Here is a 115,343-nt window from a genome sequence, read left to right on the forward strand (position 1 = left end):
ACTATAATCATAAAAGAATTAAGGCAAAATTAAAGGGTATGAGCCCAGTACAATACCGGGCTCATACCCTAGAGGCTGCCTAATGAAACGACCTGTCTAACTTTCGGGGGTCACTTCAAATTATGGATGGCTTTTGTTATGTTACGTGTGTAAAGTTATTTGAAAATAACGATAGGATAATAGGTGAGATTGTAACAATATTTGTGTAAGAGAATAAAAATGTAGATAATTTTGATTTTCAAAAAAATCAATTTGAAAATATGTTTTTATTTTGCAACTAAATATGTTACTATATGTGTGATAAAAACAAAGAGGTCTGACAACTATACTCCACGTAATAACACTCTAATGATTTAAAAATTCAAAAAAATCAAAATTCAAAACGACAATTGTAATAATGATTAGAGTAAAAATAAGGGGAATGGAGAAATTATGGAGAAAGACACTGCTTTGTAAGGGGCATATTTTATCATCTTGAGCAGAGAGGAGGATGCATAGCATATTGTAAAATATAGAGATAAACAATGAAAAAGTGCTATGCAAATAAAGAGCATGAAGGGACGTTTAAGGCCAGGTGATACGGTAGCAATTGGTTTAATGCTATTTGCATTATTTTTAGGAGCAGGAAATTTAATTTTTCCGCCAGTTTTAGGTCAACAAGCAGGAGAGAATGTTTGGATTGCTACAATAGGATTCCTTGTAACGGGAGTCGGATTACCCCTACTAGCTGTAACAGCTGTCGCGTTTGTAGAGGGGGACTTGAAAGCGCTATCTTCTAGAGTCCACCCTATATTTGCGTTTATTTTCCCATTGATTAGTTATTTAGCAATTGGACCATTTTTCGCGATTCCTCGTACTGGAGCTGTTTCGTTTGAAATGGGTATGAAGCCGTTTTTATCAGAGGCAATGGTTTCAGAGTGGTACATGCTATTTCTTTTCACGATAGTTTTCTTCGGAATAACGTGGTATTTATCATTAAATCCATCTAAATTAGTGGATTGGTTTGGAAAGTTTCTTACACCATTATTAGTATTAATTGTCGCTGTTATTGTCGGAAAGGCAATCATTGATCCAATTGGAGAGCCAGCTACGCCGTTAGCTGCTTACAAAGAAAATGCTTTCTTTGGTGGATTTATTCAAGGATATTTAACGATGGATGCAATTAGCGCGCTCGTATTCGGAATTGTCGTCGTCCAAGTTATCCGCTCTAAAGGGATAAAAGAGAGTAGTCAAATTGCAAAAATAACAGTAGTATCAGGTATTATCGCTGTACTTGGTTTAACGTTAATTTATTTATCACTTGCTTATCTTGGTTCAACAAGCACATCACTTGGTATCTCAGAAAACGGTGGTCTTATTTTAACGAATGTTGTAAATGAGCTATATGGGACGAGTGGTAAAATTTTATTAGGGCTTGTTATTATACTCGCTTGTTTAACAACTTCTGTTGGGTTAACATCTGCGTGTGCGGGTTTCTTTACAAACTTATTCCCAAAACTTTCGCATAAAACGATTGTAACAATGGTATGTGTATTTAGTTTAATTGTATCTAACCTAGGTTTAACACAATTAATCGCAGTAACATTACCTGTGTTAATGATTATTTATCCAGTTGCAATTGTATTAATCGTACTTTCGTATTTCCATAAGTGGATTGGGAAGCGTAATACAATTTATATTGGAGCTATTTTAGGTGCATTGTTAATTAGTTTCTTTAACGGTTTAGAAAGTGCGAAAATTAAAATTGACGCGATTTCTAATGTACTACAAATGTTACCGTTATATAACGAAGGAATCGGATGGTTAATTCCATCATGTATTGGCGGGATTCTCGGTTTCTTCTTCTATAAATCAAATGAATCAAGTGAATTACAAAAGAAAGGTGCTTAGGCACCTTTCTTTTTTTAAAGGGGATTTTTGTATTTTGTCTAAGTAATAATTGGGGGGAATGATAAATGGCTAATTTTGAAGATTTTTTAAATTTGGATTTGAGAATTGGAACTGTAATACATGCAGAGGAATTTAAAGAAGCGAGAGTACCAGCGATTAAACTAGCAATAGATTTTGGAGAAATCGGGATAAAGCAGTCAAGTGCTCAAATTACGAAAAGGTATAGTCCAGAAGAGTTAATCGGTCAACAAATCGTTGCTGTTGTAAACTTTCCACCAAAGCGTGTAGCTGGATTCAAATCAGAAGTGCTTGTGCTTGGCGGCGTTCCTGAAGCTGATGATGTAGTGTTGCTTCAGCCTAATATGGAATTGCCAAATGGAACAAAAATTAGCTAGGGTGAAGGTAGGGGCTAATATGGATATCGGACGAGAATATTTACAATGTGCGATTTCGAACTTTAAAGCAATAAAGAAACAAGGAGAACGGGCACTTTCTCAATTATCATATGAACAAATACAATGGTCTTCTCATGAAGAAACAAATAGTATAGCGATTATTATTAAGCATCTGCACGGTAATATGCGTTCTAGATGGACGGATTTTTTTACGTCTGATGGTGAAAAAACAGATCGTAATCGAGATGGTGAATTTGAGGGATGCTATCATTCAAAAGAAGAAGCCATTATAGCTTGGCAAGAAGGATGGAAATATGTTTTTAATACGATAAATACTTTAACGCCGGAACACTTATTGAAGACGGTATACATTCGCGGTGAAGAACATACTGTCATGCAAGCAATTGAAAGGCAAATTTCTCATTATGCATTGCATATTGGTCAGATTATTTACATTGGGAAGATGTTAAAAGAAAATGAGTGGGAATGTTTAAGTATTCCGAGAGATCAGTCTGCGCATTATGTAGAGAAAAAACGTTCAACATAATAATAAGAAAGAAACCGATAAAAAATGGGGAAAAAGAAAGTCAGCCAAATAATAGATGGTTCTGTAATCATAAGAATACTGCCAAAAATAAGTCCATATACAATAAGAAAGAAATTGAAAAGTGTATTCAAAGGGAGAAATCGTGAGATGAACACTTGCTGTCCTTTATAACAATCACTGTGAAATAAATAAAAGCGGAAGTACCATGTGGCTGTAATAAGATCTTTCTTTCTCACAATTCTTTTTTTGCATGTATGACAGATAAATGGTGGTTGCATTTCATTACGCTCCATTTTTTATTTTCATAATAATGTGAGACAAAAGTAGGTACAAAGTGTATGTTCCTATATACGCTCCTGCAATAAGGAAAAATGGATTCAGTAAAATTCCATGAATGCTCGTCATGAAAACTAAATCTTGTATTAAAACATCGTATATATTAATGGAAATAATTATACCGAGTACATAAAGTGCCAAGTACGCAGAAATATGTAGCACAATAGAGATTTTTGGATGCTTAGCGGACAAATAAAAAATGAATGATAGAGCGATTGGTAATATTCCTATTAATAGCTTCAATTCATTTCACCTCATTAACAATATAGCCGAAATTTTAACGGTCTATTCTCTAGGGCTTGTACATAACTTGAAATAGAGAGGTGATAGTATGAATCGGGGCTTTTTTTTTATGAAGTTTACAAGTATGCGTAAGTTAGTTTTATTTGTTATTACTACAGTGCTAGCGACTTTTTTTCTTATTAGTCTGATGGTAACCTCTATGAAAGAGACGAAGTCAACGTATTTATATAATTGGTTAAATGAGTTATCGATGAATGGTTACATGTATGTACTTGGAAAAGAGAATCATTATTTTACACAGGAGTATCGAAATTTGAATCAAGATTTTTCAATTTCTTCTTTTCTCTTTTCTATGGCTACAAATATTCGCTTTAATGATATACGCAGTTTTGTCGGGAAAGAGCTCCCCGGGTTCGGTAAGTACGATACTGAAATTGTTATTGCGGGTGAGGGTACAAATTATTCTAACTTACCGATAGAGTCGAGTGTTCCTCTTGAAGAAGTAGTGAAGGAACGGACTAGTGGAACTGGACAAGCACCTAAACAAGATACGAATAAAGAGAAAAAACAGCCGTCCCAAACGACTGGAAAGAGACAAGTTGCGTTTATTTATCATACACATAGCTGGGAATCTTATTTACCTTTACTTAACTTAACGAATGACCCGAATCCGAATAAAGCAACGAGTTCTGTATCGAATATTTCTATGTTAGGAGACCGTTTCCGTGAACAACTAGAAGGTGAAGGGATTGGAGCTACTAACGATAAGAGTGATGTTGGTCAAAAGTTAATAAGTAAAGGTTTAAATAGTAATAGTTCGTATAAAATGTCACGAGAAATTGTGCAACAAGCTATGGCTGGAAATAAAGATCTTCAATACTTTTTTGATTTGCATCGTGATAGTGCCCGAAAGAATGTAACGACAAAAACAATTGGAGATAAATCATATGCAAAGCTTGCATTTGTAGTAGGGAAAGGAAATAAAAACTATGAAAAAAACTTACAATTAGCGACAGCTTTACATGAGGCGATTAATAAGAAATATCCAGGAGTGAGTCGTGGGGTCATTCAAAAAGGGTTCCAGACAGGAAATGGAATCTATAATCAAGACCTATCAGGACAAGCGATATTAATAGAAGTTGGCGGTGTAGATAATACGGAGGAAGAATTGAATCGATCAATTGATGCACTTGCTAAAGCATTTGGTGAATATTTTTGGCAGGCAGAAAAAGTGAATGGATAAAGTGAAACGTGAATTAGCCAGGACATCTATCGATAATTATTAGCTCACTTCAATTTTGGAAAAACGTAAGTGTAATGCTTGCGTTTTTTCTTTGTAATGGTGAGATGTCACAGAATAGACATAATTTGTCGGTGTTATAGTAATATCGAAATTTGTCAATTTATAGTAGGAGATTTACAAAGGGATTTTCGAGAAAGTAGAGAAAATCTTTTTATAAGGAAAACTTTTTATTATGAAACTGGTAGGGTGATTGAAGTGATTAGGGAGATCGAAATAGAAGATGCAGCATCATTTTTACAATTAAGTAAGCAATTAGATGAAGAAACGAAGTTTATGTTATATGAACCAGGAGAAAGAAAAACTACAGCTGAGCAACAAGAAAAAATAATCCATCGCTTTATAGAAAATGAATATGCAACAATATTTGTAGCAGTTGAAGATGAGAGGATAGTAGGTTTTATATTAGTGAATGGAAATAACATTCAAAGAAAGAGACATGTGGCAACCATTGTAATTGGTATTTTGCAAGAGTATAACGGGCGAGGTATTGGGACGAGATTGTTTAAAGAGGTTGAGAAGTGGGCAAAATTACATGATGTATGGCGTTTAGAATTAACAGTAATGGCCCACAATACAAGAGCTCAGACACTATATAAAAAAGCTGGATTTGAGAAAGAAGGTGTCAAAAAAGCTGCTCTTATTATCGATGGAAAGGAAATCGATGAGTATGAAATGGCCAAATTATTAAAATAAGAGGTCGTTATATGAAAAAAAGATGGGCACTACTCGGTATCGTAGCTGCAATAATTATTGTTGGAGTAGCAGGAATCAATTATAAAATGTATAAGGATAAGCAAGCGCGGGAAGTAAGTGTAAATAGCATATTTCCGAAAGCGAAAGAAACGATTGCTAATATGGATGGGGATATTGCGGTAATTAATAATCCGAATTCAATGCTTGTACTTGTGAATAAAAGTAGGCGTTTACCAGATGGTTATAGACCGCCAGATTTAGTTATTCCGAAAGTGCGCTACTCTAGTGAAGGTGATCAAGAAAAGAAAAAGATGAGAAAAGAGGCAGCGAGGGCGCTTGAGGAAATGTTCCAGCAAGCTAACAACGAGCGTATTTTTCTTTTTGCAGTTTCTGGATTTAGATCCTTTGATCGACAAAAAGCATTAAATACGATGTATAAAAAACAAGATGGGGAAGCAAAAACAGCAATGTCTAGCGCGGTTCCTGGCACAAGTGAGCATCAAACTGGATTAGCTATGGATATTACGTCTCAATCTGCTAAATTTCAGTTAGAGACGGTTTTTGGGGAAACGAAAGAAGGTCAGTGGCTTTCTGAAAATGCCCATAAATTTGGTTTTGTGATTCGATACACAAAAGCGAAAGAAACGATTACGGGCTATCGGTATGAACCATGGCACGTAAGGTATGTGGGAAATCCACAAGCTACATATTTGTATGATAATCAACTGACGCTTGAAGAAGTAACAGAGTGAACAATTGAGGGGAGAGACGTACAATGACGATGTTATATAAGAAAAAAGTACATGCATATATTACAAGAGAACAAGAGGGGGTTATGCAATTACTTGTTTTTAAACATCGTGATATATATGAAGCTGGTATTCAAGTGCCAGGGGGAACGGTTGATGAAGTTGAAACGTTAGAAGCGGCTATATTGCGTGAAGTACAGGAAGAATCCGGATTGCGTCATTTATGCATAGAACGTTTTTTAGCAGATTACATCATACATATGAAAGAAAAACAGGAATATGAAAAACGCCACTTTTTTCATGTAACTTTACTAACAGATGTAAAGGATACTTGGGAACATATTGTAAGTGCTGGTGAGGAAAATAAAGGATTAGTATTTTGCTACGAATGGGTTGATATTGCAAAATGCCCTGAATTAGCTGGGAAACAAGGTGAGTTTTTACATTTGTTAGATGAAGTATACGCACAGTAATGTAAGAGTCTGAAGCGAAGTTTAATCCGTTTCAGACTTTTTTTATTTTTCGGGAAATTAAAGGTGTTTAAATAAGGAAAGTGAATTTCTTTAAAGGAATATTAATTTAGGATGTGTTGAGGTGAAAAAAATGAAAAAGTAAGGGGTATACGCTAAAAAAGTTCATATAAGGGAGAATATAAATGGAAATTCAGTTTAATCCAATCTTAAAAAAGGAATTAACAATTCAAGATATTCAAAATGAAATGGAATCAGTAAAGTTAACTTCAAAAGAGCTAGTGATGTATTATCTTTATAGAATCGCAAAGTATGATCAAGACGGACCGAAAATTAATTCAATTTTAGAAATCAATCCAGATGCAATTTTTATTGCAGAAGCGTTAGATTATGAAAGAAAGACAAAAGGTATAAGGGGTCCATTACATGGAATACCTGTTTTGCTTAAGGATAATATTGAAACGAATGACTCCATGCATACAAGTGCAGGTACAATAGCTCTAGAACAAAATATAAGCAGTGAAGATGCATTTCTCGTTACTCAACTGCGAGAAGCAGGAGCGGTGATAATAGGAAAAACAAATATGACAGAATTAGCAAATGCAATGTCTTTTGAAATGTGGGCTGGATATAGTGCAAGAGGTGGTCAAACAATCAATCCATACGGAACGGGCAAGGACCATATGTTTGTTGGCGGATCTAGTACAGGATCTGCGATAGCAGTTGCTGCTAACTTTACAGTAGTATCTGTTGGGACAGAAACCGATGCTTCTATTTTGAGCCCCGCTGTTCAAAATTCTGTAGTAGGTATTAAACCGACTGTCGGTTTAATTAGTCGTAGAGGAATTATTCCATTTACTTATTCGCAAGATACAGCTGGACCATTTGCTAGAACGGTAACCGATGCTTCTATTTTGCTAGGGAGTTTAATTGGGGTAGATGAGAAAGATGTTGCTACTCATAGAAGTGAAGGTAGGGCAGAGCATGATTATACAAAATATCTTGATGTTAATGGCTTAAATGGAGCGAAGATTGGTGTGTTTAACGCTGCACCAAAAGATTATTACGAAAATGGTGAGTATGATGAAAACTTGTTTAAGGAAACGATCCAAGTATTACGTAATGAAGGAGCGACAGTAGTAGAAAATATTGATATTCCTTCTTTTCATAGAAAATGGAGTTGGGGAGTTCCGCTTTATGAACTGAAGCATAGTTTAGATAACTATCTTTCTAAATTACCTTCTACTATTCCGATACATTCTATTTCGGAGTTAATGGAGTTTAATAAAAACATAGCAGAAAGAGCTTTAAAATATGGACAAACTAAGTTAGAGGGAAGAAAAGACTTTCCAAATACGTTACGAAATCCAGAATATTTAAATGCGAGATTAGAAGATATATATTTTTCTCAAGAACAAGGCATTGATTTTGCATTGGAAAAATATAATCTTGATGCGATACTGTTTCCTTCCTATATAGGTTCTACTATATGTGCGAAAGCGGGTTATCCGTCTATAGCAATACCAGCTGGGTATATGGAAAGCGGGAGACCTTTTGGAATTACGATTGCAAGTACTGCCTTTAGTGAAGGGATATTAATTAAGCTAGGTTATGCTTTTGAACAAGCGACAAAGCATAGAAAAATCCCCAACTTATCATGAATAGAATAAACAAAGAGGACAGGAATCCCTGTCCTCTTTGTTTTAGTGATTAAAGTGAAATATCGTTCTGCTCTGTCTTATGATATTTTAATAAACTAAAAGATAAACAAGCGGAACATAAAATAAGAATAGAAGCGATGATATAAATTGTACGAACACCGAACATATCAGTGATAATGCCAATGCTAAGTATAGATAGTCCAGAGGCTGTTGAAAGAAGTGCGCCATGTGCTGTATACATTTTGGATAATAAAGCAGGGGCAACACTTGATTGTAAAACAGTCGTTTGGGAAATATCTCTAATTTGATAACATGGTCCCATTAGAACACATAGAAAAAGCGCAATAAATCCACTGCTCGTCATACCATATAAAAATGTAAGAATGCTAAATATAAGAGAGCTAATCGACATAGATCGTATTAAATTGTTTTGAATATAGGAACTCATTTTCCATGCTAATAGACCACCGATTAACGTGCCAACATAATAACTTGTATTAATATATCCCCACCATTCTTCGCCCTTATGAAGGATAGTCGTAACGTATGCCATCGTAATAGCACCAATCCATATTGTCCCTGCGAAAGTTTCGATTAAGTCCATATATGTAACGGTACGGAGAGAAGGATTTTGAAATAAGAGTTTCCAACCTTCCGATAAAGCAGTACTTTTTGAAGAGGGAGGGTCTGCTATTCGTTCAGTATGTATGGTATGTAATGAAAAGTGTAATGCAATGCATCCAAAAATCATCAACATGTTATTAATCATGAGTGTAGATGTAGCGCCAATGAGAAGAACGATAACACTCGTAAATGAATAAGCGGCGGCTTGCACAATTTGTGTTGAAAAGGAAAAGATACTATTTACTTTTACTAATTTTTCTTTCGGTGTAAGGCGCGGAAGAATACCATATAATAATGGAGCACTCCACCCACTACATAATGAAATGACAAAAATAAAAGTTAATAGAGCTATAATGTTTGTGGATAAGACCGGGAACAAAATCATTAATAATAGTAAAAAGACTGTTTTCAGCCATTGGAGCGTATATAACAACGTATAAGATGGAAAACGTTTTATTATAAGTGGTGCAGAGATGTTAGCAATTAGATTTGTGATAACTTGTAATAATGGAAAAAGAGCAGTAATAGTAGCTGATTTAGTTGCTATATAAATATGAGTTGTAATAATCATTACATATACGATGTCAGCGAGAGTAATGCATATTTTTGAACCTAAATAGTAGATTAGTGACAGGTTTCTCAATAAGAATATCACCTCTATAAAAAATAGTATTTAGTAATTAGAATAATTGTAATTTAAAAATTAAAATTTTTAAAGAATTTAATTTTTTGTCACTTTTTGAAAGGAATTTTCATGAATAATGAAGAATATATTGATATAGTATTATATTAATGATCATTGTAACAGTGAATATGTACAATAGCTTGTAGCAAACGCCCGAGTGTAAGAAAGGGCGGATAAACCATTCTTTTCTTCATATACATATAGAAAATGAGAAAGAAAGCGAGGGTTGCATATGGCTGCTTGGGTAATTTGGTTTATAATAGCTGGTATTTTATTTATCGCAGAAATGTTGTCGATTACATTTTACATGCTTTGGCTTGGAATTGGAGCTGTTGTCGGAGGTCTTATTGCTTTGTTTGCTCCTGATGCACTACTGTTACAAGTTACTGTTGGTGCAATTGTAAGTTTAACTTTGACATTCTTTACGAAAAGAATTTCAAAAAACTTTCGAGAAGCAAAAGGATTTACTGATACAGTAGATATGCTTGTTGGTAAAAAAGGGATCGTTATGCAAGCGATTACAAATGAAGCGAATGGTATTGTGAAAGTGGATGGAGATACTTGGACAGCTATTGCAGATTCTTCAATTGATGCTGGAGAAAAAGTCGTTGTTATAAAGAGACATAGTACTATATTACAAGTGAAAAAGGAGAGTGAATAAATATGGTAGCATTAACGTTAACGATTATATTCGCACTAATTGTAGTTACATTTATCGCATTAACAATTAAAATTATTCCTCAGCAAAAAGTTGGGGTTGTTGAAAGATTTGGTAAGTTTCAACGTATCATGCACCCAGGGTTAAATATTTTAATACCAATTGTAGATCGTGTTCGTGTATATCATGACTTACGCATTCAACAAACGAATGTACCACCGCAAAAGGTAATTACGAAAGATAATGTTCAAGTAGAAATTGATACAATTATTTTCTATCAAATTGTTGAACCAGAACTTGCGACATATGGTATTTCAAACTATGAATATGGTGTTCGTAATATTACTTCAGCAACGATGCGTCAAATCATTGGTAAAATGGAACTGGATGAAACGTTATCTGGTCGTGAAAAAATTTCAACAGAAATCCGCTTAGCGCTTGATGAAGCAACAGAAAAATGGGGCGTACGTATTGAACGTGTCGAAGTTGTTGATATTAACCCGCCAAAAGATGTGCAAGCATCAATGGAAAAACAAATGAAGGCTGAGCGTAATAAACGTGCGATTATTTTAGAAGCTGAAGCAGCAAAACAAGATAAAGTCCTTCGTGCTGAAGGGGAAAAGCAAAGTAAAATCTTGATGGCTGAAGGGGATAAAGAAGCGCGTATTCGCGAAGCTGAAGGTATAAAAGAAGCAAAAGAATTAGAAGCACAAGGGGAAGCACGAGCAATTGAAGAAATCGCAAAAGCAGAACAAAATCGTATTGAATTGCTTCGTGAAGCGAATTTGGATGAGCGTATACTTGCTTACAAATCATTTGAATCATTAGCTGAAGTTGCAAAAGGACCAGCAAATAAAGTCTTTATTCCGTCTAATGCAATTGAAACACTTGGTACTCTTGGGGCAATTGGAGAAATATTTAAAGAAAAACAAGCGAAGAAACTACCTTCAAATGATACAGGAAAAGAACAATAAAAGTGAGGAAGAGAAATGGGATACCATTTCTCTTTTTTTTGCGTATATTCCGAAAAGCTTGTACATATCCATGTATAAAGAAGGTGATGCAGTGAAAAAGTATGCAACTCGAATACATGGGAAGAAACTGATTTCGTTACTCCTTTTATATGCGCTAATAGTAATTATGATAGCGTCGATTTTGACGTCATTTTTACATACAATGAAATCGAATTATGCAAATCAATGGTTTGGAAAAGTATCGATGCAAGGTTTTGTTCAAATGATAGAAAGTGAGAATCGCTATTACGGATTTGATTATTTTAAGAAGAATAAAAGAGAGTCAGTTGGGAATTTAATGTTCTCTATCGCGACAGATTTGAAAATTAAAGATTTAAGAACATTCGTCGGTAAAGAAGTACCAGGTATGTCAAAGTATTATTCTAATATTATCGTAGCTGGGGAAGGGACAAACTTGACGAATATCCCAAATGAATCTAGTGTACCGATTGAAGAAGTAACGAAAGAACGTGAAATAGCAAAAGATAAAGTTACAGAAGCGGAAAAGAATAATCCGGTTCAGAAAAAGAACGGAGCGAAAAAAGGTGAAAGTGCAGTATATATTTATCATACACATAGCTGGGAATCCTTCTTTCCATTATTACCAGGGGCAACTGATCCATCTAGCCCAGATGTAAATGTGTCTTTACTAGGGAAACGTATGAAAGAGCAACTTGAAGGACAAGGAATTCCGGTAGTTCATGATAAAACGAATATGGGTGATTTATTAGCGAGTAAAAAGTGGGTATGGTATCAGTCATATAAAGCGTCTCATGAATATGTAAAAGAGGCATTAGCACAAAATAATAAAATTGCGTTTCCGATTGATATACACCGTGACGATCAGCGTAAGAAAGTAACAACAAAAGTAATTAACGGAAAATCGTATGCAAGATTATATTTTATAATTGGGATGGAAAATGAAGGCCGTGCTGAAAATGAAAAAATTGCAAGAGCGATCAATAGTTATTTAGATGAAAACTATTACGGATTAAGTAGAGGGATTTTTCCAAAGTATAAGAAAGATGGAAATGGCGTTTATAATCAAGATTTATCGAAAAATGCGATGTTAATTGAAGTTGGTGGTGTTGATAATACGTTAGATGAATTATATAACACAATTGATGTGTTAACAGAAGCGTTTAGTAAATATTATTGGAATGATGCGGAAAAAGTGAATGGATGAGGGACGGGAGACCGTTCCTTTTTTATTTTGGAATCTTAAAATGTGATATAATGGAATTTTATGAATGTTAAATAAAGGGGGAGAGAAACATGCAAATACTACTAATACGCCACGGAGAATCAGAAGCTGATATTTTACATGTGCATGAAGGTCGAGCTGATTTTGAGTTAACTGACAAAGGGAGACAACAAGTACAAAGACTTGTACAGAAAGTGAAAAAAGATTTTGCACCAGATTTCATTTGGGCAAGCACATTAAAATGCGCTCGTGAAACGGGTGAAACATTAGCAGAAGCAATTGGTTGTCCAATTCAATTAGAAGAGGAATTAATGGAGTTTAATAATGGAGTGCAAGCAGGCTTATCATTTGAAGAAGCAAAGAAATATCCAGAACCAAAGTTTCTTCATGATCGTTTTGAAAACGGGGAATCGTTTATTGAGTTTCGAATGAGAATAGAAGGAATCTTTTCTAAAATCGTGACAGAGAATACATATGACCGAATTGCAATTGTTGCCCATGGAGGCGTAATTAATAGTCTATTACGTACATTTTTCAAAATGCCAATTTCAATGGACTACTATTTCAAAATGGGAGATACGGGAATAAGTTTAATTGAAATTGAGGGTGAACAAAAAACGGTGCATTTCATTAATGATACGAATCATTTGGACGGGATGTAAAGACTTATGTACAAAGTTGTATTTTTCGATGTTGACGGTACGTTATTAAGTGAGATTGATAGAAGCATGCACGAAAGTACAAAAGAAGCGATACGAAGGTTAATAGATAAAGGAATTCACGTAGTTGTTACAACTGGAAGACCGTATAGTTTATGCTCACAATTTAAGGAACTAGGTATAAATACGTTTATTTCAGCAAATGGTGCACATATAAAATGTGGGAAAGAAGTTATACATAAATCAGTACTTTCAAGCGAAATCGTTCATGATATTTCAAATTTTGCTGAATTACATGGTCACAGTGTTTCTTACTTTACAGAAGAATTTGCAATGAATAATATTGCTTCCAAAGATGAACGTGTCATGCGAGCGTTAAATGAAACTTTAAATTTAGAGCGGTATCCTGACAAAGTTAGAAACTTATCAGATGAGATGTATTGCATATGTCTGTATGCTGATGATACAGAAGCTCAAAAATTCATTGAAAGATATCCAGCACTTACGTTTGAGCGTTTTCATGGTTACGTTATAAATGTATTGGAAGATAGTAAAGTATCGAAGCTAACTGCAATTCAAAAAGTATTGGAACATTTAAACATTAGTAAATTAGAAGCCATTGCTTTTGGCGATGGTGGAAATGATATTGAGATGTTGCAGTATGTAGGATTAGGAGTTGCGATGGGAAATGGTGGAGAGGAGTTGAAGAGAAGGGCTGATTTCGTTACAACGAAGGCGAGTGAAGGCGGAATTTCTTATGCCTTAAAGAAGTTGCGTATTATTTAAAACTAATAATTAGTGTGAAAAATCCTGTTTTAATAATGGCTTTTGTTAATATGTCTACTGTTTTAGGGAATTATTTGAGCTCTCCTACTTACAATTTAACTGCAGAACAAATCCTTTATTTTCGCTTAGCAGGGCTGTTTGGTATGTTGCTGTCACCACTTGCAGGTCGTTTAACAAAGAGGTTTGAAGTAAGAAAGGTTCTTCAAGGAGGATTGTTGATTGCTATTTTTAGTCTAAGTTCAATGGGCTTTGTTTCGGATCTATCTCTACTTGTAATGATGAGTGTCTGTTTTGTAATAGGTATTGCTATATCCGTTCCGTCTTTAGTTTCTCTTGTAGGTCAATTAGGAGGGAAAGCAAGGGGAATATACTTTTATTTTATTTTTAGGTACTAGTATAGGACCTATCATTTCTATTTATCTTATGAAAATAGGAGGTTATGCTCAAACATTTATTTTATTAGGAATGATACTTTTTATTGGTTTTGTAGCTTCTCTATTTATAATTAATGAATGAGTGAGTGGAAAATCACTCAAATAAAGGAATGCGAGGATCTTTCATATGCTCGCATAATAAAATATGAATTTGTCCACGATGATGATAAAAGTGTGCAACGATTTCAAGTAACCATTCAAAGCGCGAATAAGAAATCCCCCAATAGGCAGTCATAACTTCTGCTAATTCTATTTGGGAGTAGGAAAGAAATGTTTTAGAGAGAAGGTTGTATCCTTCAATCATCGTTTGTTGCATGTGAGCAACTGTTACGGGCGTATGTTCTATATAAAAGGTATGTAATTCTTTTTCTGAAATACCATTTAAAATGAGTAAATCAGCGTGACAAATAAGAGAAAGATGTGCACACATTTCAAATAATGATCGTTTTGAGTGAATCGGTTGTATTTTCAAATCGTTTTCACTATATTGGTTAAGCATATAAATAGAAGTATCAATAGCAACTTTTAGTTGATGCAATGCAGATTGAACAAACATTGTAATTCTCCTCGTCTCCGTATATAATAGTTTCTTGAGGATATTATATAATACTCAAAATTCCGAAAATTCTAGTAGTTTGACTAGCATAATGAAAAGTATTATATTGTAAAAGGTCATATGAAACGTGAAATAGAATGGAATGCAATTATTGAGTTAGGAGTTAGACCAATGAGTTTGAAATATGGAAGAGATACAATTGTAGAAATTGACTTAAATGCTGTAAAACATAATGTAAAAGAATTTAAAAAACATGTAAATGATGAAGAAATTAAGATGATGGCTGCTGTAAAAGCGAATGGGTATGGCCATGGGGCAGTTGAAGTTGCCAAAGCTGCAATTGAAGCGGGAATACATCAACTTGCAGTTGCATTTGTAGATGAAGCAATAGAATTAAGAGAAGCAGGAATTACTGTACCAATTTTAATTTTAGGATACACACCAGTAGCGGCTGTAGAAGATGTAATTCAATATGACGTTATGATGACTGTTTATAGAGTGGAAGATTTACATGGTATAAATGAAATTGCAAACCGTCTTCAAAAGAAAGTACAAATTCAAGTGAAAATTGATACAGGAATGAGTCGTATCGGTTTACAAGAAGAAGAAGTTAAACCATTTTTAGAAGAATTAAACCGTATGGAGTATGTAGAGGTAGTAGGGATATTTACGCATTACTCTACAGCAGATGAAATCGATAAATCATATACGAATATGCAAACAAGTTTATTTGAAAAGGCTGTTAATACAGCGAAAGAATTAGGAATTCAAATACCATATATTCATAGTTCAAATAGTGCGGGATCAATGGAATTAAGTAACACATTTCAAAATATGGTACGCGTTGGAATAGGAGTGTACGGTATGTATCCATCAAAAGAAGTGGATCATTCAGTCGTTTCTTTACAGCCTGCGTTGTCGTTAAAATCAAAAGTAGCTCATATTAAACATGCGAAGAAGAATCGTGGTGTAAGTTATGGGAATACGTATGTAACAACTGGTGAAGAATGGATTGCGACTGTACCAATTGGTTATGCTGATGGTTATAATCGTCAATTATCTAATAAAGGCTATGCGTTAATTAATGGGGTTCGAGTACCTGTTATTGGCCGTGTTTGTATGGATCAGTTAATGTTGGATGTTTCAAAAGCGATGCCAGTACAAGTAGGAGACGAAGTAGTATTCTACGGTAAACAAGGTGAAGAAAATATCGCAGTAGAAGAAATAGCGGATATGTTAGGTACAATAAACTATGAAGTTACATGTATGCTAGATAGAAGAATTCCGCGTGTCTATAAAGAAAATGACGAAACAACTGCAGTTGTAAATATATTAAGAAAAAACTGAATCATTTCGATTCAGTTTTTTTATTTTTTTATTCATATCAAATGCGAATATACCCTCGTTATGTAATACGGAGTAAACTTTGTGAAACACACTTTTTAGTTCAACTAAATTAAACTATCACCGGCAGAGATGACCAGTCCCGCAACAAAGATCTAATATACGAGAGTAGGGAAGAGCATCTTGTAAAACGAGGCTGGATAGGAGTATTCAACAAAATGTCCCCAATGTTTATTATAGATGTCTGCTAAAATATCATAATTAGAATAAATTGTTTTTTTAACATATGTATTCACCTAAAAATTAATTAAATTATAATAGTCATGCCTCGTGTTAATTTCAAAACCACATTGTGTATATAGTTTTAAAGCGTGGATATTTTTCGTTTCGACGTCTAACTCAATTGTTGAAACTCCTTCTGTAATAAGAGTATGTACTATATTACAAAGAATATCTTTTCCGTATCCTTTACCTTGATAAGAAGGATGAACGGCGAATCCTGATAGTGTAGTAGATTGCTCTTGTTTAGAAACTGTAATTGTTCCTATCACTTTTCCAGCAATAAGGGCACTGTAAACTTGATGGGAAGATGAATTCATCATTTTTTGTAACCATGTAGCCGTATTTTCTACTGAATCACCAAAAGCTTTACTAGAAACTTCAATAAGATCAAGAAGTGATTCTGAAGGTGCAAGAGTAAGCTGTATATTATTATCTGTTGTTTTTTGAATTTCGTTTGTTTTGAACTCCATACTATATTCACTGTATAAATATGGTAACTTCATATGTTTTACAAATTCATTCCCAGAAATAGAATCCCCATTAATAATAAGAAGAGCTTCATCTGTCTCTCTATTTTGTATTTCTTTCATTGCAGTTTGTAAAAGGATAGTTCCGAAACGTTGTTTTCTAAAATGAGGATGTACAAAGCCTATTAGTTCAAGCTTTGTTGGTCTTTCGAAATCATACATATTTAAAGCGCCAATTAATTGAGTACCGTTATAAAGAAGAAAATCGTTTATATAATCTTCATTTCGATTTTTTAAAAAGTTGATATGTAAATCTGAAGAGTAATCAAGATTGTCTTGTTGCCCACAAATATAAGCCAAATCCTTCATTTGTTGTATTTCACTTTCTGTTACAGAACGCTTTTTCTGAATATCCATTGTATACTCCCTCTCATTTGTATTTAAAAATAGGATGGGTGACTTAACCATTTCTTTAATTCCACATTACCTTGCACAGATAACAGTCGGTATAAATAATGATAAGGCTGTCTATATTCTTCTAAGTTAGGAATAGACATAATTGTTTCGTAACCACTTTTAAAGGCATGTGCTTCTTTTTCTGTAAATTCCATAAATTCATTATATAACAGATGATGTGTTATGAGGATAAAGATAAAAAGATTGAAAGCATACTTACATTTATAGTGAAAACTCATTAAAAATATTATATTTCTCTATTTTTGTATGAATTGTCTGAAAATAATAGTGGTAATACTTGAATGTAAGACTCGTATCTTTAAATCTATGAAGAGTAAAAGTAAAATTAAGCATTCATTTATAAGATTGTGAATCACAATAATGTAGGCTATAGAAAATATTTCTCAATAATAAAATGAAGAGAAAAGCATGAAGAAGTAGAATGCATTCATTTATAATAGACTTAAATTAATTAATATAATTAATTGTTAATTTTATTATATTAATTGGATAGGAGAGAATGTTATGGCAAATGTACTCGTAATAAATTTTCCTGGGGAAGGTCATATTAATCCGACTTTAGCTGTTGTAAGTGAGTTAATTCAGCGAGGGGAAACAGTTGTTTCTTATTGTATTGAAGATTATAGAAAGAAGGTTGAAGCAACAGGTGCGGAATTCCGAGTATTTGAGAATTTTCTCTCTCAAATTAATATTATGGAACGAGTAAATGAAGGTGGGAGCCCTTTGACGATGCTATCTCATATGATTGAAGCATCAGAGCGTATTGTTACTCAAATTGTAGAAGAAACAAAAGAGGAAAAATATGATTATTTAATATATGATAATCATTTTCCAGTAGGACGTATTATAGCGAATATTTTACAATTACCAAGCGTTTCATCCTGTACAACGTTTGCTGTTAATCAGTACATTAATTTTCATGATGAGCAAGAATCGAGACAAGTAGATGAAATGGATCCATTATATCAATCTTGTTTAGCGGGAATGGAAAGATGGAATAAGCAGTATGGAATGAAATGTAATAGTATGTATGATATTATGAACCATCCTGGTGATATTACGATTGTATATACTTCAAAAGAATATCAGCCGCGTTCAGAGGTGTTTGATGAATCGTATAAATTTGTAGGTCCATCAATTGCTACTCGAAAAGAAGTGGGGAGTTTTCCTACCGAAGATTTAAAAAATGAAAAAGTGATTTTCATTTCTATGGGAACAGTTTTTAATGAACAGCCTGCTTTGTATGAAAAATGTTTTGAAGCTTTTAAAGATGTTGATGCGACAGTCGTATTAGTCGTTGGGAAGAAGATAAATATAAGTCAATTTGAAAATATCCCGAAAAACTTTAAGTTGTATAATTATGTCCCGCAATTAGAAGTTTTACAGCATGCTGATGTATTCGTGACACATGGTGGTATGAATAGCTCGAGTGAAGCGTTATATTACGGTGTTCCATTAGTTGTAATTCCGGTAACAGGAGATCAGCCATTCGTTGCAAAACGATTGACTGAAGTAGGGGCAGGCATAAAACTTAATCGTAACGAGTTAACTTCTGAATTATTACGTGAGACTGTAAAGAAAGTAATGGATGATGTGACGTTTAAGGAAAATAGTCGTAAAGTGGGAGAGTCGCTTAGAAATGCTGGTGGATATCAAAGGGCAGTTGAGGAAATATTTAAATTAAAAATGAAGCCGTACGTAAAGATTAAATAGATGTTAAAAACACACTTACTTTTAATTTGTAAGTGTGTTTCTAGTATTACGCGTTACATGTGTTACATAAAAATAGCGATAAAGGAGAAACTTTTGTGTATATAAATCGATACCTTTGAATTAGTAGTAAAATTACGTTAAAATAATACTAAGAAAATATATAAGTTTTGGGGGTAATGAATGAAGAAAGTATTTGAATACGTATTATTAACAATTGGCTCAATTATAGTAGCAGGTTCATTAGAGCTTATTTTAGCACCTAATGGATTAGTAGATGGCGGGGTAACGGCTATTGCTATTATGGCAAATAAAGTTGCAGGATTGCCGCTTTATGGTGTGTTCTTAGGAATTAATATCCCAATTTTATTATTTACTGCAAAAGTAATGGGAAAGAAATTTTTTATCCGTACATCTTATGCGAATGTAGTTACAACACTCGGATTAATTTATTTAAAACCATTTCCAGCAATTACGACTTCTGAGTTATTAATTGTACTTTATGGTGGAGTACTGTTTGGAATTGGTGTTGGGATTGTTGTTAAAATGGGTGGAGCAATTGACGGTTCGGAAATGTTAGCAGTTTGGATGAATAAACACTTTAATGTACCGATTAGTACATTTTTACTTGCAGTAAATGCAGTTATTTTCATCTTTGTTGCCATTTTATTTTCAATCGAACAAGCGATGTTTTCGTTAGCAATTTTCTATATTGTTACGAAGATGATTGATTTTATACTAGATGGTATTAATCAAGGTAAGAGCGTTATGATTATTTCTGGTAAGAATAAAGAAATAGGCGATTTACTTATGAAAGAATTGCAACTATCTGTTACGTATCTACATGGAGAAGGTGGTTTTTTAGGGGAGCATAAGAGAATCATTTATTGCATTACAAACCGATTCATTTATCCGAAAATGAAAGATCTCGTTCTCTCTGTAGATCCAACCGCTATAATTGAAGCTTCCTATTCAACAGAAACGACTGGTGTGAAGCGTCCGGGAAGGAAAGCTAGGTCAGGTGAATAACTAGAAGAAGGCTGTCCAAAAAGTTATTTTGGAACAGCCTTCTTTTTTATTTTGTTGAATTGTTAACATGTTACAAGTTAAACCCACTGTTAACAAGTTTCCTTGCAACTAGGAAACCAAGCGTCTTTCAATAATATAGCCAACGTTTCAATTTTATTTTCCGGAATACTACCAAAGCCGAGTAATACGTATGATTCCTTACGTAAATCATTCACGAAATCATATGGAGAAAGTGGGTATAATTTAACGGTTTGTTTTTTAGCGGATTCAATCAGTTCATTTTCATTCATACTGTTATGGACACATAAAACAATATGAAGTCCGGACTGTTCGCCAAGAATTTGAACATTAGCCCCCATTTCTTTCATAATGGATTTTACTAATGCATGATGTTTTCTTTTATAAAGTGTACGACTTCGATTAAGGTGACGTTCCCAATTCCCGTTTTGTATAAAGTTAGCAAAAGCAAGTTGTTGTATTGTAGAGACTGTTTGTTTGAAAATTCCATGCAGTTCTTGATATATTTTTAAAAGGTGTGGTGGTAAAACAACATATCCCATTCGTAAAGAAGGTAAAAAAGATTTTGAGAAAGTCCCCATATAAATAACGCGTTCATTTGAGTCAAGACTTTGTAAAGAAGGAATCGGCTTACCAGCGTAGCGAAACTCTCCGTCATAGTCATCTTCAATAATGTATCCATTGCAATCATTAGCCCACTTTAACAATTCTAATCTTCTAGATAAAGGCATAATAATCCCGAGTGGAAATTGGTGTGATGGTGTAACGTATGCGACATTGGAATTTGTATTGTATAAACTAGAAATATCAATCCCTTTTTCATCCAATGGTATGGGATGAATTTGTCTATCACAGCTTTTAATAATTGCGTGTATACGGTGAAATCCAGGGTTTTCAATGCCGTATTCTTTTGTAGGGCCAAGCAGTTGAAGTAGTAGCCAGAGAAGTGGCTGTGTTCCGGCGCCGATCACAATTTGATCAAGTGAAGAATGGACACCGCGAGAATGATATAAATATGTTGATATATGCTCTCGAAGAGCGAATTCACCTTGAGGATCTTCTTTGGCAAATAGTGCATTTTCGTATGTAAGTATGGATTCTTGTAATGCTCGTTTCTAATTTGTAATCGGAAATGCATTTTGATCAATAAGTCCTTGGCTACAATCATATTCAAATTTTTCGTCTATCAAATTGCTCGTCTTCTTTGCTGCATTTCGCTTTTTATTTGGGATAACGTCAATATCGAAATTTGCTACAAAAATACCACGTTTCGGTTTACTTTCTACATAACCTTCAGCTAATAATTGTTGATAAGCTGATTCAACAGTAATGCGGCTAATATTAAGTTGTGATGCTAAATTTCTGTGTGAGGGTAGACGCGTGCCGACAGAAATAGCCCCTTGTATAATTTCAGCTTTAATATATTCGTAAATTTGCAAGTAAATAGGTGTGTTACTTTGTAATTGCAATGGGATAGTAAAATCCATATAAAACTCTCCTTTAAAACTGGCCTTATAAAAAACACTTAAACTGTCACTTAAGTGAAGGGCAGTTACTTTCTATAATAATGATATAACATTTAGAAAAGTAAATAAATAGTTAGAGGAGAGTTAAAAATGAATGTTAAAGAAGTAGTAACAGAAGAGCAATTACATGAAGTATTACCTGTTTTACAGCAATTACGAATGAAACTTTCAAAAGAGGAAACAAGCTCTTTATTTCGAAATATGAAAGAAGAAAATTATAAACTATTTTCGCTGCGTAATGAGAATGATGAAGTTGTTAGCCTTGCAGGTGTAGCGATTTGTACGAACTTTTATAATAAGAAACACGTTTTCGTATATGACCTTGTAACAGCAGAAGCACATCGTTCAAAAGGACATGGGAAAGTATTACTTTCGTATATAGAGAACTGGGGAAAGGAAAACGGATGTGAGTCTATCGTCCTCACGTCAGCATTTTCAAGAATTGATGCTCATCGTTTTTATGAAAGAGAAGGGTATGATAAGGTGAGTTATTCTTTTTATAAAGAATTATAAATAATAATAAGAAGAAGTTGTCCCGCAAAAGTTGGGAACAACTTCTTCTTATTTATTAAGTTATTATTGAACCGTAAATAGGTTGTAAGTTATGGTATATGTATTTGAAAAGGTTATATAGTGTATTTTGTCGAATTGTTTTAATTTAATAAAGAGGATGATTGGAGCGCTTATACTTGAAAAAAATAAAGAAACTATCAATCCCTAATGATGCTAGAGTTATTGTCATATCTGATATTCATGGAGAATTAAATCTTTTAAAAGAAGCACTACATAAAGTTAACTTTAAAGATGAAGATTATTTAATTATTAATGGAGATCTTTGCGAGAAAGGACGAGATAGCGTAGGCGTAGTAAACTACGTTATGAATCTTGTAAAGAACAATTCAAAGGTTCACGTTGTTGAAGGGAATTGTGAAGTTTTAGTTGATGCTCTTCTAAATGAAAATCCTGGTCTTATTAATTATTTATGTACGAGGAAGCATTCAATTTTTAATGAATGGCTAGAGCAATTGGTTTTTTCAGTTCATGAGGGCACTTCAATTCGTGAAGTGAAAGAAGCATTGTTAAGTGAATTTTCACAAGAACTATATTGGCTAACAGAGTTGCCAACAGCGATTGAAACAGAAGATTATATTTTTGTGCATGCCGGTCTAGAAGATAGAGTAGATTGGAAAGAAACTGAGCGCAAAAATGCGATAGCAATGCCGGAGTTTTTCAATCAATCACATAAAGCAAATAAGTATGTAATAGTCGGTCATTGGCCTGTCGTGAACTATTCTGAAGAAGCACCGTCTAATAATCCAGTTATTGATAAGGAGAAAAAAATTATTGCAATTGATGGAGGAAATGCAATTAAAGAAGCAGGGCAGTTAAACGTATTTATTATTCAGAGGAAACAAACGGGCGATACGTTTTCTTATACATATGTAGACTATTTTCCAGAGTACGAAGTAATAGCGGATTTTAATGCGAATTCAGAAATGCAGGGCGGAGTGACATATCCGTATTATTACATAGAGCCTATCGAGAAGATGCAAGATTACACCGTATGTAAACAAAAGGAAACGAATAATGTGCTCACTGTAAAAAATGAATATATGAAACAACTTAAGTCAGGTGAATATACAGTGAAAACCGATATTTCTTGTGCGCAAATAAGCGTTAGGAAGGGAGATATCGTTTCTCTCATTGATGATAGCTGTTCAGGATATGATTTAATTAAAAAGATGGCGTAGAGGGTTGGATAGAGAAAGGGATTTTAGTTGAGATAGAAAAAGTGAAAAATAAAACATTAAGCTGAAATAGGAGGGATATAACCTCCTATTTTTTTAAAGGAGTAGATTGCTTGCTGTCTTTAATAAGTAAATAAATCGTACTCGGCAGAATGATAAGCTTCATTCCTAAAAGAATTGCTAGTATAGCATAACCTCTATAGGGAGCAGAAACGATAAAAGGAAGTATCGCTAAAAAAATACCTGCTATCATCATTGAAATACTACTAATATTTGAAGCTCTTTTTTCAAGGTGCTTATCATTCCATTCTAATGAAACGGTTGATTTAGTCGTATCAATTTTGGAACTGAAATAACCTATTAATATAAATAAAAGCCCTAATGCTAAAAATATGAAATGATCAAGAGGAAGTGAAAAGCCAAGAGCGATGAGGGCGATGACAATATCGACAAAAAATAAGAATAGTAACATTGTGTTGCCGATCCAATGGAGAAATTTCTGGTTACTCGCTGCTTTAGATAAAGCTAAAAATACAAAGAATAAGAAGGAACATATAATTATATTTACGATTACAAAAGTGCTTTTATCCATTGTTGATGTAGGCGTTCCATTAAAGTCCCATTTCGTAACAATATTTGATGGTAAGAAGAAATATAGAATAATATTTGTCGTAACAATAGTGAGAAATAAAGCAATACTAAATCGATTCTTCACTGAATCACCAGCTTTCTAAATCAATAATTGGTATCTAATAACAAAATTATACAATATAATAAATGATATTAGTTTTGATTTTTCTGAAAAAACATTATAATTATATATGAAATAAAGAGGAATGCAGGAGGGAATTATGCAAAACGTTGTATTAAAGGGGAAGAAAGTTACAATTCGTACAATAGAAGAATCGGATATAAAAACATTATGGAATATCATATTTAAAGAAGAAAGCCCAGAATGGAAGAAATGGGATGCGCCATATTTCCCGTTCTCAATGCAAGAATACTCTTCCTATAAAGAGAAGATGCAAACTCGTTTGCAAGAAGAACCACTGTCAAATTTAATTATAGAAAATAACGGTCAAATTATAGGGACGGTCGGATTTTATTGGGAGCATAAACCGACGCGTTGGTTGGAGATGGGAATTGTTATTTATAATCCAACTTACTGGAATGGTGGCTACGGTACAGAAGCGTTAACGTTATATCGAGATTTATTATTTGAAAAGATGGAAATTGGTAGAGTAGGGCTCACGACTTGGTCTGGTAATGAACGAATGATGAAAGTAGCGGAGAAAATAGGAATGAGCTTAGAAGGTAGAATGCGAAAGTGTCGTTATTATAACGGAACATACTATGATTCTATTCGAATGGGCATGATTCGTGAAGAATGGGAAGCGCTATGTGTAACGAAGGGGTGAGAAAGATTGTACGCTATTATTGCTACATTTGATCGTGTGTTTACTAATAAAATTACAGAATTGCAAAATGAATTAACAAATGTAATTGGAACAAATCAATTAGCTGGAGTAGAACCTCATATAACGATTGCGGATTATAATGAGTTAGATGTTAATTTATATATTGAAAAATTAAAGGGATTTGTAGCTATTCAAGAAAACATGTCTACAGTCACTTTTCCTTCTGTTGGAATTTTTCCTACTAATGGAACGGTCTTTCTAGCGCCGACCGTTACCGATGAATTGTTAAAACTTTATTATTCTTATCATGATTATTTTAAAACTTTTCATGACAACCCAAATTCATATTACGTACCGGGAAAATGGGTTCCGCATTGTACAATTGCAAATAAATTACATACAAAGCAGTTTTTAAGTGTAATGGAATATATTTATGGAAAGTTTGATTTTGCAACAGCTTCAATTGAGAAATTAAAATTAATTAAGGTGAATTATGAAAATGGTTTTGCCGTTTCTTCTAGTATATTAGCAGAATATAATTTAAAGAGAATGGAGACATCGAGATGACATATATAATTAGAGAAATGAAGCAAGAAGATATTCATGCTGTACAATCAGTAGCAAAAATAGCTTGGCATGATACATATGAAGGCATTATTCCAAGAGAAATTCAAGACAGTTTTTTAGACGAGGCATATTCTGATGAAAAAATGAAATATCGTCTTAAAAATACGCATTTATTCGTTGCGGAAGAAGAAGGAGAAGTAATAGGGTTTGCGAACTTTTCACCTGTTAGACTACAAAATGAAGCGGAATTAGGTGCGATTTATTTGTTACCAGATCAGCAAGGAAAAGGGATCGGAAGTGCTTTATTACAAAAAGGAATTAAAGCATTAAATGGGATACGGAAATTGTACATACATGTAGAAGCAGCAAATGAAAAAGGAAAACGCTTTTATGAAGCGAAAGGTTTTGCTGAATTAGAGCAATTTGAAGAAGACTTTGAAGGACATATGATGCAGACAGTAAGGATGGTTTTATACGTATAAGGAGGACTAGTAATGAAAATTTTTGATTTTAGTGAAAAAGTAGGAAAGCACCTATCAGTATTTCAATCTAATTTCATCATGTCGAAAATATTAAACCATCGAGGAAATATACATATCGGTGCTATGCATTTACACGAGAATGGAATCATCGGTTATCCCGCATTAACGGGCAGTAAGAACCCTGCCTCAAAATTCAGCGAAAGCAAACAAGTTAGGTGGGGGATCAACTGCCCGTAAAAGCCCGATTGGTTTAACTAATAATCAGTGGGGGATGAATAAAACCCCCACTGATTAAAGTTTCACTTTATCACGAAGCAGTTGTATCTCAACTGCTTCTTATTGTGGATGGAGCAGGATATGTATGTGGGGTAAATAAAGAAAAGATAAAGATAGAGGCGGGACAAGCTGTGTTTTGGGAAAAGGGAGAGCTCCATGAAACAAGTACAGAACACGGATTAACAGCAATTGTTATGGAAGCGGAGAATCTTGAACAAGCGATAGTAATGCCTATTATTCAAGGGGAGTTGTGAAAAATGATTGTTAAGGCGAATCAAGAAGATACCAATGAAATATTAAAATATTCGGCTCAATCGCTTTTTGAAGGGACGAGAGGGAATTGTCAATTAAGTACCGAGAAAGCAATTGAGATTACAAAGCCGATTGTAGAAAAAGGAGCATACTATTTAATCGTTAAAGAAAAAAATAAAGTAATGGGATGGATATTAATAGGGGAAAATACAGACTATTTTTCTCGTGAAAAACTTGGATTTATATATGAATTGTACGTTTTCCCAGAATATCGCGGGAGAGGATTATCGCGAGAACTGATGGAAGCTGGTATTAAGGAATTAAAGGAGAAGTATTCAGAAATTCGGTTGAATGTATTTGCTGGGAATTTTGCAAAAGAGATGTACGAAGAGTTTGGGTTTGTTGAAAGGCAGGTAATTATGACTTTGAAGTGAGTAGAATAGTCTGAATGAGAGAAGAGAAAATAATGATTTAGTGGCTACTTTATCGCTGGAATTTAAAGCGAATAAGTATAAAATAGATGGTTTGCCTTTATTTTATAGTAGATTTATAGAGTGTGCTTAAAAAACAAATAAATTAGTATTATATAATATATCGTTATTATAGTAAAAGAGAAATTTTGGAAAAATATCATTTTTTTGTTTAGAAATTTTTAAATTATTGATATAATCAATTTGTAGAATTGATTATTGGTTAATTTTACTATTTTTTAATTTTAAGGGGGATTTAATAATGGCAGGACAAATTCGTATGTCACCAGAGGAGCTTAAATCGAAAGCGACTCGATATGGACAAGGTGCAAATCAAATTGAGGACATTTTACGTCAACTACAAAACTTACAAAATGAATTAAGAGGAGAATGGGAAGGTCGTGCTTTCGAAGGTTTTGACCAACAGTTCAATCAATTAAAGCCAAAAGTACAAAACTTCGCACAGCTATTACAAGAAATTAATATGCAGCTTAATAAAACTGCAGAAGCTGTTGCTAGACATGACGAAGATCTTTCTCGTAATTTCGGTCTACAATAAGACAGATAAAAAGAAATATATAATTTAGCCATGCAACCATACGTTGTATGGCTAAATTACTTTAAAACTAGAGTAAGATACGAAGTCTTTCATCAGATAGACTCGCAGTCGCAGGAGTGATAAGTAGTGAAAAAGTTCAAATGGAGCATCTTGTTGTTTATTATTTTAGCTCTTGTACTATCAACAGGGGTCTCCTATTTAGCATTAAATCAAAATGTTAAGAAAGCTAATGAGAATACTACACCAAAAATGACAGTTGCGTTGGTAAATGAAGATCAGGGCACTGTATTTGAGGGCAATAAAATAGCGTTTGGAGATCAATTTGTTAAAAATGTAAATAAAAATACGAAACAAGAATGGTACGTAGTTAGTCGCGGGGTAGCAGAAAATGGATTGAAAAATAATAATTACAATATGATGATTGTTATTCCAAATGATTTTTCTAGGAAAGCAGTTGCGATTGATTCAGAGATTCCGGAGAAATTAACTTTAAACTACAAAGTAAATGCAACTGGGAATAAGGATTTGAAAGCTGAGGCAGAAAATACAGCTTCTGTTATTTTAGAAGATTTCAATAAGCAAATAATCGACGTTTATTTTGCGAGTATTATCGGTAAGCTACAAGGTGCACAAGATAATATAGGTAAAATAATTGAAAAAGGAAACGTTCAAACAACTATGTATAAAAAAGATATACATAGTCCGTTAGCAAATTACACAAATCAATTTAAAACAGTACAAGATTATACAGGTGTTTCTGTTAATAGTTTCAAAGGATTTCAGGATGTTTTAAAAGGTTTCGGTCAAGCGTTAGATGAAGGGAATAAATCTAACAGTACGTACTTAGATGGTTTTAATAACTTTCAAAAAATGCAAACTGATAACAATTTATTAGCGAATAATTTCACAAATCAATTTAATCAATATATGAATGATATGAATACAGGCGATGCTTTAAAGCAATTAAGTGCATTGGAATCCGCTAATAAAATTATTTCAAATCAATTTACGTTTTCAGAGAAAGAACCGAATATTTTAACTGATGCTTCAGCGATTCAAAAATATTTAGCAGATGTAAAAAAACAAGTGTCTGAATATGATACAGAACTTGCAGGAAAGTTAGAAAGTGATATTCAAGATACGGTAATTAAGAAATTAAAGCAATCAATGTCGAATGATGGAAAGCAAGAAATCTTCATAAATACATTAATGAAACAACCAGATGTTCGAATAAAGAAACAAATCGAGAATTTAATTGCGAAATTACCTAGTTTAAACATGGAAGAAATCGGTCAAAGTGATTTACCAGATACAACGAAATTACAACTGCAAAATGTAATTCAATTTACAAAAAAATATAATAAAGAAAATAATTTTTATTATGATCCTGTAAATAAAATGTCTTTAGGAAACGCCATTAAAGAAGTGAAGGATAGACTTTATACAGAGGGAATTACATTTAGTGATACTGCAAAAGTAATTAAAATGGAATCTCCGCAAATTTTGAAGATAAGTATTCCAGAAGAGTTTAAACTAGATGGAAGTACAGAAGCTTTATATATTGATGATGTGGATCGTACAAGTGACTTTCTACAAAGCGAAGCAGGAGAAATTACAATAGCTCCTCGTAATGAAGGGGATATAAAGATTAGCTTGCATGTGAAGCTAAAAGATCCAAACATCAATATAGATGTTTTCTCTCCTGTAACATGGCAGTGGGAATTGAGCGGGACTCATAAAAAAGAAACTAGTCCTGAAAAAGAAGAACCTAATAAAGAGGATAAAGGAACACAAACTGAAAATAGCAAGGTGGAAAATGTGGTTCATAAATCACAGTATGGCATAATGCCGTTAGTACACAATGCTAAAACGCCTATTATCAAAAAAATGGAAAACACAACAGGCAATAATGAAGGAAGCCAAGGAGGCGGAACAGGGAAAGACAACGGAACCGGAGGAAACCCAGGAGGCGGAACGGGAACAGATAACGGAACTGGAGGAAACCCAGGAGGCGGAACGGGAACAGATAACGGAACTGGAGGAAACCCAGGAGGCGGAACGGGAACAGACAATGGAACCGGAGGAAACCCAGGAGGCGGAACGGGAACAGATAACGGAACTGGAGGAAACCCAGGAGGCGGAACGGGAACAGACAACGGAACTGGAGGAAACCCAGGAGGCGGAACGGGAACAGACAACGGAACCGGAGGAAATCCAGGAGGCGGAACGGGGACAGACAACGGAACCGGAGGAAATCCAGGAGGCGAAACGGGGACAGACAACGGAACCGGAGGAAATCCAGGAGGCGAAACGGGAACAGATAACGGTAAAGTTATTGAAAGTACAACGAATCAAGTTGTACATCAAAAAGCAGAAGTATTAACAAAAAATATATCTAGTGCATTAATAAAAGAAGCAGTAGATACAGTCGAAAGTTATCAAGGTTTAATGAGCCTTTACGAAATGTATTATGGGATTGATTTAAGAACGAAAGATGTAGGTCCTAAGTTAGAAGAGGGAAGTTTAGATGCAATTGCGACGAATCAATCTTTGTACTACGTATTAAATAAACAAAGCTTAATTGATTTAATTTCAAATCTTGTTTCATCAAGTATTACTACAGAAATAAAGCAAGATATGTCAGGTTTAAAACAAAAAATAAACTCTTATCAACAATCTATTACTAGTGCGGATCAAAATTCTATGCTACTAGCGGAGAAATTAAATGGAACGACGCAACAAGCAACTAGTATGAATGAAAATTTAGGAGAGTATTTAAAAGGTTTAGCGAAATGGCGTGAGAATAGCTTAAAGCTAGTTGAAGAGCAGCAAGTATTAACAACAAATCATGCTGGTGAGCAAACAGCTATTTTATCGTTAGATTCTGGTATTAAATCATTAATGATGCAAAGTCAGTCATTGGTCGAAAGTTCGAAGCATAGTTTAGCAACTTCAGACGATGTATATAAAACATTTGATCAAATTAATGGACAAGCAAAAGAAATTCAAGACAGCGGAACGACAATTGTTTCAAAAGCTGATTTATTATTAAATGACTTTACGAAGAAAATGGAAGATGATAAATCATTCTCCAAAAACTTTACGAAAATTTTAGCCAATAGCCGTATTGGAGATCGTCAAAATGAGATGCTATATGACTTTTTAGCTAGTCCAGTTCAAAAGCAAAATGATGGAGTAATTGTAGCAGGAAATGCTTTTACACCATACTTAATTGTATTAACTTGTTTCATTGTTGCATTATTTACAGCATACGCAATTGCGAATCAAGAAAAGAAAAGAATGCAATCAGATCATTTTGAAGAGAAATTCTCATTAATTGATATGAATGTACCAACTACAGTAGTAGCTTTCGGTATATCAATTGTGGAAGGGATTAGTATAGGTATCATTTCTGGGCGTCTTTTAAAGTTTGGTCAGGATCAAAGTTTACTATGGATTGCGTTCATCACATTTATTATGATGGCGTTTGTATTAGTCTCAACCTACTTATTACGACAAATAAAAATGGTAGGAATGTTTATACTATTAGTATTTTTAAGCATGTACCTGTTTTTAACTGAGGCAGTTGGAAGTAAAGTAGATCAAATGTCGTCTGTCGGAAAGATACGTCAATTCTCACCGCTTCAGTATATAGAAAGTTTTCTAAATGATTTTATTAGTGGTAAAGATACTGGGAAAGTTATTTTTGTCGTATTGTTTGTAATTGCCATTATTGGATTGGTTAGTAATCTATTTGTATGGCATAAGAAATGGGAGGAAAAAGAAGTAAATGATCAAACAATGGAGCATAGTGGCTAAGTTATCATTTCTCTCTATCCTTTTACTGTTTGTCGCGCTACCGATAAGGAGCGCGGCTGACAGTTATCTTGGTGATGATGGGAAGATTAAGTTTAAAGTGGATCGACTTGAAGAAAGCGACCAAGAAAAAAATAAAAAGGAACATAAGGAAACAGAATTAGATAAAGCATCGATTGAGTTATTTAACAAAGATATAGAAGAAGAAATTGAGAAAAAGAAAAAGAAAGAACAAAAAGATATGGAAGCTTTGCGAGATTCTCTTTTTACAAAACCAAAAGAGAATAATAGTGTTAAAGATACGAAAAATAGTTTGTTTAGCAGTGAATACATTGTCAGAAAAAGTGCAGATGAAGTAGCGAGTAATGAAACAATGAATGAAGAGCCAATTAGTATAACAATAATATTATTATTTGGCGGCGGCATTCTACTTATTTGCATCGGTATTTATACGGTTCTTCGTAAAAGTTGGAGGTAAAGCGATGGCAATACAAACACATATCAATGTGACAGTAGATTTTAGTAAATGGAATGGAAATACATATGATTTGCGTATTCCGAATCATCAATCTACTAAATATTTATTAAAAAACTTATTAGATACGCTAAAGATTGATAATCATGAAGGTTCACATTTTGTAATTAAAGTGAAAAATAAGTCAATTGTTTTAACAGATAATGATCGTTTAATTGATCACCAAATAACAGATGGAGATATTTTGCAAGTTTTATAAAGAATATTTTTTACTTTTAGTTATTTGAAAATAAGTTATTACGGGTTATAAAGAAAAGGAGAAGAGGATAAACATGACGGAAAAAATAATTCAAATTGATGCAATGAACTATCAATTTCAAATAGAAAAAGAAAATTGGAAATTGGAGATGACCAAATCTCAAACACGTATAAAAGACTTCCGTCAATTCGATATAATTACGGGCGAATCATCTGAATTTGTACCATTAACAATAGAAGAAACGGATGATATGTTTACGTTTCTATATCAAGTAGATAAAAAATTACATAAGTGGGACGATCTTAGCCGTTTTGGAAGAAATGAGAAATTAAGACTACTTCGGAATGTTGCGCAGTTTCGTAAATATTTAAATAAACGAATCACGTTCTTTTTACATCCAGACAATATAGTTTTTAATGCTAATTTAATACCAAGTATTATACATAGAGGAATTCGAGATATTGTTCCGCCAACCCCGTTATTAGAAGAGCAATTTTTAACACAATATAAGTGTCTAATTATTGCTTTATTCTCCCAAAAACATAACTTTGATGATTTGTATGCTGGGTTACTAAAAGATGCAAAAGAAACAACATTTGAACAGACCGTTGCTCAAATGGAAAGCTTAGATGCATTACTGCAGTTTCTTGATGACAGCTTTGAGAAGGAACAAACAAAAACAGAAAAAAATATGCAGTTAGTACCTAAAAAAAGCTACAAATCATTTAAATACTTAGCTTTTTCCTTCATAGCGGCGACAGTTATTTTAGCTGCTCCTTTAATATATTTCACTTTTATAAAATTTCCTTATCAAAATAAATTGTTAGAAGCAAATGCAAGTTTCATAGCAACTGATTATGACAAAGTCATTACGCAATTGAATGAAGAGGAGTTTGAATCATTGCCGATTGCATCTAAATATGAGTTAGCATTTGCATACATTACAGCTGAAAAACTAGGTGAAGCTCAAAAGAAATCGATTATGAAAAACATTAGTTTGAAAAGTGATGAAAAGTATTTGCTGTATTGGATGTATAACGGAAAAGGTAATTTTGATAAATCATTAGATTTAGCTAAGACACTTGATGATCCTCAGCTTATTATGTACGGCCTTGTTAAACAAATTGAATCACTGAAAAATAATCCTGATTTATCAGGGGAAGAACGTGATCAAAAGTTAAAAACATATGAGCAACAATTAGATGAATATAAAAAGAAATATGGCAATTCATCAAGCGATAAAAATTTGTCGGACACAGAGAAAAAAGAGTAAGCAGTTGAAAAGGAGCAGTGAACACGGATGGAGCAACTATTAGTATTGACTTATGGAGACAAAATATATAAGTGCACATTACATCCAAATGAGCAATCAATAGTGTCGATTGGAAAAGAGTGGACAAATGATATTACGAATCCAAGTTTAGAACAAGAAATAGAGTTAAAGTGGAATAATGAAGTAAATGCTTGGATGGTACAGGATCAATTAATAGAATTTAATAAGGAAATTGAGATTGGGAAAACAAGAGATGTGAGCTTGAAAATCTTTATATCTATTGTTGGCACAACTAAAGTGTTTGATATCGGAACGAAACATTCTCTTACAGTGAGTCAAAACGATTACGATGATATTTCTATTACCGGGACTATTGTAGATTTAATGCTATCTCGCGAAACGTTGTACGATTCTTTTAAAGTGAACGTGTATGGCGGGGATGTATTTCATAATTATACGAAGTTAAAAGATAGCGTTATGTTGGAATCAGGAGACGTATTATATTTTGATGGTATTTTATTGGAGATTGGTAGTGAAGACATTCAAGTACTTTCTTCAGAAGATAAAGTGAAATCTGCGTTACCTATTTTAGTAGAATCAGAAACAAATTATCAAAGTGGTTATCCAGACTATCATCGTTCACCACGTATTATTTACCGTGAACCAGAAGAGAAAATGACAATTGCAAAGCCTTCAAGTATGCCATCAAAACCAACGGAGCATTTAGCAAGAATCATTGCACCTTCACTTGTCATGATTGTCGTAACTGTATTACTTGCTATTTTCATGAAATATGGAATGTTTATTATCGCATCGATTGCGATGACATTAGTAACAATCATTGTTTCTGTCACATCGTATATTAAAAATTTGAAGCAATATAAAGTCGACATTGTTGAACGAGATAAAAGCTATAGAGAGTATATAAAACAAAAAACGAAAGATTTACATGCAGAAAGTGAAAAACAGCGTCACGCATTACATTATCACAATCCAAATGTAGAAGTAATACGTAATATGGCAGTTCAAGTAAATCCTAGAATTTATGAAAAAACAATGTTACATCATGATTTCTTAACATTTAGCGTTGGAACAGGACAAGCTAATACGAGTTTTGAAATTCAATTTAATGAAGAAGAATTTAGTCAAACGAAAGATGAATTAATCGATATAGCACGTGAACTAAGACAGCGTTATCTATCATTGGAAGATGTACCAGTTGTAACAGATTTAATGAATGGACCAGTCGGTTATATTGGCCAACGCTCTTTAGTGTTAGAGCAATTACAATTATTAGTTGCACAAACGGCTTTATTCCATAGTTATTATGACTTGCAGTTTATTACTATTTTTCCGGAAGAAGAAAAAGAAAAATGGGATTGGATGCGCTGGTTACCTCATGGAAGTGTTCGCGATATAAATGTACGTGGATTTGTATACCATGATCGTAGCCGTGATCAAGTGTTAAATAGTTTGTATCAAATATTGAAAGAACGAAAATTAAAACTAGATGAAAAAAGTTCTACTAATGAAAAAATGTACTTTGCACCGCACTATGTCGTTCTCATTACAGATGAAAAACTAATATTAGACCATGTTGTTATGGAATTCTTTAATGATGATCCGAGTCAATTAGGTGTATCACTTGTATTTGTACAAGATGTTATGCAAAGTTTACCGGAGCATGTGAAAACGGTAATAGATATAAGAGATGCAAAACAAGGGAACATCATCTTAGAGCAAGGAGAGCTTGTTAACCGTCAATTTAAACTAAATCACGTACCGAAAGGGTTTAATTTAGAAGATATTTCACGGGCATTAGCACCATTAAATCATTTGCAAAACTTAAAAAATAGTATTCCAGAAAGCGTAACATTTTTAGAAATGTACGGCGTTGAAAAAGTAAAAGAACTGAATATCACAAGTCGTTGGGAGAAAAATGCAGCGCATAAATCTTTAGCTGTACCACTTGGATTACGTGGTAAAGAAGATATCGTAAACTTAAATTTACACGAAAAAGCACACGGACCACACGGATTAATAGCAGGTACAACAGGTTCAGGTAAATCGGAAATTATACAATCGTACATTTTATCTCTAGCAGTTAATTTCCATCCGTACGAAGTAGCCTTTTTACTAATTGACTATAAAGGCGGCGGTATGGCGAATTTATTCAAAAACTTACCGCATTTATTAGGAACAATTACGAACTTAGATGGAGCACAAAGTATGAGAGCGCTCGCATCAATTAAAGCTGAGTTACAAAAAAGACAACGATTATTTGGGGAAAATGATGTAAACCATATTAATCAGTATCAAAAACTGTATAAAGAAGGCTTAGTAAGTGAACCGATGCCACATCTATTTTTAATTAGTGATGAATTCGCGGAACTGAAGTCAGAACAACCAGAGTTTATGAAAGAGTTAGTTTCAACAGCGCGTATCGGTCGTTCGCTCGGAATCCATTTAATATTAGCTACGCAAAAACCGAGTGGTGTTGTAGATGATCAAATTTGGAGTAACTCGAAATTCAAACTAGCATTAAAAGTTCAAAATACGTCAGATAGTAATGAAATTTTAAAAACACCGGATGCTGCTGAAATTACATTACCAGGACGTGCTTACTTACAAGTTGGGAATAATGAAATTTATGAACTATTCCAATCAGCTTGGAGCGGAGCAGACTATGTAGAAAATAAAGAGGATAAAGAACATTTAGATGCAACAATCTATGCAATAAATGATCTAGGACAATATGAAATATTAAGTGAAGACTTAAGTGGACTTGGTAGCAGTAAAGAAGTAATAAGCGTACCATCTGAACTGGATGCTGTTATTGACTACATTCACGATTACGCAGAAATAAATGAAATTGAAGCATTAGCAAGACCGTGGTTACCACCACTTCCAGAAAGCGTATATTTACAAGACTTACATGCTATTCAGTTCAAAGAAGCATGGACGAAAGAAAAGAAACCATTACAAGCAACAATTGGTCTACTAGATCAGCCTGAATTACAATCACAAACACCATTAACACTAGATATTAGTAAAGACGGACACGTAGCGGTCTTCTCAAGTCCAGGCTACGGAAAATCAACATTCTTACAATCAGTCATTATGGATGTAGCTCGTCAGCATAGTCCGGAGCATTTGCATGTGTATTTAGTGGACCTTGGAACAAATGGTCTTCTACCTTTGAAAGGATTACCTCATGTAGCGGATACGATTACGATTGATGAATCTGAAAAATGTTTAAAGTTTGTTGAAAGATTAACTCAAGAAATGAAAAATCGTAAACGATTATTAAGTGAATATGACGTTGCAAATATTGAAATGTATGAAAAGGCAAGCGGGAAAGAAATACCACATATTATTATTGCAATCGACAATTATGATGCAGTAAAAGAAGCGAAGTTCTATGAAAGCTTTGAAATGCTAATTATGCAAATTGTCCGAGATGGTGCAAGTTTAGGAATTCATACCTTAATTAGTGCAGGGCGACAAAATGCACTTAGAATTCAATTGTACAATAATATTAAAATCCAAACTTGCCTATATATGATTGATCAAAGTGAAGTAGCTAGTATTGTAGGGAGATCTGATATAAAAGTGGAAGAAACAGCAGGAAGAGCGTTAATAAAACTAGAATCTCCTACATTATTCCAGGTTGCATTATCTACGAAAGCAGAAGATGAATTACAGCAAATTCAATTATTACAACAAGAAGCAAATGATATGGATCGAGAATGGGATGGAGAACGTCCGAAGGCAATTCCAATGATGCCAGAAGTGATTGATATTGCTACTTATCGTAAAAATAAAGACGTTACAAAAGCTCTACAAGCAGCAAGAATTCCAATGGGGCTTGATTTTGCAAACGTAGAAGTTGTAGCTCATGATATTGCGATGAATGATCATTTAATGATTTATAGTGTAGATGATAGTATGAGAAAACAAATTGTATCTAGCATCCTATCTCAATTGAATAAAGATTATTTTGAAAGTGTGACGTTAGTGGATACAGCAGAGTATAGTTTCGTTCAATATAAAGATAATGTGACGCATTACATTGTAGACGAAAATGAAATCAATATGCATGCGAAGTATTGGATGGAAGTAATTCGCGAACGAGCTCTTGAATTAGCGCAAGCAAGACAAGAAGGTAGAGAAATTCCTGCATTCACAAAACAACTCATTATCATGACGAATGTTGAAGAGTTTAGTAAATTTGTTTATTTAGAAATGGAGGATGCAGCAACTTTAATTGATTTATCTCGTACAGTGGGCATTTACTTTGTATTAGCAGGTCACCACGACTACATGGACCGAAATCGTGAAGCTCTACCTATGAAAATGAGAAGTAAGCTAACAGCAGCAATTATCGCAATGCCATTAAATGATCAAAGTATCTTCAACATAAAATATATAAGCAACGAAGCACCATTAGGTAAAGATGAAGTGTATTACTATCAAAAAGGGAACATAATGAAACTAAAAATGCCTAGAGTAACTAACGAGGTGACAGTATGAAATTAAAGAAGAAAGCTAAGGTGATGATAGTCGTGTCAATAGTGGCAAGTTTATTAAGTGGATGTGGTTTTGGAGAGACAAAGATAGAGTATGAGAGATTAGTAAAGGCGTTGGATGAAGGGGATATGAAGACTGTTATGTCTGCTAGTGATGATGGGTATGCGTATGTGAAAGAAGAGGTTAGGGATAGCACTTTTATTGAGGATAATAATAAGCAAATAGGAGTAGTTTATCAAACAACGCAAGGTATTTATAGTATTAAAGATAATATTCTTTTTGGTGAGGCACAAAAGAAAGTCAATACTCCAGTTGAGGATGAAAAACATAGTGACAACCCACAATATAAAGAAGAAGTTGTATTCAAGTCAGATATAAGATACGAAAATGGACAGCTAGAAGCTTCAAATCGAGGGAAAGATATGTCTAATATAAAATTAATGCTTAATAGAGTGCAAGGAATAAAAGAATTGAAACCAAATGTGAATAAAAAAAGCTTCAGCCAACCAGCTACGATAAGCTATAATTTATCAGAAACTCAATTTAAAGAGATATTTAATGGGAATTTAGGATTAGAGTATGAGAAGTTTAGTTATGCAACACTACTAATTGAATTTAATTCTGCTAAGGATACAAAGGAAAATCCGATGGAAATAACAGAGATAACAATTTCGATAGGCTATAAACAAAGAAATGAAGAAAATAATATGATTAGGCATGATCAAGAAATAACAACATATTTACATAATAAAGAAGAAAATAATCGGAAATCAAAAAAAGATTACTTACAATATGAAAAGAAATTTAAAGAAAGCCATTAATATATAAGGGGGAGAATATGGTGAATGAGGAAGATTATAAATTAAGTAGTGATGTAGGAAAATTAAGATTATCGGCAAAAGATATTTATGATTATAATGCACAAGAAAAAAAATATAATAATTCTGATCCAATAATAAATAAACAGAAGTTACAAGACAACTTTAATGCTAATCTTATAGCTTCTGATGATATTCATTCAGTAACTGGATTTGGGGCATATGCTTTAGAGGATAGAAACACGCATGAAATTTTCATTGTATACGTTGGAACCCAACCGAGCCAAATAGGTGATTTAGCAACCGATGGAGCAATTGGACTGCATAATTTAACTAATTCACCTATATTGGGGTCATTAGCAGAATTTCAGTATAGTCAAGCAGAAAAATTTTATGAAAAAGTCAAGGCGGGGAATAAAGGAAAGAAGATAACTTTACTAGGGCACTCCTTAGGTGGCGGAGCAGCGAATACAGTTGCATTAAGACATCAAGAAGATAATATAAACGTATTAGCTTTAAATCCTGCGCCTGTTTTAAATAAAGATGTGGTTAAGTACGGATACGGGACCAATATGAAAAATTGCCGCAGTCTTATAAATGAATATGATCCTTTGTATGGCGCCATTAAGGCCGCAGATTTTGTAATACCTGGACAGGTTTATAAAATGGAAAATGGGGAAGGGCATTCTTTTTTATATGATCCAAAGTTTTATTCTAGGAATGGGAATGTAGCAATAGATAAATTGAAAAAGGTTAGCGAAACAGGATTTGATTGGAAATTTGGTTTTTTAGAAATATCAGAATCTGCTGGGGACCTATATAAAGGAATCGCTGGAAAAAAAACATTAAGTACAACAGAAGAAGTTGTAGTGGATTTAGTGGTAAATGGAACCCCAGTCAGTGCAATTCTAGTTGCAATAACAGTAGTGGGAGATACTAGTGCTCTAGCAACAAAAATAGCAAGTATAGGTGTAGAAACAGGAAAAAAAGCTTTGAAATTTAGTAAGGAAGTTATACAAGAAGTTAGAAATCAGGTGAATGCGGCTGTGGATTGGATAGAGAATAAATTAGCAAAATGTAAGGAAAAGGTACTTGAAGTGTTAGAATCAGTATTTAACGCAGCTGTAGATTTTTTAGTAGGATGCATCATTCTTTATTTATCCCGTGATGAAATTATAGCAATTGCAAAAGAAGTAGCATCTTCTCTTGTTCAAGATATTTTAGATGTATTTAAAGGTGACTTTGAAATTGATACAAATATTGCTTCAATTGCTGGAGATTATGTAAGAAGCCATCGCCAATCATTATTAAACTATTTTATGAATGATGGTAGTAGAGGGTTAAATCGTTCATTATTAGTAGAGATTTCTAGAGATGTGAACGAACTTTCAAATGATTTAAAAGAGTTAAGTCAAGATGTAACAGATGCGGTAATTTCTATGATAGCAAAAGATGAAGAGTTAGCTTCAGTTTCTTATTATTGATAAATGTTAAGGAAGGGGGTATGAGGATGGATTTACATATGATAATGTCGAGGGTTCATAGTACATTTCCGGACAGTGGTGGGCGAGATCAAATTATTAATGTTGTTATGCAACTTGAAAAAGCAGCTGTATCTTTGACCGGAGATATTAGAAGATTAGAAAATAGTATTGATAATAGTTTGCAAGGTAAAACACGTGATGCTTTTATTGATCGTATCCGCCAATTAGAAAAAAGGCGACAAAAAATAGAAGAGAAAATTATCGTGTTAAAAGGATCGGTGAATTAATATGAAAGATTATATGGAGAAAGTTTTGCCTTTAGGAAGTGTAGTGAGGTTGAGTACTGAGGAAGAAAAAGATGTAGAATATGTAATTACTACAAGAGGAATACTTCTCGATGAAGACACTTTCTATGATTATGGTGGGGTATTACACCCAGTAGGTTTGACGGCAGAGACATATAAATTATTCAATGATTTTGATATTTTAGAAGTGAAATTTGAAGGGTATAAAAATTCTATTGAAGGAAAATTTGCTCATAATTTTAAAATATGGCGAAATGAATTTGTAAAAACGATAAAGAACAAGGCTGAAAATAATAAGTAACAATTATTAATAAAACAAGGGCTATAATATATTTAGAAATAAATAGACTTCCCTCTTTCAACATGGAAAGAGGAAAGTCTATTTTTGATTGAATAAGAATCTAAATATCTAGTATTACGTGGGAACAACATGAAAAAGAACGTCAAGAATTTATAGCGAATAGAAAAAGAATAAAATAAAAGTTGAAATAACATTTGTAAATAATAGTCATAGACTGTTTTTTATGGTGGAAATCTATTTGTGAAGAAATAAATCATTTTATCCTATACGATGAAAATGGGATATTTCGGTATTTTTATAGTTAGGAAAAAGTTATTCTAAAAGGAGTAAGTTGGGGGAATCATAGACGTAAGAAAAAGAAACCGAAACAAATAAGAAAAGAAGCTGTTCAGATAAAACCGATAGTAGAAGAAAAACCACTAAAGAAGAGTAGCAACAAGTTGGTCGATATTCTCCTAGGTATTCTTCTTTTTCCAATTCTTATATGGGCTGTCTTGGGAGGTTATACAACACAATTAAGCAAAGGGAAGACTTTCCTTATTATCGTTTTCTTTCTCTTAATTGCAATAGGGTTATCTATGATAGGAAATAAATAAGGGGGAGTTCAGATGTTTAAGAAGAAGGAGAAAAAAACATTTACGTTAGACTGGTAAACACACAAGGGGAAATCATTCGAGAGTTTAATTGTACAGAAAAAGACTTGCGAAAAGTAAAAGAAAATGGTGCTGAAATTCGTTTGGTTGGAGACAACTCATATGAGATGGTAGCAACCGATGAACAACTAGAAAAACTAGCAAGAGCTGAAGCAGAAATCGAAGAGGAAATTAAGGCATGGGAAGACGCTTTAAATGAGAGTTTGGAGGAACGCGAAGAAAGAGAAGCGAGACAGAAGGAATTGAAAGAAAAGAATAAATGGAGTACAAAGAAGAAAGTAATCGTATTTGGATTCATATTCTTTGTATTTATTGGATTACCTATTATCGAAGGGTATCAGAATAGTAAACTAGTTAAAGAAGGTACATCATTACATGCAGAAATTGTAGGTAGGCATGTAGAGAAGGAATTCATGTTTACACACCCCACATTAGTAGTTGAGGTAGATGGTAAAAAGCATAATGTATGGGTAAGTGAAGAGACATATAACGGAGCAGAGTGGTTAGGTAGACTAAAAGCCATCAAAACAAAAGATGGTAAAGTTGAGAAAGATCCTAGATATGAGGGCGAAGACTTAATCACGAGTTATTAAGTAGTATGTTTTTAATATTCGCTTCTCAAATTAAACAACATTATTATTTGCAAAAGTCGAATCCATTAAAATAAAAAACAAATTTAAAATAACTGTAATAACCTGCTAGCATATTGTTGATTGGAGGTTATCACCTTTCTGAAGATAAAATTAAAGAGCTTTATTATCTCGATACAATTGTGCTGACAGTAACGTTTTTACTAAGTGAGTGGAGTTTCAGGGAGTATGAGGGATATGCTTAAGTAAAAGAGAGAAGAATATTTAGAGCTTTTGAGGAGAAAGAAGGCTATTTGAACTATCAAAAGCATTTTGATTATGTACGGTAATTAATGTAGAGATAATATTATCCGAATATAGTTACACAAAGATGAATGTACTTAAAAAGTTAGGAATGTAATGGGATTTTATTGAATGAAAATTATTTAAACTGTATAGAGGTGAAAAGTCAGGATGTGGAATATAAAAGAAGAAGATTTAGATGAATTTAGGATGACATGTAAAGATCGTTTAAGTCCAGAAGGTGCTACAGGATTTATGTTTGGAGGAATACTTTATAGTTCAATAGCCGTTTTTTCTATTATTGTATCAGGTGGTTGGGAGTACTGTATGGTTCTCCTTAACATAGGAATTGTTAAGCTAGAGGTGTTGGCATATGCTCTGCAAGTAATTTTTTTCGTGCTATATTTATTTCCAAAAGCACAATTTAAATTTCAAAAGCTACAAACAATTGTTGTAATATTAAATGCATTTCAAATGGCTACTATATTACTTACAGTTTTAGTTGTTTCTGAAATAGCTAATAATTCAATGGATCGTATTACGTTGAATTATGTATGTTTGCTATATTTAGGAGCGGTAATTTTCCATATTGTAACAACAATAGATACATTTAAATTGGCAAGTGAAGGTGCGTTTAGTATGGATGAGAGGTCTGCTTCTTTCTTTAGTAAAACAAAAGGAAAGATGATGAAGTGGGCTACACTATACGCATTAATCCTTCTTATTTTGATTTATTTTCATAATGATTATGCGTTTGATACTTTTATTGGATATGTAATAGGTACTGTTTTAATGTATACGATAGCCATCGGTGCAGCTGAATTTCAGCTATTAGCGTATTGCAGGTTTAAATTTCCGTCATTTAATAAAACGTGGGAGCAACATAAAAGAGAGACTCCAAGATATCGAAAGAGAAATAAAAAAGGTAAATCGAAACGTAAGGCATAAAGAAAGTGTGTATTGTAAGTTTTAATAGTGAAAAAAGTAGTGGTTTAAAGGAGAGTATTTTAACTACTAAAAGAAATTTTAATTATGTAATGTGATTAAAAGATTATCTAGTTGAAAATGTAGAGAGTAGTGTGATGATGAAATGAACAAAAAAAAGTGTTTAAAATGATTACTATCATAATAGTAATCAGCTTACTACAAGCATGTAGTTTTTTTGAAAAAAAGATAGAGTATGAGCCATTTGTCAAAGCTTTGGATGAAGGTGACATGAAAAAGGTTATGTCCGCTAGTGATGATGGATATGCGTATGTGAAACAAAGAGGTATATATAGTACATATGAGCAAAAGGAAGATGGAGAGCACAGTAAAACAATTTATCAAACTTCGAAAGGTATATATAATACGAAAGATAAAAGTTTATATGGAAATACAACACAAGAAATTACCTCGAAAGTAGATAATAAAAATTATAGAGAAGAAGTTAATTATAGTACAAATATTAGTTATGAGAATGGACAGGTACAAAGTACGGATTCAAGTCTGGATGTTTCATACGTGAACTTAATTGTAGATCGTTTAAAAGGGATTGGGAAACTAAAGATGAAGCCAGGAGATGATATAAAAAAGTTTGGTCAGCCTAGTACTGTTGGATATAAACTAACTGAATCAGAGTTTCAAAGTATTATTAATGATAAGCTGAAAATACAATATGATGAATATGGTGGTGGATCGATCGCACTGCATATTGAGTTTACAAAGGGTTCAGAGCAGATATTGGAAGTAAGTATTGTAATGAATTATAAAAAGAGAAATGAAGAAGGAAAGTTAGTAGAACACATATCACAAATACATACATATTTTGATAGTCACCAAGGTAATAACCAAGATGCGAAACAGGAATATATTGATTTTAAAGCACAGTATAATAAGACGCAGTAATATTTAGAAGGGCATTTGTACGGAAAGATAATAGCGACATAAGTGTGATAAATGTTTCATAAATATTTCTATTTGTAGTGGAAAGAATTTGAGTATAAATATGTAGCCCCAGTTGCTGGAGTAGATGCAACTGGGGCATTTATCTGTCTAAATTTAGCTTGAATACATGACATGTTTTAGTTAGGGGCACGGCTTTACAAGTAGTTTCTCCATCTTCATAATAACGGTGTGAAGTTTTTATGTAATCTGCTTTTATTGCTAAGTTACAACTATTTCCTCTTATAAAGTATTGCTTATTATCGATACATCGTCCACATCCCAATGTCTTTAAATCCTAGTCGTTTATAAATTCGTCCAGCAGCTGGATTGTTATAAAATAAACAAAGTGTTCGGCCTTCTTTCGTAAAGTCTTGAATCATTTTTTGTAGTATGAGTGAAGCAAATCCATTTCCACGATAATTCGGGTGTGTACATACACCAACTACCATAGCGGATAATGAATTTTCAGCGGAAGTAGAGGCGGATGCGATGATCACGCCATCTTTTTCAATATAGTATGTGCGTCCTGTATTTGTTTCGATAGCCTGCCTTAATATTTTCTCTGATTCATTAGTAGTCGGAAATTCAGCAATGTCACTTCGTAATTTCATAATTCGTTCTATATCATCGAGTGACGCAAGTTTAATCGTTTCATGAATAGGCGTGTCAGGTAAGTTGTTGTCATTTAGACATTTACAAAAATACATTTCATTTTTGACGCCTAATTGTAGACTTGGAGCAGTTTCAAATCTTTCTACAATAGTTGACTTACCAGAGAGTTTAAGTGGCTTATATGCGGAAAGAAGTGCCTCATAATCAGTGGTAACAAAGTCTTCTTTACTATATGGTATAAATGAATCGTGGAATCGGAGTAAAATTGATTTTAATGTTCCATTCTCTTTAAATACTCCCCATAGTTCTTGAAAATCTGTGTCATAACCGAAAGCTTCAATATCTCCAATAATAAACAAGTTAAGGGCTGCTTCTTCTTTTAGGTAAGCGAATACTTGTTCATGATCTTTCTTTGTTAATTTTCGCATCATAACGAATCGACCTCTTTTTTTATTTTTCTAAATATTACAACTTAAGTTTTTTGAAATCAATATAAAATTTTATGTTTAGTTCACAAACTTTCGGAAAAACTAGGAAAGATATGACAAAGGAGGTTATGAACGGTGGATCATCCAATTCAAGGGTTAATGAAAGCAGCAATGGAAAATTTAAAAGAAATGGTTGATGTAAATACGATTGTTGGAGAGCCTGTTCAAACGGCTGACGGTGGTGTGGTGTTAACGGTTTCTAAAGTAGCGTTCGGTTTTGGAGCAGGAGGTTCTGATTTCCAAACGAATGATGGACAAAGAGCGAACGGTAACGCTGCATTTGGTGGCGGTAGCGCGGGTGGTGTTTCTATTACACCAGTAGCATTTCTTGTGGTGAATAAAGATGGAGTAAATATTCTTCATCTACAAAATGCGACACATTTAGCAGAAAAAATGATTGAATTAGCTCCACAAACAATTGATAAAATTCAATCGATGTTCCAAACAGAAGAAAAGAAAGAGGGAAATCATCATCCTCAAAACCCTGATGAAATCCTTTAAAAACGCCTGCTTATGAGCAGGCGTTTTTTCTTGTAATCACTATGTAATAAAACACATGAAATTGTAAATAGTTTTTGAAGTTTTTTCTATGTTTCTAAAATTTTTCATGTTAAAATATGCTATAGAATTGAAACATATAAAACGAAGGTGGCTAGGTGCTTTGTCTGGAGGATCTGACCAAGTAAAGAATATGATATATATTAATGGTAATCGTCGAGGTCATTGTTTTATTACATCAGGAATTACGTTTAAAGAGTTTGCGAGTAACATCCCTTCACCGCTTCATCAAGTGTTGCTTTTGAAGCACAACTTCGAATGGACGGATTTTCATTATCATACTTTATTTGAATATGTTGAGGAAGAAAATATACATAAGTTAATTCAAGCAGAGATTGATGAATTTGATGAATTTTGTTGGGTAGATTTTGATGATGCAAGCGATTTAGATGAATTAGAGCCGAAAGAAATTGCAGAATTATTATATTTGGCTCACAAAAAAGAACCACTTGCAAGAACATTCTTTCCGCTGTTGAAAAATAGATTTGTTTATTTTTCACATGATGACGGATGGTACAACAAAGTGTATTATCGTAGAATTGCTGATTTTGTAGGAATGTTAAGTAAAGTCATTCCGTATAAACTCGGTGCTTTCGGTAAGAAACGTTTTTCTTTCTTCCAAAAATCAAAAATTTTCCCAGCGATTTCAAAAGAATTGATTATGGGACTTATTCCACTAATGGAAGATGGTCTTTACATAGATCTAGCAGGGAAGATTGAGTCAAGAAGAGGTCTTGAAATTCCGGTATATGTAGTTGGTTCGTATGAAAGTACGGATGAGGTGTTAGATAATATCGATGAATTGAAAGAGGAAGCAACAGAAACAGGTTGGCTCATTTTTGATAAGAAAGAACAAGAGTGGCAATGGGTTGTTGACTAAGAAAACTTGGCGTATGAAGTCAAGTTTTCTTGTCATTTGAAAGGAGTACAAATGAAGAAATATTATACAATTGTGGGTATTATAAGTATTATTCTCGTGGCAATATTACTTATAACTTGTCCGAAAGAATCAGATTTTAAAGTGTATGTACAGGATAAGTATGCGTTGAATTGTAACGAGAGTAGTTTTGAATGCACGCAAAATGTAGATGGTAAAAAAGAAAAACTACAATTTGAAAGTACAGATGCACGAAATGGTGTATTCTTTATGACTGTAAAGCAAACATTTAAAACAGAAGCTGGTGTTTCAAAAGAATATAGCGGAGTAGGAATGTTTGGTACATTTCTTTTTGTTTCAGAGAAGACTTTCTAGTAATAGAAGGTCTTTTTTTTATGCTTATGTTCATATAGATGAAGTAAGACAAGCATAGGAGGGATAGCGATGAAGAATACATGTATCGTTTGCGGTGGTGAGGAGTTTTTTTCCTCAACGTTATATGCACGTACGAAACAAGATTGGGCATATGCGCCAAACATGTACCGTTTTGAAAAGGTTTTTATTGAGCATAGGGATGAAGAAAATTATCCAGTGTTTCAAGAAATTACAGCGAAACATTGCTGTGGATGCGGTCATATTATGTTGTATCACGAATGAACACACCAAGTATAACTTGGTGTGTTTTTTTAAAACGCTGACAAAGCAAGGGGATAAAGTAAAGTAAATAAAACAGAAAAACTACCAAAACCAATTGCTGTATATCCAAGTGTTCTTGCTCCGAAATTGACAGCTAATAGGCCAACTAAAATTGCTAGGGAGCCGAGCGTAACTGGATAAAAAGCAATGGAGAATAACGAAAGAAATAAAGCGACATAGCCTACCATTGCGCCGGTATTTGTACCTTCTATTTCATTTGCAATTTCTTTACGCTTATGTCTAATTGGAATGCCAGCTGGTGATATTTCAGCAGCATACTCTTCGTTTTTTTCACCACTTTTAAAATGATGATTTCTCTTTCTTCGCATGTACATCCCTCTCTTTCAATTGGGTGTATCTATAGTATCTTTCAAAATGAGAAGAGCATGAGTATGAGTTAAACCCAAGTAAAGCAAAAAATGGAGAATACGTATTCCATCGTTAACATATCCATCTCCTATTGAAGATAGAGTGTGGGATTTTTTTCACTAGGACTGATTATCAGCCAGCAACAATTGGATTTTTATTAGCAGTTCTCTCCCATTAACTGGTCCGCATCCATTGAATTTTGAGGTAGGTGTCTTACTACAAGCGGGATAAAACAGGAATTTTGGAAAATGATGTAGAATGAAATGAGTGATAAAGCGTGAAGGTAGGGGAATGTATGACGAAATTTAATTGGCATGAATCAGCAGAAAAGAAATGGGATAGTAGTGCAGAGTTTTGGAATCAAAATAGTCAAGAGATGTGGGACAGCGGGAGTAGGAGCACAATTATTCCGTTTTTTGAACAATACGTGAAGAAAGAAGCACTAGTGCTCGATGTTGGTTGTGGTGATGGGTACGGTACATATAAATTAAGTCGCGCAGGCTATAAAGCAGTGGGAGTAGATTTATCGGAAGTGATGATTCAAAAAGGTAAGGAGCGCGGGGAAGGACCAAATTTATCTTTTATAAAAGGAGATCTTTCTGCATTACCATTTGAAAATGAGCAATTTGAATCAATTATGGCAATTAATTCTTTAGAATGGACGGAAGAGCCATTACGAGCGTTAAATGAAATAAAGCGTGTGTTAAAGAAAGATGGATATGCATGTATTGCAATTTTAGGACCGACAGCAAAGCCACGAGAGAATAGTTATCCTCGCTTGTACGGAAAAGACGTTGTTTGTAATACAATGATGCCTTGGGAATTTGAACAGTTAGCGAAAGAACAAGGTTTTAAAGTTGTAGATGGCATCGGCGTATATAAGCGCGGAGTAAATGAGAAGATGTTAGGTCAACTACCTACAGAGTTGCAACAATCGTTAACATTCTTATGGGTATTTATGTTAAAAAACGTATAAAGAAATGAAAGAATTTTTAGGAGGTAAATAAGTGCAGAAAATACAAAAAACTGATACAATATCATCAGAACCAATTAAAGGGGGACTAGGGTATATGACAACTACTACAACAGTGAAATCCGATATTGAAATCGCACAAGAAGCGAGTATGAAGAAGATTCAAGAAATTGCAGCTGATTTAAATATTTTAGAAGATGAATTAGAGCCATACGGGCATTATAAAGGTAAGTTATCTCTTGATATTTTTAAGCGCTTACAAGATGAGAAAGACGGTAAAGTTGTTTTAGTAACAGCAATTAACCCAACTCCAGCTGGAGAAGGTAAATCAACAGTAACAGTTGGTTTAGGTCAAGCTTTTAACAAAATTGGTAAGAAAACAGTAATTGCACTTCGTGAACCATCTCTTGGACCGACGATGGGATTAAAAGGTGGAGCAGCAGGTGGCGGTTTTTCACAAGTCGTACCAATGGAAGACATTAACCTTCACTTTACTGGAGATATCCATGCGATCACAACTGCCAATAACGCATTAGCAGCGTTTATTGATAATCATATCCAACAAGGAAACCCACTTGGAATTGATACACGTAAAATTGTTTGGAAACGCTGTGTTGACTTAAATGATCGTGCCCTTCGTAACGTAGTAATTGGTCTTGGTGGACCTGTACAAGGTGTACCACGTGAAGACGGTTTTGACATTACAGTAGCATCTGAAATTATGGCCGTGTTCTGCCTTGCAACAGATATTCAAGACTTAAAAGCACGTCTATCTCGCATCGTAGTTGCTTATAACTTTGCAAATCAACCTGTAACGGTTAAAGATTTAGGTGTAGAAGGTGCGTTAACACTATTATTAAAAGACGCATTAAAGCCGAACTTAGTACAAACGTTAGAAAATACACCAGCTATCATTCATGGCGGACCATTTGCGAATATCGCTCACGGTTGTAACAGTGTTATCGCTACAACAATGGCAGCAAAATTAGGTGATTATGTTATTACAGAAGCTGGATTCGGTGCTGATTTAGGCGCTGAGAAGTTTTTAGATATTAAAGCTCGTGCAGCTGGCATTAAACCAGAAGCAGTTGTTATTGTTGCGACGATTCGTGCGCTTAAAATGCATGGTGGCGTTGCAAAAGATCAATTAAAAGAAGAAAATGTAGATGCATTAGCAAAAGGTATGGAAAACTTACAGAAGCATGTTGAAACAATTCAAAGCTTCGGTGTGCCTTTCGTAATTGCAATTAATAAATTCATTACAGATACAGATGCAGAAGTTACATACTTACAAGAGTGGTGTAATGAGCGTGGCTATGCAGTATCCTTAACAGAAGTTTGGGAGAAAGGTGGCCAAGGCGGAGTTGACCTTGCTGAAAAAGTACTAAAAGAAATCGAAAAAGGTGAAAACAACTACGCACCACTTTATGAATTAGAATTACCATTAGAAGAAAAAATTCGTACAATTGCTCAAAAGGTATATGGCGCAAAAGATATTGAATTTGCTCCGAAAGCACGTAAGCAATTAGCTCAATATGAAGGAGAAGGTTGGAGTAACCTACCAGTTTGTATGGCGAAAACACAATACTCTCTTTCTGACGATGCAACAAAATTAGGTCGTCCATCTGACTTTATCGTTACAATTCGTGAGTTAAAACCATCTATCGGTGCAGGCTTTATCGTTGCGTTAACAGGTACAATGTTAACAATGCCAGGTCTTCCAAAACAGCCAGCAGCACTTCAAATGGATGTAAATGAAGATGGAAAAGCAGTAGGTTTATTCTAAAAGGTTGTAATTCATCTCGTTTATCTGTAAACTATATATACATCAAGTGGCGCCTTTCCATCGAAAGGCGCCTGTTTTTTGGAGGAAATTATGTTTGATCCAACTGCTTTTGACAATTTAAAAGTAATCGTAGAAGGTGCTGTGTATGATTTTGATCTACATGGAGATATTCTTGTAACAGATCGAAAAGATATGATGGATCTTGCTTCATTAAGTCGTATATATCATATCTCATTTCAATTAACAGAACCGTTTGAACCATTAGTAGAAGCAACATTTTCATTATCTGTGGATGCAAAGAACTTGTCTGGTGAAATACTAGAAGTGCCTCAGTTTACACCAGGTTGTGAGATGAAGCTAGCATTTTCATTCCCGTTAGAACAACCAGAAGTAAAATGTGAAGAAATTGAAACATTAATGCGTTCTATATGGGGAAAAGAAAGAATGATTATGCAGAAAGTTTCATACGAATATAATAAGCAAGCGATTTCATATCATAATAAGGTAGAGGTTCTATTTCAAAAAGCGATTACAGAAGACCATGTTGATGATTTAATAGCTGTTATTTCACACATGATAGAAACGGTGCGAACAATACAGCATTTTCTTCAAAAATAGAGATAAAGGAGAAAAACAAATGATAAAAGATATGCAACCATTTTTACAACAAGCTTGGGAGAAGGCTGGTTTTAAAGAGTTAACTGAAATTCAAAAACAAGCGATTCCAACTATTTTAGAAGGACAAGACGTTATAGCTGAATCTCCAACTGGAACAGGAAAAACATTAGCGTACTTATTACCCCTTTTACATAAAATTAATCCTGAAGTAAAACAGCCACAAGTTGTTGTTTTAGCGCCAACACGTGAACTTGTAATGCAAATTCATGAAGAGGTTCAAAAGTTTACAGCAGGAACTGAAATTTCAGGTGCATCTTTAATTGGTGGTGCAGATATTAAGCGCCAAGTTGAAAAATTAAAGAAACACCCAAGAGTAATTGTCGGTTCACCAGGCCGTATTTTAGAATTAATTCGTATGAAAAAGCTAAAAATGCATGAAGTAAAAACAATTGTATTTGATGAGTTTGATCAAATTGTAAAGCAAAAAATGATGGGCGCAGTGCAAGATGTAATTAAATCAACGATGCGCGATCGTCAATTAGTATTCTTCTCGGCGACAATGACAAAAGCGGCAGAAGATGCGGCACGTGATTTAGCAGTGGAACCACAATTAGTACGTGTAACACGTGCAGAATCAAAAAGCTTAGTTGAGCATACGTATATCATTTGTGAGCGACGCGAAAAAAATGATTACGTAAGAAGAATTATGCATATGGGCGATGTAAAAGCAGTTGCGTTCTTAAACGACCCATTCCGTTTAGATGAAATTACTGAGAAATTGAAATTCCGTAAAATGAAAGCAGCAGCTCTTCATGCAGAAGCAAGTAAACAAGAGCGTGAAGCGACAATGCGTGCTTTCCGCGGAGGGAAAGTAGAAATTCTACTTGCTACTGATATTGCAGCACGTGGTATCGACATTGACGATTTAACACATGTAATTCACTTAGAATTACCAGACACAGTAGACCAATATATTCACCGCTCAGGACGTACTGGACGTATGGGTAAAGAAGGAACTGTCGTGTCTCTTGTAACACCACAAGAAGAGCGTAAATTACTGCAATTTGCGAAAAAACTAGGCATTGTATTTACGAAGCAAGAAATGTTCAAGGGATCATTCGTAGAAACGAAACCGAAAGCACCAAAGAAAAAGAAACCAGCATTTACTGGGAAGAAAAAGCCTAGATAAATGATGGAGAAGGCGTAACTATTTGTAGTTACGTCTTTTTTGTTTGTAAACAAGTGATAATGGGAATTGTATTAGTGTTTTTAATGTGCCTATCATATATATGCTTCTACTGGGAGTATCGAAAAAAGGGTAGTTTATTTATTTGGTTTATACGAGGAAATAATATAAAAAAGTCGAATATTAAAATGATGCGAAATAATAAAAAGAAGGTACATATATGGATAGGAAATTAGGAATGTTTTTGAATACGAAATATATTGAAGTAAACGAAGGAATACAAAAAGCAAGGGAATGGGATTTAGAATATATTCAATTATATGCTATGAATCCGACTTTCAACTTAGCTAACATCTCAAAGATACAATGGAATACATTAAAAGAAAACTTATCTTTTAATGAGATTCAAGTCCCGTCATTAGCAATTAGCTTCGGAGAAAATGGAATAATAGGAACTGAAGCTGAATGTGTAATAGAGAGTTTTAAATATATTACTGATAAAGGGTTAAGGTTAGGAGCTAACATAGTAACAGCCCATATTGGGAAAATCCCTGAGGATGAAAATAGTGAGTACTATGATAAAATGCTACGTGTTTGTAATGAAATAGGGGACTTAGCGTTCAGATTTGGAGGATTCTTCGCCATTGAGACGGGATCTGAAAAAGCAATAGTATTAAAACGATTTTTAGAAACTGCAAACTCGAAAGGACTAGCTGTTAACTTTGACCCAGCAAATTTAATAAGTGATGTAAATGAAAATCCGGGAGAAGGTTTATTACTATTAAAAGATTATATAGTACAAACTCATATTAAAGATTGTAAAGAAGTGAAAAGTGATCGTTCAACTAAGTATATAGAAGTCGCAGCAGGGAATGGTGAAGTAGATTTCGATATATTCTTCAAAGTATTAGATAAAATTGGATTCGACGGATATAACATGATTGAAAGAAATGATTATTTTGATGAACTGGATGGGATGAGTCAGTCGATAAATTTTGCAAAGAAGTACATACCAACTCAAAAGGAATAACGATAGTATTTGTAGAAAGCTACATAGAATATAAAAACCATTAGGGGGAAATGTAATGATCCATAAAGTAGGACAAATTATGTTATATGTAAATAATCAAGATGAGGCAGTAAATTTTTGGACGGAAAAGGTAGGGTTTCATGTAGTTGCAGAGGAAGATAATAAGCAAGGAATGAGATGGATTGAAATCGCTCCGAAAAGCGGTGCAGAAACGAGCATTATATTACATAATAAAGAAGTTATTTCTAAAATGAGCCCAGAATTGAATCTTGGTACACCGTCCCTAATGTTCTTCTCAGAAAATCTTGATCAATTATATACAGATTTAACAAATAAAAATGTTACTGTTGGAGAAATGGTAACTATGCCTTCTGGTAAAGTGTTTAACTTTGCTGATAGTGAAGGGAATTATTTTGCGGTTATGGAGAAGAACCAATAATAATATTGCTATGTGAAAATCCCCCTCAAATATATTTGAGGGGGATTAAATTTTTGAAGTGGATTTTTCATTAGAGAGTTGTTTAATAAAAAATACTCCTTTTTCAATAGCTGTCTCAATATAGCCAACGATTTGGTCAAACGTAAATACTTGTAAGTCTTCATGCAAATGTTGCTTTGGATATAACATATCTTCAAAAAGATACTTTCGAAATTCTAAAACGTTTTCTTTAGAAACCTCTTCAATATCCACAATGTGAGCCTCTTGATTGAGAAGAGAGAAAAGCTGTTGTTCTTGATCGTAATGATGAAGCAACTTTGCATTTAACAATTTAAAATCGTTATAGTACAGGGGTGCGATAGTTTCGTCATTCTCTATTCTATTTTTTAGCCAAGGTAGAAAAAATCCACTTAGCCAATTATCATCGGCAATGAGGTGGGTATAATAGCCTAAAATAAATGGGGAATCTATATGTGATTCATATTTATGAAAAAATGAATCATAATCTATTCTTCTCGTATAGTTCTTCGTTGTACCGGCATAAAAATGTGAGGTTCCTTTTTCTTTTTTTGAATGAACAGCATCAGGGGCTACAGCTCCAAGTAAGAAAGAAGTCTTATCGTGAATTGATAGTTTCTCAGCAATACCACTAGCGATAATAACATGCATAATTCGTGATCCCATGAATGCCACCTCTGTTTCCAGTATTCATTTCAGGAAGAGGACTAAACAGTTAGTATTACTTTCCCTGTACTTTTTCTACTTTCGACCCATTCATGTGCTTTCCCTGCATTTTGAAGTGGAAAAGATTTCGTAGCCTTAATTTGTAAACGTCCGTCACGCAAATAACGGAAAACTTCATTTGCAGTTTCTTGGAGCAGTTCAGGACGCTTTTTTCGTGTGGTTCCAAAGCTAAAACCGAGTATAGAGCGGCAACTTGCATGTAAATCTTTCGTTTGAAAGTTACCAATTTCACCGCTAGCATTACCGAAATGAACGAGGCGACCGTAATAAGCAAGGCAGTTTAAACTTCTTTCAGAAACCGTTCCAGAAATAGAGTCTAAAATTACATCAACCCCTTTACCATTTGTCAGTTCATTGACTTTCTCTACAAAATCTTCAGCTTGATGACAAATAACATAATCAGCTCCAGCATCTAAAGCAATTTCTTTTTTTGCTTCACTTCCGACAATGCCTATAACTGTTCCAGCCTCTAATAGTTTAGCAAGTTGAATAGCAGTAGTGCCAATTCCGCCAGCAGCCGCATGAATGAGTACAGATTCACCTTGTTGAAGCCTTGCAACATTAGCGAGTAAATTATAGCTTGTAAAAGATACAATTGGACAAGCAGCTGCAGTTTGAAAATCGACTTCATGAGGTAAAGAAAAAGTAAGATTTTCGTTTGCGACAACGTATTCTGCGTAAGATCCATTTTGAGGAAAAGCGATGACTCGCTGTCCAGGATAAATATTTTTCACATGAGAACCGACTCGTTCTACAACACCAGCGACATCTATCCCTGGTATAAAAGGTAGTGCTTTATTTCCTTTTTTACCATAACGGGATTTAATATCGGCGAAATTTACACTAGTAGCAACAACGCGAATTAAAACTTGGTCTTCTGAAATAGTCGGCACATCCACATCTGTATATTTCATCACTTCAGGACCACCGAACGACGTTACAACGATAGCTTTCATCATATATCCTCCTAAATTTGACTATATAAATCATTTTAAATGTTCATTAGAAATTGGAAAATTATATAATAGTTATGTTTGATTATAAGTGAAGCTTATGAACTCAATGAATCATAATATTAATTTATATAAAAAAACTTTTAAAAAATCGAACGAAATATGAATTACCTGCCAATATATAGTGTAAGACAAAGGAGGGCTGGAATATGAAGGGTGAAATAGATTACGCACATTTAATTCAATTAACTTTATCAGGCAATAAAGAAGCGTATAGCGAATTGTATGATGTAACGATTCAAGAAGTATATAAAACAGCACATTTTTTAATTGAAGATAAAACGGATGTAGATGATGTCGTTCAAGAAGTATACATACAGCTATATGAATCGCTTCGTAAATATGATAGGAAGAAGCCATTTCGTCCTTGGCTAATTGGGCTTGCGATTAAACAAATTCATTCTTATAGAAGAAAGAGGTGGATGCGACTACGAATTATAAAAAAAGCAGAAGAGCAAAGAAAGCCAGTGCAAATTGATTTTTCTAACGATGTTGTAAGTAAAATATCAAACCAAAAACTAATCGAACTCATTCATAAATTACCGTATAAATTGAAACAAGTTATTATCTTAAGATACTTACATGATTATTCACAAGAAGAAGTAGCACAAATATTACATATTCCAATTGGTACAGTGAAATCTAGAATTCATGCGGCATTAAAGAAACTACGTCAAAAAGAGCAAGTAGAAGAAATTTTTTTAGGAGAGGTAGGGAATGTGAAATGAGTTTAGATTGTAGAGTTAGAGAATCTATACGAGAAGAAGCGAAGGGAATTGTTGCCCCGCCGGAGTTAAAAGAAAAAATAATTGTTCAAATCAAAATGAATCGCGGGGGAAGTAAGGTGAAGAGACGCCTGATCGCCGGAGTGCTTGCAGCAGCACTTTTAATCCCTACGACCGGTTTTGCATATCAATCTATTATGGCGGATGGTATATACGGTTCTTTTGAGAATTTAAAAAAACATGCTGGAGCGATGACATTAGAGGCGTACATGCGTTTTAGTGCAAAATTATTAGAAGCGAAAGATGAAATGGGTGCGAAGGAATATGAAGAGTTTACAAAAGAATTAAAAAAATTAACAGATGCAAAGCTTGCGTACGGAGATTCAAACGGTAATATTGATTACGATCAATTATCATCAGCTAAAAAAGAAGAAATGAAAAGAATAGAGATGGAGCTTCAGCCGTATTTTGATAAATTAAATGGCCATAAATCTAGTAAAGAAGTATTAACTCCTGAAGAGTATGAACAATATATGGAAGCATTAATGTCATATCAAACCGTATTAGTAAAAACGAAATCGAGTGGGGGGATAACAGTAGAAGAAGTACCTGAAGCGTACAAAGAAAGGTTTATTAAAGCGGAGCAGTTTATGGAGTATGTAAATGAAAAGGTGAGATAAGTAAAAAAGCTCAAAGCTTTAGCTTCGAGCTTTTTTTATTGAAAGAAAATAAAGCATTCAATTATATTTTTTCATCGCTGCATGATCCTTTTGTATAAAACAATCTAAAAGGGAATAACCAGCTATTAAACTAATAATCGTAACAAAAGTTGTATTTATTAGAATAATATTAACTAAATAAGGTAGGTATTCGCCAAGTGGTGAAAAGAGGAGTGCTGGGGAAAAGGAAATGAATAGTGTAGGCACTGTAATAGCGATAAATTTATCCGGTTGAAAGCTCCAATTTTGTTTACTCGTTTCGCGATTAATAGATTGAAGGAATCGTAATAAAATGCCGACTATAAGAGGGAAGAGTGTAAAGTAGAATAATTTTGGATAAACGTTAAAGTTCACTTGCGTGTCTGTATCTAAATAAAATTGAATTTTTACTCCTACAAATAATAATAAGACGATAAATAATGTGAAGCAGAGGTATAGCATTACTTTTTGCATTATATTCCACCATCCTTTACTCAAAATATATTCAAAAAAAGAAGAGATATACAATAACTACTGTTGTATATCTCTTCTTTTACTGTTAGTTAATAGTGGAGTTTGCTTTTTCTTGCTTCGTGAAATAATCAATAATGCCCATTGCGCTAATTTCTATATCTAAATGTAAAATATTATAAACGGAATGATCAGCTGGAACGTTTAACGTTGTAAGATGAGAAGAGATTTTATCCATTAACACAGTTTGTAAAGCTTTAGTTGCTTCATCGAAATCATTATACTGTTCAAAGACTTCCTTACCAGTCTGAATGAAAATAGGTAACCAATGTTCCAATTGATTGTATACTTCTGTAACATGAGAGGATGCGCCGTAATGACCGAAATAAATAGTATCTACATTCATGCTTTGAATGTGATTTTTAGAAGCAATCATCGCATCTGGTTGGAATTGTGAAGGGGACGTTGATGGTAGATATAACTCTACATCAACGTCTGCGAGTTCTCTATAATAAATTCCAATTGTATCGCCAGTAAAAATCCCGTTTGTTAATGAATCGTGAATGCTAATATGGTGCTTCGCATGTCCTGGTGTATCGTAAAATGTAAGTTTACGGTCTTCTGCAATTTGTAATGTATCACCATGTTGTACAATACGAACACGTTCTTCTTCTATAGGAAGAATGGGATCGAAAAGTTTGTCGAAATCTTCTTTGTATACAGCTTTTGCACCTAAAATAAGTTTTGTTGGATCAATCATATGACGAGCACCACGAGAATGCACATATAACGTAGCATTTGGGCACTTTTCCATCATTAAACCAGCTGCGCCAGCGTGATCTAAATGCACATGTGTAACGATAATGTTTTTAACATCGTTTAAATCAATATGTAATTGTTGTAAGCCGTCTAAAATATACGGAAGAGAAGGGGCTGCACAAGTTTCAATTAAAGTAATATCGTCACCTAATAAAACGTACGTACCTGTTCGTTCATTATGCTGTAAATCGAAATCATCAATAAGATATAGGTGAGAAGATAATTGCTCTACTTTTTTCATATTTACCACTCCTTATATACTGCATGTTTCTATTATACGCTAAAATAGAAAAAAGGCAGAAAACGAAAGCTCGTCTTCTGCCTTTTTGTAATATTATTATTTCGTTTGTTGTTTATTAATAGACATAATGAACAGTCCAACAATCCCGCCTACTAATGGAAGCATAATCTCTCCTGCTAAATTAAAGTAGGAGCTTAAGAATAAACCATTTACATCGATTACCCAGCCAGTAACATACAATAACATCATATATAGTACGAAATAAAACTCGCGATTTGAAATCGTTTCATGTTGTGCAGTTTTCATAATGGACACCATCCTTTTCTTTTATAATGGAATATAAACTGTCACGTTTTGTTCACATTTCAATTGTAAAACTTTCCAAAATAAAAGTCTAGTATTTTTTGTCGAATTTTTGAACAAAAATAAAGCGCTATCATTTCAGCGTGTAAGTACGTAATAAGAGCTGTATATTCACGAATGTAGTATAGTATAAACATAGAATGATAGTGAAGAGAGGGGCAAAGACAATGACAGTTTATGATTTTTCAGCTAAAACAATTACAGGTGAAGAAAAGTCGTTAAGAGATTATGAAGGAAAAGCACTTCTTATTGTAAATGTAGCTAGTAAATGTGGTTTCACACCTCAATATAAAGGATTACAAGAGGTGTATGATAAATATAAGGACCAAGGACTAGAAATACTCGGTTTCCCTTGTAACCAATTTGGAGGACAAGAGCCAGGTACAGAAGCAGATATTACTAGTTTTTGTGAGTTAAACTACGGTGTAAACTTCCCGATGTTTGCAAAGGTTGATGTGAAAGGTGATAAGGCTCATCCTTTATATACCTACATGACAGAACAAGCACCAGGTTTACTCGGTATGAAAGCAGTGAAATGGAATTTTACGAAGTTTCTAATTGGAAAAGACGGGAAAGTAGTAGGGCGTTTTGCGCCGCAGACGAAGCCGGTAGATTTAGAGGTTGAGATTGAGAAGGTACTTGGAGAATAATTAGGAGTTTCACTTTATTAAAAAACGTCTCAAAGAACAATGTAGTTCTTTGAGACGTTTTCTTTAAACTCACATTTTCAAGATTAAATAACTGTATCAAAGTCATCTGATTTAGGTAGAGAAGCTGCTTTTTTCATAAGCACTTCCCATAAGTGTACAGATTTCTTCCATTCTTCTGCAGTCTGCCTCTGTTTATACATAGCGTTCTCATAACTGGCAGTAAGTTGTTGCATATCGGCCGAGTTGTAAAGTGTATCGATATGGAGAGCGTATTCTCGGAATGTTTGACTTTCACTCCGTGGTATGCCAATTCTCGCAAATTGTTTTAAAAGTGCACCGTAAGCTTTTTGATAAACACCATCATCTTTTCGGTATTTATAGAAATGAATAATAAGAAATGTCCTCCATATCATTCTAGTGGTGAAGAGAATGTATCCCATAATACTAATTAGTATCGTAGAGAGGAATACGTACCACCAAGAAAAACTAGTTTGAGAATTTGTAACCTTTTTAGTAGAAGCTTCTTCTGTATTTTCTATTAAACTTTTAAGTTTTGCTTCATTATTTCGTTGTTGTATTTGCGTGTTATTAGAATTATTTGCTTCGCTATTTTGTGAAATAGGAGCAGGCGTATTATTTATAAAATTATAGGGATTAGTAAATCCTTTTGTTGGTTCGAATGGAATCCATCCGTATCCTGGGAAATATACTTCGACCCAAGAGTGTGCGTTATCGTTCGTGATTGTATAAACATCCTCACCTTCTGCAGAGGCAAGTGTATTGTCAAGAGTTCCTTCTGTATAGCCTTTTACCCAGCGAGCAGGAATCCCGGCAGAACGAAGTAGTACAATCATAGACGTCGAAAAATTATTACAGTAGCCGCTTTTTGTATCGAAAAGGAATTGATCTACATAATCTTGGCTTTTGGCAGGGAATAAGACATTTGTTGATTCGTATGTAAAAGAGTTGTCTGTAAAGTAATTTTCAATAGCTAATACTTTATCATATCGGTTGTCTTTATCATTTGTAAGATTGACAGCCAAGTCTTTTACGCGCTGTGGTAATGACTTGGGAAGTTGTGTGTACTTTGTCATAAAATAAGGATTTGTTTCTTGACCTTCATTTGTTTTTACAGCTTTCAAGTTTTCTATGGAAAACTCAGGGATCTCATATGTTACTTTATACGAATGTAAAGTAGTAGAAGAGTCTCCATTCATTGTATAAATTTTTTCTGAAAACGGGTCAACACTGTATGATACATCAGAAGCAGCCTCAACTGATACTAATCCTGCTGGATAGGTAAGGTGAGGGTAACTTTTTTGCATGGTAATTGTTGCCTCAGTCGTTTTCGTTTTTGTATTTTGTTCGTACCAGCTTACGACGTCGTTTTTATTTTTAAAAGAAATCTTTTTCGGATTTTCAGAAATTTCCCAGCCTTTTCCTGTATAAAAATCTTTTGTTTCTACTCTCCAATATTGTTTGTTTTGCGTTCGTGCTGTGAAAACAATTGTAGGATCCGCCTTAAAAGGACCGCCTAATCGCGAGTCATCTAAACCATACCCAATTGTAGAAACTTTTTGTTCTTTACTTGCTTCAGATGTGTTGAATTTTAAAAAATCCATTGTGTTTGGCCATTGAGGGCCAAATTTTGGAGCAAAGTATGCAATGGTTGCTAATAATACGATAAATATTGTAAGTGGTCTAAGTAATTTTGAGATTTCTCTAGCATAATTTTGTAAGTGTTCACGTTCTTTTATTCGTTCTACTTGAAGAAGACTAAGCATAAAAAAGCCGATGACAACAGTACGAATAATAGCGTAGTTTGCATTGTATAAATGTAAGTTATGAAAAGTTGCGATATAAATAATAGTCAATACAAGGAATAGAAACCCACGTTTTTTATGAATAATCCAAAATGAAGTGAAAGAACTCAAAAACCAAAATGAGAGAAAAAATAAAACCGTCGGAAAAACTGGAGAAATATCTAGTAAATTCCCTTGGAAAAACAGGGAGGAATTTCGAAACATATCAGAAAAGAATGTTGTTAGCCAAGATGGATTTATAAAAGCATTTTTATAATATAGGGAATGAATGATAAATAAGACTGTGACAATTTTTATAGGAATCTGCCACCTCGTTTGAAAAAAAGAGAGAGCGAAGCAAATTCCTATAAATGTTACGAAAATATCTAATCTACCTACATTTGTAATACCTATAAGAGGTCTTATCCATTCTAGTAAAAGAAGAAATACACATGCATGCATGAAGAATCTGTTTGTATCCCACTTGTATTTTGCTTGTAATATCATCATTTGCTCACCTCAAAAAACACGTTTGTATACCGGTTTTCATAAACCGTGTTTACAAATATTTGTCGTTTTTTTAGAGTTTCTAGTATACTGAGTTCTCGGTGTGAAAGTTGATTCGCTTTTTCTTTCACGACAAAAACCATACATTTTCTATTTCTTATAGCAGCACAATCAGCCGCCTTTTGAATATCGGGAGAAAGATTACTGGTCACGAGTATAACCGTGACGGGTTCATAAATTTTTCTTAGTTCCATGTCTACACTCTGGGAGAGCGGAAATACACTGTCTGCTTGTACTTTTGCTAAATGACAAAGGATTTGTTGTAACTGCGTATCTCCATTGTCTAAAGGGAAAATGGTTTGTTCTTTTCCGATAGACACGAATGATGCTGGTGAATTTTGTTTCAAGACAGCCCTTACGATAGAGGCAGTAAATGTGACGACTGATTCGAATAGAGGAGACTCGGTTCTGTCTATGAATATCATAATATTATGGCTGCGCTGTTGTTCAAACTCTTTTGTCATAATATTGTTTGTTCGTGCAGTTGCTTTCCAATCGATCCATGAAAAGCGATCGCCAGGTTTATAGTCTCTGACACCGACCGAGATTGTAGAGTCTTTTGCTGAATTTATATTTGCTGAAAGCGCTCCTTGTTCGAAATGATTTTCCAATTGTCGATACGCTATATCTACATACTGGGGATAGACTAAAAATGTATCTGGAACTAAAAAAGTTACTTCTTTCTCCATCATGCCGAATAAATCGCCAGTTTTGACACGAACGCTTGAAAAAGTGTGCTCGCCTCTAGGGATTGTGTCAATAACATATTGAAACGAAATATTTCGTTTCAATCCTGGGAAGAGTACTACCTTATTCATCTTTATTTGTTTACAACTTATAAATTGTGGTGGCAGTGCATCTTCTATAACTAAATAAAGTAAGGGAAAAGGAAATTTTCTTTTTATTGTAATCGTGCTTACAAATTGTTCTCCTACTACATATCCATTTTGGTTTGTTATTCGCTTTACTTCAGCGTCCCGTAAAGCGTAGAAGGGGAGTAGTAGCGAATAAAGAGCAATGGGAATTATGCTGTAAAATAAAAACCAACTTACAAACCCTCCTTGAAACATAGCGTACACAAATGTTAAGACTAGGCATAAAGGGAGTAGCAATAACTTCATAACGTGATATAGCGCTCGCAGCATTCGTTTCATCAAGGGTTCATCGTCCTTTGAGTAGGCACGGTAGTTCGTGCAACGATTTTTGCGATAACTTGTTTGCCAGTTATTCCTTCAAATTTTGCTTCCATTTTTAGAATGAGTCTATGTGCTAAAACGTAAGGGGCTAAAAGTTTAACATCGTCTGAAATAACATAATTCCTGCCATGGATAAATGCATAAGCTTGTGAAGCTTTCATTAAAGCAATCGAACCACGTGGACTTGCACCTAACTGTATAGAACTGTACGTACGAGTCTGATTAACAAGCTTTACAATGTAATGCTTAATTGCTTTGTCCATACTTACTACCCGTACGCTTTGTTGTAAATAAAGTAATTCTTGTATTGTAGTAATGGTCTGTAATTGAGAGAGTGGATTTGTTTTTTCCATCCGGTTTAAAATTTCAAATTCTTCCTCTGGTGTAGGATATCCCATTTTTAGTTTCAATAAGAAACGATCGAGCTGAGCTTCTGGTAGAGAATATGTTCCTTCATATTCGACCGGATTTTGTGTAGCCATGACAAAGAACGGCTTTGGTAAAGGTCTTGTAATACCATCTATTGTAATATTGCCTTCTTCCATACATTCAAGTAAAGCAGATTGTGTCTTTGGAGATGTACGATTAATTTCATCAGCAAGTACAAAATTCCCCATAATTGGTCCAGGCTTGAACTCAAATTGGAGCTCTTTCGGATTATAAATAGAAACTCCTGTTACATCTGACGGCAGTAAATCAGGTGTAAATTGAATTCGCTTATAATCAGCATCAATGGATTTAGAAAGAGCACGTACTAGCATTGTCTTCCCGACACCAGGAACATCTTCTAATAGCACATGACCTTCAGCTAAGAGAGCTGTCAAAGCTAAGATTGTTTCTTTTCGTTTTCCGACCATTATTTTTTCAATATTATTGATTATTTTTTCTACAGTGGGATGTAATGAATCAAGCTGGGGCATCGTAATCCTCCTAATGTTATTATCGTTTTCTAATCCATTTAGTTGACATATTTCTAATTCTATATATAGATAGTAAAACTTCCACCTTTAATTCTGAGAATATTCAGATTATTTATTTTGATTATATCTAGTATAATTGTTTCCGTAACTAAGGGCAATACAGTAAATAATGATTTGTAGTTTTATGTAAAATGAGACTTGATATTAAAAATGACATTGAAGAAAAAATTCCTTACATACAATTTATATTCTTTTCTTTATGGCATTTTTGAAATAATATCAAAATTCTTTTTCTTTTGCAAAATAGTCGATACCTCAAAATACTATTCTCCTAATAATCACGATTAACCATAACCTTCACAACGGAACAAAAGGTTTTCTCACAAACTTATTTTCTACTGAATTTTTGACAATCTCTTGAACTGTGCGAAATGTCACATCTGTATTTTACAACCTCTCTTATAGTAAGGGTATGTAAGAGAGACGTATTAAAGGAGTGAACAGTATGAAGAAAAAACCTTCAGCACTAATGAGACGTTTAAAATATTTTTCACCAATAGATCGTTATAACGATAATCATACACAAGAAACATATGAAGATCGTGAATGGGAAAATGTGTACAGAAAGCGTTGGCAGCATGATAAAGTAATTCGTTCTACACATGGCGTGAACTGTACTGGTTCATGTAGTTGGAACATTTATGTGAAAGATGGAATTGTAACTTGGGAAGGACAGGAGCTTAACTATCCAACAACAGGTCCTGATATGCCTGATTTTGAACCGCGAGGCTGTCCACGTGGAGCAAGTTTTTCTTGGTACATTTATAGTCCACTTCGTGTGAAATATCCGTATGTACGTGGTGTTCTTTGGAATATGTGGCAAGAAGAATTACAAAATAACGAGTCACCATTAGATGCTTGGAAAAGCATTGTGGAAAACCCTGAAAAAGCACGAAAGTATAAGCAGGCACGTGGTAAAGGAGGATTCATTCGTGCGAATTGGGATGAAGTGTTACAACTCGTTTCAGCTTCATTACTGTATACAGTAATGAAATACGGTCCAGACCGAAATGTTGGTTTCTCACCAATTCCAGCTATGTCGATGTTAAGTCATGCAGCTGGTAGTCGTTTTATGCAACTTATGGGTGGGCCGATGCTTAGTTTTTATGATTGGTACGCAGATTTACCACCAGCTTCTCCGCAAATTTGGGGCGATCAAACAGATGTACCAGAAAGTAGTGACTGGTATAACTCTGGTTACATTATGACATGGGGTTCAAATGTACCGATGACGAGAACACCAGATGCTCACTTTTTAGCAGAGGTTCGATATAAAGGAACGAAAGTCGTTTCTGTCAGTCCTGACTTCGCTGAATCTACAAAGTTTGCGGATGATTGGATTAGTGTGAAACAAGGTACAGATGGTGCACTTGCGATGGCAATGGGGCATGTGATCTTACAAGAATTTTACGTAGATAATCAAGTGGAATATTTCACAAAGTATGCGAAGCAATATACTGATTTTCCTTTCTTTGTCACATTGAAACAAAAAGGAGATCAATTCGTTGCTGATCGTTTCTTAAACGCTGCTGATATTGGACGCGAAACGAAGTTAGGAGAATGGAAACCTGTTCTTTGGAACGAGAACACGAATGATTTTGCAACACCTCAAGGCACAATGGGCTCACGTTGGGATAACGAAAAGAAATGGAACTTGCGTTTAGAAGATGAAGAAACAGGTGAAAAGATTGATCCACGTCTTTCTTTACTTGGAATGGAAGAAACGATTGGAACGGTACAAATTCCGTACTTCTCTGATGATGGAAACAAAGTATTAGAACGTACAATTCCAGTGAAAAAGGTTATGACAGAAGAAGGCGAAGTGTTCGTTACAACTGTATACGACTTAACGTTAGCAAATTACGGGGTGAACCGAGGGTTTGGCGGACAAGAGCCGAAAGACTTCAATGATGATGTACCGTTTACACCTGCATGGCAAGAGAAAATGACAGGAGTGAAACGAGAACTAATTATTCAAATCGCTCGTGAGTTCGCACAAAATGCCGCTGATACAAATGGTCGCTCGATGATTATTGTTGGAGCTGGTATTAACCATTGGTTTAATTCTGATACGATTTATCGCGCAGTTTTAAATCTTGTTCTTCTCGTCGGGGCACAAGGAGTAAACGGCGGGGGATGGGCGCATTATGTTGGTCAAGAAAAGTTACGACCTGCAGAAGGATGGCAAACAATCGCGATGGCAAAAGATTGGCAAGGGCCACCAAAATTACAAAATGGTACGTCTTTCTTCTATTTCGTAACAGATCAATGGCGCTATGAAGATACACCTGTTGGACATTTAGCATCACCAATTGAAGGTAACTCACGTTATCAACATCACGGTGATTACAATGTATTAGCAGCACGACTCGGCTGGTTACCTTCTTATCCAACATTCGAGAAAAATGGAATTGAATTATATAAAGAAGCTGTTGCTGCTGGTGCAACAACGCAAGAAGAAATCGGAAAATATGTTGCACAAAAATTAAAAGAAAAAGAACTGAAATTTGCGATTGAAGATCCTGATAATAAAAACAACTTCCCGCGCAACTTATTCGTTTGGCGTGCGAATTTAATTTCAAGTTCTGGTAAAGGGCATGAATATTTCTTAAAACATTTATTAGGTACAACAAACGGATTAATGAATGACGATAGTGATTCATTACGACCAGAAGAAATTAAGTGGCATGAAGAAGCACCAGAAGGGAAGCTTGATTTACTCATTAATTTAGATTTCCGTATGGCTGGAACAGCGCTGTATTCTGATATCGTCTTACCTGCTTCAACTTGGTACGAAAAACATGATTTAAGTAGTACAGATATGCATCCATTTGTGCATCCATTTAATCCAGCAATCGGTTCACCGTGGGAAGCACGCTCTGACTGGGATATTTTCACTTCACTTTCTAAAGCTGTGTCAGATTTAGCGAAGAAAATAGAGCTTGAGCCAATGAAAGAAGTTGTTGCAACACCACTTCTTCATGATACACCGCAAGAATTAGCGCAACCACTTGGCAAGATTAAAGATTGGAGTAAAGGTGAATGTGAACCAATCCCGGGTAAAACGATGCCACAAATTCATGTTGTTGAAAGGGATTATAAAACGATTTATGACAAAATGACAGCACTTGGACCAAATGCCGGAAAACAACCGATTGGTACGAAAGGGATCTCTTGGTCAGCAGAAAAAGAGTATGAGCAATTAAAGAGCAAATTAGGAGTTGTTCGAACGGATACTATTGCGAAAGGTTGCCCAGACATAAAAGAAGCAATCAATGCTGCTGAAGCGGTATTAACGCTTTCTTCTACAACAAACGGTCATATGGCAGTAAAAGCATGGGAAGCACTTGAAAAACAAACAGATCTAAAATTACGTGATTTAGCAGAAGAACGTGAAGAAGAATGCTTTACATTCGAACAAATTACAGCACAACCGAAAACAGTAATTACTTCTCCGGCCTTTACAGGTTCAGAAAAAGGTGGACGACGTTACTCACCGTTTACAACAAATGTGGAACGTCTTATTCCTTGGAGAACGATAACTGGTCGACAATCTTTCTACTTAGACCATGACATGATGAAAGAATTTGGTGAAATGATGGCAACATTTAAACCAATTCTGCAACATAAACCGTTCCGTAAGTCACGCCCTGAAGTAGAAGGGAAAGAGATTACACTAAACTATTTAACACCGCATAATAAGTGGTCGATTCATAGTATGTATTTCGATTCATTACCGATGTTAACGCTGTTTAGAGGTGGTCCAACTGTTTGGATGAATAAAGAGGACGCTGCAGAAGCTGGCGTTGCTGATAATGATTGGATCGAGTGCTTTAACCGTAACGGTGTTGTCGTAGCGCGTGCTGTTGTAACGCACCGTATACCGAGGGGAATGGCATTTATGCACCATGCGCAAGATCGCCACATTAACGTGCCTGGTACGAAATTAACAAGCACCCGTGGGGGAACGCATAATAGTCCAACCCGTATTCATGTTAAACCAACACATATGATTGGTGGATATGGCCAATTAAGCTATGGATTTAACTATTATGGTCCGACTGGGAACCAGCGTGATTTAAATGTTGTAATCCGTAAACTGAAGGAGGTAGATTGGCTTGAAGATTAAAGCGCAAGTCGGAATGGTAATGAACCTAGATAAATGCATCGGCTGTCATACTTGTAGTGTAACGTGCAAAAACACCTGGACAAATCGTCCAGGTGCGGAATATATATACTTCAATAACGTAGAAACGAAGCCCGGAATTGGTTATCCGAAACAATGGGAAGATCAGGAGAAATATAAAGGCGGCTGGGAATTGAAAAATGGTGAAATTCAGCTGAAATCTGGTTCGAAAATGAAACGTCTTATGAACATTTTCCACAATCCAGATCAACCAACAATTGATGATTACTTTGAACCTTGGAATTATGATTATGAAACATTAACAAATAGCCCGCAGCGTAAGCATCAACCAGTTGCTCGTCCGAAATCAGCAATTACAGGCGAATTTATCGACAAAATTGAATGGGGTCCGAACTGGGAAGATGATTTAGCTGGTGGACATATAACAGGATTACAAGATCCGAACGTAAAGAAAATGGAAGAAGAAATTAAAACAGATTTTGAAAACGTCTTTATGATGTATTTACCACGCATATGTGAACATTGTATGAATCCGTCTTGCGTATCATCTTGTCCATCTGGTGCGATGTATAAACGTGAAGAAGACGGCATTGTTCTTGTAGATCAAAATGCATGTCGTGCTTGGAGGTTCTGCGTATCATCTTGTCCATATAAAAAAGTGTATTTTAACTGGCAAACGAATAAAGCTGAAAAATGTACAATGTGTTTCCCACGTATTGAGGCTGGTATGCCAACAATTTGTTCAGAAACATGTGTGGGACGTATCAGGTATATTGGGGTAATGCTATATGACGCTGACAAAGTAAAAGAAGCAGCTTCTGTTGAAGACGAAAAAGATTTATATGAATCGCAGCTTACTGTTTTCCTAGATCCAAATGATCCAGAAGTAGCAGCTGAAGCGAAAAAACAAGGCATTCCTGAAGAATGGATTAAAGCAGCACAAGAGTCACCAATCTATAAAATGATTATCGATTGGAAAATTGCTCTGCCTCTTCATCCAGAGTACCGTACAATGCCGATGGTTTGGTATATTCCGCCGCTTAGCCCAATTATGAATATGGTGGAAGGGAAAGGCAGTAACTGGCAAGCAGAAGAGATTTTCCCTGCTATCGATAATATGCGTATTCCAATTCAATATTTAGCGAATTTACTCACTGCAGGAGATGAATCACACATTCGTCTTACATTGAAGAAAATGGCTGTTATGCGAACGCATATGAGAGCGCTGCAAATTAATAAAGAGCCAAATGAAGCTGTATTAAAAGAACTTGGTTTAACGAAACAGGATGTAGAAGATATGTATCGTCTTCTTGCTATTGCGAAATATAAAGATCGCTTCGTCATTCCGGGCACTCATCGTGAACAAGTGGCAGATTTATATAGCGAACAAGGAAGCTGTGGTTTAGCATTCGCAGGTGGTCCAGGCTCTTGTATGACAATTTCTTAAATAAAGGGGGCAGAAAATGATGAAACAAAGTTTACAAACTGCTTTTTCTTGTTCTTCTTTTCTTCTCTCCTATCCTGAACTAGGGTGGAGAGAAGCTGTAACTGAATTGCAAGAAGAGATTGAAACGATAGAAAAGGAAGAAGTTAAAGCATCACTTACAGCCTTTATAAAGCAAGCGCTAGATAAAACGAATGATCAACTCATTGATAGTTACGTATATACATTCGATTTTGGTAAGAAAACAAATATGTATCTTACTTATATGAACACTGGTGAACAAAGAGAAAGAGGTATTGAATTATTAGAGTTAAAGCAGCATTATAAAAAATCTGGTTTTGAAGTAACGGATAAAGAATTACCTGATTATTTACCACTTTTTCTTGAGTTTTTTGCAAATGCAAATGAGCAAGACAGTGAACCAATTATGAATAAATACAAGGAGAATATACAAGCATTACACGTTCAGTTAAAAGAAGCAGGTAGTATGTATGAACCAATTCTTGCGGCTGTTCTACTCGCTATCGAAGCATGGGATGTACAGAAAAATTAGAAAGGAGAGTTGTTAAAATGATGAATCAATTTCTATGGGTATTGTTTCCCTATATCATTTTTGCAATCTTTATCGGTGGACATATTTTTAGATACAACTATGATCAATTTGGATGGACATCAAAATCTAGTGAACTATTAGAAAAGAAAATGCTCCGAATCGGAAGTCTATTATTCCACTTTGGGATTATGTTCGTAATTGGCGGTCATGTTATGGGGATATTAATTCCAGAAGCTGTATACCGTTCGATAGGTATTTCTGAGCATACGTATCACATAATGGCAATTAGTTTCGGGCTTCCGGCAGGTGTTGCTTCTATTATCGGTTTAATTATATTAACGTACCGCCGCGTAACTGTAAAACGTATCATTGCAACGAGCACAAAGGGAGATTATATTGCGCTTATTTTATTACTTATCGTAATGTTAGCAGGACTTTCTGCAACATTTTTAAATATCGATTCAAAAGGATTTGATTATCGTACAACAATTGGCCCTTGGTTCCGAAGTCTCTTTATTTTCCAACCGAAAGTTGAATATATGACGGAAGTACCAGTATGGTTTAAAATTCATATTCTTGCAGGGATGGGTTTATTCGCAGTGTGGCCATTTACAAGACTAGTACATGTATTTAGTGCCCCAATTAAATATGTAAGCCGTAGTTATGTAATTTACAGAAGACGTATTCCTAATGAGTTGAAAAAATAATACTGCTGTAAACGGATAGGAGCTAATGGTTAAAACGAAACGAGGTCTAATATGGAAGGCCTCGTTTTTGTTTACATAGGGAATAACCGTTAATAAGTAGTTTAAATTGAAAAAAGATTAGCATCTAAATAAGATGCTAATCAATACTACAAACAGAAGCAGAGCAATCTTCACAAGCAATTTCACATTTTAAAAATTGTAAATCGTGAATGGTAATCTTTCCTTTATGAATAGAAATTGTACCTTGCTTTTTTAATTCATTTAACATTCGATTTACGCTTTCACGTGAAGTTGCACAGAAATTAGCTAGTTCTTGATTCGTTAACGGTAAATCGATGAGAATACCATTTTCTTTTAATACACCGTAACTATTTGTCATTCGAATGAGAGTAGAATATAAGGCACCTTTTTTGCCGTGTAACACTAAATCTCGGAACTTCGTTTGCATTCTTCTTAAATGTTCACTAATCCATTTCATAAATTCAAATACAAGAGCGGGTTTTTGGAGTAATGCTTTTTCTAACGCTTCACGCTTTATTACACCTACTTCAACATCTTCAAGACATTTTGAGTTTAATAAATATTTTGCATTATCCGTGAACAACGTTAATTCTCCAATAATGTCATATTCCGAACAAATTCGAAGTGTTAATTCTTGTCCGTCAGCACTAAGTTTACTAATTTGTACTTTTCCTGAGTGGATAATATAGAGTTCGGTTGCCTCCATACCTTCTTGAAAAATAAAACTGCCTTTTTTTATCTGCATTTTATATTCAACAGATGCAAGTAATTCCTTTAAATCTTGAGATAATTTCATACTGTTTGTCACAGCAATCACCTTTCTTCTTATAAGCAATACATTTCCTATTTTGAGTGTAAATATGTTGAAAATGCAAGAGCTATTTTAAAAATATAGTAAAATTTCAATGACCGTAAGGAGGAGAGACTGAAGATGTGAACAAAATGCGAACAGATTTGTGAAGAATTTTTGAATGGGGAAAGTGATGTGAGAAAAGTCACATTGAATTTGCAACTTATTTTTTATAATAAAGGCAAATAAAAAATTGAAAGCTTACTAAGGATTGCAGCAGAAAAGAAGGGATATAGATGCACGAAAAAATGAAAGATTCATTAGAACGGCCACTTCAAGATTTACGTATTTCAGTTATTGATCGTTGTAATTTTAGGTGCACATACTGTATGCCTGCTGAAGTGTTCGGACCTGATTATGCTTTTTTGCAGGAAGAGTTTTTATTAACGTTCGATGAAATAGAAAGATTAGCAAGATTATTTATAAGTATGGGAGTCAATAAAATTAGGCTGACTGGCGGTGAACCGTTATTGCGTAAAGATTTACCTCAGTTAATCGCAAGGCTTACAAAACTAGAAGGCTTAAAAGACATTGGGCTCACAACAAACGGAATTCATTTAGCGAAACAAGCTAAGGCGTTAAAAGACGCGGGATTAAAGCGTGTAAATATTAGTTTAGATGCGATAGAGGATCACGTCTTCAAAAAAATTAACGGAAGAAATGTAAGTACAAAACCTGTACTGAAAGGAATAGCAGCAGCAAAGGCTGCTGGATTAGAGGTAAAGGTAAATATGGTCGTAAAAAAAGGAATGAATGATAGTCAAATTCTTCATATGGCTCGTTATTTTAAAGAAAAAGAAATTCAGCTCCGTTTCATTGAGTTTATGGATGTAGGCAGTACGAACGGATGGAATTTTGAACAAGTGATTACGAAGGAACAATTAATAGAGAAGATTAATCGCGTATATCCGGTTGAACCTGTTACACCTCGTTATTTTGGAGAAGTTGCGAAATTGTATCGATATGTAGGGAGCGATGCAGAAGTTGGATTTATTACTTCAGTATCAGAGTCATTTTGTTCTTCTTGTACGAGAGCTCGTATTTCGGCAGACGGTAAGTTTTTTACGTGTCTATTTGGAACGAAAGGAACGGATTTGCGAACGCTTCTTCGAGAAAATATTTCTGATGCATCACTATTAAAAATTTTACAACATACGTGGCGATATAGAACAGATCGATATTCAGATGAAAGAACGGCGGATAGTACAAATAAACGTCAAAAAGTTGAAATGTCTTACATTGGCGGATAGCGAGAGGAGGATTTCCTATGCAAGAGCGATATTCAAGGCAAGTATTGTTTTCTAGAATAGGTGAAATGGGTCAAAGAAAAATAAGAGAAAAGCATGTACTTTTAATCGGTGCGGGTGCACTAGGAGCTGCGAATGCAGAAGCATTTGCTAGGATGGGAATTGGGAAATTGACAATTGCCGATCGTGACTACGTCGAATGGAGTAATTTACAGCGGCAACAGTTATATACAGAAGAAGATGCAAAGCAATGCAAACCAAAAGCAATTGCAGCAGCAGAACATGTAAGAAAGATTAATTCGGAAGTGGAAATTGTACCGGTTGTAACAGATGTCACAATGCGAGAAATAGAAGAGTTAACAAAAGAAGTGGATCTCATCATAGATGCGACTGACAATTTCGATACGCGCCTACTTATAAATGACATTTCACAAAAAGAAAATATACCTTGGATATACGGTGGATGCGTTGGAAGTTACGGTGTAACGTATACAATTCTCCCTGGGAAAACACCATGTTTTCGCTGTCTGATGGATCATCCTATGAGCGGTGCAACATGCGATACAGCTGGAATCATTCAGCCAGCTGTACAAATGGTCGTTGCTCACCAAATAACAGAGGCGATGAAAATATTAGTGGATGATTATGAGTCGTTAAGAGGGACGATGTTATCATTTGATATTTGGAACAATCAATATCTCTCATTAAAAGTAAATAGACAGAAAAAAAGTACATGTCCATCTTGTGGGAAATTACGAACGTATCCAAGTTTAACATTTGAAGCACAAATGAAAACGGAAGTGTTATGCGGACGGAATACAGTTCAAATCCGTTCAGGAATAAAGAGAAATCTTAATTTAACCGAAATTCAAAAACGATTACAAAAGAGTGTACATGTCAAAAAAACACCTTACTTACTATCATTTTTAATTGATGAATATCGTTTCGTTTTATTTATAGACGGTAGGGCATTTATTCATGGGACAAATGATGTGAAAATAGCAAAACGATTATACGCAACATATATAGGGTGAACAGAAAGTGAGCGTCACCTTATTGAAAAGAGGTGAAAAAAGAATGTTAGAAAAACGTATACCAATTCCAGTGGCAGAAGCAGTTGCGCGTGTAATGGAATATGCCTACCAAGGTGAAATAGAAAAGGTTTCTCTTATAGAAAGCTACGGTAGAACACTTGGAGAAGATGTTATTGCAGATCATGATGTTCCGCATTTTAATCGCTCTCCGTACGATGGGTTTGCGATTCGAGCGGAAGATACAAAAGAAGCGAGTAGTAGTAACCCCATTCAGTTTGAAGTAATTGGCGAAATTGGAGCAGGTTTTGTTTTTACAGAAGAAGTGAAAGAGTTTCAAGCTGTCCGTATTATGACAGGAGCAGCAATTCCGAAAGGGTGTAGTGCGGTTGTTATGTTGGAGCTAACGGAAGGGTTTGAAGAAAATGAAAAGACTTATATGAAATTGAAACGCTCCTTTATTGCTGGGGATAACATTTCTTTTAAAGGAGAAGATGTAAAACAAAATACCGTCCTTGTGAAAAAAGGTACTGTTATTAATCCTGGAGTAGCAGCACTTCTTGCTACGTTTGGTTATAGTTCTGTACACGTTATAAAACAGCCGGTTATTGGAATTGTAACGACAGGAAGCGAACTGCTTGAAGTACATGAACACTTAAAGCCAGGGAAGATTCGAAATAGTAACTCCTATATGATTGCTGCTCAAATTGAACGAGCTGGCGGAGTTGTACAGTATTATGGACAGTTCGCTGACGATATTGAGACGTGTTATAACACTGTAAAAAAAGCGATAAAAGAAGTCGATATTTTAATTACAACTGGTGGCGTTTCGGTAGGAGATTATGACTATTTACCTGCTATTTATGAGAGATTACAAGCAAATGTACTTTTTAGCAAAATAGCGATGCGACCAGGAAGTGTGACAACTGTAGCTGAGGTAGAAGGAAAACTACTATTTGGTTTATCTGGTAATCCTTCTGCTTGTTATGTCGGTTGTGAATTATTTGTTCGGCCAGTTATTCGAACATACTTGCATAGAAAAGATTCGCATGTATTTCGTGCAGAGGCGATTTTACAAAAAGACTTTCCAAAAGCAAACCCATTCACTCGTTTTGTAAGAGGAAAAGTGGAAATTGTAAATGGAAAATTGCAAGCGACACCAGTTGGTTTAGATAAATCTAGTGCAATTTCTTCACTTGCAGAGGCGAACACATTTATTGTCCTGCCGGGAGGAACAAGGGGATTTGAAGCAGGAATAACTGTTTCGGTACTGTTATTAGAATCAAACGCTGGAAGTGAGTGGCCATGGGAAGAACCACTTCGGTCGTACAAATGATAGAAAAATAGATTGCTAACTTATATGAAGATAAGAGGTGCAAGATGACACATACGTATTATGAAGTGATTGATACACCTATTTCAATTGAGGAAGTTACAAACAAAGTAATTTGTCGTGAGTGCGGCGCAGTTACTACTTTCATTGGTACTGTTAGAGAATTTACGAAAGGCCGTCGTACGCTATATTTAGAGTATGTAGCATATAAAACAATGGCAGAAAAACAGCTTGAGAAAATTGGTACTGAAGTAGGAGAGAGGTGGCCTGGGACATTTGTCGCCATTACACATCGCATTGGTACATTACAAATTTGTGATCTTGCTGTTGTCGTCTCTGTTTCTACACCACACCGGAAAGCAGCCTATGAGGCGAACGAATATATTATGGAGCGTATAAAACAAATCGTTCCCATTTGGAAGAAAGAATTTTGGGAAGATGGTGAATCATGGATAGGTGATCAGTTAGAAAAGGTAGCATATGAGAATGATGAGCCTGGAAAGGGGATGAGAATATGATTGAAGTACTATTATTTGCACATTTACAAGAAGAAGTAAGTAAGTCAGCATTACACATAGATTGTGAAAATATTACGGTTGCTAAACTTAAGGAAGTGCTCATTAAGAAATACGACGTAGCGATTTCAAGTGAGATTATGGTTGCTATAAATGAAGAGTATGCAAATGAGGATGACATCATTCAAACTGGCGATGTTATAGCAATGATTCCGCCAGTGAGTGGTGGTTGATTCTTTTCAGCCTAATCATGTTAGGACGTGATTAGGCTGGAGGGAATGAATATAACTATGCATACATAGGAGGGAACAGGATGAAAAGTCCTAATTTTCAATTAAGTTTACAAACTTCTAATCTAGTTATCGGGTTTATGGTATGGGTCATTTTATCATCATTAATGCCTTATATTAAAGCGGATATTCCATTAACTGCGGGACAAATTTCTATGGTAACAGCAGTACCGGTTATATTAGGTTCTGTTCTTCGCATTCCAATTGGTTATTGGACAAATCGTTTCGGAGCAAGAAAATTATTCTTTATTAGTTTTATTCTATTATTATTTCCTGTCTTTTATATTAGTGTTGCCAATTCAATGATGGATTTAATTATTGGTGGTTTATTTGTCGGAATCGGTGGTGCTGTATTCTCTGTAGGCGTAACTTCTTTACCGAAATACTTTCCGAAAGAGAGTCACGGTTTTGTAAATGGTATATACGGTGTCGGTAACGCAGGAACAGCAATTACTTCGTTCTTAGCACCAGTTATCGCAACTTCAGTTGGCTGGAGAACGACAGTACAGTGTTATTTAGTTTTACTCGCAGCATTTGCACTTATGAACTTTTTATTAGGCGATCGTAAGGAGAAAAAGGTGAATACACCATTAATGGAACAAATAAAAGGTGTATATAAAAATGAAAAACTTTGGTTTTTATGTATCTTTTACTTTTTAACATTTGGATCTTTCGTCGCATTTACTGTATACTTACCAAACTTTTTAGTATCTCACTTCGGATTAGAAAAAGTGGATGCAGGTATGCGGACAGCAGGATTCATTGTACTTGCAACAATTATGCGGCCAATTGGCGGTTGGCTTGGTGATAAATTTAACCCATTTAAAATATTAATCTTCGTATTTATCGGTTTAACACTTTCAGGTATTATTTTATCATTCATGCCTAGTATGAACGTATATACTTTTGGTTGCTTACTAGTCGCATTTTGTGCAGGTATCGGTAATGGTACAATCTTCAAACTCGTTCCAATGTACTTCTCAGAACAAGCTGGTATTGTAAATGGACTCGTTTCAGCTTTAGGCGGACTAGGAGGGTTCTTCCCGCCGCTAATTTTAACATTATTATTCCAACTAACAGGTCATTATGCAATTGGATTTATGGCATTATCAGAAGTCGCACTTGCTTGTTTAATCATTACAGTGTGGATGTATAGTCAAGAAAAGCTGTTAGTGATGTTAAAGAATCATTAAAAAAGAAAAAGAGCCGTCCCGAAGTATTTTGGGATGGTTCTTTTAGTAATAGACTTCAACTTGTTTTTTTATTGATATCTTAACAAATGTTTGTTTTCTAAAATATTGTGGTTTTTAAATAAAAAACAGAAGGGTAATGGAATTTTATGTTAAAAAATAGATATCAGATGTTATTCAATTAAAGGGCAGGTTAGCTCAAGCACAAAGATTAAACTAATTTTTAGAAAGCAAATATATCGAGAATGAAAATAATAACTTTTGAATTAAACGATGACTATTGATCGCTAACGAATCGATAAATAGTCGCTCCTTTCTAAAAGCTATCTATTAATATGTATAAAAATATATCAATAGCTTGAAATGTTCCGAAATTCAAAAAACATATAAAGGTATCTATAACAAGAAAAAACTGCATATTTTTTAGGGCCAGATTTTTGGGTAAGGCTAATGGAGATTGTGAAAAAGTACACTTAAAATAAAGAATACAGTTTAGGTTGATAAGATAAAATTATGAATTTGTATAAATAATTCATAATTTTCTTTGTGAGTCATATTTGATATGTTAAAGAAAAGAGAGCGTTTAATCCAACTAAAATATATGTAGAATGAGGTTTTAAATGTTTATTTTCATTATATTAGACGTAATAGTGCCAATATTAATATTGATGCTAATTGGTGCAATCTTACAAAGGAAGTTCCAATTTAACTTAAAGCAGCTATCTACACTTATTAATTATTGCTTGATGCCAGCGGCTGTATTTGTGAATATATATGATATTAGTATAGAAACAGGTTTGTTGCTCCAGATCATGTACTATTTAATGTTTTATAGTCTGAGTCTAATGCTAGTAAGTCATTTTATTTCAAAAACATTAAAGTTAGAAAAAGGAGAAAGTGCAGCTCTAAAAAATAGCATTTCGTTAATGAATTCCGGTAATTATGGATTACCAGTAAGTCAATTGATTTTCAGTCACAATCCAGTGGGGGTTTCCATTCAGATTTTCATTGTGATTTTCCAAAACCTTTTAACTTATTCATATGGGATTTATAACTTACTATCAGCAACAAAAACAATCGGAGGTATTATTCAATCATTTATAAGACTGCCTGTATTTCATGCGCTCGTACTAGGGATTCTCTTTCAATCGTTTACAATTCAAATACCTAATTCTATCTTTCTACCTCTTAATCAGCTTGCGAATAGTTTTGTTGCCATAGCACTCATATTGCTAGGAGCACAATTAGCCAACATTAAGCTTAATTTTTTCCATAGAGTCATAACATGGTCTTTAATTGGAAGGTTATTGATGGGGCCATTATTAGCACTTTCCATGATCTACCTCTTAAACATTGATGGAATTGTTGCACAATCATTATTTATTGCAAGTTCTTTTCCTACTTCAAGAAATACATCAACTATTGCTATGGAGTATCAAATAGAGCCTGAACTACATGCACAAATCGTTTTATTTTCAACACTTTTCAGCATTATTACAGTAACTGTCGTTATTTATTTGTCATATATTTTGTTTTGAATATACGTTTAAAACCGAATGGATTTGAGGCGGTAAATGATGGATGGAAATCCCATTGATATGAGAGGAAAACAGTCTATGATATATTGGGGGGCGTTTACAATTGTACCGTGTCTGATAATCAAGTGGCTTAATTCAAAAAAAGGAAACTCGTTACGGGTTATTTCGTATGAAAATCTTTAAAGCATCTGCATATAGACTTGCGAAAAAAGACATAATTTCGCTTATAATTGACGTTACGTGAGCTTAGTTTGATAGCGATGGGGTGGGAGTGTCAAGTAAGAATTTTTTCTTTATTGATTTTATGCGGTTTTTTCGCAAAATTGTAACTAAGGGGGGATTCCAAGTTGAGTAAACAGAATATCAGCACAACAGTTTCAGGAGATATAATTGTTACCCATCTAGTTGGAAATATAAAAACAGATGATGTGTATGAATGGTTTAATGGTTTTGAGCAGGTTTGTCAGCAATTCATTTCTGAAGGGCGGAAATACAAATTGTTGGTGGATAGAAAAGGATACACGCCAAATCATTTTTCTGTTCAAAAAGTATGGAAAGAGAAGTTCTTCAATGAAATCATTTTGAATAACAGTACGGCAATTGCATTTCTCCTTGAAGAGGGGGAGATAATGGATTATTTACAACAATCTAATACGAAAGAATCTGTGAGATTTTTTGATGATTATGAACAAGCGCTAATTTGGTTGAATGAATATCCAATATAAAACCTGTATTGAAGCAGTTGCCCTCAAGCAACTGCTTTTTTTGTCCGTAATTGTTGCCGTTATTTTTCTTCACAGATTCTTGTCCAATTGTTTGTCTGATCCTAAAAAACGTTTGTTCAAAGCTAATTACTATTTTAGCTAAGTGATAGATTACATTTTATGAGTACGAGAAAGTCTTTTTATAAGTTTAGCAAGGACAGAAGTTAATTCCTGTTTCATACGCTTCGTAAACGATGGGTCCTTACCTGAAGTTGAAATAGTGACAACATATTCATTATTTCTTATAACGCCAGGTGTGTGAAAAGATGATTCTGTACCATCACTTACAACGTTAACCCACTGGAAATCATGAGCGGCCTGTTTGACCATCATATTTACAGCGTGTTGATTTGTAGCTGCATAAATAAGGTGAGCATCTTTAATATCATCATTACTAAAAGCTTTTTGCTTCCAAGTAATATAAGAAAGTCCCTTCATTTCCTCGCAAATTTCTGGGCTGATAACGGTGACAAAAGCGCCTGTATCTTTTAATCCAGACGCTTTTCGATATGCAATTTTACCTCCACCAATGATAATGACCACTTTATTTTGTAGATTAAACATAAGAGGGTACATGTTATACATATATGCATTCCTCCATTCGTTCTAATAATGTTAACTTCATGTATGTATCAAACTGAAGACAGTTACAAGTCGTAACGTGATCATATTTTTTTGTATGCAATTTAATTTTTTGAAGTAATAATCCGGTAAAGAGAAGGTACGGCATGACATATACATGGGACGCAGTCGATGTTATAGCCTTGAGCTCAGCAGCAAAAGAGGGAGTTCCTTTCGTTAAAAAGGAACAGGATACTGGCATACCAAGTTTTCGTTCGACAGCTGCTCTGATTTGTTGTAATTCATGTATCGGTTGTGGATCACTACTGCCTCGTCCTACGAGTAAAATACTACTATTTTGCATTGACATAGCTTCACGTATTCTTTTCACTACAAGTTCCACCATATGTGGATGTGTACTAAAAGGAGGTACAACTGAAAATGTTATTTGTGGATATTTCTTTTGTAGTTGCTCTATTTCAAAAGGAATATCACGTTTATAGTGAGCTGCTGCAAATAATAAAACAGGTACAATCATTATTTCAGTTACTCCCTCTATTATCGTTTCTGTAACTGCATCCGAAATAGTAGGTGTCGTTAGTTCTAGAAAAGCTATTTTTTGAATTCTTTCGTTTCGCTCTTTCATAACAGATTGAATAAATTGAATGAATTGTTCATTACCTTCTTGTAGCCGGCTCCCATGTCCAACATATACAATTCCTTTCATTGTCTCACCATGTCTTTCTTCATAAGAGTTTCTTGTAATTGATGATCTACGTTATGAAACCCAACTTTATTTGCATAGTGTAAAGTTGGAACGTCGGTATACGAGAATGGGAGAGTAAGAATATTGATAAAGCCAAGGCGTTTTATTTCTGCTAGAAACGTATCAATAGAAGCACGACCTTCAAATACAATGCTATCCCATGAGAATTCAGAAAGAATACGTGAATGAATTTCATCGAAGCGATGATCAATTGTGTACTCATGAGTCATCATATAGGAACCAGCACCAATTTTTTCTTGAATAACAGCAATTCGGTTAATGTTTCGTCCTAAATAAACTGTTGTATTGGAAGAGAACTCTGCTTGTTTACTTAGTAGCCCATATTGCATAAGTTTTTCTTGAGTGGCAACGTTCATATGTTGTAGTTGCGCTTGTAAAGAACGAATATCTTTTTGGTGTTTACTACATGATTGCATCAATATTTCTACACTTTCAGCTGAACAAAAAACAAGACGATTAACGTTAAAAATTTCATTGATTTGTTCAAGTGTTAATGTGTATTCTACCTTTTTGAAAGTAGGAATTTGATATATTTCTGCACCGGCTTCTTGTAACTTTTGCTTCATTGAACTTGTTTTATTCGTTGCAGATGCAAATAAAACTTTTTTCTCGTGTAATGGTTTACGTTCTTTCCAAGCGATCTGATCCCGTAAGGAAACGACATCACCAACAATTGTCATAGAAGGATTAGAAATATTCTCGTTTTTGACGATAGGAACAATAGTTGAAAGTGTTCCTGTGACAACGCGCTGTTTCCCTGTCGTACCCCATTCGATGACTGCTATTGGTGTATCTTCCTTTTTGCCTGCTTGTAGTAAATTTTCGCAAATTGTAGGTAAGTTTTTTATACCCATGTAGTAGGCGATTGTGTCGCTATTGTGGGATGAATTATATTTTCCATGATCGGTTAAAGGACCTTTCGCATGCCCAGTTAATAAAGTGACGCTATTACTATAGTTGCGGTGGGTGAGGGGGATGCCAGCATAGCTACTAGCGGCGATGCTAGATGTAATGCCTGGTACAATTTCATATGGAATGTTCGCAGATGCTAAAGTTTCTGCTTCTTCACCAACACGGCCAAAAATAGATGGATCTCCGCCCTTTAAGCGGACTACGATTTTTCCTTCTTTCGCAAATTGAAGGAGGTGGGCGTTAATCATTTCTTGTCGCATAGTATGATTCTTTGGCATTTTTCCGCAATAAATAAGTTCGCATGTTTCTTTTGTATAACTAAGAAAGAAAGGGTTTAATAAACGGTCATATAAAACGATATCTGCACGATTTAAACAATCTATCGCTTTCTTTGTAATAAGCCCTTCATCACCTGGTCCTGCACCAACTAAATATACATATCCGTTCATAATCGCACCTCATCTATTTTTATGTAAAAGGAAGCCAGGGGGAGGCTTCCTTTCGTAAATTACATGTATATATAAATATCCCCGTCAATAACTTCTACTTCATACGTTTGAATACAACCGTCATCAGGTTTTTGAACTTCACCTGTTAGTAATGAAATTTTCCAATCATGTAGTGGACAAAAGACGAATTCGCCAGACACAATTCCTTCTGCTAACGGTCCGTTTTTATGAGGACAACGATTTTCTACAGCTCGAACATCGCCATTTGAAAGGCGGAATAGGGCGATAGATATACCTTTCATTTGCACCTCTTTACCGATTTGAATAGGAAGGTCTTCTGCACGCATAATTTTTATTTTATCTTTCGTTTGTATCATATAAATCACAGCTCCTTATTTCACAGTTTCTACTTCATACATCGCTTTTAACGACTTCGTTTCTATTGCTTGTCCCCAAGCTTCTTTATATGTGCCACGAGCTGTTTGGAAGCGTTCATTTAGTGTAGTGACCATATTTGCATCTTGCAGTATTTCTTTTATGTGATCGAAGCCTAAACGCTCTGTCCAGTAGGCAGTACGCTCTCCGTAAATACCAGTTTCACGATAATATTGCATGTAAGCTGTAGCGATGCGAAGGACATCATCTTCAGTAGGGACAATCATTACAAAATCAGCTTCGCGTACTTCCGTACCACCATTTCCGCCAATATAAAGTTGGTATCCATTTTCGACACAAACAACGCCAAAATCTTTCGTCAGTACTTCCGCACAGTTACGCGGACAGCCCGTTACACCCATCTTCATTTTATGAGGTGTATCTACCATTTCTAATGATTGTTCAAGCAACATACCAAGTCCTAATGAATCTTTCGTACCGAAACGGCAGAAACGAGAGCCAACACATGATTTTACATTACGAAGAGATTTTGAATACGCATATCCAGAAGTCATATTTAATTCAGCCCATACGTTAGGTAAATCTTGTTTCTTAATACCGTATAAGCCAATTCGGCTCGCACCTGTAATTTTCACAAGTGGAACATCGTACTTTTTCGCAACTTCAGCAATTTTCATTAAATCATCAGCTGTTGTAACACCTCCGTACATGCGTGGAATAACAGAGAATGTACCATCGTGCTGGATGTTACCATTCATTCTTTCATTCACGAAACGGGATGATTTATCATCTTCATATTCTTCTGGAATCGCCATACGTAAATAGTAGTTTAAAGCAGGACGACATTTTGAACAGCCTTCTTCAAGTACAAAACCAAGAACGTTTCGTACTTCTTTTGGAGATTTTAAACCTTTCTCATGAATGGCCGCTACGACTTTATCACGTGATAAAGGTGTACATCCGCACATACCGGTAGACTGCACAGAAGCATCAAAAGCATCTCCAAGTGTATGAGATAAAACTTGTTCTACAAGCGGACGACATTTACCACAAGACCCTGCGGCTTTCGTACAGCCTTTAACTTCTTCAAAAGTCTTTAACTCTTGTTCTAAAATGGCGTGAACGATTGTGCCTTTCGTAACACCATTACATCCGCAAATCGTGTCATCAGCACTCATAGTAGCAACGTTAAGTTCACTTTCTTCACCAGCTTTGTGAAGAATGGAAGCGGCTGTATATTCTTGTATATCTTCTTCTTTCTTTAACATGCTAAAGAGGCGTGTTCCGTCAGCTGTGTCACCATATAAAACGATACCGATGACTTTATTGTCACGAATTAATACTTTTTTATAGGAACGTTTACATTCATCAAAGATTGATATTGCTTTCGTTTGAGCATCTTCATAAATTTGACCAGCAGAGAATAAATCACAACCTGCAACTTTTAATTGCGTACCGACAATACTGCCCGAATATCCATCAGTTTGTAAATTTGTTATATGTTTTGCTAATATCGCACCTTGTTCATAAAGAGGAGCAACAAGTCCATATGCGATACCGTCATGCTCTGCACATTCTCCAACTGCATAAATGGACTCATCATTTGTTAGCATATAGTCATTGACTACAATACCGCGATTTACAATTAAACCAGCATCTTTTGCTATTTGCGTATTTGGGCGTATTCCGACAGCCATTACGACTAAATCACAATCTACAACTTCACCATCTTCAAATTGAATGCCCTCAACATGGTCTGTACCAAGAATTTTTACAGTTTTCTTTTCCATTAGAAATTTCATGCCTTGCGCTTCCAAATCTTCGCGTAATAGAGAAGCTGCTTTCGTATCTAGTTGCTGCTCCATTAAGTTTGGCATTAAATGAACAACATGTACGTCCATCCCTAAGTCAATAAGACCTCTTGCGGCTTCTAAACCAAGTAACCCACCACCAATAACAACGGCCTTTTTCTTTTCTTTAGCGGTGTCTATCATAAATTGTGTATCTTCAATTGTTCGAAATCCTGTTACACCAGGAAGAGTAGAACCTTCAACAGGTAAAATAAAAGCACTAGAACCTGTTGCGATAATGAGTTTGTCATATGTAAGAGTACGATTTTTTTCGGTGATAATGATTTTTGCTTCCCGGTTAATAATTTGAACTCTTTCGTTTGTATATAAAGTTATTTCGTTTTCTTCATACCAACTGTATTCATTCATAATGATATCTTGCATATTTGTTTTGCCTTGTAAAACGTGAGAGAGCATAATGCGATTGTAGTTTGGATGTGGTTCATCTCCCAAAATAGTAATCTCATATGAATCACTATTATGTTTTAATATTTCTTCCATACAGCGTATTCCAGCCATACCATTTCCGATCATAACTAAACGTTTTTTCATTTTCGTTTCCCCTTTTTCTGTGAAATGTTGAACAAAGGATTATATTTCTATTATAGAAAATCCAAAAAAGGGGAGATGTGATATTTATCACATTTTTATAATGATTCACAAATTGTTAAAATTCGGATTTATTCGAGAGGGATGTGTTTATTCTTTACCAAATGAAAAAACAGGACATAAGTATGTATACTCATGTCCTGCACTTGATTTATACTCTCGTAATTGCACGTGGAAATAAAATGTTATTTTCTAAATGAATATGCTCAAATAAATCAGACTCTAGTGCTTCAAGGCGTTGGTAAACAAGTCGATAAGTGCCGCAAGCTCCTTCTGGAGGAGTAAAGTCATTTGTAACTTTACGAAGCTCTTTAATAATGTTGCCTGCGTGGTTATGTTCATTTTCCAACTTATCTACTACTTTACGTAAATTCACATAGTTTTCTTCAATTGGATTTTGTTCAAATTCTAAAATTAATGGAAAATCTTCTGTTTCTTCTTTAATTAAATGTTGTTCTAATTCCATCTTTAATTCGTGAAATAGCTTATGAATTTGAGCTAAATGAGGCTGACTTGCCCCATGAACACGTACTACTTTTGTCACATACGGACTTAATTGTGGCAACTCTTCATTTAAATAGCGATGATGCTTATTTATAACATAATCAATCAATTCGCGATAAGAAGCATTTTTCCAATCAATTTCAGATTCATTTAATCGTTTCATATTATTATAAAGCGTATTTAACTCTGTAAGCACTTCAGTAGCTGATAAATTTCTTTCATGAATTGCATCAATAAGCGGTTTATTGCCACCACAACAAAAATCTATTCTATATGATTTAAAAAGATCACTAGCTTTCGGGAATTGTGTAACAATCTCACCGACAATAGAAGTTTCAGTAAATGTATGTTCCATATGAATGCCTCCATAAAGTTTAAATGTAATATCTGAATTAAGAATAGCGATAAATTAAAATCTATGTAGTGATTGAAATCACTTATTCTGTGTCATTTTTGAGAATAATAATAAGAATGTTATTAAAATAAGGGGGGAAAGTAATAAGTGGTAATATTTTACGTTAATAAAAAAGAAGCTTAGTAAAAGCTTCTTTTTCATTATTATTTTTCACATGCAATTCCATCGCCATCACGATCAAGATGAGAGCTATAACCTGGTTGCCCTTTATGTAAAGGAGCTTTCCCAGCTGCTCTAACTGCAGCACAATTTTTGTAGTATGCACTATCAGTATTACCATTAGCTGGTTGTGTTTGAGCTTGCTGTGCTTTTTGCTCTTCTTGTTGCTTCCGATTTTGTTCGTCAGCTAGGCGTTTTTGTTCTTCTTGTTGTTTACGAGCTTGTTCATCAGCCTGACGTTTTTGTTCTTCTTGTTGCTTACGAGCTTGTTCATCAGCCTGACGTTTTTGTTCTTCTTGTTGTTTACGAGCCTGTTCATCAGCTAGACGTTTTTGCTCTTCTTGTTGTTTACGAGCTTGTTCATCAGCTAGACGTTTTTCATCCTCTTGCTTGCGAGCTTGTTCCTCGGCTTGACGTTTTTCATCTTCTTGCTTACGAGCTTGTTCCTCGGCTTGACGCTTCTCATCTTCTTGCTTTTGAGTTTTTTCGTCCGCCGCTTTCTTTTCTAGCTCTTTTTTCTGTTCGCTATCTTTTTGCTCTTCATTGTTAGAGGCAACTTTTGTACTAGTTGCTGTCGTTTTTTCAGAAGAAGGAGCTGAAATACCTAATAACGCAACAAAAATGACAAATAATACGGCTGTAATAATAAATTGTTTTTTCGCTACACCTGTTTTCTTAATAACAGATAAGATTGCTAGCACAAGGAAGAAAATAAATAAAACAAAACTTAAAATAGAAAAGAATTCAACAATTGGGTTATTAGAAGTTTCAGCACTAGTTATTATTGATACAATCGAAATCATAAAAAGAATAACGGCAGGACGACCATATTGTTTTGCTTTTCCATTTTTCTTAAAGAATGAAATGATACATAAAATTAAAAGAATAAAAGCAATAAAAAATAAAGCAGCACCAATATTACTCAAAATCGCCATTTTCATACCTCCATTTGTAAGATTTTTCTTATTGATTATATAGGAACTTATTGGATATTAAACGTTTTATATAAATTTAGAAAATTAATATTTTTCCTAAACTTATAAACATTTATTTTGTATATAAGGAAAAATAGATGTATTTCCTATTACTTTTTGAAAGAGATTTCATAAATTATAGTATATCGATTGAAAGGAGGAGATTTGAATGGAATTTCAATTGTTGGTAACTTGTATATTACAAGAAGGTAATGCTTACTTTTTAGTAACGAAGGTAGACGATGTTATTACGTTAAAAGTACCGATTACTGCGGGAGTAGCAGGTTTATTCTTAGCTTTAGGTGTACCAAGATGTTCTTAATTTAAATCTCTATAGTAGAAGGGGAAGGGACATGCCTTCCTTTTCTACTATTACATAATATAATTATGTAAACTTAAATATCATATTTGTGATAGCACGTTTGAAATGGACATGCATATACTATAATGTTTCATTGGATGTTAGCGGTGAAAGGTAGTTTTAATAAGTGCATCCAGTGATGTTTTTAAGCTATGAAAATAAAAGAGGTGCTATTATATATGAAAAGAAAAACATTGGATATTCCAGTTACATTGCGAAGAGAGTGGTTTTTAATAGAGTTAGCTCATTTAACGAAAAAATATGGAATTGAAATTGCAACTAGCAAAATGGATGCTGCACCGTTTTTAAGAGATCAAGTTACGGAGTCAAAGATAGGGGAAGGGCTACAATACGATAAATATGATGATGAGTATATAATTGAAAATTAAAGGGTAACAACAAAATTAAATTAATTTATAACAAAATATAAAATAAAGCAGATTCTAAATATAGAATCTGCTTTATTATGAAATACTTGTAGTCAACTAGCCTCTTTCTAGTGTTTTTCCTACATATTTCTCTTGCGTTATTCCAAAAGAGTCACGAAGAATGCGAGCATAATCTTTAGAGCCTATTGGTCGTTTATTTTTGGTGCCTTTAAAGGTTTCTGTATAATTTTTATTTGTTAATGATATGTGACCATAAGTAGTTAATTTACAAGTGATAGCTCCTTTATTAAAAGGAGATTCTTTATGCTCTACAATCACTTTTTGAATGTTATTCACTTTTTTCTCATCTATTGGATCTACAGTGAAAGCATAGCCTATTTTCCATTCGTTTGAAGGTTCAGATTGTAAGAAACTTGTAGATTCCCCGTTAGCTCCTTTTCTCATTTCTAAAATATGCGTACCTTTTCGAGTATTTTGCTTACGAATTCGATATTCTCCTGTTTGAGAGGAGATGACTTCTCCGTTAAAAGGGACTGGATGTAAAGGGAGATGAGATGCAAAACCTGCATCCACAACATAATCTTTATCCTCATGACTTAATATGATAATGACATGACCATCATCGGGTTTCCATTTATTATCGTACAGATCATAAACAGTACCGGCTACTTTGTATACTTGAAACCCACAATCAATTAAAAAATAATACAATAAGGAGTTTAATTCATAACACAGTCCACCTCGTTTTTGAATAAGTAACTTTTCTATTAAGTTATCTTTTGAGATATTTTTAATAGTACCAGCCATAATATCAAGATTTTCATAGGGGAGAATCATTCCCATTTTTAACAGAATTTCATCTAAATCATCAAATGTTATTTCTTTTGCAGGAATTTTTAAGCGTTTAAAAAACTCCTTTTGTAAATTGGTCATCATAAAGTATTCTCCTTTCTTTTTACAGAATTTTCTTCTGCTCACCGATAGGTTAGTACTTCTAAAAAGTTAATTCAAGTGCGCGGAAATTATCATAATATATGTTTCTGGAAATATGATTTTCTATTCGGAAATTTCAGTTTAATTTTTAATCGTAGGAAAGTCATATAATATAAGCTCCTTTAAAATTAGTTTGTATTTAATGAAAAGAAAGTACATATCTTTATTATATTTTTCAATAACTAACTAGTAATAAAATATTTTTTTACTAAAATTTTTTCAAGATTTGTATGCTTTATATAAACAATAATGATTTAAAAAATATCTGGGTGTAGCGAAGTTAACAATTATTGAGAAACTTTTTTGTCGTATTCTATCAAAAGGAAGAGGTAGAAACAAAGAGAATAACGAGAGTTAAGGAAGAGGGTATACAACTAGTAACCTTCTAAAAATAGGGCTAACATCTTTTTAAAATAAAAGATTAGCTATTATTAAGGAAGGGAAAATATAAAATATTATAAAGAACACCTTCTTTCAAAAAAATAGGGGGAGTAATATGCGACTGATGAGAAGATGTGTGGCCTTACTAATTGTATTTTTTATCATGGCTCCAACGATTAGCACAAATGTACAGGCAGAAGTTGTAAAAGAGCTTGGAAAGGGGTTTCCTGATACAGAAGTATTCACACCTGGAGAATGGTTTTTAGGCCAAAAACCAGCTAATTATGATGAGAATAAACCGCCAATTCTCTTTGTACAAGGAAGAAATGGTAATGCTGATAGTTGGTATGGAAAGACAGTATATCATGATATAAATGATATGTATGATTATGCTTTAAAAGCAGGCTATCAAACAGTGTTTATACAATTGTATGATGCAGCGGGGAAAGGTTCGGCTAGTCAGTGGGATAATGGAAAATTGTTAGCACAAAAACTTGAAGAGATATATAATCATTTCGGTAAAAAAGTTAATATTGTAGCGCATAGTAAAGGTGGTATTGATACACAAGCCGCATTAGTTGAATATGATGCGAATCGATTTGTTGGAAATGTTATTACACTTGCTACACCGCATCACGGCTCAAATTTAGCAGATTTGTCATATAGTTGGTGGGCAGGGTGGCTTGCTTCTATATTAGGTCAAAAAGATGATGGTACGTATTCGTTACAAATAGGTGAAATGGCAAAGTTTCGTTCAATAATAGATAACAACCCAGCAGCTAAATTAAACCGTTACTATACGGCTACTGGAACTAGCTGGGGACCAACATTTTCTGCATTATCTATGGGCGGGTTATATTTATCATCGTACGGTTCAAATGACGGACTAGTAAATGAATGGAGTGCGAAGCTATCGTACGGTACACATTTATTTACAGATTCCAGATTTGATCATGACAATATAAGAAAAGGATCAGCTGTTTTTGCACGAATTGAACCATATTTACGTACGACAAATGTGGGATTACCAGCTTTAGTAGCACCCAGCAATAGTTCAAATGAAAATCTAGAACAATTAAATACAACTTCAAATCAAAATATTTTAGGAGGCGAATTACCACAAAATCAGTGGATAGAGCAAAGTATTTCTGTTGATAAAAAGGCTGAAGGAATAGTTTCTGTACTAACTGCTTCTTCTGATGTAGAAGTACAAATGGTATCTCCAAAAGGAAAAATCTATGCAAATAAAGATAGCGCTATAACTACTGGTGAAGGCGAATCTTTCTTTAATGGGGCGACAATTAGAACATTTAAGTTTGATAAATTGGAAGTAGGCGAATGGAAAATCAAAATGATGGCGAAGCAGTCGAAAGATGCATATTTAGTTGTAAGCGATTACAAGGATGACGCACCATTTGTTCTTCGAATGCCTACAAAAGTTAAAGTAAATAAACTTGAGTATAAACTCAAAAAATCACCTGTAGCACCTGAAATGAAAGGGGATCTTTCCATAACAGTAAGAGTCGTTAATAAAGAAGGTAAGTTAGTCTCTGAATTTAATGAATTACAAAATGTTCATACGAATACATTTTCAGGTGCTTTGAAAGATATAAAACAACCGGGAGTATATAACGTTACGATGGATATAAAAGGGATGAATAAAGAAGGAAAACCATATAATCGTACGATTGTTAAGTCGGTTTATGTAGAGAAATAAGGAAGAATAAATAAGCATAATAAAAAAGTGCAGAAATCTTGTGTTAGAAAGAATTCTGCACTTTTTTATGTGGGGTGAGATAATAAAAGTTGAAGAAAACTGTTATTCAATAAAAAAAGATGCTGAAATAGCATCTGAATGTGAAGAAATAATATTACCTCCGATTCTTAATAAATTAAAACCATATAGTAGTATGTGGAAATTAATTGCAATTGGCATGTATGCTTGTACTATAAAAGGAAATAGATTTGGAATATAAAGCGGTCAAATAATGAAATGTAGTATTTGGGTATTACCTGTAACACCTTTTGAAGATGATAAGCTTCAAAATTTGATAGAAAAATCAATGGAATTTCTAAATGGATTGAAGTAACAAGGAAACGTTTATCACGCTATTTTCCGAGCAGTAAGACTCCCACCTCAAAATTCAGCGAAAGCAAAGAAGTTAGATGGGGGATGAACTAAACCCCCACTCATTAAAATTTCACTTTACTATATTAATTTCGTCTGACAAAATAGCAATATTACCTTTAGCTGTATGGATGTTATCATTTGGTGAAGTTATGATATTTAATCGTATGTATATTAGATTATTTAGTTTATTTTTTATTTGCGTAGTTGAGCAGGAAGAAGTCAGAAAATATAGAATAATGTACATATGAAGCATCATTTGTTTTTGGTGTGAATAGTAATTAAAGATACGCTAAAATATTTAAAATTGTAACGAAAGAGAGATTAAATAATAGAAGGAGCAACTTACATGGAAAATATATTAAAGGTATCTTCAAAATCAAGCCCAAATTCAGTCGCAGGTGCAATAGCAGGAGTACTAAGAACAAGTGGTAATGTGGAAATTCAAGCGATTGGGGCTGGAGCTATAAATCAAGCGATTAAAGCAATTGCGATTGCAAGAGGGTTCGTCGCTCCAAGTGGTATTGACTTAGCTTTTGTTCCAGCATTTCAAGAGATTTCTATCAATAATGAAGAAAGAACAGCGATTAAATTAATTGTAGGCCCTAGAAAGAAAAGGTCTTAGTAGAAGAGAGTGTTACTATAAGGGAAAAAGGCCAATTGATTTCCCAGGTTAGATACGTTATTTTATGTAACCGATTCTTGGGTGTGGACACGGCATTATACCGGACGCATGTCTGTTAATTTCTCCTTAAATTTAGCGCGTGTTCTAGATACTTAAAAATGCCAAATCCTTTGTGATATAAGGAATTTGGCATTTTTGATGTTTTTAAAAATAAACAACCCTAAAACTGCTCATTTAGAAGATTTAGTTTTAGTAGCGGCCATTGAACGTTTTTATGATAGTTTACCTGATAAATGGAGAGAAATAGTAGCAGACAATATTGATTGTGCTAGTTATGTAGATGGGAAATATGAAGCGCACGTTTTAATGGAAAATGGTATGGAAATAAAAATAGAAATCTTTTATGTGGAAGAAGACAAAGATGAAGAATGGATATATAAAGCTTATAAAGTTTTATTATAGAAATTTCATTTTCATACAAAGGGGAATTGATATGAATTTTGAAAACTTTGAAAAACAAGAGCAATTTAAACAGTTACAAAAAAATAATGTTGTAATTGTGAAATGGAAAAAAAGCGTAAGGCAGTACAAGGAATTAGGAGAAATCACACATCATAATTCTCACACAATTAATCGTATAAATGAATTGATTTTGAATGTACCTAGAAATGATTACTTTTCCATCAATAACTATTTAATAGGAGAATCGTGGGCAGAAGAAGTTTATGTAGTGAATCCATAAAAAGAGCAGCTAGCAAAAGCTAATTGCTCCAACCAGTAATATTATTCCAAAGAGTCCTTGCTTATAAAAGGACTCTTATTATTTTTAAATCTTACAGTTTATTTAATAACAGTTGCAGTTCTTCTTTACTCAGCCAGGGCTTCTTCCTATGCAGCACCCTATGACAATTAGCACATACCATTATAATATCCTCTACTTTGGTTACAGAGCCCTCTTTAAGCTCTGATACAGGTACAGTGTGATGACCTTCAATGAAATCTTTTCCTAATTCCCCGTATGCCTTATAAAAATCAAAACCACAAACTTCACAGAACAGCTTCCCACCATGTAGTTGTTTAAATCGCTCCTTAGCCAATTTAATTACTTTGCTGTTGCGCTCGTAGGATAGGTGTGCCTTAAGGATTTGTCTACCTTCAGCAAATGCTTCTTCGCCGTCTATTAAATCAGAATTACTATTATTATCGTAATCTCTTAGCCCCCACAAACCATTTCCTTTACCATTTACAGCATAAAATAACCTTTGTAAATATCACATTCACTTGAATGTTGATAAATGGTCTTTCTAATTCTTGCAGCTATAGACTGTTCGTGTTGGTATCTATTCAAGTCAATTTTATTACGCTCCATAACCTTTGTTTTAATTTGATTCAGTGTTCCTGCTCCATCTAGTTCGGTTAATATTGCTATAATTTCATCTAACCATGAAGTGCTGTTGGACATACATATACCTCCTAATAAAACATATGTACTTATTTTTATTTTAATCTTTTACATTTATATATTCATATTTTTTTGAAATGGAAGTAAATGGTTATGTGTAATTATAGAAGAGTTTACCAATGAAAAGTAACTGGGGGATTCAAAAAATGAATCAAACTATTTTAGAGAAAGTCCTAAAATTTCGGGACGATAGGAACTGGAAGCAGTTCCACAACCCTAAAGATTTAGCTATTTCTCTTTCTTTAGAGGCGAGTGAGTTGTTGGAGAATTTTCAGTGGAAAAGCAGTGAGGAAGCTGTAGAAACAAAAAAAGAAGACATGAAAGATGAGTTGGCAGATCAATTGGATATTGATTTAGAAGAGATTATTATAAACAAAATAGAAAAAATAATAAAAAATATCCAGTAGAGAAATCTCGAGACTCTAAAAAGAAATATAATGAAATTTAAAAAAGGTGGAATTAAATATGTTATATCTTTTTACTGCAAGTAATGATAGTGCTATAAAAAATTTGGAAGCTACTATTGAAAAACCATATCCTATTTCTACATGTTTAGCAGATTTAGATGCCGATACAGTAACTAAACTTAAAGATAATGAATTACATGAGAATGTATGTATGTGGGGAGCAACTCCTGGTTCTTCAAATGTTGATAGATGGGAAAAGTTAAAAGAGGGTGACGGGATTTTAGCATATTCTAAAGGGGAATTTAAGTTTTTCGGGACAATTTTTGCTAAGACTCATAACCCAGATGTGGCTAGAAAAATTTAGAAAACAAACGATAATGATGAAACTTGGGAATACATCTATTTTATTAAGGACCTAAAACCTGTAAATATTAAAGCAATCGAATTCGCAGCTTTCTTTGGCTACAAATTGAACCATACACCACAAGGATTTACTAATATTGATTCAACAAAATTAGAAATTAAATTAGCAAAATATAAATCTATTGATAATATTATTAAAGCGTTGAATGAGAGCTTTATTCTTTCTGAGGATGAGCAAGAGGAAGATATGTATCAGGCTAATATTGATTCGGATTTTAGTAAAGTAAAGATTGCAGAAGAATAGAAACCGGAAAATCGAAAAAAAACTAAAATGGAATCTGGTAGGGAAGTATGGCCTCGTGATCCGAAAAAAGCTAAACAAGCTATTAAACAGGCAGAATTTAAATGTGAAATAGATGACACAAAGGTAGAATGTTTCATACTTAAACATAGGTATTATTGTGATGGAAATTTAAATTTCGTCTTTTGAAAGTATCAATAATTTGTATTATTTTTATAGGGTTATATATTTTTCTTTTGCTCTGCTGTATAGCAGAGCTCTTTTTTGTCGTACAAAAGCCACCTATATATGTGAAGTGCACCCCAATTGTTAGGCTGTGTCTAACAATTGGGGTGCACTTCAGTACTGTCGGGCGGCTTCTTTTAATTTATATTCACCAATTCATCAAACTTAAACTTAGTATTCAAACCAAAAGCATCTGTACAATATATAGTTTTCGTCATCGGTTCAATATGTAATACATTTATGTACATGTCTTGCACCATTCCATCACGATAGTATGAGGTATGTATTTCTTCTTCCTCGTGAAAAGATTGCATTAACGCTCTTTCTATTCGTTCCATAGTATCTTGTGTTAAAAAAGGTTTAGGTACTTTATATTGTTCCTCAAACATTCTATGTATTTCCTCGTATTGCTCCGGTATTGAAGCAAACGGATTCCATTTCACCATACCTCTTCCACGTACTACAGGAAAGCCGTTATATTCCATGATGTAATACCTCACTTTTGTTTTTTTAACTCCACTACAAACAAACGTGTGTTCTTTTTTGGGTTTGAAAAGGGACCATTTTGTTAACATGAATATTCAAAAATATTTTTTTCAAGTTAGAATATTCAAAAACTTATTTATGCAAACAAGCATGTCATGATAACATTTAACAAAAGGGGGTAGAAGTAGATGAGTGTTGACATTATTTCTAAAGAAGAAATCACAAAATTATTAAACGACTGGTATCAAGCTATGATTTCACAACGTGTATTACAGTCTCAGAAAATAAAAGAAGATATTGCAAATAAAATCAATAATATTAAGGAAGACCAAACAATATTAGTCTACTACGCTTTATTGAATGCACGGTATAAACTGCTAATTCGGGATATGGATAGTACAAAAGATATTCTGGACAAAATCGAGCCTTTACCAGAGTCTACAGAAACATTTTTAGAGTACTATCATCATTTATTTAAAGCAATTTACGCTATTAATAAAGCAAACCATAGTGAAGCAAGAATGCAATTTGAAAAAGCTGAAACGTTTTTAGAGTACATGCATGATGAAATTGAAAAAGCTGAATTTAATTATTGGCTTGCAGTCCATTACTATCACGTATTAAAACCGATCTTAGCAGTTCAATTTGCTACAAAGGCGAATGAAGTATTTTCAATTAGTCCAGGGTATGAATTAAAAACTGCAGCATGCTTAAATACTTTAGGAATGGCACACATTCGACTAAATGAATTCGAAAGTGCAGAGGAATATTTACTTTCAGCACTAGGTACCTTCCAAAAATCTAATGATGAACTTCTTATTAAACGAGTTAAGCATAATTTAGGACTTTTATACGCAAGTCAAAACATGCCAGAGTTAGCAATTAAACACTTAGAGGATTCATTAGAAAATAACGCTAAAACTATGTTTCTTTTAGCAAGAGAACATTTTAAGTTAGGTTATAGTCATATCGCTAATGAATATATTGAGAATGGCTATAAGATTAGCGACTTATGTTATCGTCATCATTTCCGAATTTTAAAAGCAGTACATAACTATGTACCGCAAGAAGAATTAGAAAATGTGGTTATAGAAGGTATTTCGTATTTTGAAAAAGAAGAATTATATGATTGGGTAAAAGAATATGCTTCTCTTTTAGGTGAAATATTCTATGGTTCAGAAAATCACAGAAAAGCAAGCAAGTATTTGCACATCGCTTTAGATGCAGACAAAAATAGCATAGAAAGAAGGGCGCTAAAATGAAAAAAGCAATCTTATTAATGATGATGTTATCCGCTGTTTTTACTTTTGGTCTTACTAATGTAAAAGACATACCACAAAACGAAGCAATTGAAGTGTTTATGGATCATGGAGAACATATTTAAAACCTAAGGAAGAGGGCGCTTATAGTGTCCTCTTTTTAATATCTATTATTTATATGATGAGGTTGCAGGTACGTCTTTTGGTTATTGTTTGATAAACGTAAGATGTTTCTAAAAATGTGTATACAAAGGTGTAATTTTGTACTGTATATGTTCACATATTTGCTCACATTTTGTTCACGTACTATATAAAAAAGTATGAAAATCTATAAAAATAATTATTTCAATAAAATTTGTTTTAGATATTAAAAAGTGCCAAACCCCTTGTGGTATAAGGGGTTTGGCACTTTTTTGTTTTTTATATTTTATCAAATAAACAACCCTAAAACTGCTCATTCTTCTCCCAAGATTCAACGATATAATGTGCAATCGTCGGATTGAAGCCTTTACCAACTAAAAACATAATGGCAGCAACTTCTGTTAATGCGTGTTCATGTGATGTATGTTTTGCTTCATTTAAACCGTAATCTACCCATGGTTTTACGAAATCTAGTACGGGTTTCTTGAAAGGTAAAAACTGTGTACCGACAACTTGTTGAATTTGTTGTTGTGTTGGTTCAGTAATTGGTCCAGGTGGCAATATTTGTGGTTGTGTAATGTCTAGTGTTGGTCCAGGCGGTAAAATTTGTGGTTGAGTTGGATCTATTGTTGGTGGTTTAGGTGGTGAGACACGTGCGTCGTAGTTTGGTTGATACATTTGTTGTTGGTATTGCGGTTGTTGTGGTTGAGTTGTGTATGGGTTTTGTGGTGCTGCATATGGATTTTGAGGATATTGTTGTTCTTGGTTTTGTGGTGCTACATATGGATTTTGAGGATATTGTTGTTCTTGGTTTTGTGGTGCTGCATATGGATTTTGTTGATATTGTTGTTCTTGGTTTTGTGGTATTACATATGGATTTTGAGGATATCGCTGTTCTTGATTTTGTGGTGCTGCATATGGATTTTGAGGATATTCATAATTTGGACGTGTGTCATATGGATTTTGTTGAAATTCAGTTTCTAGGTTTTGCTTTGTTGCATATGGGTTTTCGTCATATTGTGGCTCTTGCTGTTGTAACTCTTGTTCTTCGTATTGTTCTGTGTATCTCTGTTCTTGTTGTTGAGGATACAATGGTTGCCTTGGATAAGGCGGTTGATTATTATAGAACATGTTTATTCCTCCTTCATGATGATGCCTACCACCTAGTGTATGGGCGGACAAGAAAATATGTGATGAAAAAATGCGGGCGTGTTACAATAAGTAACTGGGTGAAGATAAAATGACAAAACAAGAAAAAATTCAAAAAACAATTACTTTTGTAAAACATATTTTAGAAAAAGATGCGAGTGGGCATGATTGGTATCATATTGAACGTGTACATAAAATGGCGATTTCTTTATCTGAGCAAGAAGGTGGAAATCGTTTTATAATTGAAATGGCAGCATTACTTCACGATGTGGCAGATGAAAAGCTAAATGAAAGTGAAGAAGCAGGAATGAAAAAAGTTTCTGATTGGTTAGAAGAGCTACGGGTTGAAGAAGAGGAAAGTAAACATATTCTTCATATCATCGCCAATATGTCTTATAAAGGTGGCCATGGCGGCACAGTAGAGTCACTTGAAGGGAAAATTGTTCAAGATGCGGATCGTTTAGATGCTCTTGGTGCAATAGGAATTGCTCGTACATTTGCATATGGTGGGGCGAAAGGGAGATTAATGTATGACCCAACTATTCCGCCGCGTGAAGAAATGACGAAAGAAGAATATAGAAAAAATAATGATCCATCTTTAAATCATTTTTATGAAAAACTTTTGAAATTAAAAGATTTAATGAATACGAATGCAGCAAAACAAGAGGCTGAAATTCGTCATCGTTATATGGAACAGTTTATTGAACAATTTATGAAAGAGTGGAATGCACAAATATGAAAATGTTAACTGTGGAGAACTTATCAAAATCATATGGGGAAAAGCCGTTATTTGATGGATTATCATGTAGTATTACAGAAGGACAACGTGTCGGAATTATTGGTGTAAACGGAACTGGTAAATCGACATTATTAAAAATTATTGCAGGATTAGAAACTCCTGATACAGGTGATATGACGCATTCACGTGGGTATACAATTAGTTATTTATCACAGCAACCAGAGTTTGATGAAAAACTGACAGTATTAGAGCAAGTGTTCCATGGTGATACACCTTTAATTCGTCTTCTTCGTGATTATGAAAAAGCACTATTAAATATTGAAAAAGATCCAAGTAATGAAAAAGTACAGGAACAATTATTTGCAGTGCAGCAACGTATGGATGCAATGAGTGCATGGGAAGCAAATGCAAATGCGAAATCTCTTTTAACGAAATTAGGAATTACGGACTTCACTGCAATTGTTGGGAACTTATCTGGTGGACAGAAAAAACGTATCGCAATGGCACAATGTTTTATTGAAACACCTGATTTATTAATTTTAGACGAGCCTACGAACCATCTTGACCATGAGACAGTTGAATGGTTAGAAGAATATTTAGCGAGATATACAGGTTCGGTATTACTTGTAACCCATGATCGTTATTTCTTAGATCGTGTGACGAATCGTATTTTTGAATTAGATAATGGTAAATTATATAGCTACGAAGGAAACTATAGTACATTTTTAGAAGCGAAAGCACTTCGTGAAGAGCAAGAATTGGCACAAGAATCGAAACGCCAAAATTTATATCGTCGTGAACTTGCTTGGATTCGTCGTGGTGCAAAAGCCCGTTCTACGAAACAAAAGGCGCGTATTCAGCGTTTTGATGAGCTAAAGGCACAAGAAGGACCAGCTGCAAAACAGTCAGTTGATATTGCACTAAGCGGAAGTCGTCTAGGAAAGAAAGTACTTGAGTTAAAAGATGTAACGAAAAAATTTGGCGATAAGACGGTATTACATAATTTTAATCATATTGTGAAACCGGGTGATCGTATCGGAATTATTGGGGCGAATGGAAGCGGGAAATCTTCCCTATTAAATATGCTTGCAGGTAAGTTATCTCCTGATAGTGGTGAAGTTGAAGTAGGACAAACTGTAAAAGTTGCTTATTATACGCAAGAAAATGAAGAGATGAATTTAAATCAGCGTATGATTGAATACATTAAAGAGATTGCAGAAGTTATTCATACGACAGATGGAAAAGTAATTGGTGCATCTCAAATGTTAGAACGTTTCTTATTCCCGACGCATTCACATGGTACACCACTTGGTAAACTATCTGGTGGTGAAAGAAGACGTTTATATTTATTACGTATTTTAATGGGAGAACCAAACGTACTTTTACTTGATGAACCTACGAACGATCTAGATACACAAACATTAACAGTACTAGAAGATTATTTAGAAGATTTCCCAGGTGTCGTTTTAACTGTATCGCATGACCGTTACTTCTTAGATAAAGTAGTAGATGAACTGTTCATCTTTACTGGTGGAGGCGAAGTGCGTGAGTTTTTAGGTAGTTATACAGATTATTTAGAAATGGAAAAAACGAGAGAACTTATGGAGAAAGCGGAAGTTCAAAAAGAGAAAAAAGTTGTAGAAGAAGCTCCAAAACAACAACGTAAACGTAAACTTTCATACAATGAACAGCGTGAATGGGAAACGATTGAAGATACAATTGCCGAACTTGAAGAGAAAATTGAGTCAATTGGAGAAGAACTTGCGAAAGTTGGATCTGACTTCACAAAGGCACAAGAATTATCTGAAGCACAGCAGAAAACAGAAGAAGAGCTAGAAAAAAAGATGGAAAGATGGAGTGAACTATCAGACATCGTTGAAGGATTAAAATAAAAACAAGCTGCATATATTGAAAAGTAAAGAGAAAAACTTTACACTATTGGTAGAACCTATTTTAGGAGGGAAAAAATGAGAACATCTAATCCAATGTTGAAAAAAGAGGCATTCCGTAAAGAGGGAGCAAGCGCTTCTGCGATGACGATTGGCGGAACAGTAGGCAAAACGTTTATTATGCTTATCTTGCTACTTGCAACGTCTGTCTATTCATACATACAGATGATGCAGGGGACGATGAAGATGCCAGTATTAATTGGTGCTTTAATCGTTGCGGCAATCATCGCATTCGCGTCTATGTTCTTCCCGCGTATTTCACCTTTTGGTGCACCAATCTATGCAGCGGTAGAAGGGGTTGTGTTAGGAAGTATTTCAGCAGTTTATACAATGAAATTTGGCGATTCTATCGTTTTAAATGCTGTATTACTAACAATCTCAATTCTATTTGCAATGTTAGTGTTATATGCAACACGCGTAGTAAAAGTAACGGATAAATTCCGTACAGGCGTTATGGCAGCAACACTTGGAATTATGGTTATGTATTTAGTCGTATTCCTACTAAATATGTTTGGTGTAACTGTTCCATACATTCACCAAGGTGGTACAATCGGTATTATTATTAGTGCAGTTGTTATTGTAGTTGCTGCATTAAACTTATTACTAGATTTCGATTTAATCGAAAATGGTGTACGTAGTCAAGCTCCGAAATATATGGAGTGGTATACTGCGATGGGACTAATGCTTACATTAGTATGGTTATACTTAGAAATTCTTCGTTTTGTTTCTTACTTTACGAAAAATGACTAATAAAAAAATCCTGCATGAAAAATGCAGGATTTTTTTATTTTCAAAGATATATTGAATGTATGGTATAATATGGATGTTAGCAGCTTGAAGTGAAGGAGATGGAATATGATGAAAGAGAAGAAGGGGATTATGAAAAAACTATTTTCTAAAAGTTTTTTCATAGAACTAGATGAAGCTTTAACGTATCCATCATCAAAAGTTATTACTTCAGCGATTGAAGGATATGCAACTGAATGCAATGGAAGACTAAAATTTGAGAGTAAAGTTAAACCGATTACTTTCTACTTAGAAAATGTAATGTACCGTGCTGAAATAAAGATGGCTCACGGAGGATATTACATATCTTGTACTGAAGTGTAATAAATTTTGAAATCATACATGTTTGAACTATGTATGGTTTCTTTTTTTGTTTTGTAAGGTCTAAAATAATACTTTTTACTTACGGATATAACATTTTGGTCTTTTTACCATTCAAACATTTCTCCTTACAATGAAGAAAAACATGTGAGGTGGTATAACTTATGATGAATCGAGTTGTATTAATCGGTAGATTGACAAAGGAGCCAGAATTATACTACACAAAACAAGGCGTCGCTTATGCACGAATATGTGTTGCGGTGAATAGAGGATTTCGAAATAGTTTAGGTGAACAACAAGTCGATTTTATTAATTGTGTCGTTTGGCGCAAATCGGCTGAGAATGTAGCTGAATATTGTAAGAAGGGGTCGCTCGTTGGGATTACAGGGCGTATTCAGACTAGTAATTACGATGATGGACAAGGCAAGAGAATATATAGAACTGAAGTTGTGATTGAGAGTATTACCTTTTTGGAGAGAAGGCGGGAGGGGGCATCGTAATAAAAGGTGATTTTAAGTAATAGCTTCGGAAAAAATTGTGGAAAGTATTTTAATAAACTTAAAGAGGGGATACCGCCAGCTTTTTTGAAAAAATAAGTAAAGAGTATATAAAATTTTAGAACGTTTTTTGGCTAATCCAGTAACAAACGAGAATCGTAAAACCCATCACAGGATAGGAATGTATAAAAAGATGAATCGAGTGATAGAAAATAAAAAAAGGATCCTTTCTGAGAGTAAGGAATCCCCTTTTTTATTGTTTCTTGCAAGTAAATTATTTAAATTCTTGTCTATATAATTTAAACGAATAAATAGCTCCAACGAAGAATACAAAGGTTTCAAATAATATAAAGATTTGACGGAAATTCTCAATATCTTTACCAACTAAAGAGATAAATATGCAATTCATTAGAATTTGAGTAGTAAACATACAAGAAATAATTTTTAAATAAATAGGATTTGTTCTTTCATCTGGTTTACCAATTTTTTTGTAAATAATAATAAGTGCAATTACTGAACCCAAAAATAGAAGTGCTGTAAGTCCTACAACGATATTGAAATTGCCTGTACTTTCTAACATCCATTTATTTAATAAATCAATCATTATTATCTTCCTTTCCTACATAAGAGAATATTTCGTTCTTCTTTTTCACTATAATAAAAAAAGAAAAAGGAAAACATCGAACTTTCTTACAAACATTCGTGTATTCTTACAGTTTTGTCATTTTGCAAATGTATTCATCGCCTTGTCTTTCACTATTTTCTTTGGAAAACATAGTGAATTACGAGAAAGAGCGCTACAAGATCAACTTCCGAGAACGAAAAATATGTAAATAAGCTATCCATATGGATAGCTTATTATATTTTTTGCTTAGCGTGTTTTTTTCAAAAATAATGGCGATGCCTCAAGAAATGGATAAAAAGTAAAAATCATCGGAAACGAAAGCTTTTAAAATCCCGTTCCTAATTTAAAATGTAAAAAGAATGAAATAGTATGGTAGCGGGAAGAAAGTAGTAAAATTAAGCATCCGAGTAGGAGTATAGAGTGATAACATGTTACAATACAGCTAAGAACATGCAATAAAGGAGAGTTTTTTACGTGAAGATTAAAGCAATTGAACCGACGCCAAGTCCAAATACAATGAAAGTTATTTTGAATGAAGTATTACCATCAGGAGCGCGTAATAATTATACAAATGAAAATAAAGAACAAGCACCAATGCAAGTGCAAGAAATTTTGAAAATTGAAGGCATTAAAGGTGTATATCATGTAGCCGACTTTTTAGCAGTGGAGCGAAATGCGAAGTATGACTGGAAAGTTTTATTACAACAAGTTCGTGCTGTTTTCGGCGAAGAAGTATTGGAAGAAAGTGAAGAACAACAACTTGCTCATTTTGGAGAAGTGAAAGTGTTTGTTCAAATGTTCTTTACAATTCCAATGCAAGTAAAGTTAACAGATGGAACGACGGAAGAACGTGTTGGTTTACCAGATCGTTTTAAAGAATCAATTATGAAAGTGCAAATGTCTGCACCAAACGTTGTAAAAGAGCGTAAATGGGTAGAACAAAGTACACGTTACGGTAACTTTGAAGAAATCGGGAAAGAAGTAGTAGAAGAGATTGTTGCTGCTTATTCAGAAGAACGTGTAAATGAAACGGTTAAAGAATTATTAAATCAAGCAGGTGCTGTTGAAGTAACGATTCAAAAGCGTGAGCCATATAAAGTAACAGAAGAGATGATGAAAGATTCTGACTGGAAAAACCGTTTTGCAGCATTAGAACAAATGGATCCTACTGAAGAAGATATTCCAGTGTTGAAGATGGCGTTAGATGATGAAAAAGTTTCAATTCGTCGTTTAGCAACAGCGTATTTAGGTATGGTAAAAGGTGATGAAGTATTACCGTTATTATATAAAGCTTTATTAGATCGCTCTGTAAGTGTTCGTCGTACTGCAGGAGATTGTTTATCAGATGTAGGTGATCCGGCAGCGATGTTCGTTATGATTAAATCTCTGAAAGATCCAAGTAAATTAGTACGCTGGCGTGCAGCTATGTTCTTATTTGAACTTGGAGATGAAAGTGCGATTCCAGCATTAAAAGCAGCGCAAGATGATCCAGAGTTTGAAGTAGCCATGCAAGCACGTCTAGCATTAGAGCGTATTGAAGGCGGAGAAGAAGCAAAAGGTTCTGTATGGAAACAAATGACGGAGTCTCGTAAAGGGGAATAATATATGATTGTTTTCTATGATAGTTGGTGTCCGATGTGTGCGGCCGTTGCAGAACGTACGAAAAAATTAGATAAAAAGGGTAAGATGGAATTTGTTTCATTTCGAGATGAAAATGTAGTTGAGAAGTATGAACTTTCTCAAGAACTACAAAGCAAGATGGAACAAAGATTGTATATTTTAAAACATAATAAGTGGTATGACGGTATTCAGAGCATAGATGTATTAGCAAAGGCCGTTCCATCTTATTGGTTTGCCGTTCCTTTTATAAAGCTATCTATCGTACTTGGTTTTGGAAGTAAAGTATACGATTATATCGCTAATAATAGAAAACTTGTTCCAGTGGGGCATTGCCGCGGTGGGGTTTGTGAAATCCCTACAAAAAAATGAAATCATCGTTATCTTTCTTTTGCACCTATTAATAGAGCGTGATATGATGAATTTGGAATGAAAGTTGAAGGAGAGATTACAAGATGTCAAATGCTTATGAAGAATACATGCGCCAAATGGTAATCCCAATGCGCCAAGAGTTAGTGCGTTCTGGGTTTGAAGAGTTAACTACAGAAGAAGCTGTAACAGAATTTATGGAAAATACATCAGGTACAACTTTAGTAGTTGTAAACTCTGTTTGTGGTTGTGCAGCTGGTTTAGCACGTCCATCAGCAGGTCAAGCGGTTGTTCGTGCTGAAAAACAACCTGATCATCTTGTAACTGTATTCGCAGGTCAAGATAAAGATGCTACTGCAAAAATGCGTGAATACTTCGGAGAAATTCCTCCATCTTCACCATCTATGGCATTATTAAAAGGAAAAGAAGTTGTTCACTTCATTCACCGTCATGAAATTGAAGGTGCAACTATGGACGAAATTATTACGAACTTAGAACAAGCTTTCGAAAAGAATTGCTAAAGAAGGGGGAGAGTAAATCTCCCTCTTTTCTTTATATAGAGGTGAAACAATGATCGTAACAACAGCAGGAAGAACGAATAAAGAAATGACAGATTATGCAAAGCAGGTAGCCGCAGAATTAAATCGTTCATTCGTTAAACGTAATGACATACCAGTGCATAAATTACATGAGCAGTATCAACAAGATGTGCTTGTCGTAGGGAAGAACCGATTAGCTATTTATCCGAAAGGTACGGAAGAATCGTTTTTCTTTCATCCGAACTCAGCGATGTTTCGTGTGAAAAGGTTAATGCGTGGAGAACACGATCCGTTTGTACAAGCCACGCAATTAGAGAGAGGAATGACAGCGTTAGATTGTACGCTCGGGATGGCATCAGATAGTATTGTAGCTAGTTATGTTGTTGGTGAAAGCGGAAAAGTAACAGGACTTGAAGGCAATGAGTATATGGCTTATATTATGGAAAATGGTTTGAAAACATGGTCTTCATCCGTTTCTGAAATTGATGAAGCAATGCAAAGAATTCAAGTAAAGCAAACGGAGCATTTTTCATTTTTAGCGCAATGTGAAGACAATAGTTACGATGTCGTTTACCTTGATCCGATGTTTGAAGAAACTGTCATAGAATCCGATGGAATTAAAGGATTAAAACACTTCGCTTTGTATCATGATATTACTGACGAAACAATTGCGGAGGCAAAACGAGTGGCGAGAAAACGTGTCGTTTTAAAAGATCATTTTCGTAGTTCTAGATTTGAAAAACACAATTTTCATGTATACAAAAGAAAAAGTGCTAAGTTTCACTTTGGTGTAATTGACCCTTGCTAATTGTTTGAAAAGATGTATAATAAGCAATAATTAATTAAATATACTGTCTGTGATGAAGAGAGTAGTCTTTTTTAGAAGGAAAGCGAGCTAGGGATGGTGTGAGCCTAGTACGGAAGAAAAAGATGAAGCGCACTTCGGAGATGCTTCTTGAACGAATAGTAGAGAAAGCCGAGGCCCCCTGTCCTCGTTATAAACGGGAAAGTGGTTCGTAACGAACAACAAGGGTGGTACCACGGGTTAAAACTCGTCTCTTTTTTAGAGACGAGTTTTTTGTGTTTTAAAAAATAAGGAGGTTGTATCATGGATTATAAAATGCAGTTTGCGGAAAGTTTATCTAATATTTTCACGAATGAATTAACGCAAAAACAAATTTTAGATTTAATTGAAACACCGAAACAAGATGAATTTGGAGATGCAGCGTTCCCATGCTTTTCATTAGCGAAGCAATATAAAAAAGCACCAGCTCTTATCGCAAAGGAAGTTGCTGAGAAATTCAATGATCCGTTTTTTACGAAAGTAGAAGCCGTTGGTCCTTATGTAAATGTATTTTTCAATCGTGAAACTGTAAGTGATGCAGTATTAAAAACAGTTTTAGCGGAGAAAGAAGAGTTCGGTCAAAACCACTTTGGCTGTGAAAAAACAGTAGTAATTGATTATTCCTCTCCTAATATCGCGAAACCTTTTTCGATGGGGCATTTACGTTCTACAATGATAGGAAATTCGCTGAAACATATCGCTGAAAAATGTGGCTATGAAGTTGTAGGGATTAATTATATAGGAGATTGGGGAACACAGTTTGGAAAGTTAATTACGGCTTATAAAAAATGGGGAAATGAAGCAGTAGTTAAAGAAGATCCAATACGTGAGCTATTTAAGTTATATGTCCAATTCCATGAAGAGGTAAAAGACGACGAAGAACTAGAAGAAGAAGGACGTGCTTGGTTTAAGAAACTAGAAGAAGGTGATGAAGAAGCGGTAGAACTTTGGAATTGGTTCCGTCATGAGTCCCTTAAAGAATTTTCTCGCATTTATGAACTTCTCGGCGTAGAATTTACTAATTTTCAGGGAGAAGCATTTTATAATAATTTAATGGAAGATTTTATTGGGATTTTAGAAGAACATGAGTTGCTTGAAGAATCAGAAGGTGCATTAGTCGTTAATTTAGAAGAAGAAGGAATGCCGCCTTGCTTAATTAGAAAATCAGATGGTGCGACGATTTATGCAACGCGTGACTTAACGGCAGCTTTATATCGTCAAAACACTTATGGGTTTGATAAAGCGCTATATGTTGTTGGTCCAGAACAAAGCTTACATTTCAATCAATTTTTCACCGTATTAAAAAAACTTGGCTATACTTGGGTTGATGGTATGGAACACGTACCGTTTGGCTTCATTTTAAAAGATGGTAAGAAAATGTCGACACGTAAAGGAAGAGTTATTTTACTTGAAGAAGTACTCGAAGAAGCAATCGAACTTGCAAAACAAAATATTGAAGAGAAAAATCCAAACTTAAAACAAAAAGAAGTAGTAGCAAAGCAAGTCGGTGTTGGTGCAGTCATCTTCCACGATTTAAAAAATGAGCGTATGCACAATATTGAATTCTCATTAGAAAACATGCTGAAATTTGAAGGAGAAACAGGCCCGTACGTACAGTACACACATGCACGTGCTTGTTCTATTTTAAGAAAAGAAAGTGTAGAATTTGAAACATGTACATTTGCTTTAAAAGACGATCATAGCTGGAGTGTCGTAAAATTACTAAATAAATTCCCGCAAATAATTGAAGCAGCTTTCAATAAAAATGAGCCATCGTTTATTTCGAAATATATATTAGATGTAGCACAATCATTCAATAAATATTACGGTAATGTTCGTATATTAGAAGAGAGCAAAGAAAAAGACAGCAGACTCGCATTGGTTTATGCTGTGACGGTTGTATTAAAAGGAGGATTACGTTTACTTGGGGTGGAGGCACCTGAGGAAATGTAACATAGTAGTTAACTGACAAACTGGGTCTAGTATAAACCTGGTTTGTTTTTTTATTGGATATATATTTTTTTTGCAAAATCAATTAAAATCTTTTTAGAGAGGGTGATTCATATTGATTCGAACTTTTATTTTACAAATTCCTTGTCATAGAAGATTAGATAGGAGTTTTTTTAAACTACAAAAGTACATACCTTTATGTGCGCGTTGTACAGGCATGCTTATTGGTATTTTAATGTTTCCAATTTATTTTTATATGACACCTTCATTTCTTTTGGCAATCATACTATCATTTTTCGCTCAAATTCCGTTACTTATCGATGGGTTCACCCAAAAGTGGAAATGGAGAAGTAGCTCAAATTTGCTAAGAATAACTACTGGTGTATTAAGCGGTAATGGTATGGGATTATTCATTTCATCTACTGTTATATGGATATTATCTTAAGATATATAGTAATGGAGGTATTTACATAGATGTTCTGGATTTATTTAATTCTAATTTTTATTTCAGGCGGAAGTGGAATTGGTTTTATGACTCAAAATAAGTATACAGAAGCAATAATAGCTTTTGTTATTTGTATACTATTGTTTGGGCTACTGTATTATTATCTTAAAAGAAACAAAAGAAAGAGAAAAGCAGATTGTGACGATTTAGACTGTACGGATTGTTTTGATTGTGATTGTACTTGTTAAATTTTTCTTCCAAATAAAAAGCTAGTGTATTTTTAATAATACACTAGCTTTTTGCTTTGAAATTTTAAGAAAAGTGTAGGAATACGGCTATTATATAGAGAACTTTAGTTTTGTATATAAAAGGAGGCGGGAAAATAATCTGTTTTGAACCACATTGGATTTCTAATATGGCTTCTTATTTACTAGATGGGGAGAAACAATCGGAATTTATTCAGCTAGGTGTTTTGCAGAAATTATTTGAAAGTGATACGCAAAGAAATGGTAAAGATGGCAATATAGGCATGAAAATACCGATATATTTAAGTGAATTAGGTGTGAAAAATATTGAATGTAGAGTAAGCGATAAAGTGAACTTTTTAGATTTAAATATGCATCACAATGATAAAAACGATTTGTATCAATCATTAAAAGAAGAGGGGATTGCAGGTGATCCGGGTGATAAGCAACAATTTGTAGAACGTTTAATAGCCAGAGGATTAATATATGATAATGCGCTAGCTCAATATGAAGCTGAACTACGATTTTTTTAAATATTTCATGTGTATTCTTCTTTTGTATACGCTCCCAATATGAAAATTAAATTTGGTGAAATAGTTTGTTAAAAGGTATGATGTATAAGGATTGTCGTTTAATGTCGATAAGTCGATATTCGACATATAATCGCTGATAAATGTTAAGAATCGGTCGATATAATTTGAAAATCGCCGATAAAATGAAAGAATCGCTGATATATTTGAATTATCGCCGAGATAATTTTATGTACTAATTTCAGCTTCTACAAGATTAAAATTGCATGTTACGTTATTCCATATAATTAAACAAAATACGGAGAAAAACAATCATTTTCACTATATTTTGTTATAAATTTGAATAATATTAATTAATACGATCCATTATAAGAGATTTTAGTTGAATACATACTATATGGTGTGTAAAATCTAAGCAAGTAGCAGTTTAAATATAAATTCGAGGTGAATGCATGCTAGATTTTAAGCAGTTAGAAACTTGTTTAAAAGACAAGAGATTTGTAGATGGATTACAGGAAATAAATAATGAAATTGCATATATAAAAGAAACGAATACTTTATCCTATGTGAAGAATTGGCTGGCCAATATTCCTTCGCATAAGGAGCTCGATATATTAATTCGCCTTACTGATGAAGGGCTTATGCACCAATACAGTTCATTCCTCATTCGTTACGCTTATAAAAAATTCCCAAATATGAGAACGCTCTCTTTATATTGTGATGAGTTAATTGATGAGCGGAAAATTCTTGAAGCAGAGCATTTGTTAAAATCTTCTTTAGAAGAGTTAAGTAAAGAAGAAATAGATGCAGATTTCTTAGCGAAAACATACTTTACGTTAGTACGATGTCTTTTAGAAATGAAACGAAACGAAGAAGCGTTAATGTATATGCAAAAAGCAGAGGAGTACAGTACACGCGCAGTGTTTGATAAATGGGGCTACGTTTATATGCATACAGGTGAATGGGAGAAAGCGGAAGAACAATTTATTGCTGGCATGCAGCATGAAGATTGTGAAGAGTTATCTACCTATTTATTATCACAATTGTATGCGAATAAAGGAGAACAAAAACGCGCGATACAGTTAATCGATGATGCAATTGTAAAATTCCCACAAGTACCATATTTTCATTTTGAGAAGATAAAGTATTTATTAGATTTAGAGCAATATGAAGAGATGTTAGCGGTAATAGATAACATAAATACTCAGCTGCCGTATCATGCCTATAATACTTACTTTGTACATTTACGTGCAGAAGCACTGTACAAAATGAATAAATTTGCAGATTTACAAAAACTATTAAAAGAAGAAAAGAGTTTAAAAGAATCTTTATATCATAATTTAGAAAAAAATCCGGATGGAAAAAAGGTTCACTTGCCGATAGTTCCTATTGTACAAAAGGATAATTATTGTGTTCCGACAAGTTTAGAGATGATGTTGCGTATATGGGGAGAGAAACGTACACAAGATGAAATAGCAGAGTTTATTTTTGATATGACAGGTTCGAAATTTTCAGATACTGTTTCTTATTTAGAAGAATTAGGTTATGAATATCGTTATTTTAAAGGGAATGAAGAGAATTATAAGAGACTGATTGACGAAGGAATTCCTGTTTTATTAAGTATAGATATTGAGCATGCTTCACACGTACAAGTTCTATCTGGATATGATGATACATTGCAAGCTTTCTATGTTCAAGATCCAAACTTTATAGAACCAGTTCTTATGGAATATAGTAAATTACAAGAAAAATATCGTTATACAGGCTGTTTAGCAATCACGTTTGTTCCGAAAGAAAAGAAGGAGCAACTAGCGTTTCTAAGTGAAGAAGAAAATCGTTATTTTAAATCTATTTTTTCTCTTACGGATCATTTAGATGAACATGACAAAGAGGGGATTAGTAACTTAGTACAATTTTTAAAAGAAACGAGTGATAATCCAAATACGTGGTTATATACGATAAAGCACTTAGATGTTGAAGTAGATAAAGAATTTATTTTATATTGTATCGATAAGTTAATGGAAAAGTTTCCGAACTCGGACTTTGTTAAATTGCATGGTGCACAGTGTTTTATTCGTCTTCAAGAAGTAGAGAAAGCGGAGCAAATGCTGACAAGCGTTGAGAAGAAAAATAATCGTGCTTTATATCATTTAATAAACGGAAGATATGCTTTTGAACAGGAAAGTTATCTAGAAGCGATTTCAAGCTTTCGTTTATCGTTACAATTAGACGCAGATCAGCCTATTGCTTGGAGTTTTCTCGCTTTATCCTATATGTATATTGATCAATCTGAAAAAGCATTGCAATACTCTCAAGTTGCGTTAGAGCGTAGTCCTGAAAGGTTCACTTTAACAAATCACGGTTTAATATTAATAGATTTAGAAAGATATGAAGAAGCATATGAAATCTTTAATGACTTGTTAAAAGAGTATAAATATGAAGCGCATGTATGGTATGAACGAGCGAGATGTGCACATCAACTAGGGAAATTATATTTAGCAATAAAAGGGCTTAAAGTAGCGATTCATTTGGATAGTAATGCACCTTACATTTATACGAAACTTTCGGAAATATACGAATCTGATTTGAAGGATGAGGAAAGTGCGAAAGAAATTTTATTAAAGGGTATTGAGAATTGTGATGATAAAGCACCTCTTTACGTAAAATTAGGTGATTATCATTTTCAAAATGATAGCTTGGAAGAAGCAGAAGTATTGTATAATCGTGCTTTAGAAGAAAATGATGAGGATGTTTATTCTCACTTCGGACTTACACAAGTTTATATGGCAAGAGAACAATATAAGGAAGCAAAAGAATATATACTTGGTCTTGAGAAGCAAATTGAAAAGAGCCAAGATTTCCTCATGAATGCAGGAATGGTTTTATGGGATGCTGAAATTGAACTTGGTGGAAATGAAGAAGGGTTTAAAGTAGCGCTATCTAAGTTAGAAAATGGTATAAAGAAAAGTGATTATAATGTAGCAAGTGCGTTAGATGAATATGTGAATCGAATTAAAGGAACGGAATTTGTACAACGAGGTATAGCATTTTTAAGAACGTTACACAAAGAAAGAAATGAAGTAAGTGAGTACGGTTGTTATGCAGGTATTTTATATGAATCTATTGGACAGTACGGCCAAGCGATGAAAAGATATAATAAGGCGATAGAACAAATGGAAACGGCATTACCGTATTACCGAATTGGCGAAACACTTATGGCATTAGGGCAATTGACGGAAGCAAAGCAGGCGTATGAAACATGTTTAGAGCTTGATGGGAATTTCGTAGGTGTACATTTACAGCTTGCGGAAATATACGAAAAAGAAGAAAACCGTTCTAAAGAACAAAGTCATATGGTTCAGGCGATGAAAGAAGAGCCGTTGCATATTAATATGGAATATTTGGCACAGCTTTCAGTAGATATGAATCTTCAGGAAGAATTGCTGACTGAACTAGAACAATTAGCGGACGAAGTACCTGAAATATGGCGTTTAGATGCGATTGCATATGTGTACGGAGCGATGAATGAAACAGATAAAGAACAAGCAAAGATTGAATACGCGCTACAATTAGATGGTGAGCATATAGAAGTACTATATCATTATGCAAAAGTATTAGTGAAAAAAAGAAATGTAAAAGCAATTGAAGTTGCAATGAAAGTAATACAAAAAGATTTTGATAATGAACGTATATTTGATGTTTATGTAAAAGCAGTAGAGCAACATAAAAAATTGTCTAACATACGAGATTTTCTTCATACATTAAAGGTGAAAAAAGCAGAAAGAAGTACAGCATTCATGTATGCTGCAGCTGCGGTTACGGAAATATGGATTGAACGCCAGCTGCATGAACAGCCGAAACGATCTATCATTACGAGAGCTTTTTATCGTATGAAAAATCGTGCGAAAGAAATTTCAATGGTTACTATGATAATTGATTTATATGAAATCTCTTTAAAGTTAAATCCGAAAAATAGTATGGCAGCACAGCGATTTGCGCTATTTTATGAGAATGTAGAGATGAATAAAGAAGCAATAGAGATTCTACACACGTCACTAGAAAATAAATGGGATTATGACGTAGCGAAGCAACTTGCAAATCTTTTCGTTGAGTGCGAGGAAGAAGATATGTTAAGAGATGCTTTGGAATTAACGAAACAAATGGTTCGAGAACTACCAGATGATTATGATACTCTTCTTCTGCAAGCACAAGTATTCTTTAAAGCAGGGGAAGAAAGAAAAGCAGAAAAGATTATCTTACAATTAACAGAGCAAACACCGTTTGTAAGTAGAGCATTTCTTGCTTTAGGAGAAATATATCAAAGTCAAGAAAGGTTTGAAGAGGCAATTCATGTATTAGAAAATGCTTCTATACATCATCCAAATGAAACAGCAATTCTTCTTTCTTTAGCATCTTCATATCATGGTGCCGGCCAAACGATAAAGGCAGAAAAAATAACAAATGAAGTATTAATAATTGACGCGAGTGATTTGTTAGCAAGATATGATCGAGCTTGTTATTTAGCACAGTTAAATAGAAATGAAGAGGCGAAGGAAGAGCTTGAATTTGTCCTTCGTGAGGATGAATCGGGATTCTTTGCTGAACTTATTGAGGATGATGAAAATTTAGCAGCATTGCGAGAATTTGAAAAGTAATTGTATAAGAATAGGGAAAAAAGATAAGGATATATTTTGAATTAGTTGACAATTAGTTGCTAAATGGCATAAAATAACTTTTAACAAAGTATACAAATCTGAAGACGAGAAAGAGTAAAATAGTGAGCTGTTCTCCAGAGAGCCGGTATATTGCTGAAAGCCGGTGTGCAGACGTTATTTGAAAATCATCTCCGAGGAGCCGAGGCTGAAAGTAAGTAAGCCCGGACGGATGTCTACCGTTACAAAGAACACGTATGATAGTACGTTGCTAAGTGCTATTAGTGAAAAAGCTAATAGAATTAGGGTGGTATCGCGGGTAAACCCGTCCCTACTTTATAGGGACGGGTTTTTTGTGTGCTTTAAAATATTCAAGGGAGTGATTGTATATGGAAAAAGTAGATGTAAAAAAATCAGCTGTAGGAAGAGAAATGCGAATTCGCAAACAGTGGAACGAACAAAATATTTTCGAACAATCAATTCAGAATCGAGAAGGCGCACAGTCTTTCGTATTTTATGAAGGACCACCAACGGCGAACGGACTACCGCATGTAGGTCATGCACTTGGACGAACAATTAAAGACTTAGTAGCAAGATATAAAACGATGGCTGGTTATAAAGTGTTAAGAAAAGCAGGATGGGATACACATGGTTTACCTGTAGAATTAGGCGTTGAGAAGCAACTTGGTATTTCTGGTAAACATGAGATCGAAGAATATGGCATTGAACCATTTATTCAAAAGTGTAAAGAGAGTGTTTTCACATATGAGAAGCAGTGGCGCGAATTCACTGAAAGTATTGGTTATTGGGTAGATATGGATGATCCATATGTAACTTTAAAGAATCCATATATCGAAAGTGTATGGCATATTTTGGGGACAATCCATGAAAAAGGATTGTTATATAAAGGACATAGAGTTTCACCATACTGCCCAAGCTGCCAAACCTCATTGAGCTCACATGAGGTTGCACAAGGGTATAAAACAGTAAAAGATTTAAGTGCAACTGTGAAGTTTAAAGTGAAAGATAGTGAAAATGAGTATTTCTTAGGTTGGACAACGACACCTTGGACACTTCCAGCAAACGTTGCGCTTGCTGTCCATCCAAATATAGAATACGTTAAAGCAAAACAAGAAAGTCATGTATACATTGTTGCGAAAGAACGTGTACAAGAA

The 115,343-nt window shown here is 34.4% G+C and carries 113 protein-coding genes, 12 pseudogenes and 2 other annotated features (1 of these 127 running past the window's edge); of the genes and pseudogenes, 93 read left to right on the forward strand and 32 right to left on the reverse strand.

The window, feature by feature from the left end; all coding sequences use genetic code 11:
- From CGQ22_RS06225 to CGQ22_RS06240, 4 genes are all read left to right on the forward strand, one after another.
- Positions 1-83, forward strand: an 83-nt coding sequence (locus tag CGQ22_RS06225) for an IS3 family transposase (protein WP_140420774.1), incomplete at its 5' end; no start/stop codon positions are given.
- Positions 84-552: 469 nt separating this feature from the next.
- On the forward strand, positions 553-1,890 hold the full coding sequence (gene brnQ4 / locus CGQ22_RS06230) for a branched-chain amino acid transport system II carrier protein BrnQ4 (RefSeq protein WP_000678504.1): 1,338 nt from the start codon (positions 553-555) through the stop codon (positions 1,888-1,890).
- Positions 1,891-1,955: 65 nt separating this feature from the next.
- Complete coding sequence (gene csaA, locus CGQ22_RS06235; RefSeq protein WP_001263019.1) at positions 1,956-2,285, forward strand: chaperone CsaA; 330 nt, start codon at positions 1,956-1,958, stop codon at positions 2,283-2,285.
- Positions 2,266-2,832: a DUF1572 domain-containing protein gene (locus tag CGQ22_RS06240; protein ID WP_000435826.1), complete on the forward strand. Its 567-nt coding sequence runs from the start codon at positions 2,266-2,268 to the stop codon at positions 2,830-2,832. Before csaA ends, CGQ22_RS06240 begins: the two co-directional genes overlap by 20 nt.
- Here CGQ22_RS06240 and CGQ22_RS06245 read toward each other — a convergent pair.
- Together CGQ22_RS06245 and CGQ22_RS06250 are read right to left on the reverse strand one after the other, a co-directional pair.
- Positions 2,805-3,110 (reverse strand): hypothetical protein, encoded by a 306-nt coding sequence (locus CGQ22_RS06245; RefSeq protein WP_002163956.1) that lies wholly within the window; start codon positions 3,108-3,110, stop codon positions 2,805-2,807. The genes CGQ22_RS06240 and CGQ22_RS06245 overlap by 28 nt on opposite strands.
- 4 nt (positions 3,111-3,114) lie before the next feature.
- On the reverse strand, positions 3,115-3,411 hold the full coding sequence (locus CGQ22_RS06250; protein WP_000770727.1) for a hypothetical protein: 297 nt from the start codon (positions 3,409-3,411) through the stop codon (positions 3,115-3,117).
- 88 nt (positions 3,412-3,499) lie between these two features.
- Between CGQ22_RS06250 and spoIIP (CGQ22_RS06255) the strand changes: the two genes are divergently transcribed.
- From spoIIP (CGQ22_RS06255) to CGQ22_RS06275, 5 genes are all read left to right on the forward strand, one after another.
- On the forward strand, positions 3,500-4,654 hold the full coding sequence (gene spoIIP / locus CGQ22_RS06255) for a stage II sporulation protein P (RefSeq protein ID WP_001079281.1): 1,155 nt from the start codon (positions 3,500-3,502) through the stop codon (positions 4,652-4,654).
- Positions 4,655-4,909: 255 nt separating this feature from the next.
- Entirely contained in the window at positions 4,910-5,407 is a 498-nt protein-coding gene (locus CGQ22_RS06260) for a GNAT family N-acetyltransferase (RefSeq protein WP_000617569.1), read from the forward strand.
- Between the two features lie 11 nt (positions 5,408-5,418).
- Entirely contained in the window at positions 5,419-6,159 is a 741-nt protein-coding gene (locus CGQ22_RS06265; protein ID WP_000747650.1) for a M15 family metallopeptidase, read from the forward strand.
- Between the two features lie 23 nt (positions 6,160-6,182).
- Entirely contained in the window at positions 6,183-6,629 is a 447-nt protein-coding gene (locus CGQ22_RS06270; protein ID WP_089148406.1) for an NUDIX hydrolase, read from the forward strand.
- A 182-nt stretch (positions 6,630-6,811) separates the two neighbouring features.
- A complete protein-coding gene (locus CGQ22_RS06275) occupies positions 6,812-8,287 on the forward strand; it encodes an amidase family protein (protein ID WP_089148407.1) in 1,476 nt (491 codons plus the stop codon).
- Positions 8,288-8,336: 49 nt separating this feature from the next.
- Here the strand turns inward: CGQ22_RS06275 and CGQ22_RS06280 are convergent, their stop codons facing one another.
- Positions 8,337-9,554, reverse strand: coding sequence for an MFS transporter (locus tag CGQ22_RS06280; protein WP_139032737.1), 1,218 nt, complete (start codon positions 9,552-9,554; stop codon positions 8,337-8,339).
- A 274-nt stretch (positions 9,555-9,828) separates the two neighbouring features.
- Here CGQ22_RS06280 and CGQ22_RS06285 point away from each other — a divergent pair, with 274 nt between their 5' ends.
- The 6 genes and pseudogenes from CGQ22_RS06285 to CGQ22_RS06310 form a co-directional block, all read left to right on the forward strand.
- Positions 9,829-10,257, forward strand: coding sequence for an NfeD family protein (locus tag CGQ22_RS06285; protein WP_000741974.1), 429 nt, complete (start codon positions 9,829-9,831; stop codon positions 10,255-10,257).
- 2 nt (positions 10,258-10,259) lie between these two features.
- Positions 10,260-11,228: an SPFH domain-containing protein gene (locus CGQ22_RS06290; RefSeq protein WP_000226252.1), complete on the forward strand. Its 969-nt coding sequence runs from the start codon at positions 10,260-10,262 to the stop codon at positions 11,226-11,228.
- Entirely contained in the window at positions 11,206-12,453 is a 1,248-nt protein-coding gene (gene spoIIP / locus CGQ22_RS06295; RefSeq protein ID WP_000613903.1) for a stage II sporulation protein P, read from the forward strand. The genes CGQ22_RS06290 and spoIIP (CGQ22_RS06295) overlap by 23 nt, the downstream gene beginning before the upstream one ends.
- Positions 12,454-12,542: 89 nt before the next feature.
- Positions 12,543-13,133: a histidine phosphatase family protein gene (locus CGQ22_RS06300; RefSeq protein WP_089148409.1), complete on the forward strand. Its 591-nt coding sequence runs from the start codon at positions 12,543-12,545 to the stop codon at positions 13,131-13,133.
- A gap of 6 nt (positions 13,134-13,139) precedes the next feature.
- Positions 13,140-13,916: a Cof-type HAD-IIB family hydrolase gene (locus CGQ22_RS06305; RefSeq protein WP_000278964.1), complete on the forward strand. Its 777-nt coding sequence runs from the start codon at positions 13,140-13,142 to the stop codon at positions 13,914-13,916.
- Between the two features lie 26 nt (positions 13,917-13,942).
- Positions 13,943-14,432 (forward strand): annotated as a pseudogene (locus CGQ22_RS06310) (MFS transporter); the annotation flags it as partial.
- 12 nt (positions 14,433-14,444) lie between these two features.
- Here the strand turns inward: CGQ22_RS06310 and CGQ22_RS06315 are convergent.
- Entirely contained in the window at positions 14,445-14,906 is a 462-nt protein-coding gene (locus CGQ22_RS06315; protein ID WP_000498002.1) for a DinB family protein, read from the reverse strand.
- Positions 14,907-15,077: 171 nt separating this feature from the next.
- Between CGQ22_RS06315 and alr the strand changes: the two genes are divergently transcribed.
- Complete coding sequence (alr, locus tag CGQ22_RS06320; RefSeq protein ID WP_002182683.1) at positions 15,078-16,253, forward strand: alanine racemase; 1,176 nt, start codon at positions 15,078-15,080, stop codon at positions 16,251-16,253.
- Between the two features lie 30 nt (positions 16,254-16,283).
- Here the strand turns inward: alr and CGQ22_RS32350 are convergent.
- The 3 genes and pseudogenes from CGQ22_RS32350 to CGQ22_RS31865 all read right to left on the reverse strand — a co-directional run.
- Positions 16,284-16,546: pseudogene (locus CGQ22_RS32350) on the reverse strand (class I SAM-dependent methyltransferase); the annotation flags it as partial.
- Positions 16,547-17,416, reverse strand: a complete 870-nt coding sequence (locus CGQ22_RS06330; RefSeq protein WP_089148410.1) for a GNAT family N-acetyltransferase — start codon at positions 17,414-17,416, stop codon at positions 16,547-16,549. It abuts the pseudogene before it with no gap.
- A 23-nt stretch (positions 17,417-17,439) separates the two neighbouring features.
- Positions 17,440-17,604, reverse strand: a pseudogene (locus CGQ22_RS31865) (nitrate reductase); the annotation flags it as partial.
- A 376-nt stretch (positions 17,605-17,980) separates the two neighbouring features.
- Between CGQ22_RS31865 and CGQ22_RS06340 the strand changes: the two are divergent.
- Both CGQ22_RS06340 and CGQ22_RS06345 read left to right on the forward strand, forming a co-directional pair.
- Positions 17,981-19,189 (forward strand): macrolide family glycosyltransferase, encoded by a 1,209-nt coding sequence (locus tag CGQ22_RS06340; protein WP_089148411.1) that lies wholly within the window; start codon positions 17,981-17,983, stop codon positions 19,187-19,189.
- A 180-nt stretch (positions 19,190-19,369) separates the two neighbouring features.
- Positions 19,370-20,215, forward strand: a complete 846-nt coding sequence (locus CGQ22_RS06345) for a YitT family protein (protein WP_000755126.1) — start codon at positions 19,370-19,372, stop codon at positions 20,213-20,215.
- A gap of 89 nt (positions 20,216-20,304) precedes the next feature.
- Here CGQ22_RS06345 and pdxR read toward each other — a convergent pair.
- A pseudogene (gene pdxR, locus CGQ22_RS06350) lies at positions 20,305-21,720 on the reverse strand (MocR-like pyridoxine biosynthesis transcription factor PdxR).
- A gap of 129 nt (positions 21,721-21,849) precedes the next feature.
- On the opposite strand from pdxR, the gene CGQ22_RS06355 reads away from it, so the two are divergent.
- Together CGQ22_RS06355 and CGQ22_RS06360 are read left to right on the forward strand one after the other, a co-directional pair.
- Positions 21,850-22,272 carry a GNAT family N-acetyltransferase gene (locus CGQ22_RS06355; RefSeq protein ID WP_001101112.1) on the forward strand — a complete coding sequence of 141 codons (423 nt, stop codon included), beginning with the start codon at positions 21,850-21,852 and terminating at the stop codon, positions 22,270-22,272.
- A 176-nt stretch (positions 22,273-22,448) separates the two neighbouring features.
- Positions 22,449-23,575, forward strand: a pseudogene (locus CGQ22_RS06360) (metallophosphoesterase).
- A gap of 20 nt (positions 23,576-23,595) precedes the next feature.
- Here CGQ22_RS06360 and CGQ22_RS06365 read toward each other — a convergent pair.
- Positions 23,596-24,222: a DUF1648 domain-containing protein gene (locus CGQ22_RS06365; RefSeq protein ID WP_061884092.1), complete on the reverse strand. Its 627-nt coding sequence runs from the start codon at positions 24,220-24,222 to the stop codon at positions 23,596-23,598.
- A 136-nt stretch (positions 24,223-24,358) separates the two neighbouring features.
- Here CGQ22_RS06365 and CGQ22_RS06370 point away from each other — a divergent pair, with 136 nt between their 5' ends.
- From CGQ22_RS06370 to CGQ22_RS06465, 20 genes and pseudogenes are all read left to right on the forward strand, one after another.
- Positions 24,359-24,925 (forward strand): GNAT family N-acetyltransferase, encoded by a 567-nt coding sequence (locus tag CGQ22_RS06370; protein ID WP_001181857.1) that lies wholly within the window; start codon positions 24,359-24,361, stop codon positions 24,923-24,925.
- A gap of 6 nt (positions 24,926-24,931) precedes the next feature.
- Entirely contained in the window at positions 24,932-25,492 is a 561-nt protein-coding gene (locus CGQ22_RS06375; RefSeq protein ID WP_061884094.1) for a 2'-5' RNA ligase family protein, read from the forward strand.
- Positions 25,489-25,974: a GNAT family N-acetyltransferase gene (locus tag CGQ22_RS06380; protein WP_000221048.1), complete on the forward strand. Its 486-nt coding sequence runs from the start codon at positions 25,489-25,491 to the stop codon at positions 25,972-25,974. The genes CGQ22_RS06375 and CGQ22_RS06380 overlap by 4 nt, the downstream gene beginning before the upstream one ends.
- 12 nt (positions 25,975-25,986) lie before the next feature.
- Positions 25,987-26,504 (forward strand): annotated as a pseudogene (locus CGQ22_RS32865) (cupin).
- A gap of 3 nt (positions 26,505-26,507) precedes the next feature.
- Positions 26,508-26,936, forward strand: a complete 429-nt coding sequence (locus CGQ22_RS06395; protein ID WP_000635650.1) for a GNAT family N-acetyltransferase — start codon at positions 26,508-26,510, stop codon at positions 26,934-26,936.
- 298 nt (positions 26,937-27,234) lie between these two features.
- The gene (locus CGQ22_RS06400; protein WP_000918601.1) at positions 27,235-27,531 is read left to right on the forward strand and encodes a WXG100 family type VII secretion target; all 297 of its coding nucleotides are present in this window, start codon (positions 27,235-27,237) and stop codon (positions 27,529-27,531) included.
- 126 nt (positions 27,532-27,657) lie between these two features.
- The gene (gene esaA, locus CGQ22_RS06405; protein ID WP_089148412.1) at positions 27,658-31,350 is read left to right on the forward strand and encodes a type VII secretion protein EsaA; all 3,693 of its coding nucleotides are present in this window, start codon (positions 27,658-27,660) and stop codon (positions 31,348-31,350) included.
- On the forward strand, positions 31,322-31,825 hold the full coding sequence (gene essA, locus CGQ22_RS06410; protein ID WP_000595655.1) for a type VII secretion protein EssA: 504 nt from the start codon (positions 31,322-31,324) through the stop codon (positions 31,823-31,825). Before esaA ends, essA begins: the two co-directional genes overlap by 29 nt.
- A gap of 4 nt (positions 31,826-31,829) precedes the next feature.
- Positions 31,830-32,081, forward strand: coding sequence for an EsaB/YukD family protein (locus CGQ22_RS06415; protein WP_089148413.1), 252 nt, complete (start codon positions 31,830-31,832; stop codon positions 32,079-32,081).
- Between the two features lie 73 nt (positions 32,082-32,154).
- A complete protein-coding gene (gene essB, locus CGQ22_RS06420; protein WP_000136609.1) occupies positions 32,155-33,354 on the forward strand; it encodes a type VII secretion protein EssB in 1,200 nt (399 codons plus the stop codon).
- A gap of 27 nt (positions 33,355-33,381) precedes the next feature.
- A pseudogene (locus CGQ22_RS32870) lies at positions 33,382-33,663 on the forward strand (FtsK/SpoIIIE N-terminal domain-containing protein); the annotation flags it as partial.
- Positions 33,658-37,887: pseudogene (essC, locus tag CGQ22_RS06425) on the forward strand (type VII secretion protein EssC); the annotation flags it as partial. The pseudogenes CGQ22_RS32870 and essC, both read left to right, overlap by 6 nt.
- A complete protein-coding gene (locus tag CGQ22_RS06430) occupies positions 37,884-38,705 on the forward strand; it encodes a DUF3952 domain-containing protein (RefSeq protein ID WP_089148415.1) in 822 nt (273 codons plus the stop codon). The pseudogene essC and the gene CGQ22_RS06430, both read left to right, overlap by 4 nt.
- 17 nt (positions 38,706-38,722) lie before the next feature.
- Entirely contained in the window at positions 38,723-40,186 is a 1,464-nt protein-coding gene (locus tag CGQ22_RS06435; protein WP_089148416.1) for an alpha/beta hydrolase family protein, read from the forward strand.
- A 26-nt stretch (positions 40,187-40,212) separates the two neighbouring features.
- The gene (locus CGQ22_RS06440) at positions 40,213-40,473 is read left to right on the forward strand and encodes a hypothetical protein (RefSeq protein WP_000363090.1); all 261 of its coding nucleotides are present in this window, start codon (positions 40,213-40,215) and stop codon (positions 40,471-40,473) included.
- Between the two features lies 1 nt (position 40,474).
- On the forward strand, positions 40,475-40,792 hold the full coding sequence (locus CGQ22_RS06445) for a DUF4176 domain-containing protein (protein WP_000656387.1): 318 nt from the start codon (positions 40,475-40,477) through the stop codon (positions 40,790-40,792).
- 314 nt (positions 40,793-41,106) lie between these two features.
- A complete protein-coding gene (locus CGQ22_RS06450) occupies positions 41,107-41,388 on the forward strand; it encodes a hypothetical protein (protein WP_089148417.1) in 282 nt (93 codons plus the stop codon).
- 104 nt (positions 41,389-41,492) lie between these two features.
- A complete protein-coding gene (locus CGQ22_RS06455; RefSeq protein ID WP_089148418.1) occupies positions 41,493-42,038 on the forward strand; it encodes a hypothetical protein in 546 nt (181 codons plus the stop codon).
- A gap of 450 nt (positions 42,039-42,488) precedes the next feature.
- Positions 42,489-43,265: a hypothetical protein gene (locus CGQ22_RS06460; RefSeq protein WP_089148419.1), complete on the forward strand. Its 777-nt coding sequence runs from the start codon at positions 42,489-42,491 to the stop codon at positions 43,263-43,265.
- A 165-nt stretch (positions 43,266-43,430) separates the two neighbouring features.
- Entirely contained in the window at positions 43,431-44,204 is a 774-nt protein-coding gene (locus tag CGQ22_RS06465; RefSeq protein ID WP_089148420.1) for a DUF3952 domain-containing protein, read from the forward strand.
- A gap of 296 nt (positions 44,205-44,500) precedes the next feature.
- Here CGQ22_RS06465 and CGQ22_RS06475 read toward each other — a convergent pair whose 3' ends face one another.
- Entirely contained in the window at positions 44,501-45,286 is a 786-nt protein-coding gene (locus tag CGQ22_RS06475; protein WP_089148422.1) for a GNAT family N-acetyltransferase, read from the reverse strand.
- A 132-nt stretch (positions 45,287-45,418) separates the two neighbouring features.
- On the opposite strand from CGQ22_RS06475, the gene ytfJ reads away from it, so the two are divergent.
- The 4 genes from ytfJ to CGQ22_RS06495 all read left to right on the forward strand — a co-directional run bounded on the left by ytfJ (position 45,419) and on the right by CGQ22_RS06495 (position 47,435).
- Positions 45,419-45,844 (forward strand): GerW family sporulation protein, encoded by a 426-nt coding sequence (gene ytfJ, locus CGQ22_RS06480; RefSeq protein WP_089148423.1) that lies wholly within the window; start codon positions 45,419-45,421, stop codon positions 45,842-45,844.
- A gap of 160 nt (positions 45,845-46,004) precedes the next feature.
- A complete protein-coding gene (locus CGQ22_RS06485; RefSeq protein WP_000014087.1) occupies positions 46,005-46,781 on the forward strand; it encodes an oxalate:formate antiporter in 777 nt (258 codons plus the stop codon).
- A gap of 51 nt (positions 46,782-46,832) precedes the next feature.
- The gene (locus CGQ22_RS06490; RefSeq protein WP_000761174.1) at positions 46,833-47,153 is read left to right on the forward strand and encodes a hypothetical protein; all 321 of its coding nucleotides are present in this window, start codon (positions 46,833-46,835) and stop codon (positions 47,151-47,153) included.
- A 69-nt stretch (positions 47,154-47,222) separates the two neighbouring features.
- A complete protein-coding gene (locus CGQ22_RS06495; protein WP_000798747.1) occupies positions 47,223-47,435 on the forward strand; it encodes a hypothetical protein in 213 nt (70 codons plus the stop codon).
- Positions 47,436-47,464: 29 nt separating this feature from the next.
- Here CGQ22_RS06495 and CGQ22_RS06500 read toward each other — a convergent pair whose 3' ends face one another.
- A complete protein-coding gene (locus tag CGQ22_RS06500) occupies positions 47,465-47,803 on the reverse strand; it encodes a hypothetical protein (protein ID WP_001253201.1) in 339 nt (112 codons plus the stop codon).
- A 335-nt stretch (positions 47,804-48,138) separates the two neighbouring features.
- On the opposite strand from CGQ22_RS06500, the gene CGQ22_RS06505 reads away from it, so the two are divergent.
- The 6 genes from CGQ22_RS06505 to CGQ22_RS06530 all read left to right on the forward strand — a co-directional run bounded on the left by CGQ22_RS06505 (position 48,139) and on the right by CGQ22_RS06530 (position 53,875).
- Positions 48,139-48,819, forward strand: coding sequence for a class I SAM-dependent methyltransferase (locus CGQ22_RS06505; RefSeq protein ID WP_000160041.1), 681 nt, complete (start codon positions 48,139-48,141; stop codon positions 48,817-48,819).
- A 94-nt stretch (positions 48,820-48,913) separates the two neighbouring features.
- Positions 48,914-50,602, forward strand: a complete 1,689-nt coding sequence (locus tag CGQ22_RS06510; RefSeq protein WP_033672993.1) for a formate--tetrahydrofolate ligase — start codon at positions 48,914-48,916, stop codon at positions 50,600-50,602.
- A gap of 90 nt (positions 50,603-50,692) precedes the next feature.
- Positions 50,693-51,220, forward strand: coding sequence for a hypothetical protein (locus tag CGQ22_RS06515; RefSeq protein ID WP_000460219.1), 528 nt, complete (start codon positions 50,693-50,695; stop codon positions 51,218-51,220).
- A gap of 19 nt (positions 51,221-51,239) precedes the next feature.
- Positions 51,240-52,409 carry a DEAD/DEAH box helicase gene (locus CGQ22_RS06520; protein WP_000588614.1) on the forward strand — a complete coding sequence of 390 codons (1,170 nt, stop codon included), beginning with the start codon at positions 51,240-51,242 and terminating at the stop codon, positions 52,407-52,409.
- Positions 52,410-52,626: 217 nt separating this feature from the next.
- Positions 52,627-53,436, forward strand: coding sequence for a sugar phosphate isomerase/epimerase family protein (locus CGQ22_RS06525; RefSeq protein WP_000375222.1), 810 nt, complete (start codon positions 52,627-52,629; stop codon positions 53,434-53,436).
- A 55-nt stretch (positions 53,437-53,491) separates the two neighbouring features.
- Positions 53,492-53,875: a VOC family protein gene (locus CGQ22_RS06530; protein ID WP_000581467.1), complete on the forward strand. Its 384-nt coding sequence runs from the start codon at positions 53,492-53,494 to the stop codon at positions 53,873-53,875.
- Between the two features lie 45 nt (positions 53,876-53,920).
- Here CGQ22_RS06530 and CGQ22_RS06535 read toward each other — a convergent pair whose 3' ends face one another.
- Positions 53,921-54,559 (reverse strand): zinc dependent phospholipase C family protein, encoded by a 639-nt coding sequence (locus CGQ22_RS06535; RefSeq protein ID WP_000535631.1) that lies wholly within the window; start codon positions 54,557-54,559, stop codon positions 53,921-53,923.
- 41 nt (positions 54,560-54,600) lie between these two features.
- Positions 54,601-55,575: a quinone oxidoreductase family protein gene (locus CGQ22_RS06540; RefSeq protein WP_000644654.1), complete on the reverse strand. Its 975-nt coding sequence runs from the start codon at positions 55,573-55,575 to the stop codon at positions 54,601-54,603.
- A 206-nt stretch (positions 55,576-55,781) separates the two neighbouring features.
- Between CGQ22_RS06540 and CGQ22_RS06545 the strand changes: the two genes are divergently transcribed.
- Together CGQ22_RS06545 and CGQ22_RS06550 are read left to right on the forward strand one after the other, a co-directional pair.
- Entirely contained in the window at positions 55,782-56,360 is a 579-nt protein-coding gene (locus CGQ22_RS06545) for a sigma-70 family RNA polymerase sigma factor (protein WP_000675554.1), read from the forward strand.
- On the forward strand, positions 56,357-57,037 hold the full coding sequence (locus tag CGQ22_RS06550; protein WP_000050698.1) for a DUF3600 domain-containing protein: 681 nt from the start codon (positions 56,357-56,359) through the stop codon (positions 57,035-57,037). Before CGQ22_RS06545 ends, CGQ22_RS06550 begins: the two co-directional genes overlap by 4 nt.
- A gap of 57 nt (positions 57,038-57,094) precedes the next feature.
- Here the strand turns inward: CGQ22_RS06550 and CGQ22_RS06555 are convergent, their stop codons facing one another.
- The 3 genes from CGQ22_RS06555 to CGQ22_RS06565 form a co-directional block, all read right to left on the reverse strand.
- Positions 57,095-57,529, reverse strand: a complete 435-nt coding sequence (locus tag CGQ22_RS06555; protein ID WP_001174540.1) for a hypothetical protein — start codon at positions 57,527-57,529, stop codon at positions 57,095-57,097.
- Between the two features lie 85 nt (positions 57,530-57,614).
- The gene (locus CGQ22_RS06560) at positions 57,615-58,586 is read right to left on the reverse strand and encodes an MBL fold metallo-hydrolase (protein ID WP_000754971.1); all 972 of its coding nucleotides are present in this window, start codon (positions 58,584-58,586) and stop codon (positions 57,615-57,617) included.
- 96 nt (positions 58,587-58,682) lie between these two features.
- Positions 58,683-58,892 (reverse strand): DUF3925 domain-containing protein, encoded by a 210-nt coding sequence (locus tag CGQ22_RS06565; protein ID WP_000844984.1) that lies wholly within the window; start codon positions 58,890-58,892, stop codon positions 58,683-58,685.
- 224 nt (positions 58,893-59,116) lie between these two features.
- Here CGQ22_RS06565 and bsaA point away from each other — a divergent pair, with 224 nt between their 5' ends.
- Positions 59,117-59,599: a glutathione peroxidase gene (gene bsaA, locus CGQ22_RS06570; RefSeq protein ID WP_000219442.1), complete on the forward strand. Its 483-nt coding sequence runs from the start codon at positions 59,117-59,119 to the stop codon at positions 59,597-59,599.
- 83 nt (positions 59,600-59,682) lie between these two features.
- Here bsaA and CGQ22_RS06575 read toward each other — a convergent pair whose 3' ends face one another.
- From CGQ22_RS06575 to CGQ22_RS06585, 3 genes are read right to left on the reverse strand one after another with little or no spacing between them, the layout of a single operon-like run.
- Complete coding sequence (locus CGQ22_RS06575; protein ID WP_089148424.1) at positions 59,683-61,911, reverse strand: transglutaminase TgpA family protein; 2,229 nt, start codon at positions 61,909-61,911, stop codon at positions 59,683-59,685.
- On the reverse strand, positions 61,908-63,122 hold the full coding sequence (locus CGQ22_RS06580; protein WP_000827539.1) for a DUF58 domain-containing protein: 1,215 nt from the start codon (positions 63,120-63,122) through the stop codon (positions 61,908-61,910). Before CGQ22_RS06580 ends, CGQ22_RS06575 begins: the two co-directional genes overlap by 4 nt.
- On the reverse strand, positions 63,122-64,084 hold the full coding sequence (locus tag CGQ22_RS06585; protein ID WP_001135813.1) for an AAA family ATPase: 963 nt from the start codon (positions 64,082-64,084) through the stop codon (positions 63,122-63,124). Before CGQ22_RS06585 ends, CGQ22_RS06580 begins: the two co-directional genes overlap by 1 nt.
- Positions 64,085-64,589: 505 nt before the next feature.
- On the opposite strand from CGQ22_RS06585, the gene CGQ22_RS06590 reads away from it, so the two are divergent.
- From CGQ22_RS06590 to narI, 4 genes are read left to right on the forward strand one after another with little or no spacing between them, the layout of a single operon-like run.
- Positions 64,590-68,273 carry a nitrate reductase subunit alpha gene (locus tag CGQ22_RS06590; RefSeq protein ID WP_089148425.1) on the forward strand — a complete coding sequence of 1,228 codons (3,684 nt, stop codon included), beginning with the start codon at positions 64,590-64,592 and terminating at the stop codon, positions 68,271-68,273.
- The gene (gene narH / locus CGQ22_RS06595; protein WP_061884106.1) at positions 68,263-69,738 is read left to right on the forward strand and encodes a nitrate reductase subunit beta; all 1,476 of its coding nucleotides are present in this window, start codon (positions 68,263-68,265) and stop codon (positions 69,736-69,738) included. The genes CGQ22_RS06590 and narH overlap by 11 nt, the downstream gene beginning before the upstream one ends.
- Positions 69,739-69,757: 19 nt before the next feature.
- A complete protein-coding gene (narJ, locus tag CGQ22_RS06600; RefSeq protein ID WP_033703548.1) occupies positions 69,758-70,288 on the forward strand; it encodes a nitrate reductase molybdenum cofactor assembly chaperone in 531 nt (176 codons plus the stop codon).
- 17 nt (positions 70,289-70,305) lie between these two features.
- Positions 70,306-70,995 carry a respiratory nitrate reductase subunit gamma gene (narI, locus tag CGQ22_RS06605; protein ID WP_000981848.1) on the forward strand — a complete coding sequence of 230 codons (690 nt, stop codon included), beginning with the start codon at positions 70,306-70,308 and terminating at the stop codon, positions 70,993-70,995.
- Positions 70,996-71,131: 136 nt separating this feature from the next.
- Here narI and CGQ22_RS06610 read toward each other — a convergent pair whose 3' ends face one another.
- Positions 71,132-71,824, reverse strand: coding sequence for a Crp/Fnr family transcriptional regulator (locus CGQ22_RS06610; protein WP_000185188.1), 693 nt, complete (start codon positions 71,822-71,824; stop codon positions 71,132-71,134).
- Between the two features lie 278 nt (positions 71,825-72,102).
- Here CGQ22_RS06610 and moaA point away from each other — a divergent pair, with 278 nt between their 5' ends.
- The 8 genes from moaA (at position 72,103) to CGQ22_RS06650 (ending at position 79,735) form a co-directional block, all read left to right on the forward strand.
- Positions 72,103-73,116: a GTP 3',8-cyclase MoaA gene (gene moaA, locus CGQ22_RS06615; RefSeq protein ID WP_000544617.1), complete on the forward strand. Its 1,014-nt coding sequence runs from the start codon at positions 72,103-72,105 to the stop codon at positions 73,114-73,116.
- Positions 73,117-73,133: 17 nt separating this feature from the next.
- A complete protein-coding gene (locus CGQ22_RS06620; RefSeq protein ID WP_001158152.1) occupies positions 73,134-74,147 on the forward strand; it encodes a molybdopterin-synthase adenylyltransferase MoeB in 1,014 nt (337 codons plus the stop codon).
- A gap of 43 nt (positions 74,148-74,190) precedes the next feature.
- The gene (locus tag CGQ22_RS06625) at positions 74,191-75,480 is read left to right on the forward strand and encodes a molybdopterin molybdotransferase MoeA (protein ID WP_089148426.1); all 1,290 of its coding nucleotides are present in this window, start codon (positions 74,191-74,193) and stop codon (positions 75,478-75,480) included.
- Positions 75,481-75,524: 44 nt separating this feature from the next.
- Positions 75,525-75,995, forward strand: coding sequence for a molybdenum cofactor biosynthesis protein MoaE (locus CGQ22_RS06630; RefSeq protein ID WP_000149953.1), 471 nt, complete (start codon positions 75,525-75,527; stop codon positions 75,993-75,995).
- The gene (moaD, locus tag CGQ22_RS06635; RefSeq protein WP_000573686.1) at positions 75,992-76,225 is read left to right on the forward strand and encodes a molybdopterin converting factor subunit 1; all 234 of its coding nucleotides are present in this window, start codon (positions 75,992-75,994) and stop codon (positions 76,223-76,225) included. The genes CGQ22_RS06630 and moaD overlap by 4 nt, the downstream gene beginning before the upstream one ends.
- A gap of 80 nt (positions 76,226-76,305) precedes the next feature.
- A complete protein-coding gene (gene narK / locus CGQ22_RS06640) occupies positions 76,306-77,475 on the forward strand; it encodes a nitrate transporter NarK (RefSeq protein WP_000841864.1) in 1,170 nt (389 codons plus the stop codon).
- A 617-nt stretch (positions 77,476-78,092) separates the two neighbouring features.
- Positions 78,093-79,010 (forward strand): AEC family transporter, encoded by a 918-nt coding sequence (locus tag CGQ22_RS06645; protein ID WP_000469521.1) that lies wholly within the window; start codon positions 78,093-78,095, stop codon positions 79,008-79,010.
- A gap of 347 nt (positions 79,011-79,357) precedes the next feature.
- Entirely contained in the window at positions 79,358-79,735 is a 378-nt protein-coding gene (locus CGQ22_RS06650; protein WP_002181618.1) for a hypothetical protein, read from the forward strand.
- Between the two features lie 150 nt (positions 79,736-79,885).
- Here CGQ22_RS06650 and CGQ22_RS06655 read toward each other — a convergent pair whose 3' ends face one another.
- From CGQ22_RS06655 to CGQ22_RS06685, 7 genes are all read right to left on the reverse strand, one after another.
- Complete coding sequence (locus tag CGQ22_RS06655) at positions 79,886-80,359, reverse strand: precorrin-2 dehydrogenase (RefSeq protein WP_000282585.1); 474 nt, start codon at positions 80,357-80,359, stop codon at positions 79,886-79,888.
- Positions 80,352-81,062: a sirohydrochlorin chelatase gene (locus tag CGQ22_RS06660; RefSeq protein ID WP_000676477.1), complete on the reverse strand. Its 711-nt coding sequence runs from the start codon at positions 81,060-81,062 to the stop codon at positions 80,352-80,354. Before CGQ22_RS06660 ends, CGQ22_RS06655 begins: the two co-directional genes overlap by 8 nt.
- The gene (locus tag CGQ22_RS06665) at positions 81,059-82,483 is read right to left on the reverse strand and encodes a uroporphyrin-III C-methyltransferase (protein WP_001014937.1); all 1,425 of its coding nucleotides are present in this window, start codon (positions 82,481-82,483) and stop codon (positions 81,059-81,061) included. The genes CGQ22_RS06660 and CGQ22_RS06665 overlap by 4 nt, the downstream gene beginning before the upstream one ends.
- A 59-nt stretch (positions 82,484-82,542) precedes the next feature.
- Positions 82,543-82,860 carry a nitrite reductase small subunit NirD gene (gene nirD / locus CGQ22_RS06670; protein WP_000616667.1) on the reverse strand — a complete coding sequence of 106 codons (318 nt, stop codon included), beginning with the start codon at positions 82,858-82,860 and terminating at the stop codon, positions 82,543-82,545.
- Between the two features lie 15 nt (positions 82,861-82,875).
- On the reverse strand, positions 82,876-85,281 hold the full coding sequence (gene nirB, locus CGQ22_RS06675) for an NADPH-nitrite reductase large subunit (protein ID WP_000746954.1): 2,406 nt from the start codon (positions 85,279-85,281) through the stop codon (positions 82,876-82,878).
- 208 nt (positions 85,282-85,489) lie between these two features.
- Positions 85,490-86,197 carry an iron-sulfur cluster repair di-iron protein gene (ric, locus tag CGQ22_RS06680; RefSeq protein WP_000401365.1) on the reverse strand — a complete coding sequence of 236 codons (708 nt, stop codon included), beginning with the start codon at positions 86,195-86,197 and terminating at the stop codon, positions 85,490-85,492.
- A 203-nt stretch (positions 86,198-86,400) separates the two neighbouring features.
- Positions 86,401-87,351: an excalibur calcium-binding domain-containing protein gene (locus CGQ22_RS06685; protein ID WP_000996465.1), complete on the reverse strand. Its 951-nt coding sequence runs from the start codon at positions 87,349-87,351 to the stop codon at positions 86,401-86,403.
- 208 nt (positions 87,352-87,559) lie between these two features.
- Here CGQ22_RS06685 and exsG point away from each other — a divergent pair, with 208 nt between their 5' ends.
- The gene (exsG, locus tag CGQ22_RS06690; protein WP_000395679.1) at positions 87,560-87,712 is read left to right on the forward strand and encodes an exosporium protein ExsG; all 153 of its coding nucleotides are present in this window, start codon (positions 87,560-87,562) and stop codon (positions 87,710-87,712) included.
- Between the two features lie 218 nt (positions 87,713-87,930).
- Entirely contained in the window at positions 87,931-88,140 is a 210-nt protein-coding gene (locus CGQ22_RS06695; protein WP_000824206.1) for a hypothetical protein, read from the forward strand.
- A gap of 96 nt (positions 88,141-88,236) precedes the next feature.
- Here the strand turns inward: CGQ22_RS06695 and CGQ22_RS06700 are convergent, their stop codons facing one another.
- Positions 88,237-89,076: an arylamine N-acetyltransferase family protein gene (locus tag CGQ22_RS06700; protein ID WP_000988899.1), complete on the reverse strand. Its 840-nt coding sequence runs from the start codon at positions 89,074-89,076 to the stop codon at positions 88,237-88,239.
- A gap of 553 nt (positions 89,077-89,629) precedes the next feature.
- Here CGQ22_RS06700 and CGQ22_RS06705 point away from each other — a divergent pair.
- The 5 genes from CGQ22_RS06705 (at position 89,630) to CGQ22_RS06725 (ending at position 93,009) form a co-directional block, all read left to right on the forward strand.
- The gene (locus CGQ22_RS06705; RefSeq protein ID WP_001238694.1) at positions 89,630-91,231 is read left to right on the forward strand and encodes an esterase/lipase family protein; all 1,602 of its coding nucleotides are present in this window, start codon (positions 89,630-89,632) and stop codon (positions 91,229-91,231) included.
- Between the two features lie 40 nt (positions 91,232-91,271).
- Positions 91,272-91,490: a hypothetical protein gene (locus tag CGQ22_RS06710; RefSeq protein WP_000893485.1), complete on the forward strand. Its 219-nt coding sequence runs from the start codon at positions 91,272-91,274 to the stop codon at positions 91,488-91,490.
- Between the two features lie 501 nt (positions 91,491-91,991).
- Positions 91,992-92,267, forward strand: coding sequence for a stage V sporulation protein S (locus CGQ22_RS06715; RefSeq protein WP_000427801.1), 276 nt, complete (start codon positions 91,992-91,994; stop codon positions 92,265-92,267).
- A gap of 198 nt (positions 92,268-92,465) precedes the next feature.
- Entirely contained in the window at positions 92,466-92,729 is a 264-nt protein-coding gene (locus CGQ22_RS06720; RefSeq protein ID WP_000478849.1) for a hypothetical protein, read from the forward strand.
- A 31-nt stretch (positions 92,730-92,760) separates the two neighbouring features.
- On the forward strand, positions 92,761-93,009 hold the full coding sequence (locus tag CGQ22_RS06725; protein ID WP_001008602.1) for a hypothetical protein: 249 nt from the start codon (positions 92,761-92,763) through the stop codon (positions 93,007-93,009).
- 91 nt (positions 93,010-93,100) lie between these two features.
- On the opposite strand, the pseudogene CGQ22_RS32695 reads toward CGQ22_RS06725, so the two are convergent.
- Positions 93,101-93,729 (reverse strand): annotated as a pseudogene (locus tag CGQ22_RS32695) (HNH endonuclease).
- Between the two features lie 119 nt (positions 93,730-93,848).
- On the opposite strand from CGQ22_RS32695, the gene CGQ22_RS06740 reads away from it, so the two are divergent.
- The 3 genes and pseudogenes from CGQ22_RS06740 to CGQ22_RS32700 form a co-directional block, all read left to right on the forward strand.
- Positions 93,849-94,136: a nucleoside triphosphate pyrophosphohydrolase family protein gene (locus tag CGQ22_RS06740; RefSeq protein ID WP_002025705.1), complete on the forward strand. Its 288-nt coding sequence runs from the start codon at positions 93,849-93,851 to the stop codon at positions 94,134-94,136.
- 58 nt (positions 94,137-94,194) lie between these two features.
- The gene (locus CGQ22_RS06745; protein ID WP_139032739.1) at positions 94,195-94,500 is read left to right on the forward strand and encodes a restriction endonuclease; all 306 of its coding nucleotides are present in this window, start codon (positions 94,195-94,197) and stop codon (positions 94,498-94,500) included.
- Between the two features lie 246 nt (positions 94,501-94,746).
- A pseudogene (locus CGQ22_RS32700) lies at positions 94,747-94,923 on the forward strand (HNH endonuclease); the annotation flags it as partial.
- A 239-nt stretch (positions 94,924-95,162) separates the two neighbouring features.
- Here the strand turns inward: CGQ22_RS32700 and CGQ22_RS06755 are convergent.
- On the reverse strand, positions 95,163-95,510 hold the full coding sequence (locus tag CGQ22_RS06755; RefSeq protein WP_000456183.1) for a YolD-like family protein: 348 nt from the start codon (positions 95,508-95,510) through the stop codon (positions 95,163-95,165).
- Between the two features lie 189 nt (positions 95,511-95,699).
- Between CGQ22_RS06755 and CGQ22_RS06760 the strand changes: the two genes are divergently transcribed.
- Together CGQ22_RS06760 and CGQ22_RS06765 are read left to right on the forward strand one after the other, a co-directional pair.
- Positions 95,700-96,773 carry a response regulator aspartate phosphatase gene (locus tag CGQ22_RS06760; protein WP_000109856.1) on the forward strand — a complete coding sequence of 358 codons (1,074 nt, stop codon included), beginning with the start codon at positions 95,700-95,702 and terminating at the stop codon, positions 96,771-96,773.
- The gene (locus tag CGQ22_RS06765) at positions 96,770-96,895 is read left to right on the forward strand and encodes a hypothetical protein (protein WP_000709202.1); all 126 of its coding nucleotides are present in this window, start codon (positions 96,770-96,772) and stop codon (positions 96,893-96,895) included. The genes CGQ22_RS06760 and CGQ22_RS06765 overlap by 4 nt, the downstream gene beginning before the upstream one ends.
- A 319-nt stretch (positions 96,896-97,214) precedes the next feature.
- Here CGQ22_RS06765 and CGQ22_RS06770 read toward each other — a convergent pair whose 3' ends face one another.
- Entirely contained in the window at positions 97,215-98,042 is an 828-nt protein-coding gene (locus CGQ22_RS06770) for a hypothetical protein (protein WP_089148428.1), read from the reverse strand.
- 109 nt (positions 98,043-98,151) lie between these two features.
- Here CGQ22_RS06770 and CGQ22_RS06780 point away from each other — a divergent pair, with 109 nt between their 5' ends.
- The 5 genes from CGQ22_RS06780 (at position 98,152) to CGQ22_RS06800 (ending at position 102,355) form a co-directional block, all read left to right on the forward strand.
- The gene (locus CGQ22_RS06780) at positions 98,152-98,799 is read left to right on the forward strand and encodes an HD domain-containing protein (RefSeq protein WP_000165966.1); all 648 of its coding nucleotides are present in this window, start codon (positions 98,152-98,154) and stop codon (positions 98,797-98,799) included.
- Positions 98,796-100,691, forward strand: coding sequence for an ABC-F family ATP-binding cassette domain-containing protein (locus tag CGQ22_RS06785; RefSeq protein WP_000783169.1), 1,896 nt, complete (start codon positions 98,796-98,798; stop codon positions 100,689-100,691). Before CGQ22_RS06780 ends, CGQ22_RS06785 begins: the two co-directional genes overlap by 4 nt.
- 75 nt (positions 100,692-100,766) lie before the next feature.
- Complete coding sequence (locus CGQ22_RS06790) at positions 100,767-101,498, forward strand: Bax inhibitor-1/YccA family protein (RefSeq protein ID WP_001260655.1); 732 nt, start codon at positions 100,767-100,769, stop codon at positions 101,496-101,498.
- A gap of 105 nt (positions 101,499-101,603) precedes the next feature.
- Positions 101,604-101,858, forward strand: coding sequence for a DUF4318 domain-containing protein (locus CGQ22_RS06795; protein ID WP_089148429.1), 255 nt, complete (start codon positions 101,604-101,606; stop codon positions 101,856-101,858).
- 161 nt (positions 101,859-102,019) lie between these two features.
- Positions 102,020-102,355: a single-stranded DNA-binding protein gene (locus CGQ22_RS06800; RefSeq protein ID WP_089148430.1), complete on the forward strand. Its 336-nt coding sequence runs from the start codon at positions 102,020-102,022 to the stop codon at positions 102,353-102,355.
- Positions 102,356-102,626: 271 nt separating this feature from the next.
- On the opposite strand, the gene CGQ22_RS06805 is transcribed toward CGQ22_RS06800, so the two are convergent.
- Positions 102,627-102,956, reverse strand: coding sequence for a hypothetical protein (locus CGQ22_RS06805; RefSeq protein WP_000566284.1), 330 nt, complete (start codon positions 102,954-102,956; stop codon positions 102,627-102,629).
- A gap of 139 nt (positions 102,957-103,095) precedes the next feature.
- Here CGQ22_RS06805 and CGQ22_RS32875 point away from each other — a divergent pair.
- The 11 genes and pseudogenes from CGQ22_RS32875 to ileS all read left to right on the forward strand — a co-directional run.
- A pseudogene (locus tag CGQ22_RS32875) lies at positions 103,096-103,170 on the forward strand (transposase); the annotation flags it as partial.
- A 281-nt stretch (positions 103,171-103,451) separates the two neighbouring features.
- Entirely contained in the window at positions 103,452-104,579 is a 1,128-nt protein-coding gene (locus CGQ22_RS06815; RefSeq protein ID WP_000692564.1) for a conserved virulence factor C family protein, read from the forward strand.
- A gap of 3 nt (positions 104,580-104,582) precedes the next feature.
- Positions 104,583-104,966, forward strand: a complete 384-nt coding sequence (locus CGQ22_RS06820) for a thiol-disulfide oxidoreductase DCC family protein (RefSeq protein ID WP_089148431.1) — start codon at positions 104,583-104,585, stop codon at positions 104,964-104,966.
- 83 nt (positions 104,967-105,049) lie between these two features.
- Positions 105,050-105,484: a BrxA/BrxB family bacilliredoxin gene (locus tag CGQ22_RS06825; protein ID WP_000063706.1), complete on the forward strand. Its 435-nt coding sequence runs from the start codon at positions 105,050-105,052 to the stop codon at positions 105,482-105,484.
- Between the two features lie 49 nt (positions 105,485-105,533).
- Entirely contained in the window at positions 105,534-106,310 is a 777-nt protein-coding gene (locus CGQ22_RS06830) for a class I SAM-dependent methyltransferase (RefSeq protein ID WP_089148432.1), read from the forward strand.
- A gap of 40 nt (positions 106,311-106,350) precedes the next feature.
- Positions 106,351-106,565: a binding site (T-box leader), on the forward strand.
- A gap of 45 nt (positions 106,566-106,610) precedes the next feature.
- Positions 106,611-108,299, forward strand: a complete 1,689-nt coding sequence (argS, locus tag CGQ22_RS06835; RefSeq protein ID WP_089148433.1) for an arginine--tRNA ligase — start codon at positions 106,611-106,613, stop codon at positions 108,297-108,299.
- A 112-nt stretch (positions 108,300-108,411) separates the two neighbouring features.
- Positions 108,412-108,741: a DUF2085 domain-containing protein gene (locus tag CGQ22_RS06840; protein ID WP_000621477.1), complete on the forward strand. Its 330-nt coding sequence runs from the start codon at positions 108,412-108,414 to the stop codon at positions 108,739-108,741.
- A gap of 29 nt (positions 108,742-108,770) precedes the next feature.
- Entirely contained in the window at positions 108,771-108,989 is a 219-nt protein-coding gene (locus CGQ22_RS06845; protein ID WP_000498604.1) for a hypothetical protein, read from the forward strand.
- Positions 108,990-109,105: 116 nt separating this feature from the next.
- Positions 109,106-109,591 (forward strand): annotated as a pseudogene (locus tag CGQ22_RS06850) (methyltransferase); the annotation flags it as partial.
- A 377-nt stretch (positions 109,592-109,968) separates the two neighbouring features.
- Positions 109,969-114,171: a bacteriocin-processing peptidase family protein gene (locus tag CGQ22_RS06855; protein WP_089148434.1), complete on the forward strand. Its 4,203-nt coding sequence runs from the start codon at positions 109,969-109,971 to the stop codon at positions 114,169-114,171.
- 92 nt (positions 114,172-114,263) lie between these two features.
- Positions 114,264-114,504: a binding site (T-box leader), on the forward strand.
- 53 nt (positions 114,505-114,557) lie between these two features.
- On the forward strand, positions 114,558-115,343 hold the start of the coding sequence (gene ileS / locus CGQ22_RS06860; RefSeq protein WP_089148435.1) for an isoleucine--tRNA ligase. It continues 2,316 nt past the right edge of the window; only the first 786 of its 3,102 coding nucleotides appear in the window; it begins with the start codon at positions 114,558-114,560; its stop codon lies beyond the right edge, outside the window.

Source organism: Bacillus sp. M13(2017) (assembly GCF_002218325.1).
Taxonomy (GTDB): Bacteria; Bacillota; Bacilli; order Bacillales; family Bacillaceae_G; genus Bacillus_A; species Bacillus_A thuringiensis_K.

What these genes read in the sequence shown, in the direction of transcription:
- CGQ22_RS06340 (WP_089148411.1), top strand. Translation starts at nt 17,981, where the DNA reads ATGGCAAATGTACTCGTAATAAATTTTCCTGGGGAAGGTCATATTAAT.
- CGQ22_RS06515 (WP_000460219.1), top strand. Translation starts at nt 50,693, where the DNA reads ATGTTTGATCCAACTGCTTTTGACAATTTAAAAGTAATCGTAGAAGGT.
- CGQ22_RS06540 (WP_000644654.1), bottom strand. Translation starts at nt 55,575, where the DNA reads ATGAAAGCTATCGTTGTAACGTCGTTCGGTGGTCCTGAAGTGATGAAA.
- ric (WP_000401365.1), bottom strand. Translation starts at nt 86,197, where the DNA reads ATGGAACATACATTTACTGAAACTTCTATTGTCGGTGAGATTGTTACA.
- narK (WP_000841864.1), top strand. Translation starts at nt 76,306, where the DNA reads ATGAAAAGTCCTAATTTTCAATTAAGTTTACAAACTTCTAATCTAGTT.
- CGQ22_RS06755 (WP_000456183.1), bottom strand. Translation starts at nt 95,510, where the DNA reads ATGGAATATAACGGCTTTCCTGTAGTACGTGGAAGAGGTATGGTGAAA.
- CGQ22_RS06560 (WP_000754971.1), bottom strand. Translation starts at nt 58,586, where the DNA reads ATGAAAAAAGTAGAGCAATTATCTTCTCACCTATATCTTATTGATGAT.
- moaA (WP_000544617.1), top strand. Translation starts at nt 72,103, where the DNA reads ATGCACGAAAAAATGAAAGATTCATTAGAACGGCCACTTCAAGATTTA.
- CGQ22_RS06620 (WP_001158152.1), top strand. Translation starts at nt 73,134, where the DNA reads ATGCAAGAGCGATATTCAAGGCAAGTATTGTTTTCTAGAATAGGTGAA.
- CGQ22_RS06370 (WP_001181857.1), top strand. Translation starts at nt 24,359, where the DNA reads ATGCAAAACGTTGTATTAAAGGGGAAGAAAGTTACAATTCGTACAATA.
- nirB (WP_000746954.1), bottom strand. Translation starts at nt 85,281, where the DNA reads ATGAAAAAACGTTTAGTTATGATCGGAAATGGTATGGCTGGAATACGC.
- CGQ22_RS06495 (WP_000798747.1), top strand. Translation starts at nt 47,223, where the DNA reads ATGAAGAATACATGTATCGTTTGCGGTGGTGAGGAGTTTTTTTCCTCA.
- CGQ22_RS06855 (WP_089148434.1), top strand. Translation starts at nt 109,969, where the DNA reads ATGCTAGATTTTAAGCAGTTAGAAACTTGTTTAAAAGACAAGAGATTT.
- exsG (WP_000395679.1), top strand. Translation starts at nt 87,560, where the DNA reads ATGGAATTTCAATTGTTGGTAACTTGTATATTACAAGAAGGTAATGCT.
- CGQ22_RS06585 (WP_001135813.1), bottom strand. Translation starts at nt 64,084, where the DNA reads ATGCCCCAGCTTGATTCATTACATCCCACTGTAGAAAAAATAATCAAT.
- CGQ22_RS06655 (WP_000282585.1), bottom strand. Translation starts at nt 80,359, where the DNA reads ATGTATAACATGTACCCTCTTATGTTTAATCTACAAAATAAAGTGGTC.
- CGQ22_RS06430 (WP_089148415.1), top strand. Translation starts at nt 37,884, where the DNA reads ATGAAATTAAAGAAGAAAGCTAAGGTGATGATAGTCGTGTCAATAGTG.
- argS (WP_089148433.1), top strand. Translation starts at nt 106,611, where the DNA reads ATGGATTATAAAATGCAGTTTGCGGAAAGTTTATCTAATATTTTCACG.
- CGQ22_RS06465 (WP_089148420.1), top strand. Translation starts at nt 43,431, where the DNA reads ATGATTACTATCATAATAGTAATCAGCTTACTACAAGCATGTAGTTTT.
- CGQ22_RS06400 (WP_000918601.1), top strand. Translation starts at nt 27,235, where the DNA reads ATGGCAGGACAAATTCGTATGTCACCAGAGGAGCTTAAATCGAAAGCG.
- CGQ22_RS06415 (WP_089148413.1), top strand. Translation starts at nt 31,830, where the DNA reads ATGGCAATACAAACACATATCAATGTGACAGTAGATTTTAGTAAATGG.
- CGQ22_RS06395 (WP_000635650.1), top strand. Translation starts at nt 26,508, where the DNA reads ATGATTGTTAAGGCGAATCAAGAAGATACCAATGAAATATTAAAATAT.
- spoIIP (WP_001079281.1), top strand. Translation starts at nt 3,500, where the DNA reads ATGAATCGGGGCTTTTTTTTTATGAAGTTTACAAGTATGCGTAAGTTA.
- CGQ22_RS06300 (WP_089148409.1), top strand. Translation starts at nt 12,543, where the DNA reads ATGCAAATACTACTAATACGCCACGGAGAATCAGAAGCTGATATTTTA.
- CGQ22_RS06820 (WP_089148431.1), top strand. Translation starts at nt 104,583, where the DNA reads ATGATTGTTTTCTATGATAGTTGGTGTCCGATGTGTGCGGCCGTTGCA.
- CGQ22_RS06535 (WP_000535631.1), bottom strand. Translation starts at nt 54,559, where the DNA reads ATGGGATCACGAATTATGCATGTTATTATCGCTAGTGGTATTGCTGAG.
- CGQ22_RS06240 (WP_000435826.1), top strand. Translation starts at nt 2,266, where the DNA reads ATGGAACAAAAATTAGCTAGGGTGAAGGTAGGGGCTAATATGGATATC.
- CGQ22_RS06330 (WP_089148410.1), bottom strand. Translation starts at nt 17,416, where the DNA reads ATGGATATTCAGAAAAAGCGTTCTGTAACAGAAAGTGAAATACAACAA.
- CGQ22_RS06550 (WP_000050698.1), top strand. Translation starts at nt 56,357, where the DNA reads ATGAGTTTAGATTGTAGAGTTAGAGAATCTATACGAGAAGAAGCGAAG.
- CGQ22_RS06665 (WP_001014937.1), bottom strand. Translation starts at nt 82,483, where the DNA reads ATGAACGGATATGTATATTTAGTTGGTGCAGGACCAGGTGATGAAGGG.
- CGQ22_RS06630 (WP_000149953.1), top strand. Translation starts at nt 75,525, where the DNA reads ATGACACATACGTATTATGAAGTGATTGATACACCTATTTCAATTGAG.
- CGQ22_RS06645 (WP_000469521.1), top strand. Translation starts at nt 78,093, where the DNA reads ATGTTTATTTTCATTATATTAGACGTAATAGTGCCAATATTAATATTG.
- CGQ22_RS06520 (WP_000588614.1), top strand. Translation starts at nt 51,240, where the DNA reads ATGATAAAAGATATGCAACCATTTTTACAACAAGCTTGGGAGAAGGCT.
- CGQ22_RS06720 (WP_000478849.1), top strand. Translation starts at nt 92,466, where the DNA reads ATGTTTTTAAAAATAAACAACCCTAAAACTGCTCATTTAGAAGATTTA.
- CGQ22_RS06445 (WP_000656387.1), top strand. Translation starts at nt 40,475, where the DNA reads ATGAAAGATTATATGGAGAAAGTTTTGCCTTTAGGAAGTGTAGTGAGG.
- CGQ22_RS06275 (WP_089148407.1), top strand. Translation starts at nt 6,812, where the DNA reads ATGGAAATTCAGTTTAATCCAATCTTAAAAAAGGAATTAACAATTCAA.
- CGQ22_RS06510 (WP_033672993.1), top strand. Translation starts at nt 48,914, where the DNA reads ATGACAACTACTACAACAGTGAAATCCGATATTGAAATCGCACAAGAA.
- essA (WP_000595655.1), top strand. Translation starts at nt 31,322, where the DNA reads ATGATCAAACAATGGAGCATAGTGGCTAAGTTATCATTTCTCTCTATC.
- CGQ22_RS06530 (WP_000581467.1), top strand. Translation starts at nt 53,492, where the DNA reads ATGATCCATAAAGTAGGACAAATTATGTTATATGTAAATAATCAAGAT.
- CGQ22_RS06745 (WP_139032739.1), top strand. Translation starts at nt 94,195, where the DNA reads ATGTTATATCTTTTTACTGCAAGTAATGATAGTGCTATAAAAAATTTG.
- CGQ22_RS06790 (WP_001260655.1), top strand. Translation starts at nt 100,767, where the DNA reads ATGAGAACATCTAATCCAATGTTGAAAAAAGAGGCATTCCGTAAAGAG.
- CGQ22_RS06695 (WP_000824206.1), top strand. Translation starts at nt 87,931, where the DNA reads ATGAAAAGAAAAACATTGGATATTCCAGTTACATTGCGAAGAGAGTGG.
- CGQ22_RS06660 (WP_000676477.1), bottom strand. Translation starts at nt 81,062, where the DNA reads ATGAAAGGAATTGTATATGTTGGACATGGGAGCCGGCTACAAGAAGGT.
- CGQ22_RS06545 (WP_000675554.1), top strand. Translation starts at nt 55,782, where the DNA reads ATGAAGGGTGAAATAGATTACGCACATTTAATTCAATTAACTTTATCA.
- CGQ22_RS06285 (WP_000741974.1), top strand. Translation starts at nt 9,829, where the DNA reads ATGGCTGCTTGGGTAATTTGGTTTATAATAGCTGGTATTTTATTTATC.
- CGQ22_RS06500 (WP_001253201.1), bottom strand. Translation starts at nt 47,803, where the DNA reads ATGCGAAGAAAGAGAAATCATCATTTTAAAAGTGGTGAAAAAAACGAA.
- CGQ22_RS06305 (WP_000278964.1), top strand. Translation starts at nt 13,140, where the DNA reads ATGTACAAAGTTGTATTTTTCGATGTTGACGGTACGTTATTAAGTGAG.
- CGQ22_RS06555 (WP_001174540.1), bottom strand. Translation starts at nt 57,529, where the DNA reads ATGCAAAAAGTAATGCTATACCTCTGCTTCACATTATTTATCGTCTTA.
- CGQ22_RS06725 (WP_001008602.1), top strand. Translation starts at nt 92,761, where the DNA reads ATGAATTTTGAAAACTTTGAAAAACAAGAGCAATTTAAACAGTTACAA.
- nirD (WP_000616667.1), bottom strand. Translation starts at nt 82,860, where the DNA reads ATGATACAAACGAAAGATAAAATAAAAATTATGCGTGCAGAAGACCTT.
- CGQ22_RS06845 (WP_000498604.1), top strand. Translation starts at nt 108,771, where the DNA reads ATGTTCTGGATTTATTTAATTCTAATTTTTATTTCAGGCGGAAGTGGA.
- CGQ22_RS06505 (WP_000160041.1), top strand. Translation starts at nt 48,139, where the DNA reads ATGACGAAATTTAATTGGCATGAATCAGCAGAAAAGAAATGGGATAGT.
- CGQ22_RS06770 (WP_089148428.1), bottom strand. Translation starts at nt 98,042, where the DNA reads ATGTTCTATAATAATCAACCGCCTTATCCAAGGCAACCATTGTATCCT.
- CGQ22_RS06795 (WP_089148429.1), top strand. Translation starts at nt 101,604, where the DNA reads ATGATGAAAGAGAAGAAGGGGATTATGAAAAAACTATTTTCTAAAAGT.
- essB (WP_000136609.1), top strand. Translation starts at nt 32,155, where the DNA reads ATGACGGAAAAAATAATTCAAATTGATGCAATGAACTATCAATTTCAA.
- CGQ22_RS06705 (WP_001238694.1), top strand. Translation starts at nt 89,630, where the DNA reads ATGCGACTGATGAGAAGATGTGTGGCCTTACTAATTGTATTTTTTATC.
- narJ (WP_033703548.1), top strand. Translation starts at nt 69,758, where the DNA reads ATGAAACAAAGTTTACAAACTGCTTTTTCTTGTTCTTCTTTTCTTCTC.
- CGQ22_RS06475 (WP_089148422.1), bottom strand. Translation starts at nt 45,286, where the DNA reads ATGATGCGAAAATTAACAAAGAAAGATCATGAACAAGTATTCGCTTAC.
- CGQ22_RS06490 (WP_000761174.1), top strand. Translation starts at nt 46,833, where the DNA reads ATGAAGAAATATTATACAATTGTGGGTATTATAAGTATTATTCTCGTG.
- alr (WP_002182683.1), top strand. Translation starts at nt 15,078, where the DNA reads ATGAGTTTGAAATATGGAAGAGATACAATTGTAGAAATTGACTTAAAT.
- CGQ22_RS06785 (WP_000783169.1), top strand. Translation starts at nt 98,796, where the DNA reads ATGAAAATGTTAACTGTGGAGAACTTATCAAAATCATATGGGGAAAAG.
- brnQ4 (WP_000678504.1), top strand. Translation starts at nt 553, where the DNA reads ATGAAGGGACGTTTAAGGCCAGGTGATACGGTAGCAATTGGTTTAATG.
- CGQ22_RS06575 (WP_089148424.1), bottom strand. Translation starts at nt 61,911, where the DNA reads ATGATGATATTACAAGCAAAATACAAGTGGGATACAAACAGATTCTTC.
- CGQ22_RS06625 (WP_089148426.1), top strand. Translation starts at nt 74,191, where the DNA reads ATGTTAGAAAAACGTATACCAATTCCAGTGGCAGAAGCAGTTGCGCGT.
- CGQ22_RS06740 (WP_002025705.1), top strand. Translation starts at nt 93,849, where the DNA reads ATGAAAAGTAACTGGGGGATTCAAAAAATGAATCAAACTATTTTAGAG.
- CGQ22_RS06460 (WP_089148419.1), top strand. Translation starts at nt 42,489, where the DNA reads ATGTGGAATATAAAAGAAGAAGATTTAGATGAATTTAGGATGACATGT.
- CGQ22_RS06290 (WP_000226252.1), top strand. Translation starts at nt 10,260, where the DNA reads ATGGTAGCATTAACGTTAACGATTATATTCGCACTAATTGTAGTTACA.
- CGQ22_RS06580 (WP_000827539.1), bottom strand. Translation starts at nt 63,122, where the DNA reads ATGAAACGAATGCTGCGAGCGCTATATCACGTTATGAAGTTATTGCTA.
- CGQ22_RS06700 (WP_000988899.1), bottom strand. Translation starts at nt 89,076, where the DNA reads ATGATGACCAATTTACAAAAGGAGTTTTTTAAACGCTTAAAAATTCCT.
- CGQ22_RS06380 (WP_000221048.1), top strand. Translation starts at nt 25,489, where the DNA reads ATGACATATATAATTAGAGAAATGAAGCAAGAAGATATTCATGCTGTA.
- CGQ22_RS06765 (WP_000709202.1), top strand. Translation starts at nt 96,770, where the DNA reads ATGAAAAAAGCAATCTTATTAATGATGATGTTATCCGCTGTTTTTACT.
- moaD (WP_000573686.1), top strand. Translation starts at nt 75,992, where the DNA reads ATGATTGAAGTACTATTATTTGCACATTTACAAGAAGAAGTAAGTAAG.
- CGQ22_RS06565 (WP_000844984.1), bottom strand. Translation starts at nt 58,892, where the DNA reads ATGAAAACTGCACAACATGAAACGATTTCAAATCGCGAGTTTTATTTC.
- CGQ22_RS06715 (WP_000427801.1), top strand. Translation starts at nt 91,992, where the DNA reads ATGGAAAATATATTAAAGGTATCTTCAAAATCAAGCCCAAATTCAGTC.
- CGQ22_RS06440 (WP_000363090.1), top strand. Translation starts at nt 40,213, where the DNA reads ATGGATTTACATATGATAATGTCGAGGGTTCATAGTACATTTCCGGAC.
- CGQ22_RS06760 (WP_000109856.1), top strand. Translation starts at nt 95,700, where the DNA reads ATGAGTGTTGACATTATTTCTAAAGAAGAAATCACAAAATTATTAAAC.
- CGQ22_RS06345 (WP_000755126.1), top strand. Translation starts at nt 19,370, where the DNA reads ATGAAGAAAGTATTTGAATACGTATTATTAACAATTGGCTCAATTATA.
- CGQ22_RS06245 (WP_002163956.1), bottom strand. Translation starts at nt 3,110, where the DNA reads ATGCAACCACCATTTATCTGTCATACATGCAAAAAAAGAATTGTGAGA.
- CGQ22_RS06435 (WP_089148416.1), top strand. Translation starts at nt 38,723, where the DNA reads ATGGTGAATGAGGAAGATTATAAATTAAGTAGTGATGTAGGAAAATTA.
- CGQ22_RS06315 (WP_000498002.1), bottom strand. Translation starts at nt 14,906, where the DNA reads ATGTTTGTTCAATCTGCATTGCATCAACTAAAAGTTGCTATTGATACT.
- CGQ22_RS06830 (WP_089148432.1), top strand. Translation starts at nt 105,534, where the DNA reads ATGATCGTAACAACAGCAGGAAGAACGAATAAAGAAATGACAGATTAT.
- CGQ22_RS06265 (WP_000747650.1), top strand. Translation starts at nt 5,419, where the DNA reads ATGAAAAAAAGATGGGCACTACTCGGTATCGTAGCTGCAATAATTATT.
- CGQ22_RS06805 (WP_000566284.1), bottom strand. Translation starts at nt 102,956, where the DNA reads ATGATTGATTTATTAAATAAATGGATGTTAGAAAGTACAGGCAATTTC.
- spoIIP (WP_000613903.1), top strand. Translation starts at nt 11,206, where the DNA reads ATGATACAGGAAAAGAACAATAAAAGTGAGGAAGAGAAATGGGATACC.
- CGQ22_RS06525 (WP_000375222.1), top strand. Translation starts at nt 52,627, where the DNA reads ATGGATAGGAAATTAGGAATGTTTTTGAATACGAAATATATTGAAGTA.
- CGQ22_RS06800 (WP_089148430.1), top strand. Translation starts at nt 102,020, where the DNA reads ATGATGAATCGAGTTGTATTAATCGGTAGATTGACAAAGGAGCCAGAA.
- CGQ22_RS06590 (WP_089148425.1), top strand. Translation starts at nt 64,590, where the DNA reads ATGAAGAAAAAACCTTCAGCACTAATGAGACGTTTAAAATATTTTTCA.
- bsaA (WP_000219442.1), top strand. Translation starts at nt 59,117, where the DNA reads ATGACAGTTTATGATTTTTCAGCTAAAACAATTACAGGTGAAGAAAAG.
- CGQ22_RS06355 (WP_001101112.1), top strand. Translation starts at nt 21,850, where the DNA reads ATGAATGTTAAAGAAGTAGTAACAGAAGAGCAATTACATGAAGTATTA.
- CGQ22_RS06780 (WP_000165966.1), top strand. Translation starts at nt 98,152, where the DNA reads ATGACAAAACAAGAAAAAATTCAAAAAACAATTACTTTTGTAAAACAT.
- csaA (WP_001263019.1), top strand. Translation starts at nt 1,956, where the DNA reads ATGGCTAATTTTGAAGATTTTTTAAATTTGGATTTGAGAATTGGAACT.
- CGQ22_RS06685 (WP_000996465.1), bottom strand. Translation starts at nt 87,351, where the DNA reads ATGGCGATTTTGAGTAATATTGGTGCTGCTTTATTTTTTATTGCTTTT.
- narI (WP_000981848.1), top strand. Translation starts at nt 70,306, where the DNA reads ATGATGAATCAATTTCTATGGGTATTGTTTCCCTATATCATTTTTGCA.
- CGQ22_RS06270 (WP_089148406.1), top strand. Translation starts at nt 6,183, where the DNA reads ATGACGATGTTATATAAGAAAAAAGTACATGCATATATTACAAGAGAA.
- CGQ22_RS06825 (WP_000063706.1), top strand. Translation starts at nt 105,050, where the DNA reads ATGTCAAATGCTTATGAAGAATACATGCGCCAAATGGTAATCCCAATG.